Here is a 112,084-nt window from a genome sequence, read left to right on the forward strand (position 1 = left end):
TGCCGGTCGTGAGTGATTGCCGGTCGTGAGTGATTGCCGGTCGTGAGTGATTGCCGGTCGTGAGTGATTGCCGGTCGTGAGTGATTGCCGGTCGTGAGTGATTGCCGGTCGTGAGTGATTGCCGGTCGTGAGTGATTGCCGGTCGTGAGTGATTGCCGGTCGTGAGTGGCGATTCGGGTTAGAACCCGAATCGCCACTCACGAGAGCCTTCAGTCGAAGAGCGCCGGGAGCGTGCGCTCCCAGGTCTCGCGGAGCTCGTCCAGGGTGAACTCGGTGATGTCCTGGAGTTCGAGCGAGCCCGACTCCGGGTCCACCACACCGGTCTTGCGCCACGGCAGGCCGCGTGCGGTGAGCATCTCGGTGAACCGCAGTTCCTCGGTGCGCGGCACGGCGACCAGCACCCGGCCCGCGGACTCGGAGAACAGCTGCACGAACGGGTCCTGCTCCGCGTCGAGGAAGACGCGGGCGCCGCACTGTCCGATGAGGACGGTCTCGACGAGCGTCTGGATCAGGCCACCGTCGGAAACGTCGTGCGCGGCGGAGATCATGCCGTCGCGCGAACCGGCGATGAGGATGTCGGCGAGCAGCTTCTCGCGCGCCAGATCCACGCGAGGCGGGCGGCCGCCGAGGTGGCCGTGCAGTTCGCGCGCCCAGGCGGAACCGTCCAGCTCGTCGTGGGTCTCGCCCAGCAGCAGCAGGGTTTCCCCGGCCTCGGCGCCGATCCCGGTCGGGATGCGGCGGGTGACGTCGTCGATCACGCCGAGCACGCCGACCACCGGCGTCGGCAGGATGGCCACGTCACCGGTCTGGTTGAAGAAGCTGACGTTGCCACCGGTCACCGGGATGCCGAGTTCGACACAGCCGTCGGCCAGACCGTGCACGGCCTGCTCGAACTGCCACATCACGCCCGGGTCGGTCGGCGCGCCGAAGTTCAGGCAGTCCGACACCGCGACCGGCTTCGCGCCACTGGTGGCGACGTTGCGGTACGCCTCGGCCAGCGCGAGCTTCGCGCCCTCGTACGGGTCGAGGAAGACGAACTTGCTGTTGCAGTCGGTCGACACGGCGACACCGAGGCCGGTCGACTCGTCGATCCGGATGACGCCGGAGTCCGACGGCTGCGCGGACACGGTGTTGCCGCGCACGTAGCGGTCGTACTGGGAGGTCACCCATTCCTTCGACGCCTGGTTCGGCGACGAGATCAGCTTGAGCACGTCGGCGCGCAGTTCGTCCGAAGTGGACGGTCGCGGCAGTTTCGCCGAGGTGTCGGCCTGCAAAGCGTCCTGTGTGGACGGACGCTGAATCGGGCGGTCGTACACCGGGCCCTGGTGCGCCACGGTGTGCGCCGGGACGTCGACGACGACCTCGTCGTTCCAGGTGATCACCAGGTGCTCGCCGTCGGTGACCTCGCCGATGTCGGTGGCGATGACGTCCCACTTCTCGCAGACCTTCATGAACGCCTCGACGTTCTCCGGCGAGACGACCGCGCACATGCGTTCCTGCGACTCGCTGGAGAGCACCTCCGCCGGGGTCATCCCGGTGGCGCGCAAGGGAACCCGGTCGAGGTAGACGTGCATGCCACCGTCACCGGCGGCCGCGAGCTCCGACGTCGCGCAGGAGAGCCCGGCGCCGCCGAGGTCCTGGATGCCGACGACGAGCTTCTGGGCGAACAGTTCGAGACAGCACTCGATGAGCACCTTCTCGGTGAAGGGGTCGCCGACCTGGACGCTGGGAAGCTTCTTCCGGCCACCCGAGGATTCGTCGCCGGAGAAGGTGTCACTGGCGAGCACGGACACGCCGCCGATGCCGTCGAGGCCGGTGCGCGCGCCGAACAGGATGATCTTGTTGCCCTTGCCGGAGGCGAAGGCCAGGTGCAGGTCTTCGACGCGCATCGCGCCGACGCACAGGGCGTTGACCAGCGGGTTACCGGAGTAGCTCGGGTCGAACACGAGCTCGCCGCCGATGTTCGGCAGGCCGAGGCAGTTGCCGTAGCCGCCGACGCCGGCGACCACACCGGGCAGCACGCGGCGGGTGTCGGCCGCGTCGGCCGGGCCGAAGCGCAGCGCGTCCGCGACCGCGAGCGGGCGCGCGCCCATCGCCATGATGTCGCGCACGATGCCGCCGACGCCGGTCGCGGCACCCTGGTACGGCTCGACGTAGGACGGGTGGTTGTGGCTCTCGACCTTGAAGGTGACCGCCCAGCCCTCGCCGATGTCGACGACGCCGGCGTTCTCGCCGATACCGGCGAGCATCTTCTCCTGCATCTCGGGAGTGGCTGTCTCGCCGAAGTAGCGCAGGTGCTTCTTCGAGGACTTGTACGAGCAGTGCTCGCTCCACATCACCGAGTACATCGCCAGTTCGGCGTCGGTCGGACGGCGGCCGAGGATCTCCCGGATCCGGGCGTACTCGTCGTCGGCGAGGCCGAGTTCGACGTACGGCTGGGTCTGCTCGGGAGTCGCCTCGGCGCGTGCGGTGGTGTCGACGTCGGTGCTGGTCACGGTGTCCACATCAAGGTTCGCCACGGCCTTGAGAATAGGCGAGCCGCATGTTCACCTCTCGGTCGCCCAGGGATAAATCAGTCGCGCCCAGGACGGTGATCCGCTTACCGTCGATAATCGTGCTTTCCGCCACATATCCCCTTCCGCGACTGCGGCTGCCCGCCAAGCCGACCGCCTGGCGGTACCTCGTCACGATGATGCTCGCGCGGCCGGGACTGCTCGTCGTCTCGGCGATCAGCGGTGCGCTGTGGTCGCTGCCGATCGCCCTGTTGCCGGTCGCGATCGGCCGGGGAATCGACGCGATCGGCCGCGGCGACGGCGACTCCGTCTGGTTGTGGGGCCTCGCGGCCGCCGGGCTCGGGATCGCGCAGACGCTCGCGGGAACGGTGCAGCACTTCGCGTCCTACGGCTGCTGGATCCACGGCGCCGGGGTCACCCAGCGCTTGACCACCGAGCACGCCGCGAAGCTGGGCGCGAACCTGCGGGACACGACCACCACCGGTGACGTCGTCGCGATCACCACCAGCGACATCAACCCGATCGGTGACTCCTTCGAGGTACTCGGGCGGGCCTTCGGTTCGCTGATCGCGTTCATCGTGTGCGCGACGGCGCTGCTGACGACGTCCCCGCTGCTCGGCGTGGTCGCGCTGGTCGGTGTCCCGCTGGCGGTGGTCGGCATCGGCCCGCTGTTGAAGCCGCTGGAGAAGCGCCAGACGAAACAGCGCGAGGAGAAGACCGAAGTCAATTCGCTGGCCGCCGACATCGTCTCCGGTCTGCGGATCCTTCGCGGTGTCGGCGGCGAGAAGCAGTTCCTCGACCGCTTCCGCCGCTCCAGCCAGCGGGTCCGGGCGGCCGGTGTTCAGGTCGGACGCAGCGAGGCTTGGCTCTCGGCGGCGGAGATCGCGCTGCCGGGCCTGGTCACGGTGGTCATCACCTGGCTGGGCGCGCAGCTGGCGATGAACGGCACCATCGGCGTCGGCGAGCTGATCACGTTCTACGGCGTCTCGGTGTTCCTGGTGATCCCGGTGACGACGGCGACCGAGTTCGCGGGCGTGCTGAGCGCCGCGCTGGTTTCGGCGCGGAAGGTGTGCAAACTGCTGTCCACCGAACGCACGCTCGCCGAGCCGGAGCACCCGGTGCCGCTGCCGGAAGGTTCACTGGATCTGGTCGACGAGACGTCCGGGATCAAGGCAGAGGCCGGGAAGCTGACCGTGATCGACGTCGGGGCCGACGCCGAGGCGGTGGCGTCGCGGATGGCGCGGTTCACCGATCCGGGTGAACCTGCCCTTGTCGGCGGGGTCCCGGTGGACCAGGTCGCGCTCGGCGAGCTGCGGCGGCGGGTGGTCTACGCGCACAACCAGGACCTCTGGTTCTCCGGGGTGCTTCGCGAACAGGTCGCTCCTGCGGAGCCTGGCGGGGTCGAGATCACCGAAGCGCTGTACGCGGCGGACGCCGACGACATCGTGGACGCGCTGCCCGACGGCGTCGACGAGGTGATCGGCGAACGCGGACGTGAGGTCTCCGGTGGTCAGCGGCAGCGGCTGAACCTGGCCCGCGCACTGGCGACCGGCGCCGACGTCCTGCTGCTCGACGAGCCGACCTCGGCCGTCGACGCGCATACCGAAGCCCGCATAACCGAACGCGTCGCGAAGCTGCGGCGCGGCAAGACCACCGTCGTGTTCAGCCAGAGTCCTTTGTGGACTCATGTGGCGGACGTGGTCGTGAATACGAAAGTGCCCGCATGAAGAAGCTGCCTTTGGCAGACAAGAAAGACGTTCGACGATGGATCAGGGAGACCGCGCGGGACAACAAGCGCGAGTTCTCCGTGATGCTCGGGCTGTTCTGCGTCGCGACCGCGATCGGGCTGGCCGGGCCGCAGCTGCTGGGCGCGCTGGTGGACGAGGTCGTCGAAGGCACGACGACCACCACGATCACTTGGCTCGCGGTCGCGTTCGTGGTCGTGCTGGGCGCGCAGGCCTGGTTCAAGGGGCTGGCGCGGCTGCGCGCGCGGGTGTTCGGCGAGCGGATCCTGGCGCACAACCGCGAGGAGTTCGTCGGGAACGCGCTGAACCTGCCGCTCGGGACGGTCGAAGCGGCGGGTACCGGTGACCTGCTCAGCCGGGCGACCACCGACGTCAGCCGCATCGACCACGCGGTGCGGTTCGGCGCGCCGGAGATCCTGATCGCCGCCGTGACGGTGGCGTTCACGGTGGTGGCGATGGTGGTCACGTCGCCGTTCCTGGCGCTCGGCCTGCTGATCGCGCTGCCGCTGCTGGTGCCGGTGAACATCTGGTACCAGCGGCGGGTGCCGGACGTGATGCGGCGGATGCTGGACCGGTGGGCCGAGCTGCAGTCCACCACGCACGAGACAGCGGAGGGCGCGCGGACGGCCGAGGCGCTGAACCTGACCGGCCGCCGCGTGCGCGCCGGGCACGACGGTCTCGACGCGGCGATGCTGGGCGAACGCAAGATCCGGGCGCTGCAGATGCGGTGGATCCCGTCGCTGGAGATCAGCTACGTGCTGCCGGTGCCGGTGATGCTCGGGCTGGGCCTGCTCGCCTACTCGAACGGCTGGGAGGGGCTCGGCACGATCACCGCGATGCTGCTGTATTCGCAGGTCATGACCGGTCCGCTGAACGAGGCGCTGTTCTGGCTCGCGGACATGCAGGTCGCCGGGGCCTCGCTGCGGCGGCTGCTGGGTGTGCGGCCGCCTTCCTCGGAGGCTTCGGCTTCGGAGGCTCCGCGCGGGCAGGACATCGAGGTCCGCGACGTGCGCTTCGGCTACAACGCGGAGCGCGAAGTGCTGCACGGGATCGACCTGCGGGTGCCCGCCGGGGAACGGCTGGCGATCGTCGGCCCGTCCGGTGCCGGCAAGTCGACGCTGGGACGGCTGCTGGCCGGGATGTCGGCGCCGACGTCGGGTTCGGTGCGGATCGGCGGGGCCGAGGTGTCGGCGCTGCCGGACGACGTCCTGCGCGGCGAGGTCCTGCTGCTGACCCAGGAGCACCACGTGTTCACGGGGACGCTGCGGGACAACCTCACGCTGCCCGCCGGGGACTGGACCGACGATCGGCTGCTGGCCGCGCTGGCATCGGTCGGCGCTTCGGAGTGGGTGGCGAGCCTGCCGGACGGGCTGGACACGAAGGTCGGCGCCGGGGCTGTCGCCGTCCCGGCGGCGATGGCGCAGCAGCTGGCGCTGGCGCGGGTGGTGCTGGCCGACCCGCACACGCTGGTGCTGGACGAGGCGACGTCGCTGCTGGACACGGGTTCGGCGCGGGATCTGGAGCGTTCGCTGAGCGCGGTACTCGAAGGGCGCACGGTGATCGCGATCGCGCACCGGCTGCATACGGCGGCCGCAGCGGACCGGGTCGCCGTCATCGAGGGCGGCCGGGTGACCGAGCTGGGTTCGCACGCGGAGCTGCTGGCGGCGGGTGGGCCTTACGCGGCTCTGGTGGCCGCCGCCTCCTGAAGTGTTATGAATGGGACTTTCATCGCAAATTTTGCGATGAAAGTCCCATTCATAACATGTGTTTAGGCAGAAACGAGCGCGTCCACGGCGCTGTAGAACATGCCGAGGCCGTCATCGGAAGGCCCGGTGAGGGCGTCGATGGCGTGCTCCGGATGCGGCATGAGCCCGACGACGCGGCCGTTCTCGCTGCGGATCCCGGCGATGTCGTTGCGCGAGCCGTTCGGGTTGCCGCCGACGTAGCGGAACACGACGCGGCCTTCGCCCTCCAGCTCGTCGAGGGTGGCCTGCTCGGCGACGAAGCAGCCGTCGATGTTCTTCATCGGGATGAGGATCTCGGCGTCTTTGTCGTACCGGGTGGTCCACGCGGTGTCGTTGTTCTCGACGCGCAGCCACTGGTCACGGCAGATGAAGTGCAGGCCCGCGTTGCGGATCATCGCGCCCGGCAGCAGCCCCGCCTCGCACAGGATCTGAAAGCCGTTGCAGATGCCCAGCACGGGCATTCCCTTGTGGGCGGCCTCGATCACCGAGGACATCACCGGCGCGAACCGGGCGATGACGCCGGCGCGCAGGTAGTCGCCGTAGGAGAAGCCACCGGGGACGACGACCGCGTCGACACCCTTGAGGTCTTCGTCCGCGTGCCACAGCGGCACGGCTTCGGCGTCGGCGTAGCGGGCCGCGCGGGCCGCGTCACCATCGTCGAGCGTGCCGGGGAAGGTGATGACCCCGATACGGGCGCTCACGCCTCCACCCGGCGGATGGTCCACTGCTCGATGACGGGGTTCGCGAGGAAACCTTCGGCGATCTTTTCGAGCGTCGCGTCGTCGACGGAGTCGTCGACCTCGATCTCGAAGTGCTTGCCCTGACGGATCTCGGCGATCCCGGTGAAGCCGAGACGACCGGCGGCGCCGAGCGCGGCCTGCCCCTGCGGGTCGAGGATTTCGGGCTTGGGCATGACGTCGACGACAACTCGGGCCACGGCAGGCTGCTCCTTATTCATGCAGGTCGTGGGTACCGCCCGAGCCTACTTCACTACGGTTGCCGCATGACCTACGGGCAACCGCAGTACGGGTACACCCCTCCGCCGAAGAAGTCGAAGGCCTGGCTGTGGATCACGCTCACGCTGGTCGTGGTCCTGATCGCGGGCGGTGTCGCGTTCACCGGCTTCGTGTCTCCGGGCTTCTTCAAGGCCAAGTCCGACACCGCTTCGCGCGCGACGCCGGAGCAGCTCAGCCAGTCTTTCGTGAACGGCGTCGGCGAAGACCGCGTAAGCCGGCTCTGGTGCCCGGTCCGCTCGAAGCGGTCCTACACCTTCGAGCAGACCATGGCCGTCTCCGACGGCGCACAGCTCAGCACGCCCGCGCACCAGCGTGCGGCGCAGGAGTACTCGGCCGCCTTCACCGCCGGGAGCCTGACCGTCGGGATCGCGATGATCCCCGGCGAAGGCGGCTGGTGCGTGCGCGACGCCAAGGTCGGCGGCGAGCCCGAGCCGCTCCCGAGCATCGAGACACGGCCGTCGCCGCGCCCCGACGTCAAGACCGGGGAAGAGGCGGGGACCAAGTTCGTCGACGCGATCAACGCGCGCGACATCCCGGCCGCGTTGTCCGTGCTGTGCGCGAAGGTGCCCGACACGACCCGCGACGGCGTCCAGCAGATCATCCACGGCGAGGCGCGGTACACCGTGGACAAGACCGACGTGCTGACCACCGCGAAGCAGACGATCCTGCACCTGTCGGGCGAGAACGACGGTGTCCAGAAGCCGGGGCGGATCGAGACCGAGGACGACGCCGAGGGCGGCCCCTGCGTCGCTTCGTTCGCACCCGACTCCGACTGAGCTCGCACTGATCCTTCGACTGGGGGATGCTCGGAGCGCGGCGTTGGGCCAAGATGAGCTCATTGGCGGGGCGTCAACACCGGGCGAGCAGCAGGAGGCACCGTGGCCGATCAGGACTCCTTCGACTACGTGATCGTCGGCGCGGGCAGCGCGGGATGCGTGCTGGCGAACAGGCTGAGCGAGGATCCGTCAGCGCGGGTGCTCCTGCTCGAAGCGGGCGGCGAGGACGACGCGGACGAGATCCACATCCCCGCCGCGTTCCCCGGTCTCTTCAAGACCAAATGGGACTGGAACTACGAGACGGTCGAGCAGAAGCACACCGGCAAGACGCTGTACTGGCCGCGCGGGAAGACGCTCGGCGGCTGTTCCTCGATCAACGCGATGATCTACATCCGCGGCAACCGCGCCGACTACGACGGCTGGCGCGACGGGCACGGCGCCGAGGGCTGGGGTTTCGATGACGTCCTGCCGTACTTCAAGCGGGCGGAGGGGAACCAGCGGCTCGGCGGGCCGCTGCACGGCACCGACGGGCCGCTGAACGTCGAGGATCGCCGCTTCACCCACGAGCTTTCGCACGCCTGGGTGGATTCCGCGGTCGCCTGGGGCCTCAAGCGCACCGACGACTTCAACGGCGAGTCGCAGGAAGGCGCCGGCGTCTACCAGGTGACGTGCAAGAAGGGCCGCCGCTGGTCGACGGCCGACGCGTACCTGCGCCCCGCCCTGACCCGCGCGAACCTGACCGTGCGCACCCACGCGCAAGCCACCCGCGTCGTCTTCGAAGGCACCCGCGCGGTCGGGGTGTCCTATTTGGACAAAGGTGTCGAGACGACGGTGCGCGCGTCGGCCGAAGTCCTGCTGAGCGGCGGCGCGGTGAACTCGCCACAGCTGCTGATGCTGTCCGGCGTCGGCCCGGCGGAACACCTGCGGGAGCACGGGATCGACGTGGTGGCCGCGCTTCCCGGGGTCGGCGAGAACCTGCACGACCACCCGGCCTGCGGGATCATCTGGTCGACCCGCGGCACCACCGATCTGGTGGACGCGGCGACGCCGGGTGGCCTGGTGCGCTATCAGCTCACCAAACGCGGCCCGCTGGCTTCGAACATCGGTGAGGCCGGGGCGTTCTTCCCCGCCGCGGACGGTGTCTCGCCGCCGGACATGCAGATCCACGTCGCGCCGACGTTGTTCTACGACAACGGGATGCGTGAGCCGACGATGCCGGGCTTCACGTCCGCGGCGACGCTGGTGGACGTCGCGAGCCGGGGACGGCTGCGGCTGAAGTCGGGGAATCCCTTGTGGAAGCCCGAAATCGACCCGGCGTACTACGCCGAGTCCGTGGACATGGAGAAGATGCTGGCCGGGATGCGCACGCTGGTGGAGATCGGGAAGTCCGGTCCGCTGGCGAAGTACCTGGACAAGCCGTTCCTGCCGGAGCGCCACGACCTGACCGACAGCGAACTGGCCGACTACGTGCGCGAGAAGACGCAGACGCTGTACCACCCGGTGGGGACCTGCTCGATGGGGACGGGCGAGAACGCTGTCGTCGACCCATCGCTGAAGGTGCGCGGGGTGGACGGGCTGCGGGTGGTGGACGCGTCGGTGATGCCCGTGGTGCCGCGCGGGAACACGAACGCGCCGACGATCATGGTCGCGGAGAAGGCCGCGGACCTCATTCGGGGCGTGTGACCGTCCCTTTCACGCTCCCGGGAACGCTATGAAAGGCCCGTTACTTGCAAATTTTGCAAGTAACGGGCCTTTCATAGCGCGCGGGGGTTGACGAACGGAAGGCTCAGCGTTTCCCGTGCAGGACGGTGATCAGCTTCGCCACCAAAGCGTCGGTCTTTTCCTTGCGGGAGAACGAGGTCAGCACGATCGGCGCGGTGAACCGCTGCCGCGCAACGGCCTTGGGCCGGGCGAACTCGCGCAGGCCTTCCGGGCCGTGGATCCGGCCGAAGCCCGAGTCGCCGACGCCACCGAAGGGCAGCGAAGCGATACCGGCGAAGGAAAGCGGCGCGTTGATCGACGTCATGCCGGTGCGCAGGCGGGAGGCCAGTTCGAGGCCGCGCGACTTCGAAAACACCGTCGACCCGAGGCCGTACTTCGTGTCGTTGGCCTTCTCGACGGCCTCGTCCATGTCGCGGACCTTGGCGATGGTGACTGTCGGGCCGAACGTCTCCTCCTGGACGGCCGAGGAATCCTCCGGCACGTCGACGAGGACCGTCGGCTGGACGTAGCGGTCGCCGACCGCGTCGACACCGCCGACCAGCGCCTTGCCGCCGCGTTCGATGGCGTCCGCGATGTGGCGTTTGATCACCGCGAGCTGCGAAGGCATCGTCACCGGGCCGTACTGCGCGGCCTCGTCCGAACCGGCCCGCACGTCCTTCGACTTCTCGACGACCTTCGCGACGAACTCGTCGTGCACCCGCTCGTGGACGTACACGCGCTCGACGCCGATGCAGGTCTGGCCCGAGTTGGAGAACGCGCCCCAGACGGTCGCGTCGGCGGCGGCTTCGAGGTCGGCGTCCGCGTCGACCAGGACAGCGTCCTTGCCGCCCGCCTCGATGATCACCGGCGTCAGCGTCTCGGCGGCCGCGGCCATGATCTTCTTGCCCGTGCCCGTCGAACCCGTGAAGGCGATCTTGTCGACGTTCGCGCTGACGAGCGAAGCGCCGGTCTCCCCGAAGCCGGTGATCAGCTGCAGCACCGGCCACTCCGGGACGACCTCGTTGAAGGCGTCGACCAGCCATTTCCCGACGCCCGGCGTGTACTCGCTCGGCTTGAAGACGACGGTGTTGCCGGCGGCGAGGGCGTAGGCGATGGAGCCGAGCGGGGTGAACACGGGGTAGTTCCAGGGGCCGATCACGCCCACGACGCCGAGCGGCTGGTACTCGACCGTCGCCGCCTGGTTCGACATCATCAGCCCGGCCGCACGACGCTGCTTGCCGAGGATCTTGCGCGCGTTCTTGCCGGCCCACGCGATGTGCTCGATGGCGAGGACGCTCTCCAACTGCGCGTCGGCGAGCGGCTTGCCGGTCTCGTCGCGCACGACCTGACACAGCTGCGGCAGCCTGCGGGTGATGACGCCCTTCCAGCGGCGCAGCCGCTCGGCGCGACCGTCGTAGCCGAGCCCGGCCCACCATTCGGCGGCGTCCTTCGCGCGGGCGACAGCGGCGCGGACGTCCTCCCGTGTGTGCACCGGGTACGTGCCGACGACCTCGTCGGTCGCCGGGCTCAGGGAATCGAAGGTCTCCCCCACGCTGTGCGCGGTCGGCTTCGGCTGGACTGCGGTCATCGACTTCTCCCGTGTCTCGGCTCAAAGCCCAGGCTACGACGTTACTGACGGCGTGCCAATAGCTCGCCTGGGGCGGGCCACCAGCATTACACAGGAGACGAGAGCCGCAAGGACACCGAGAAGCGGGGCCAGCCAGACCGGCAATATCCCGATCGCCAGCGAGCCCAGCCCGAACCCGGACGCCTGCACGGTGAAAGCCAGCGAGAACCCCTCGGACCGGCGGCGTTCCGGCAGCAGTTTCTGCAGGTTGACCGACGAAACGGCCATCAGCGGACCGGTGCAGAGCCCGATCAGCGCGACCCCGCCGAGCAGTCCGGCCCAGCCGAGGCCTGCCGACACCACGATGCCGCCGAGCACGAAACCCGCCAGGAACAGCCGCGGATCGCCGACCTTCCCCCGCGCCGCGTAGAGCGCGCTCCCGGTGATGCTGGCGGCGCACAGCACGACGATGACGATCGCCGTCGCCGAATCGGGGGCGCCGAGGCGCTGGACGAGCGGCAGCAGGCCGACCTCGATGGTCGACAGCAGCAGTCCGACGGTGAACAGGCCCATCAGCCAGGGAACACAAGCGGCGACGGGGAGCGCCTGGTGCTCGACCGTCCTTTGTGGATCGCGGACGACGGTCCGCCGCGGCACGAGCAGGGCCGCGAGCAGGGCGACGACGGCCATCGCGAGCAACGGGACGGCCGGGCCGGACGTCGCCAGGAGCGCCACCAGCAGCGGTCCGCCGACGATGACGCCTTCCATGATCATCGCGTCGACCGAAACGGCCCGGGGCAGCTCGTCTTCGGTCACCGTCCCGGCGAGCAGCGTCCGGAAGCCACCGTTCAGCCCGCCCGCGACCAGTCCCGGCGGGATCGTCAGCGCGAGCAGCACCAGGTCCGGGGCACCGGCGGAGGCGACCGCGGCCAGCAGGAACAGTCCCGCGGCGACCAGCGGCAGCAGCACGACGAGACCCCGCGCGGGGCCGACGCGGTCGAGCATCCGCCCCGTCGGCACGGCGCCGACCATCTCGGCGGCGACGAAGACGGCCATCATGACCCCGCCGAGCCGGTACGAACCTGTCGTCGCGGTGGTCAGCACGGTGAAGGCCAGCGGCGCCATCGTGGCGGGCAGCCGGTTCAGCTGGACTCCCGCCGACCAGCGCCAATACCCGGAATTGCGAAGCAAGGTCATGCCTGGAGACCCTGCCGAACCAGGCCTGGCGAGAGCCATTGATCAGGGAATAGCCTAATCGGATGATCGAGCTGGTCCTGACCGCCGAAAGCGCCAACCGCGTCCGCTTCGGCATCTCCCCGCTCGACGAGACCATGGGCGCGATGCAGACCCTGCTCGGACAGCGCGGGCATCCGAGTCACCTGCCGTGGCTGCGCGAGGCCGCCGGGAAACTGCCGGACCTGCCCATCGACGATTTCGCCAGGGTGATGAGCGCGCGGCACTACATCACCGACTTCCTCAGCCCGCCGCCGAACGGCCCGGAGACCACCGCGACCGCGCAGCTCGCCGAGATCCGCCGCACACCACCGGATCAGGTCGCCCACGAACTGTCCAAAGTAGACGCGGACCTGAGCGGACTCCCCGAAGACCCGGCCGAGGCGAGAGACCTTCTGTCCGATCAGATGGAGATCGCCTGGACCGAACTGGTCGAACCGCACTGGCCCCGGATGCGCCGCTTCCTCGTCGCCGACATCGAGGAACGCTCGCGGCGTCTGGCCGCGGGCGGCATCGCGCTGGTATTGGAGGACATCCACCCGCGGGTGCGGCTCGTCGACGACGTCCTGGTGATCGAGATGAAGGAACGCAGCCGCGTCCACCTCGACCGCCGCGGGCTGCTGCTGATCCCCGGCGTCTTCGCCTGGCCGTCGGTCGGGGTGATCACGATGGAGCCGTGGCAGCCTTCGCTGCTCTATCCGGCTCGCGGTGTCGCCGAACTCTGGTCGGATCCCGAACGCCCGCCCGGCGCGCTCGCGGGAGTCCTCGGCCGGACGAAGGCCGCGCTGCTCACGACGCTCAACGAGCCCGCGAGCACCACCGAGCTGGCACGCAGGCTCGGCCTCTCCGCGCCGACGGTCTCGCAGCATCTGACCGCGATGCGCGCGGCGGGGCTGCTCGACACGCGGCGACGCGGCCGCGAAGTGCGCTACCTGCGCACCGAACTTGGCGACGCCCTGCTCCGGGCATAGGCTGGAAAACGACCTACCGCGAAGGAGAACACCGATGCGTATTGTCCACTTTGGACACGCTTGCACACTTCTGGAGACCGAAGGCGCGCGGATCCTGATCGACCCCGGCACCTTCTCGGTGGGTTTCGAAGGCGAGCGCGAGCTGGACGCCATCCTGATCACCCACCAGCATTTCGACCACCTCGACGTCGAAAGGCTGCCCGCGCTGCTGGAGGCGAACCCCGGCGCTCAGCTGATCGTCGACCCGGGTTCCGCCGACGCCGTGCGGAAGATCGGCGCCGAGTTCCAGATCGCGAGCCCCGGCGACGCCTTCGGCATCGGCTCCAGCGGCATCACCGTCGTCGGCGGCGAACACGCCGTGATCCACGAGGACATCCCGACGATCCCGAATGTCGGGTACATCGTCGATCACGGCGCCTTCTATCACCCCGGCGACTCGTTCTTCGTGCCGGAACAGAAGATCGACGTCCTCGGCCTGCCCACCGGCGCCCCGTGGCTCAAGGCCGGCGAAGCGGTCGACTACCTGCGTGCCGTGTCGCCGCGCCTCGCCGTCCCGATCCACGAAGCCGTCCTCGCGCGGCCGCAGATGCACTACGGCCTGTTCGCCAACCTCGCCCCGGAAGGCACCGAAGTGAAGGTGCTCGATGTCGGGGAGCCGGTGAAGCTTTAGCCCCGATAGGCGAGTTTCCGGACGAGGATCTCCGCCGGGCCGCGGTAGCCCTTCCGGTGCATCCAGTACGCGACGACGACCGAAAGCAGCCACACGCCGAGGCCGCAGGCGGCCGCCACGAACGTCGGGTTCTTCGCCTGGCCGCCCAGGCCCAGCATGAACGGGAGCGCCAGGATCAGCCACGCCACCGACTGGAACAGGTAGGCGCTCAGCGTGCGCTGCCCGAGCGCGGAGATCGCGGTGACCACGACACCGCGGCGCTTTTTGCCGACAGCCATGCCGATGAGGCCGAACAGGCTGAGGTAGCCGATGGCACCGAACACGCCCGCGCCCTCGTACAGCGTCTTGGCGAACCCGGCGGTGTCGGCGTCGAGCTGGAGGTAGTCGCCGGTGAAGAGACCCATCGGCAGGGCGCCCGCGATCGCGACGCCGAATCCGCCGAACAGGCCGACGAGGAGGATCTTCCGGTTCGGCTCCTCCAAGAAGCGCTTCTTCGCGGCCCAGGCGCCCACCCAGACGAAGAGGATCGACGGCAGCAGGATCAGCGTGATGGACGGCCATTCCACCAGGCGCCCCCGCAGGGCTTCGCCGTACGTCGGTGCCAGGGAGGACGGGTCTTCGGGAGACGGGACCGGTGCGCTCCCGGAGTTCCCGGTGAGCACCAGGTACATCAGCACGCCGAGGTAGCAGAGGGCGAAGACCAGGTAAAAGGCCGGAAGCCGGTAGAAGCCCTTGCCTCGCCGCAGGAGCAGCAGGGTGAACACGACCCCGATGACGCCGTACGCGCCGAGCACGTCACCGGAGAAGAACAGCACCCCGTCGACGGCGCCGAAGACCAGCAACCACGCGTGCCTCCGGAGCAGGACACCACGCGTCCGGGACCACGGCTCTCCCAGCGCCTGCTGGCGATCCGCGAACTGCACCATCCCGTAGCCGAGCATCATGCCGAACAGCGGCAACGCGCACGCGTGCACGAAGACGAACAGCAGCACGAAGTACGGCCGTTCCAGGCCTTGCGGTGTCTGATCGACACCCGGCGAATTCCCCAGGAAGATGCTCGCGGTATGCGCCAGCGCGACCAATAACAGCGCGAAACCTCTGGCCAGATCCGGTGCGAGCACCCGCTCGCTGGTCGGCAACGACTTCATTGTTCCCCCTCGGAAGACCTTTAGTATCCAACGTACACTAAATAATGTCCGCCGGATACTAAAGCCGGGAGAGCTCGGGTCAGTTCGCGTCGATGAGAGCGGCCACGCCGTCGAGAACGACGTTGAGGCCGAAGCCGAAGTCGGGGTCCTCAGCCTGGTCGGGCGCGCCGAGCCCGGAGGTCAGGAAGCCCACCGCGTCGGGGAAACGCTCCGGGTCGATCAGCTCGGCGAGGCTCTTGCCGTAGGCCTGCTCGGCCTGCGACTGGCTCAGCCCACTGCCCTTCCGGCCCTCGGCGAGCTGGATGGCCTGCGCGCACGCGAGGCGCACATAGCCACTGACCAGAACCAAGACCCCGCCCCTGGTGCCCCAGTCGAGACCGGTTTCGCGCAGCGTGCGCAGGATCGCGTCCATCCAGGCGACCGCGTTCGGCCCCGCCGGAGGACCGGAGAGCGGCAGCTCGACCAGCCACGGATGGCTCATCAGCGCGTCGCGATTGGCCTCGGCCAGCAGGGTCAGCTCGGCCCGCCAGTCGCCGGTGGGCTCCACCGTGGGCGGATCTCCGATGGCGAAGTCGGCCATCAGCTCCAGCAGCTCCGACTTCGAGCCGATGTGGCGGTACAACGACATCTTCGTGACGTCCAGGTCCTTCGCCACGTTCGCCAGCGTCACGTTCGCGACGCCTTCGCGATCGGCGAGGGCCACCGCGGCCGCCACGACGCTGTCGACGTCGAGCACCGACGGCCTGCCGCGGGTCGGACGTTCCGACCGGCGCCAGAGCCGCATCAGCGTCGCCTGCGCGTCACTCCGGTCGCCGTCGTCGGTCATCCCGTCAATCTAGTTGGAGCGACCGCGGTCGCGAGAGCGAGCCGTAAGTGGCCCCGAAAGCGCGGTTCTCCAGCGAGACGTCGACGGCGTCGAGGAACGCCTGCCGCAGCCCCGGCCGGGCGAGGTCCGCGGCGTCGATGCCGAGCCGCACGAGCCCGCCCCGGCGCGCGGCCCTGGCGGCGGCCAGTACCAGCGCGAAACACCGGACGGTCTCCGTCCGGTGCGACGGCCCGCCGAACTCCTGCACCCTGGCGCGCTGGACCTGGCCGGACACCAGGTCCCGCACCGAGACCAGGTCCGCGCACAGCCTGAACCCGTGCTCACGCAGGGCCTGCACGGTGCCCTCCGACGCGATCCAGCGCGGCGGCGCGAACCCGTCGACGGACATGCCGTTGACGTCGAGCGCCGCCTTCGCCGCGATGAGCCGCAGCCGCGCCTCGTGCGCGGGCAGCGCCGCGAACTCGGCGCGTTTGCCCAGCTGGACAGCGCGATGGGTGGGGGTGATCCGATGGTCGTAACCGTGCAGGAGCACGGAGTCGCCGCTTTCGCGGCGTGTCCGGACCCAGGCGGTCACGGGGCCCTCGCCGGTGCGAGCGGCGTAGAGCACGGACAACGGGACCTTGCGCCTGTCGAGCTCGGCCGCGAGGTCGGCACAGCGGTGCAACGTCCGGGTGGTCACGCCGGACAGGGAAACCAGCAAACGTGCGTCCACGATGCCCATTGGGCCAGACCGGCCTTGCGCCGGACTGACGACGGCGTGAACGCCGCAGGTCAGCCGGGCGAATCAGGCGGGCCAGTCGTCGAGCGAACAGCCGGTGATGCGTTCGTACGCGTTGATGTACCTCGCCCTGGTGGCGGCGACGATCTCGTCCGGCAACGGTGGCGGCTCCGGTCTCTCGAGCCGGTGCCAGCCGGACGCGGGACCGGTCAGCCAGTCCCGCAGCGGCTGCTTGTCGAACGACGGGACCCTGCCGCCCGGGGTGCACCCGGCCGCCGGCCAGTAGCGCGAGGAATCCGGGGTCAGGACCTCGTCGGCGAGCACGAGGTTCCCGTCGGGGTCGACGCCGAATTCGAGTTTCGTGTCCGCGAGCAGGATGCCGCGTTCGGCGGCGAACTCCGCGCCGCGGCGGTACACCGCCAGCGTGGCCTCACGGACTTCCTCGGCACGCTCGCGGCCGAGCTGCCCGACGACGTCGGAGAAGGCGATGTTCTCGTCGTGCGAACCGTGGTCGGCCTTGGTCGCGGGGGTGAAGATCGGTTCGGGGAGCCGGGAGGATTCGGTCAGGCCCGGCGGGAGTTCGACGCCGCAAACCGTGCCGTGGGCGCGATAATCGGCGAGACCGGTGCCGGTGAGGTAGCCGCGGGCGACGGCTTCGAACGGCAGCATCGCCAGCCGCCGCACCAGCAGCGCGCGGCCGCGGACCGCGGCGGGGATGCGTTCGTCGTCGTAGGAGACCAGGTGGTTGGGGAGGACATCGGAGAGCTGGGAGAACCAGAACACGCTCATCGCGGTGAGCACCCGCCCCTTGTCCGGGATGGGGGTGTTGAAGATGACGTCGTAGGCGGAGATCCTGTCCGAAGTGACGAGCAGCAGATGCTCGTCATCGACGGCGTAGAGCTCACGGACCTTACCGGCGGCGATCTTCGGGTATTCGAGCGTCGTCACGGCTGCACCCTAGCGATCAAGGATGATGGCTGATCATGCCGATCCACTGCGTTTCGTTCACTACCGATTACGGGCTGAGCGACGGTTTCGTGGCCGCGTGCCACGGGGTGATCGCGCGGATCGCGCCGTCCGTGCGGCTGATCGACGTGACCCACGAGATCCCTCCGCAGCAGGTCAGGACCGGCGCCGAGGTGCTCGCCCAGACCGTCCCGTATCTGCCGGAGGCCGTGCATCTCGCCGTCGTCGACCCCGGCGTCGGCACGGCGCGGCGCGGTGTCGTGGTGGTCACCGAACGCGGAATCCTCGTCGGCCCGGACAACGGAATCCTCATTCCCGCCGCCGAAACACTCACCGGGGTGATAGCGGCGTACGAACTCGTGGCCCCTCGGTACCGCCTTCCGGTGACGTCTTCGACGTTCCACGGGCGCGATGTCTTCGCCCCCGCGGCCGCGCATCTCGCGCTCGGCGTCGCCCCGGAGGAATTCGGGCCGCGCGTCGACGACCTCGTGCGGCTGCCGGACCCGTTCGTCGCGGTGTTCCCCGGCAAGCTGGTGGCGGAAGTGCTCACGGTCGACCACTTCGGCAACGTCCAGCTGGCCGCGGGCCCCGCCGACCTCGAACTGGCCGGGTTGTCCGGCACGGTCTCGGTCAGCAGCGAACACGTCCTGGTGAAAGCGCTGGTCGGCGACACCTTCGGCACGGTGCCGCCGGGCTGGAACGTGCTCTACACCGACTCGGCGGGGCGGCTCGCGGTCGCCGTGAACGGCGGTTCGGCCTCCGACGTGCTCGGGCTGGGAACCGCCCAGGAATGCACGATCACCTCGTCGCCGACGGCCAGCTGACCCGGACCGGTCACCGCCATCTTGACCCCGAACGAGACCCCGCCTTCGGGTTCGCGCCGGTAGTCGGCGAGCGACCGGATCGGCTCCGGGCCCGCCTTCTTGCCCGTCTCCTGATCGACCATCGGCACCGTGCAGCGGATGCAGACCTTGGCGTACCCCAGCTCCAGGCCGCCGGCGGTGAGCGAGCGGACGTCGTCCTCGCGGTGCGGCTCCGGCCAGCCCGCGACGACGATGTTGGGCCGGAAGCGGTCCATCGGCACGGCTTCGGCGCCGCGGGAGGCGATGCGCTCGTTCAGACCGTCCAAAGAGGACTCGGAGGTCAGCAGGATCGCGTGCGCGTCGGCGAACGCGGCGGTGCCGGGGATCTCGCCGTTGGTGACGCGCTCGTGCTCGGGCGCGAGCCCGACGAACACCGACGGCAGGCCCAAGACGTCGGAGCACCACTCGGCGGCCTCGGCACCCTGATGGACGCCCTTGCCCTGCCAGGTGAACGTCGACGCGGGCTGCCGCGGCCCGTCCTGCGCGGTCTCGACCAGCAGGTCTTCGACGCCGGGAGCGGCGAGCCGCAGCCGGGCGCCGTCGTCCAGCACTTCGGCCCGGATCGAAGCCATCACCGGATGCTTCCGCTGGCTACGGAACTCGCCGTCGGGCGACACGACCATCCAGGCACGATCGAACCGCAGGCCCGCCGGGGTGACGTCGGCCGTTTCGACCGATGTTCCCGCGCAGCCCTTGACCGGGTAATAGACCAGCTTCGCCACTCTCGCCATGGCCGCAGATTAGCGACTCGGGCCTCGTGAGTGGTACGGCCGGCTGCCGAGGAGGCGGTGGGGGGCAGGTGAGGCGCAGGTGAGGGCAGGTCGGGGTGGGGGGGGGGGGGGGGGGGGGGGGGGGGGGGGGGGGGGGGGGGGGGGGTTTGGGGGTTGTTGGTGTTTTTAAAAACCCCCCCCCCCCCCCCCCCCACCACCTGTACCCACCCCGGTCCGGCGCCCCCCCGGCGTCACCCTGGCACATCGGTGACGTAGCGAAGGCCTCCTTCACGGACATCGCTCAGAGCACCTGGGAAAGGAAGCGCTGCAGACGCTCGCTCCGCGGAGCGTCGAAGATCGCCTCCGGAGCGTCGTGTTCGACGATCTTCCCGTCGTCCATGAACGCGACCTCGTCGGCGACGCCACGCGCGAAGCCCATCTCGTGGGTGACCACGAGCAGCGTCAGCCCGCGCTCGGCGAGCCCGGCCATCAGGGTGAGGACGCCCTTGACCAGCTCCGGGTCCAGCGCGCTGGTGGCCTCGTCGAACAGCATGACCTCGGGCTCCATCGCGAGCGCCCGCGCGATCGCGACCCGCTGCTGCTGCCCGCCCGAAAGCGCGCTCGGCCGGTACGGCGCCTTGTCGGCGAGGCCGACCTCGGCGAGGCGGGCGTGCGCGATCTCCGCCGCCTCCTCCTTGCCGAGCTTCCGCACGCTGCGCAGCGGCAGGGTGATGTTGTCCAGCACGCTGCGGTGGCCGAACAGGTTGAAGTGCTGGAACACCATCCCGACCCGCTGCCGCAGCGCGTCCGGGTCGGACGAGATGACGCTCTCGCCGCCCAGCAGCAAGTCGCCCGAGTCGGGCTCCTGCAGGCGGTTCACGCAGCGCAGCAGCGTCGACTTCCCCGAGCCCGACGGCCCGATGATGCAGGTCGTGCGGCCCTTCTCGACCTTGAGGTTCACGCCCTTCAGCACTTCGAGGGTGCCGAAGGAGACGTGGATGTCGCGGAGCTCGACGCTCGACGAACGGATGGCGGCGGTCATGACATCGGCACCTTTCCGGCGTTCAGGACTTCCAGTTCGCCGCCCTCATCGTCGGGCCGGACCTTCCTGCCGGTGCGCAGCTTCTTGTCGATGTAGTTGACCAGATGCGTCAGCGGCACGGTGATCACCAGGTAGAAGACACCCGCCGCGACCAGCGGCGACAGGTTCCCGGTGTTGGCCGCGAGGTCCTGCCCGATGCGGAACAGGTCGCGCTGCTCGGCGAGGAAACCGAGGAAGTACACCAGGCTGGAGTCCTTGACCAGCGCGATGAACTGGTTCACCAGCGCGGGCAGCACGCGCCGCACCCCCTGCGGGATGACGACGAGCGCCATCGCCTTGGTGTAGCTCATGCCCAGCGCGCGGCTGGCCTCCATCTGTCCTTTTTCGACACTCTGGATGCCTGCCCGGAAGATCTCGCCGATGTAGGCGGCCGCGATCAGGCTGAGCGCCAGGATGCCCAGCGGGTAGGTGTTCCTGGCCATCGACGGGATGAGGATCCCGCCGCCCTGCCCGATCACCAGGATGGTCAGGATCGCGGGCAGGCCTCGGAAGATGTCGGTGTACACCCGGGCGGGCCAGCGCAGCCACACCTTGGTGGACAGGCCCATGGTGGCCAGCAGCATGCCGAGCACGGTGCCGATCACCGCCGAGAACACCGACATGATCAGCGTGTTCAGCAGGCCCGTCTTGAGGAGGTCCGGGAGGACTTCCCAGATGTAGTCCCAGTTGAGGAAGGTGGTGAAGAAGTCGTTCACTTATCGCTGCCCGGCCTTGAAGTCCGCGGGCACCGGCGCGTTCGGTTCGAACCGCTGGTGCACCTTTTCCCAGGTCCCGTCGGCGATGACCGCCTTGAGACCCGCGTTGATCTTGCCCGCGAGTTCGGTGTTGCCCTTCTTGACGGCGAAACCGTGCGGGATGGTCGTGGTGATCGCCTTGACCACCTTGAGCTTCGCGTCCGGGTTCTTCGCCGCGTAGTCCTCGGCGGTCGCCTGGTCGAAGATCGCGCCGTCGATGGCGCCGCTCTTCAGCGCGCCCAGCGTGACGGCGTCCTGCGGGAACCGCACGGCCTGCGCGGTGGGCGCGTTCGCGGCCAGCCAGCTGTCCGAAACGGTCCCCTGGACGACGCCGATCCGCTTGCCCGCCAAGGAGTTCTCGTCGGTGATCCCGCTGCCCTCGCGGGCCTCGATACCGAGCGACTGGTAGTTGTACGGCGCCGAGAAGTCGACAGTCTTGCGGCGTTCGTCGGTCTGGGAGATCCCCGAGCTGCCGATGTCGAACTTGCCGGTGGCGACCTGGCTCAGCAGCGCCGAGAACTCCGTGGAGACGAACTCGAGTTTCAGGTTCTGGTTCGCGGCGATGGCCCTCAGCAGCTCGTTGTCGAACCCGGTGAACACGCCGTTTTCCTGATAGGCGTTGGGTTTCGAGTCGCTGAGGGTGCCGACGCGCAGGGTGCTCGCGCCGGCGTCTTCACCGCCGCCGCACGCCGCCAGCACCGCCAGGAGGGCGGCGCCGACAGCGGCGGCGAGTGACTTCTTCATCGTGATCCTCACGCCTTGAACTGGTCCGGGACCGGCGCCGTGGGCAGGAACTTCCCGTGCAGTTTCACCCAGGTGCCGTCGGCGATGACCTGCTTGAGGCCATCGTTGATCTTGGTGAGCAGCTCGTTGTTGCCCTTCTTCACCGCGAAGCCGTGCGGCACGTCGGTGGTGAAGGACTTCACGACCTTGAGCTTCGTGTCGACGCTCTCCTTGACGTTCGTCTCGGCGATCGCCTGGTCGAGGATGTAGGCGTCGACGGCGCCGCTCTTCAGCGCGGCCAGCGCCGGGGCGTATCCCGGGAAACGCACGGCCTGCGCGTCCGGGACGGTCGAGGTGAGCCACTTGTCGCCGACGGTCGCCTGGATGACCGCGACCCGCTTGCCGGAAAGGGCCTTCTCCTCGGTGATCGGCGAGCCGTCCTTGGTCTGGATGCTCATCACTTCGAAGTTGTACGGGCTGGAGAAGTCGACGTTCTTCTTGCGCTCGTCGGTCTGCGCGATGGCCGAGCTGCCGATGTCGAACTGGTTGTTCGCGACCTGACCCAGCAGCGACGAGAAGTCGGTCGAGGCGAACTCGAGCTTCAGGTTCTGCTTCGCGGCGATGGCCTTCAGCAGTTCATTGTCGAAGCCGGTGAAGGTGCCGTTCTCGACGTAGATGTTCGGCGGCGCGTCGCTCAGCGTGCCGACACGGAGGGTCTTCTCGGTGGCGGATTCGCCGCCACCGCAAGCGGCGAGCACGGCGACGAGACCGGCGGCCAACGTGGCGAGGAGTATCTTTTTCATCGTTTTCAAATCCCCGCGTTCTGCACGGGCAGGCCGGGGCCGCCCTGTTCGAGTTCCTTGGGCAGCGGCTCGGTCTTGAAGAACTGAGCGTGCAGGCGGGCGACGGTGCCGTCCGCCACGGCCTTCGCGAGGCCGTCGTTGAGCTTCTTCAGCAGGTCCTTGTTGTCCTTGCGGACGGCGAACGCCGACGGCGTGTCCTTGGTCTCGACGGTGTAGCCGAGTTCCAGCGGCACGGCCGGGTTCTGGTCGAGGTACTTCTGCCCGATGTCCTTCGGCACGACCCAGCCGTCGAGGCCGCCGGCCTTCAGCTGCGCGAAACCGGCGTTGTAGTCGGGAAAGCGGACGACGTTGGCGCCGGGCACCTTGCCGCTCGCGAAGTCGTCCTGCACCGATGCCTGCACGACGCCGAGCCGCTTGCCGCTGAAGGAGGCGACGTCCTTGAGGGCCGCGCCCTTCTTGGTGACGATCGTGGTGAACCCGGTGGAGTAGCCGTTGCTGAAGGCGACGGTCTTCTTGCGGGCCTCGGTGGTGGAGATCGTGGAGCTGCCGATGTCGAACTTGTTCGTGGCGACGGAGGCCAGCAGACCGGCGAACTCGGTGCCGACGAACTCGACCTCGAAGCCCTCGCGCTTCGCGATGTCGCGCAGCAGCTCGTTGTCGTAGCCGGTGAACGTGCCGTTCTCCAGGTAGATGGACGGCGGCGCGTCGGTCAGGGTGCCGACCCGCAGCTTCTGGCCGCTCGCGCCCGTGTCACCGGAGCCGCAGGCGGCGAGGGCAAGGGTGGCCGCGCCCGCCGTGACGACGGCGACGATTTTCGACAGCGTGGATCTCATCGCTTCTTCCGTGGGTTTCGGCGCCAAGGCGCGATACAAACACGCCAGGCCGCCTCATGGGCGGCCTGGCGCTCCGGGTTCAGCGATCGAGATTAGGCATTTCGCCCGATCGAGTAACTTCGTCCCAGTATTTGATATCGCGCGACCGGGATCACGCTGCCAGGGCGCGAGCTGAAGAACTCGCAGCTCACGAGGGTCTTCGTGGCGCCCTGCCATCGTGATCCCGGGGCCTGGCGGCCAAAACGCGCGACTTCAAGGGATCAAGAGACCTTGGTCACCGAAGCGACGGTCAGAGAATCGGGGCCGGCGAGTAGCCCGCGGCCTCCGGGAAGCGCTCCAGGATGTCCGAGACGCGGGCGGCGATCGCGGCCACCTGACGCGGGGCGACACCGGTGAACGAGATCCGGTCGGCGAGCAGTTTGTCCAGCTCACCGCGGTCGAGCGGGATCCGCTCGTCGGCGGCGAGCCGGTCGAGGAGGTCGTTCTCCGCCAGCCCCTGCTCCCGCATGGCGAGCGCGACGCCGACGGCGTTCTCCTTGATGGCCTCGTGAGCGGTTTCACGCCCGACACCCGCGCGGACCGAGGCCATGAGCACCTTGGTGGTCGCGAGGAACGGCAGATAGCGATCGAGCTCACGGGCGATGACCGCCGGGAAGGCCCCGAATTCGGCCAGCACCGTGAGGAAGGTCTCCAGCAGCCCGTCCAGCGCGAAGAAGGCGTCGGGCAGCGCGACCCGGCGGACGACGGAGTCGGACACGTCGCCTTCGTTCCACTGGTCACCGGCGAGCTCGCCGATCATCGACAGGTAGCCGCGCAGCACGACGGCGAGCCCGTTGACCCGCTCGCACGAACGCGTGTTCATCTTGTGCGGCATGGCCGACGAACCGACCTGGCCCGGTTTGAAGCCCTCGGTGACCAGTTCGTTGCCCGCCATCAGGCGGATCGTCTTCGCCAGGCTCGACGGGGCGGCCGCGAGCTGGACCACGGTGGACAGCACGTCGAAATCGAGCGAACGCGGGTACACCTGGCCGACGCTGGTGAACACGTTCTCGAACCCGAGGTGCGCCGCGACCCGCTTCTCCAGTTCGTCCAAAGTGGACTCGTCGCCGAGCAGGTCGAGCATGTCCTGCGCGGTGCCGACCGGGCCCTTGATCCCGCGCAGCGGGTACCGGCCGATCAGGTTCTCGAGCCGCTCGAACGCGACCAGCAGTTCGTCGGCGGCGGTGGCGAACCGCTTGCCCAGGGTCGTCGCCTGCGCGGCGACGTTGTGCGAACGGCCTGCCATCACCGTGTCGGCGTGTTCGACCGCGATCGAGGCGAGGCGCGCCAGCACCGCGCCGACGCGGCTGCGCATCAGCTCCAGCGAGCGCAGCAGCTGCAGCTGCTCGACGTTCTCGGTGAGGTCACGCGAGGTCATGCCCTTGTGGACGTGCTCGTGCCCGGCGAGCGCGTTGAACTCCTCGATCCGGGCCTTCACGTCGTGACGGGTGACCCGCTCGCGCGCGGCGATCGAGTCGAGGTCGACCTGCTCCAGCACGCGCTCGTAGTCGGCGACCACGCCGTCCGGCACCTCGACGCCGAGGTCGGCCTGCGCCCGGAGCACGGCGAGCCAGAGCTCACGCTCCAGCACGACCTTGCGTTCCGGGGACCAGAGTTCGACCAGCTCAGGCGAGGCGTAGCGGCCGGCGAGCACGTTGGGGATGCGGGGCTTGTCCGTCACGCGGCCAGACTAACCCGCCGCATTTCGTCCTCTGAGTGCGGCGGCTGAGTCAGGCGAGCGCGGTCTGCAGCATCCGGGCGGCGGCGGCGCGCGGCTCCGGGTCGACCTCGATCAGCGCGTTGACCACGGCACCGTCGACAAGGGCGACCAGCCGCTCCAGTTCGGCGGCGTCCACAGGAGTGCCGGAGCGCGCGAAGATCTCGTGGAGCAGTTCGTACAGCTGCGCGGACAGCGTCCGCATCAGGGGCCGGAGGTAGGGACGACGCCCAGTCCCGACGAGGCGTTCGTAGCGCAGGAGGACCGCTTCGGCGTCCGCCTCGCGATCCGGGCGGAGCGGGCCGAGGAGCATGTCCAGCACCAGGTCGACGGTGGCCTCGACCCCGCGGTTGCGGGTCGCCAGCTCGTCGAGCCGGTGCCGCCCGGTCTCGAGTTCCTGGTTCGCGTGGTGCTCGACAGCGGCCGTGACGAGCTCGTCGAGCGAATCGAAGTAGTACGTCGTCGAAGCCAGCGGCAGGCCCGCGCGCTCGGCGACCGCACGGTGCCGCACGGCGTCGAAACCGCCCTCGGCCAGCAACGACGCGGCGGCCTCGATGAGCTCGGCACGGCGTCGCTCACCCTTCGGCGTGGTCGCGGCGGCGGTCATGGCGGGCTATTTTGCCAGGTGCCCGGGGAACCCGTCGGCGGACACGGCCTTACTTCCCGGCGTGCCGGCCGTTTCCAAGAGGTCCGGACCGGCGAAGGCCGGCGATTCCGCGATCTGGAGCGGACCAGGCTCAGTAGCGGGCGGCGAGCACCCCGACAAGCCTGTCGACGTCGGACTCGGCGAACGCGGGCCCGCCCGAGCCGTCGCCGAGACTCACCACGATCACCAGCGATCCCTTGGCGGTGGTCCGCCGCGCGTCGGCGGCGCCGGCGGGCATCGGCGGGACGGACGAACCCGCCGGGAAGACCGCGGCGGAGATCGAGCCGCCCGGCACCTGGAACCCGGCGGACCTGGCTCCCGTCGTACAGATGTCGCCGGGCGTCGACTTGGCGACATCCACGGGGACCGGGAGCTCGCCAGCGAGGGCGGTGGCGAGCTCCCGGTCCACCTGGTCGCACCCGAAGGTGCCTTCGGCCGTCATCTGGCCGGTCTTCTCTGGGCCGCCGCCCCCCTGCTGAGGCGGCGGATTCGAGAAGTTCGAGGGGTCCCCGCTGTCAAGAGGACGTGCGGACGCCGCCCCGGGTTGCCCCGGGGAAGCAGCTTGGTTGTCGGATTTGGCGGCGCTCCCCATCGGGATCTCGGTTCCGCCGAGCACGCCGAACATGCCCACTCCGGCCAGAACCAGGACCACCGCACTGCAGGCCACCGCGATACCGTTTCGGCGTCGGGCAGTGGCGCGTTTGGAGGCGCGGACGACATCGGCGGTGTCGAAGGACGGCGACGGCGCGTCGCCCGGGGCGTCACGGAACAACGCCTTCAGGTCATTCTCGTCCATCCCGTGCCACCTCCTCCTTCTCCATGACCTGCCTGAGGTTCGCCAGCCCGCGCGCGGTCTGGCTCTTCACGTTTCCTTCGCTGCACCCGAGCGCCTTCGCGGCGGCACCGACGTCCAGCCCCTCGAAGAACCGGAGCACCAGCACCGCCCGCTGTTTCGGGGGCACTTCGCGCAACGCGGCCAGCAGGTCTTCCCTGGTGACGACCTGTTCGCCGAGGTCGAAGCCGTCCTGCGGCGGCTCGGGCAGCTCTTCGGTCTGCCACTCCCGCCGCCATGGCCGCCTCGACTCGTCGATGGCCGCCCTGACCAGCGTCTTCCGCACGTAGGCGTCGGTCGCCGCCCGTTCTCTGATCTTCGTCCACCTCCGGTGCAGCGCGACGAACGCCGTCTGCGCGAGGTCGTCCGCGCGATGCCAGTCACCGCAGAGCATGTACGCGGTCCTGCGCACGGAGTCCCGCTTCGCGGCGAAGTACTCCGCGAACTCTTGTTCGTCGCGCTGGTTCACGCGGTTGTTGTCTCCGCTCTTGCCTCGTCGGTGGGTAGGACGGAACCGGGGGCGTCCACGGTTGCATGAGCGGGCTCGACGGACCAGCCGGGGAGGAGATTCATGGCGAGCCCGTCGATGTGATGTGATCGTACCGTGACCTCGCGCTCTCTCCCGTTGATCGATTTCCGCTCCGACACCGTGACCCGGCCGGACGACGTCATGCGACAGGCCATGGCGAAGGCCGAGGTCGGCGACAACGTCCTCGACGGCGATCCCACCGTCGGCGCCCTCGAACAGCGCGCCGCGGAGCTCCTCGGCATGCCCGCCGCGCTCTGGACGCCGACCGGGACCATGGCCAACCTGATCGCGCTGAGCCTCCACCTCCAGCGCGGAGACAAGTTCCTCGCGCCGCGCGGCTCGCACGTGATCACCGACGAGCTCGGCTCCGCCGCCTGGCTCGCGGGCGGTATGCCGGAGCCGCTGGAGCACGACGCCGGACCCGGGCGTCCGACACCGGAAACGCTTTCGGCCGCGATCGGCAACCCGCGCGGGCCGTACTACGCGTTGCGCACCCCGCTGCTCTGCCTGGAGAACACGCACAACTCGGCGGGCGGCGCGATCACCCCGCCCGACGAGCACGCCCAGCTGGTCGCGGTGGCGAAAGAGGCCGGGCTGACCGTGCACCTCGACGGCGCCCGCCTCTGGCACGCGGCTGTCGCGCTGGGGCTCCCGCCCGCGGCGCTCACAGTCGGCGTCGACACCGTTTCGGCCTGCTTCTCCAAGGGGCTCGGCGCGCCCGTCGGCTCGGTGGTGGCGGGCAGTCGCGAGTTCGTCGAGAAAGCGCGGCGGATGCGCCAGATGCTCGGCGGCGGTGTCCGTCAGGGCGGCGTGCTGGCCGCGGCCGGGCTGGTCGCGCTGGACCGCGTCGGTGATCTGGCCGAGGCGCACGAGAACGCGACCCGGCTCGCGGCCGGGTTCGCCGAACACGGCTGGGAGGTCAACACTCCCGAGACCAACATCGTGCAGGTCACGGCGCCCGACCTCGAAGGCAGGCTGGAGTGGCTGGCCGGGCTCGGGATCCGGACGCTGCCCAGCTCGGGCCGGATCCGGTTCGTGACGCATCGGGACCTTTCGGCGGCCGACATCGAAGAAACCCTTCAACGCATCAGGACCGGGGGCTGAACATGAACTGGATCGTCTTCGACTACGGCGACGTCATCAGCAAGCACACCGACGCGCTGCCGGCCCTGGCAGGGGCGTTCGACCTCGGCCTCGCCGACTTCGAGCCGCACTACTGGGCCGAACGGGACCGGTACGACTCCGGCGGCACGGACCTCGACTACTGGCAGAGCGTCGGCCGCGCGCTGGACGTCCCTGTCGACAAGGCCTTCGCCGACAAGCTGACCAGCATCGACGTCACCGGCTGGACGCACCTCGAACCGGACGTGCTCGATCTGCTGGAAGGGCTGCACGAGGCGGGCGCGTCGCTCGCGCTGCTCTCCAACGCGTCGTCGACCTTCGGCCGCTGGGTGCGCGAGCAGGAATGGGCGAGCCTGTTCCGCGTGAAGCTCTTCTCAGGCGACCTCGGCTGCATGAAGCCCGACGAGAAGATCTACCGGATCCTGCTCGCCGAACTCGGCGCCGAACCGGCCGACTGCCTGTTCTTCGACGACCGTCAGTCCAATGTGGACGGTGCGAGGGCGATCGGGATGAAGGCCGAACGCTGGGTCGGCGTGACAACGGCGCAATCCGCCTTCGGCTCTTCGGAGGAATAATTCACCCTCGTCGTTCATCCGCTTACCTGCGGTGAAGTAGATGACCTACGCTGGACCCGTCCAGACCGATTCACCCCGGTAGGTGCCCATGTCAGCGGACCAGCGCCCGTTCGTTCCGGTCGATTTCGACCGGCCGAGCATCGCGCGGGTCTTCGACGCGCTCATGGGCGGCCAGGACAACTACGAGGCCGACAGGGTGGTGCTGCGCCAGATCCTGGAGCTCGCACCGGATTCGCAGGTCATGGCCAAGGAGGTCCGGCACTGGCTGGTCCGCACCGTGCGCTACCTGACCGACAGGGAAGGTATCGACCAGTTCCTCGACCTCGGCTCCGGCTTCCCGACCGTGGACAACACGCATCAGGTCGCGCAGCGGTACAACCCCGAGGCCCAGGTCGTCTACATCGACCATGATCCGGTGGTCCAGGCGCACGGGCGCGCGATTCTCGCGGCGAACGACTTCGCGCATATGGCCGGCGCCGACCTGACCAGGCCGTCCGAGGTCATCGAGGAGCTCAGGCGCACCCACCGGCTGGACTTCGACCGGCCCACCGGACTGATCCTGTGCGCGATCGTCCACCACGTCCCGGACCTCGACGAGGCACGGAAGATCGTCCGCGCCTACGTCGACGCGCTGGCCCCGGGCTCTTTCGTCGTGCTGCTGCACCAGCACAACCCCGCCGACGGCTCTGAAGCGGCCGACATAGCGACGTCGCTCGAGAAGCGCTTCGACGGCACGGGGCTGGACACGCTGTATCGCACGCGCGAGGAGATCGAGTCACTGTTCGAAGGACTCGACCTCGTGGAACCCGGGCTGACCTACCCGCACCTGTGGTGGCCGGACGGCCCGCGCTTCACCCCGCTTTCGCCCGTGCACTTCACGTCGCTCGGCGGGGTGGCGCGCAAACCTTAACGAAGCTGCTTCGGGGTGCCCTTGCCCTTGATGGCGCCATAGGCGGCCGTGCCGAGGAAGACCGCACCGCCGATGACGGCGATCCAAAACACGGCCTTCACGAGGAAACCGAGCACGGACCCGAGCACCATGAAGGCGACCCAAGCCAGGATCAGCCCGCCGACGATCTTCCAGAACATGGCATCCTCCGATTGCCTCACCGTGCCCGAGCGGGCCCGGTGAGTCCAGGTTGTCAGGCGAAGCTCGTGAGCGCCTTCGTTCTGCCTAACGTTCAGGGTGAATTCCGGGTTCCCCCTGACCCGGTGAGCCAGTCGCCGAGCCTGCGGACCCCTTCGTCGATGTCCTCGCGCGAGCCCGCGAAGGAGAACCGCACGAACCTGCCGCCGTCGACGGGGTCGAAGTCGATGCCGGGGGCGATCGCGACGCCGGTGTCGGCGAGGAGACGCTGGCACCAGCTGAGGCTGTCGTTCGTGTACTCGGAGACGTCGGCGTAGGCGTAGAAGGCGCCTTCGGCCGGCGCGAGCTTGTCGATGCCGATGCCCTTGAGTCCAGTGAAGAGCACGTCGCGGTTCGCGCGGTAGCGCTCGACGTGGCCGTCGGCCTCCGCGTACGACTCCTGGGTGAACGCGGCGATCGCGGCGTGCTGGGAGACCGCGGGCGGGCAGATGGTGAAGTTGCCGGTCAGGACGTCGATCGCACGGTGCAGCCGCTGCGGCGCGAGCATCCAGCCGAGCCGCCAGCCGGTCATGGCGAAGTACTTGGAGAACGAGCCGAGGACGAGCGCCTCCCTCCCGTACTGCCAAGCGCAGTCGAGACCGGCGCCGTAGGAGATCCCGTGGTAGATCTCGTCGCTGATCAGCTGGACGCCGTGTGACGCGCACCAGCCGCTGATCGCGGCGAGTTCACCCGGCGGCAGGACGGTGCCGGTGGGATTGGCGGGGCTGGCCACGATGAGGCCCTTGATCGGCCCCAGTTCGTCGAGCAGGCCGACCGTCGGCTGGAAGTTCGTTTCGGCCCCGGTGGCGAACTCGACGACCTCGCAGCCGAGCACCTTGAGCAGGTTGCGGTAGGCCGGGTAGCCGGGACGCGCCATCGCGACGCGGTCGCCCGCCTCGAAGGCGCTGAGGAACGCGAGCAGGAAGCCGCCGGAGGAACCGGTCGTCATGATGACGTCCTGCGGGCTCACGTCGACCGGGTACGTGCGGTCGTAGTGCGCCGCGACGGCCTCACGCAGTTCCAGGATGCCGAGTTGCTCGGTATAGCCGAGGGTGTGGTCTTTCAGCGCCCGCTGGGCGGCTTCGAGCACCGGCCGCGGCGCCGGCGCGGACGGCTGCCCGGCGACCAGTGGGACCAGGTCCCCGTGACTGCGTTGCCGGGCCTGCGCGGCCGAGAGGACGTCCATGACGTGGAACGGCGGGACATCGGAACGGGCGGCGGGACCGGGGAAGGACATGGGGTGAGGCTAACTCGCCTTCGCCACGAGAACCGAGAAGCCGTCGAGGAGCCGCTGGAGGCCGAACTCGAAGAGCGTGTCGAGGTCGTAGTCGAACGGGGCGCGCGAAACGACACCGGCGAAGTTCGGGAAACGGCCGCCCGAGACCAGGTCCCAGAGGATCGGTTCGTGCTCGGCGAGCCAGGCGTCGGCCGAGAGCGCCGTCCCGGATTCGCTCTCGGCCTCGGCCTCGAAGTTGAGGGCGATGCCGCGGACGTGGTTGAAGATCGTGATGTGCGCGTACATGATCGTCGACGCCGGGAGGCCGTGACCGTCGAGTGCGCGGGTGGCCCAGTCCGCGTGGCTCAGCAGGTTCGGCAACGGCTGCGGGCGCGTGATCGAGAGCGCCTGCGCGAGCCAGGGATGCCGCCGGAACAACGCCCATTGGGCCCTGGCCATCAGCTCCAGCTGGGCCCGCCAGCCGGGCGGCGGCTCGGGCGGGAAGCGGATCTCGCCGAGGGCCAGGTCGGCCATTTCGAGGATCAGCTCTTCCTTCGCGGTGACATGGCGATAAAGCGCCATCGTCGCGACACCGAGGCCGGACGCGACACGGCGCATCGACAGCGCGCGGATGCCCTCGGCGTCGGCGATCCGGATCGCCGCCTTCACCACCCGCTCGCGGGACAGCTCCGCCTCGGTCCGCGGCGCGGGCTTCCGGGTGCGGCTCGCGACGACCGTGCCCGCGCCGGGTTTGGCGATGACCAGGCCGTCCCGTTTGAGCGTGGCGAGCACCTTCGTCGCGGTCGCCATCGCGACGCCCCACTCCGCGATGATCCGGCGCGTCGACGGGACCTTGTCGCCTTCGCGCAGCTCACCGGCGACGATCCGGCGGCGGATCTCGGCGGCGATCCGCAGGTAGGGCGGCTCGGCCATGGTCGACTCCTTGCCATAGTGCGCTTCGCTTGATTTTTGGCCCGTTTCGACCGCCGCACTAGCTAAAGCGCACTAGCGCGGTGAACTGAAAGTATCTGCTTTCCTCGGGATATGCCGCAGTGTCCATACGTTGTACGCAGTGCTTCAAGACACCGTACACAGGGAGTTGACATGCGGAAGGTCCTGATTTCGGGGGCGGGAATCGCCGGTACGACGCTGGCGTACTGGCTGCGACGGCACGGTTTCGCGCCGACGGTCGTCGAGCGGGCTCCCGCGCCCCGGGTCGGCGGTCACGCGGTCGACATCCGCGGCGCGGCGCTCGGCGTCGTCGACCGGATGGGGGTGCTCGGGCGCCTCCGGGAGCTGAAGACGGACATGCGCGGGATGTCGTTCGTGAACGGCGAGGGCAAGACGCTGGCGAAGGTCACCGACCACACGCTGACCGGCGGACTCACCGACAACGACGACGTCGAGATCCTGCGAGACGACCTCACGGACACGCTGGCGTCGGCGGCCCAGGAAGGCGTCGAGTACGTCTACGGGGACTGGATCACCGGAATCGCGCAGCGGACCGACGGCGTCCGGGTCACCTTCGCCCGCGGCGAGGCGCGGGACTTCGACCTCGTCGTCGGCGCGGACGGACAGCACTCGGCCGTCCGATCACTGGTTTTCGGGGCGGAGAAACAGTTTTCACACCATATGGACACCTTTCTCGCGGTGTTCACCGTGCCGAACTTCCTCGATCTGGACCGCTGGCAGACCTTCCACATGACGCCGGGGAAACTGGCGGGCCTGTACAGCGCGCGGAACAACACGGAGGCGCGGGCGATGCTCGGCTTCCAGTCGCCGGAGCTCGACTTCGACCGGCATGATCCGGAGCAGCAAAGGAAACTGATCGCCGACCGCTTCCTCGGCCAGGGCTGGGAAGTACCTCGGCTGCTGCGGGAGCTGGAGACGAGCGAGCTGTACTTCGACGCCATGACCCAGATCCGGATGGACCGGTTCACCGAAGGGCGTGTCGCACTGGTGGGCGATGCGGGCTACGGTCCTTCGCCGCTTTCGGGACAGGGCACGAGTTTGGCACTCGTCGGGGCTTACGTGCTCGCCGGTTCACTGGCTTCTTCCGCCGACCATCGCGCCGCTTTTGCCTCCTACGAAAGGGAAATGCGGCCGTTCATCCGGTTGAACCAGGCGCTGGCGTCTCTGAACCAGAAGAAGCAGAGCCGGTTTCAGCAGTGGAAGCAGATCCAGTCGATGCGGGTGCTGCCGTATCTGCCGTTCCGGGATCGGCTGATGAAAGCGGCCATGCGGCCGCTGACTGAAGCGGCGAACGCGTTGGTACTGAAGGATTACTGAGGCCGCTGTGCGTTTGGGGTTCGTGCTGGATGCAGGCTCGGATAAGCGGAGGATCGAGGGGCGCGACCTTGACCTCGCGACGGGGTAAGGTCCCCTTCGCGTCACGTCCGCAAAGGTTCCGGCGCCCTGAACTGCGCCGCGGAATGTCGAGTCACCGAACCCCGGATGCCCCCGATGTGGCATTGGGGACACCCAACGTCCCCAATGCCACATTCGGCGCACACCTCAACGGCACACCACGCTTGCCTCACCCCTCAACTAACGAGGCGTCAGTAGCCCTGGTATCCGCCGCCACCGGCCATCGACTTCAGACCGGGGTGTCCCTCGAACCCGCCGTACCGCGAGAACGTGTACCGCACGCCCGCGATGATGTTGTCGACCGGGTTGTAGATGTTGTCGTGCCCGGGAAGCTTGTGCGAGTTGAAGGTCGGGTCGATGCACTGCATCAGGCCCTTGGACGGAGTCCCCTTCGCCGCGTTGGAGTCCCAGTTGTTGATGGCGTTGGGGTTACCGCCGGACTCCTTCTCGATGATCGTCCAGATCTTCTGGATGTCCGCGTCCGTCACCGGGATACCGGCGGCCTGCAGGATCTTGATGGCTTCCTGGATCCACTGCTGGACGTTGCCCGGCGGCGTCGTCGACGGCGGGCCGCCGCTCGGTCCGAGGCCGCCGCCCCCACCGCCACCACCGCCGCCGCCCCCTCCACCGCCGCCTCCGGTGTGGAGACCGCCGGTGCGCTTGGGGACGGTGCCGTCCTTGCCGGGCATCGGGACCTTGGAGTAGCCGCCGCCCTCGATGTCCTTCTTCATCAACTGCTGCGACTTGCTGATCAGCCCATCGGCCTGAGTCAGCAAACCGGTCATGGTCTCCACGGCCGAGCTGGCGGTCTTCTGGTTCGCGGTGTTCGCCGTGGTGATGATCTGGTCCGCGGTCGGATTCGGCGGCTGAACCTTTTTGTCCGGATCCGCCGCGTCGGCCGCCTGCTTGCGAGCAGCCGCGACCTTCGGCGTCTCCGTGTCGATGCAGGTCTGAATCGTGGTCTGAGCCGTCTTGCCCGCGTCGTCGATCTTGCCTTTGATGTCGCTCAGCTGGACCTGGAGTTCGCCCAGGTCCTTGCTGATCTCCTCCAGGTGTCCTTTGACACGGTCACCCGCGGAGGTGATCTGCTTTACGTAGTCGAAGAAGGTGTCGGCGGCGGGACCTTTCCAGACACCGCCGTTCAACGCGTCGGTCGACGACTTCAGCGAGGCACTGTGGTCACCGGCCTGCGTCGCGGCGGCATGGAACTGATCCGCGGCCTTCTGAATGGCTTCCGGCTTGATGCCTTCGACCTGTTTGGCCTTTTCCGTGACCTGCGACCAGTTCGGCGGGAAGTCAATATCGCCCACAACGCCCCCTAGAAATCAGGCCCACCGGGGCCGGCTTTCGCGTGCTCACTGCTTGCCGTGCTCGTGCAGCTTCAGATTGTCGACATGCACGGCTTCGGTCTCCTGGATCAAGCCCGCGGCCTTCCGCAGCACGAAGGCCGTGGCCTCCATCAGTTTTCCGGCGGAATCGAACTCGTTGTGGACACCGTCCTTGAAGGAGCCCACCGCACCGTGGACGTCACCCGAGCCGCCCATCGTGCCGAACGGGCTTTCCTTCTCGTCATCGACGCCGGTGACCTGCTTCTTGGACTTGTCGAACTCGTCCTTGAGCCTCTCCACCTGACCGGCGGCGATCCCCATCGACTCCGGGTCGTACACAGGCACGGTTCGTCATCCCCTTCACCGCAACACGGAAAACTCGTATCCGCCCGATCAGACGCGCGGCCGATCGGGACGGTTCCCGCGCATACTTTAAGACCTCGACGGCGGGCCGTGTGCGCATCCACGCCAAGTTCCACCCCGCCGATAATCATGCGCCGCCCCGGACACGCTTTGTAACATGCCACCGGGGAGGTAAGACTTCGTGAAACCGCTGAATCCGGGTGAACCCCGGCAAGTCGGGCGTTATCGCCTTGTCGCTTCGCTGGGCGAGGGTGGCATGGGCCGAGTCCTGCTGGGGTGTCGCAGGACGGACGTCTTGTCGCGCTGAAGCAGGTCCACCCGGGATTCGCCCACGACGAAGGTTTCCGGTCGCGATTCCGGCGTGAGGTCCAAACGTCACGAATGGTGTCGGGCGCCTACACCGCGGCCGTGATGGACGCCGATGCCGACGCGGCGACGCCCTGGCTGGCGTCTGTCTTCGTCCCCGGGCCTTCGCTGAAAGAAGCCGTGGACGCCACCGGCCCGTTGCCGCTGGACTCGCTGCGATTCCTGGCCGTCGGCCTCGCGTCCGCGCTCATGGAGATCCACCGGTCCGGGCTGATCCACCGCGACCTGAAACCGAGCAACGTCATCCTCACCGACGACGGTCCACGGGTGATCGACTTCGGGATCGCTCGTGCGGCCGAGGGCGAAACGGACATCACGCACACCGGGTCGATCATCGGCTCGCCCGGGTTCATGTCACCTGAGCAGGCAAACGGGTACCCGATCACCCCAGCGAGTGATGTCTTCTCGCTCGGCGCCCTGCTGGTGATGGCCGCGACCGGACGAAGCCCGTTCGCCGGCACTTCCACTCCACAGACGCTCTACAACGTCGTGCACAGCCATCCCGATCTGCGGATGGTGCATCCGGACGTGCGACGGCTCGCCGAGCCCTGCTTGGCCAAGGATCCAGCGGTAAGGCCGACGCCCGCGCAGATCCTGGACTTCTTGGGGCCGGTCACACCGAGCGCGACACCCTGGCCTCCAGCCGTGCACGCCTCGATCGCCCGGCAGAAGGCAGAGGTCAGCTCCGCGCTGTCTCTTTCCAGATCGGGCGAGTCGACCCCTGCAAACTGCTGAAGATCAACTCGCTACCCAACAGCGGACCGGTAAAAGAACCAGAAGCCAAGAACAGGCTCTACCACTGCGGTCACTCGATCTACGAAACGACGGACAAGTCCAAGAGCCACAGCATCGAAATAGATCTCGCCGTGAATCTTTCATCTACAAAGACGATGAACGAGTGAAGCTGCTTGGAACCGAGGTCATCAAGCGCCTCGACGGCAAGAGCTGCAAGCTCATCGCCGTGAACGAATCGATGCCCGGATTCGGAATCGCGACCACGGCTTCCCGAGACTCCGGCGACAGCTGCGAGACTCCGCTCGAAGCCCTTGGGGTGATCCTCGACCAGATTCGTTCCGGCTCGGCCTCGCTTCGCCCGGCGTCCCCGGATTCCGCTTCGACCATCGACTTTTGCAAGACCGTGCCCAGTGCGGACATGACGTCGATCGCTCGAGAACCCTTCGAGATTTTCGCCGACAACTTCCAAGAACGCGGCTGGATCGGCAAGAAGAACAGCTTCTATCTCAAACTGAACAGGGGCGTGGGAGAGGACTATCGCGCCAGCGGCCAGAAGCCGATCGAGATCGCGGGCAAGCCGGCCTATGAAGCCTCTCGCAACGGCCCCAAAGTGATGGACGACTGCACGATCACCTGGACCCATCGCAAGATCGACGAATTCACCACAGAAGAGCTCGAAGCACGTGTCATGCCAGAAGAGGAGGTCGCCGATCCTGGCCCGATGTGCCGCACAGCCGAGGAGTTCGCCGAACTCGTGGCCGCCAAGCTTCCCAAGCCCTGAGTCAGAAGTCGGCGACTTCCCGGATCCGCGTCGCCAGCAGCTGGTTGTCCGCCGGGGTGATGGTCGCCCAATCCCGCCCGTCCCGGTTCCGCGCGACCTGGAACAGGTACCGCCCCGCGTCCGTGTCGTAGAAGGCGACGACGTTGCCCGCGCGGCGGGGGCGGCCGTCGCGGCCCGCGCGTTCGATGCCGAACTGGCCGCGCGCCTCCTGGCCGAGCAGCATGCCCGCCACCTCCTGGGCCTGCCACAGGGGCACGTCCAGGTCTTCCAGTGCGGTGACCATCGCTTTCGCGTCGCCGCGGGCTGCGGCGTCGGCCTCGCGGAGGAGGTCGTGCGGGATGCTGATCGACTGGCCGACGCCGGGGCCGAGGTCACCGGCGACCGAGACGGCGGCTTCGGCGAGGGAGCCTTCGCGGGCGGGGATCAGCCACACCTGACCGGAGTCGATCACGCCGAGCAACGCCTGGTTGCCGACGCTGACCGCCTGGCCCTTGATCTCGCGGTCGGTCCACACCCAGACGTCGATCGCGAGCCGGGGGTGGGCGAACAGGTTCAGCATGTCGACCAGCTCGCCCGACGCCTGGTGTCCCCGCGCGAGACCTCGCGCGCGCAGGGATTCCCAGGCCTCTTCGATCAGTGCCGCCCGCTCCGTATGGGTCGTTCCGGGGCTCGGCACGTCGAGTGCGACATGGCGGCGGGGCAGCCGTTCGGCTTCCCAGAGCATCTCGAACTCGAGTGCGGACAGCACCAGGCTGCCGTTTTCGTTCGGCACAGGTTCAGCGCGCTTCCCGGTTGCCATGGTCACCGATCACGTCGGGCGACACCATGCGCTCGTCGGTGAACAGGTCCTTGTCGTCGACGCCGTAGCGCCTGATGTGCTCCGCGTCCTCTTCGACGTCCTGAGTGGCCGCGCGCTCCATGAACTTCGACTCGGCCTTCGGCTGCTTCGCGCCGATCTTCTCCGAGCGCCGCATGGCTTCTTCCTCGGGAAGCTCGCCGATCGGCAGCTGACGGGTCGGCTTGACGACGCCGCCTTCCTGGCGGGGACGGCGGTCGCGTTCCTTGTCGCCGCTCAGCGCGCCACCCGCGACACCGGCGCCGACCGCGGCCGCACCGGCGCCCAGGTCACCGGCGGCCGGGCCGGCGATCTTCGGGACGGCGGGGAAGCCCCGGCCGGACTCGTTGCCGGCGGCCAGCGGTACCTGCGGTCCGGAGCCGACCGAGCGGCCCTTGCCGAGCGCCTGGTCGCCACCACCGGTGCCACCACCGGTGCCACCGCCGACACCACCGAAGACGCCGGGGCCCGAGCTGGAGCCGGGGCCCTTGCCGAGAACGCCGTCGGCGCCGGTGCCGAACGACTTTCCCACCACCGGCTGCGCCGACGTGGTGCTGTTCGGCGGCAGGCTCCCGGTGGTCTGGCCGGGCGGGATGTTCGTGGAGCCGGGAGGCAGGTTCGGCGCACCCGGCGGGATGAACGGCGGGGACGCGGGCGAGCCGGTGACCGGGTACGACGGCCTGCCCGGTTCGGGCTGCGGGCCGGGCCGGTTCGGGGTCACCCAGCCGCTGCCCGGAGCGGGCGCGGGCCGGGAGGTGCCGGACGGCGTGGTCGGCGCGGAGGCCGCCGGGACCGTGGCGCCGCCGCCGTGAGGCGCCGCCGCACCGGTCTTCCGGGCGACCCCGCCGCCCATGGCGACGCCGTAGGCCGGGGTCGGCGCGTCGTAGGACGGCGCCTTCGGGTTGCTGACGGGCTGCACGGGCGGCGGCGGCACGTACTTCGACTCGACGGCGGCCGACGCGGGCCGCACGCTGCCGTCCGGGGTCAGATCGGTGGCGGTGCCCGCGAGAGCGAGCGGGCCTGGGCCACCGCCCGCGCCGGCGGCGGTCGTGGTCTGGGTCAGGTTCATCGCCTGCGGATCGGCCAGGGTGTCGGTCGTCAGCAGGTTCTCGCCGCTCGTCTTGGCGTAGTCGTTCAACGCCTCCTGCGCCTGCGCCCGCGCGTCGTTCGCGGCGCCGACGCTCTTGGCGTGGTCGGTCTCGAACCCGATGAGGCTCAGCACCATGTCGCCGAGGGTCAGCCCGCCGGCGCCCTTCCGGACCACCTCCGGATCCGGGAGCTTGTGCAGCGTCCGGTTGAAGGCCTCACCCTGGGCGAAGATCATCTCCGCGGAGTGCGAGACCTTCGAGTTCGCGTCCTGGGAGAAGCCCGCCTGCTCGGTGAACACCTGGCCGGCGGCGCCACCCGCCTCGCTCTGCCATTCCACGCCGAGCTTGCCCAGCTCGTCACGCAGCGTCTTGTCGGTGTCGGCGAGCGCGCCCGCGACGGACTTCAGCGCGTCGACGGCGATGCCGATGCTGCCGGTGCCGTCGCCGCTGCGGAAGCGCTCGATCTCGGTCGCGATCCCGGTGTCGGTGTAGCCGTCGAACCGGAGATCGCGGAGCCTGCCCGCGAGGTCGGAAACGTTCACGGCGCCCTCCCTAGTTGCGTGCTTTCAAGGTCTGCAAAGCCAAATCGGCCGCCTGCGCGGACATCTCGCACAACTGCGGCATGGTGAACGCGCCGGCGGTGACGGTGACGGCCCGCACCGCCAGCGTCTGTCCTTTCGCGACGCCGACGAGCGTTTCGCAATCGCTCGGCTTCCCGGCGTCCCGGTAGTTCGTGATCGCGGGAAACCCGCCGACCGCCTTCGGTTCCGTCGTCATGCTGTTCTTGCGGCGCTTGCCTGTGAACCACTCTTCGACGTCCGCGGTGACCGTGCGGACGTAGTAGGTGTGGAACGGCTCCGCGGCGTCCGCGTCGAAGACGCAGGTCGGGCCGTCGATCGGTTCGGCGGCCGCGCGCGGCTTGCTGTTGATCTTGAGCTGGTCGAGCTGCGGCGAGGTGACCAGGGCGCACGGATCGACGCCCTGCAGGCTCAGCTCGGAGGGCCTGGCGGGCAGCGCGGACGCCTTGGCGCCCTGCGTGGCCGAAGCCAGCGCCGGTTCATTGGGGAAAGCCTGCCCACCCGTGTCCGTGGCGCATCCGGCCAGCACGAGAGTGAGCACCCCGCCGGAGACCAGCACACGGGTCTTACGCCCGGTGTACACCACGGTCCCCGAACGCGGCGGCCTTGTCCGCATCACTGGTCTTGTACTCCTTGGCCGCCTTGCGGAGCTGGTTGACCAGCCCCCGCAGCCCGGCCACGTAAGCCTTGACCTGCGCGGCGTACGACTGGTCGCCGTCGGCCACGAGCTCGTTCCAGACACTGGTCGAGTGCACGCTCACCGTGTCGTTGGACGGAGTGTCGATGCGCAGCTGGTCGAGCCGCGTCAGAAGCTTGTCCTGCAGCGCGTCGACCTGCTCTTCGACGATCTTCGCGACTTCGAGCAGCTTCGACGGATCCACTCTGATGTCGGCCACCGACGGTGGCGTCGGAACCGCCGACGTGAGGTCCTGGATCTTGCCCGATGCTGCCATTCCCCACCCCTTGGAAAGCTCGAACCGCCCCGCCGAGGCTACCAACGCCGATGTAGCGAGCGCCTAAGCTTCGCAGGAAATACCGGGTTAGACGTACCCAGGACCGGAACGGTTCCGTCCGGAATTCACGAGACCGGGGTGGCGATCTCTCCCTTGGCGGCGAGCTGGGCGATGTCGGTGCGGTGGTGCGAGCCGGCCAGGTGGACCTTCTCGACGGTCGCGTAGGCGTCCTTGCGGGCGGCCTTCAGGTTCTTGCCGGTGCCGACGACCGACAGCACGCGGCCGCCGGAGGAGACCACGGCGCCGTCTTCACGACGGCGGGTGCCGGCGTGGAGCACGCCTTCGATCTCGCCGCCGGTGATGACGTCGCCGGTCCGGGGCTTGCCCGGGTAGCCGTCCGCGGCCAGCACGACGGTGACCGCCGCGCCGGAATCCCAGTCCAGCGGCGGCAGATCGGCGAGCTTGCCGGTGGCCGTCGCGTGCAGGACCTTGCCGAGCGGGCTGCGCAGCAGCGCCAGGACGACCTGGGTCTCCGGGTCGCCGAAGCGGCAGTTGAACTCGATGACCTGTGGGCCCTCGGAGGTCAGCGCGAGACCGGCGTAGAGCAGGCCGGAGAAGGTGGCGCCGCGGTTGTCGAGTTCGTCGACCACGGGCTGGACGATCCGCTCGACGACGTCGTCGACCAGGTCCTTCGGCGCCCACGGCAACGGCGCGTACGCACCCATGCCGCCGGTGTTCGGGCCCGCGTCGCCGTCGCCGACGCGCTTGAAGTCCTGCGCGGGCAGCAGCGGGACGACCGTGCGGCCGTCGACGAAGCAGAAGAGAGATGCCTCAGGGCCGTCGAGGAAGGACTCCAGGAGCACCGGGTGACCGCCGTCGAGCAGCATCAGGGCGTGCTTGCGCGCGACGTCGACGTCCGTGGTGACCACGACGCCCTTGCCCGCGGCGAGGCCGTCGTCCTTGACCACCCAGGTGGGGCCGAAGCGGCCGAGCGCGGCGTCGAGGCGCGCCGGGTTGTCGACGATCTCGCAGTGCGCCGTCGGCACCTTCGCGGCCGCCATGACGTCCTTCGCGAACGCCTTCGAGCCTTCGATCCGGGCCGCGGACGCGGACGGGCCGAAGCAGGCGATGCCCGCCTTCCGGACCGCGTCGGCGACGCCCGCCACCAGCGGGACCTCGGGACCGACCACCACCAGGTCCGCCTGCCACTGCTTGGCGAGGGCGGAGACCGATTCGGGGTCGGCCGCTTCGACACCGAGCTGCTCGGCCACCGAAGAGGTGCCGGCGTTGCCCGGGGCACAGGCCAGCGCGGTGACGGAAGGGTCTTCCGCGACCGCGAGGACAAGTGCATGCTCACGGGCGCCGGACCCGATTACCAGTACGCGCACGACGCACAGGGTAACCGTGCCGGAGATGCCCGAACACGTCGCCGTCCTCGAGCGGGTGGTTCCATCCGGCGTTCACCCGGCGGTCAGCGCTCCGCCGGTCCGTCTTCGCCGTCCGGACGCCTCCTGCGTCAAGGGTGGCGCGGTACCCCGAGTTCAAGCGAAAGAGGTTACCCACCATGCGAAAGCGCCTGGGCGTGCTCGCCCTGTCCGGACTCGCCGTACTCAGCGTCACGGGGCTGGCCGGCGCCGCCGAGCCGGGTGCCCGAGATGTGTCGGCGCTGGCCAAGGGCCACGATGGGCCGGTGATCGTCGGACACCGCGGCGCTCCCGGCTACCGCCCGGAGCACACGCTCGCCTCGTATGAGCTCGCCTACCGTCAGGGCGTCGACTGGGTCGACGTCGACCTCGTGCCCACGAAGGACGGCCAGCTGGTCGCCCGGCACGAGAACGAGATCGGCGGGACCACCGACGTCGCGAAGCACCCCGAGTTCGCGAACCGGAAGGCGACGAAGGTCATCGACGGCGCGTCGTTCACCGGCTGGTTCACCGAGGACTTCACCCTCGCCGAGCTGAAGACCCTGCGCGCGACCGAGCGGATCCCGCAGCTGCGGCCGAACAACAAGCTCTACGACGGCCGCTACCAGATCGCCACCTACCAGGAGGTGCTCGACCTGACGCGCCGGCTGGGCCGCGAACTGCGCCGTGAGCTGGGGACGTACCCGGAGGTCAAGCACTCGACGTACTTCTCCTCGATCAAGAACCCGACCGAGCCGAAGCTGGTCGAGCTGCTCAAGCGCAACGGGCTCAACCACCCGAAGGCGCCGGTGATCATCCAGTCGTTCGAGGTGTCGAACCTGATCGCGCTTTCGCGCCAGGTGCGGGTGCCGCTGCTGCAGCTGACCTCGGCGACCGGCGCTCCGGCCGACTTCGTCGCGAAGGGCGACCCGCGGACGTACGCGGACCTCGTCACGCCTGTGGGCCTGAAGGAGATCTCGAAGTACGCGGACTACCTGGGCCCGGAGAAGGCGCAGGTCATCCCGGTGGTGAACGGGGCGCTGGGCAAGCCGACCGCTCTCGTGGCCGACGCGCACAAGGCCGGGCTGAAGGTCGGGCCGTACACGTTCCGCAACGAGAACAACTTCCTCCCGCAGAACCTGCGCTCGTCGGCGAACCTCGCCGAGTACGGCGACGCGTTCGCCGAGCAGGAGGCGTTCCTCAAGGCGGGTGTCGACGGGTACTTCTCGGACCAGCCGGACACCGCGCTGGAGGCCGTGAAGGCCTTCCGGGGGCGCTGACCTCGGTCTCAAGCGCAAGGAAAGGTCCTTTCCTGGCAAATTTTGCCAGGAAAGGACCTTTCCTTGCGTCCGGCGGGATGGGTTTCTTGACGAGACCTTGACATCCGCAGGTGGGCGGGCCTAATTTCGGCGGATCTCAATGGTCTGTCCGCATACCTTTTAAGTGGGTGCCCGATGGATGTCTCAGACAAGCAGGCCGAACCCGCCGACGAAGACAGTGCCCGGCTCCACCAGCTCGGCTACGCGCAGGAACTCCGGCGCACGATGTCGACCTTCTCCAACTTCGCCGTCTCCTTCACGATCATCTCGATCCTCTCCGGGTGCCTGACCCTCTACGGGTTCGGCATGAAGACCGGCGGGCCCGCCGCGATGATCTGGGGCTGGCCGCTGGTCGGCCTGTTCGTCATCCTGGTCGGGCTGGGCATGGCCGAGGTCTGCTCCAGCTACCCGACCGCGGGCGGCCTCTACTACTGGGCCGCGAAGCTCGCGCCGCGCAACGGCGCGGCGTGGTCGTGGTTCACCGGCTGGTTCAACCTCATCGGGCAGATCGCCGTCACCGCGGGCATCGATTTCGGCGCGGCGCTGTTCCTCAACGCCTTCCTCGACCTGCAGTTCGGCTTCGAGGCGACGCCGGGCCACACGATCCTGCTGCTGGGGATCATCCTGGTGATCCACGGCCTGCTGAACACCTTCGGCGTCAAGATCGTGGCCCTGCTGAACAGCATCAGCGTGTGGTGGCACCTGGTGGGCGTGCTGGTCATCGTCGGGGTGCTGATCGTCGTGCCCGCCAAGCACCAGGACGCCTCGTTCGTCTTCGGCGAGTTCGTGAACAAGACGGGCTGGGCATCACCGGTCTACGTCTTCTTGCTGGGGCTCCTCGTCGCGCAGTACACGCTGACCGGCTACGACGCCTCCGCGCATATGACCGAGGAGACCAAGAACGCGGCGAAGGCCGGGCCGCGCGGCATCATCAACTCGATCCTCGTCTCGCTCGTCGCCGGATGGGTCCTGCTGATCGGCCTCACCTTCGCCATCCAGGACTACGACGGCGCCGCGGCCTCCGCGACCGGGGTGCCGCCCGCGCAGATCTTCATCGACGCGACCGGCGAGACGACCGGCAAGTTCCTGCTGCTGATCTGCATCGGCGCACAGCTGTTCTGCGGGATGGCGTCGGTGACCGCGAACTCGCGGATGATCTACGCCTTCGCCCGTGACGGCGCGATCCCGGGTTCGAAGTTCTGGCACCGCATCAACAAGCGCACCCAGACACCGACCAACGCGGTGTGGCTGGCCGCGGGCGGCGCGCTCCTGCTCGCCCTGCCGTACCTGTGGAGCGCGACCGCCTACGCGGCGGTGACCTCGATCGCGGTCGTCGGCCTTTACGTGGCCTACGTGATCCCGGTGTTCCTGCGGGTGCGCAAGGGCGACGACTTCGAACCCGGGCCGTGGAACCTCGGCCGCTGGGGCAAGCTCGTCGGGACCATCGCGACCGTCTGGGTGTGCTTCATCTTCGTGCTGTTCATGCTTCCGCAGGGATCGCCGATCACCATCGACAGTTTCAACTACACGCCGATCGCCTTCCTCGTCGTCCTCGGTGGTGCGGCGGTGTGGTGGTTCGCCTCGGCGCGCAAGTGGTTCACGGGGCCGAAGGTGCAGGGGTCCGAGGCAGAGCTCGCCGCCGTGGAACGGGAACTCAAGGAACTGGGGTAGCGGTGTTGTCCTCCCGGGCGCGGCCGACGCGGACTCCGGTCACCGCGGCCGCGCCCAGCGCCCCGACCCCGGCGAACGCGTAGAAACCCCACGGGTACGCGATCCCGGCGCTCAGCAGCGCGCCGCCGAGGATCGGGCCGCAGATCGCGCCGACCCGGCCGACACCCGCCGCCCAGCCGATTCCGGTGGCACGCATGGCGTCCGGATACGTCTTGCCGATGTAGGCGTACACGAGGACCTGGGCGCTGAACACGAACCCGCCGGTGAGGAAGACGGCCGCGTACAGGCCGACCGCGGGCAGTTTCACGCTCAGCAGGGCCAGGAACACCGCCGCCCCGAGGAACCAGAAGATCACCGCCGGGCGCACGCCGGCCTTGTCCGCCACCCGGCCCGCGATCAGGAGGCCGACGACGCCGCCGAGGTTCAGCGTGAGCAGCAGTCCGAGCGCCGCGCCGAGCGGGTACCCGGCCTGGCGCATGATCTCCGGCAGCCAGGTGTTGAGCCCGTAGACCAGCAGCAGTCCCATGAACGACGTCACCCAGAACGCGATGGTGGCGCGCAGGAGCCCGCCGCGGAACAGCCCGCCGACGACGTCCGCCGCCGACTTCTCCTGCGTCTCCCGCGCCCGCTCGAAGAACTCGGATTCGGGCAGGTACTTGATCATCAGCGGCACCAGGACGAGCGCGGGCAGCGCGCCCGCGACGAACATCGCGCGCCAGCCGAGCGGCTGGATCAGCCAGATGCCGAGCAGGGCGGTGAGCACCGCGCCGACGTGGTAGCCGGTCATCACCGTGGTGGTCGCGCTGCCGCCCTTTCCCTTGCGGGCGTACTCGGTGACCAGCGCGATCGCCGTCGGGAGGCAGCCGCCGAGGCCCAGCCCGGCGAGGAAACGCAGCAGGCCGAAGACGAAGGCCGACGGCGAGAGCGCACAGAGCGCGGTGAACGCCGAGAAGGCGGTGACCGCGATGATCAGCGCCTTCCGGCGGCCGATGAGGTCGGTGATCGTGCCGATCGCCAGCGCGCCGATCGTCATGCCGATCAGGCCGACCGTCGAGATCACCGACGCCGTGCCCGGCGTCAGCCCCCAGACGTGGTCACGGAGCAGTGCGGGCAGCACCGTGCCCAGGACGACCAGGTCGAATCCGTCGAGCAGTACCGCCGTCCAGGCGAGCGGGACCACCCACGAACGGGCCGCGGCAGGGGACATGGGGACCTCCAGCTTGTTCGCTATGCGCACGAGTATGCACAATCCGAACGCTGTGAGCAAGGCCACTGGCCCCCTGGATGTCATGAAAGGGGTGTTCAGGACGTTTTTCGTCCTGAACACCCCTTTCATGACACTCGCGGGGTGGCGGGTTAGCGCTTGGCGAGGTCTCCGAGGACGTGCCAGGTGCGGAGCCGCTCTTCGCTGGTCCGGATACCGCTCTGCGTCGCGACGACCTCGGTCGCCCCGGCGTCGAAGTACCGCTGGATCTCGGCGGCGACGGTCGCCTCGTCCCCGGCGATCACCAGTTCTCCGGCGGAATCCACGCCCTGGGCGTCGAAGACCGCGCGATAGGAGGGGATGTCGCGGAAGAAGGCGTACTGCTTGTCGACCGTCGCGCGGATGGCGTCGGGATCGTCGGTCACGACGACCGGGACCATCGCGATGATCCGCGGCGCCGGACGGCCGGCGGCGGCCTTGGTGATCTCCGGGACGATCAGCTCGGACAGGGCTTTCGGCCCGGCGAGGAACGGGATCGTGCCGTCGGCGAGTTCGCCGGTGACGCGCAGCGCCTGCCGTCCCATCGCGGCGATGATCAGCGGGATGTCCGAGGAGCCCGCGACAGTGAGCGAAGCCGCGAAGCCCTTGGCGTGTGCCCTGACGGTCTCGCCGTGGAAGTCGACTTCGCCGCCTCCGAGTACCTCACGGAGGATCGTGAGGTACTCGCGAAGGTGCTTGATCGGCGACGGGTACTCGATGCCGTACGCCGGTTCGAGCCAGTTCTTCGCGCCGGTTCCGAGGCCGAGGACGAACCGGCCGCCGGTGGCGGCTTGCGCTGTCTGGGCGAGGCCGGTGATCAGCAGCGGATGCCGGGGGTAGATCGGGACGACTCCGGTCCCGACGGTGATCCCCGGGACGGCGCGGCCGGCGAGCGCGGCGACGGTGATCGCGTCGTGCTCCATCTGCTGGGAGAACCAGACCGACGTCAGCCCCGCGTCGGCGGCCTGCCGGGTCTGCGTGATGAGTTCGTCGACGATGTTGACGGCGTTCGCGGTGTCTCCGGACGGGAGTGCCACTCCGATGGTCATGTTCAACGCTAACCGCGCTGTCGACGGGATATTTCGGCGTTCACCAGCTGGGATCACGCCTGGGCTCGTGAGTGGCCAGGCCGGTTCTAACCGTCCTGACCACTCACGAGACCGAGACCGAAGGTCAGACGAACTCGTGCCGCACGATCGTCTGCTCCCGGCCCGGGCCGACACCGATCGCCGAGACCCGGGCGCCCGAAAGCTCCTCGATCCGCTCGACGTAGGCCCGCGCGTTCGCCGGCAGCTCCTCGAAGGTGCGGCAGCCCGAGATGTCCTCGAACCAGCCCGGCAGCTCTTCGTAGATCGGCAGCGCGTGGTGCACGTCGGTCTGCGTCATCGGCATCTCGTAGGTACGGACCCCGTCGACCTCGTAGCCGACGCACACCGGCACCTTCTCCAGCCCGGACAGCACGTCCAGCTTGGTGAGGAAGTAGTCGGTGATGCCGTTGACCCGCACCGCGTAGCGCGCGATGACCGCGTCGAACCAGCCGGTGCGCCGCGAGCGGCCGGTGGTGACGCCGAACTCGCCGCCCTGCTTGCGCAGGTACTCGCCGGACTCGTCGTCCAGCTCGGTCGGGAACGGGCCGGAGCCGACGCGGGTGGTGTAGGCCTTGAGGATGCCCAGCACGGTGGTGATCTTGCCCGGGCCGATGCCCGAACCCGCGCTCGCGCCGCCGGACGTCGGGTTCGACGACGTCACGAACGGGTAGGTGCCGTGGTCGACGTCGAGCAGCGTGCCCTGCGAGCCTTCGAGCAGCACGGTCTCGCCGCGTTCGAGGGCCTGGTTGAGCTGCAGGCGCGTGTCGGCGATGCGGTGCGCGAACTTCTCGCCCGCGGCCAGCACCTCGTCGGCGACCTGGTCGGCGTCGAGTGCCTTGCGGTTGTAGACCTTGACCAGCACCTGGTTCTTGAACTCCAGTGCCGATTCGACCTTCTGCCGGAAGATCTTCTCGTCGAGCAGGTCCTGCACGCGGACGCCGACACGGGCGATCTTGTCCTGGTAGCAGGGGCCGATGCCGCGGCCGGTGGTGCCGATCTTGCGGCTGCCGAGGTAACGCTCGGTGACCTTATCGATCGCCACGTGGTACGGCATGATCAAATGCGCGTCGGCGGAAATCAGCAGTTTGCTGGTGTCGACGTCGCGTTCCTCCAGCCCGGCGAGCTCGTCGAGCAGCACCCCCGGGTCGATGACGACGCCGTTGCCGATGACGTTGGTGACGCCCGGCGTGAGGATCCCGGACGGGATGAGGTGGAGGGCGAAGTTCTGCCCGTCGGGAAGGACTACGGTGTGGCCCGCGTTGTTACCGCCTTGGTAACGCACGATCCACTGGACGCGGTCGCCGAGCAGGTCGGTGGCCTTGCCCTTGCCCTCGTCCCCCCATTGGGCCCCGATCAGCACGATGGCCGGCATGTGACACTCCAGGTGTTCGGCGACTGATGGTTTTGGCGCTGGTAAATGCCGGTGCATGAGCGTAACGGAGGGCCTTCGGGTGCGCGGAATAGTGGTGGTCTGTCCAGAGGGCGAGCCCACACTCCCGGAGATCGACGACGTCGAAATGGTGCGCGTCCCGAGCCGTCCCGGCAAGGCGGATATCGACCCCTTGCTGGGGGAACACGATCGTCTGGTGGTCGCGGGCACCGACGCCGATCTCGCGGCGGTCGCGCTCCGGCTGTTACGAAAAGAACAGCTCACCGGCGTGTCGCTCGGGTTCGTACCGTCCTCTCCGGACTCCGACGTGGCCCGCATCTGGAGCCTGCCGACCCAGCCGTTGCGCGCCCTCGCGCTCGCGTTGCGCGGTGAGGTCGACCCGGTACCGCTGATCCGCGACGACACCGGCGGCGTGCTCGTCGGCCGGGGCTCGCTCGGCATGATCCGCGGGGTCGCCTACTGCGACGAGCACACCGCCCTGCGCGGGCCCGCGCGCTCGATCGAGGTCGAGCCGGACGCGAGCGGGCCGGGGCTGATGGTCCGGGTGACCAAGGGGACGCTCTTCAAACGGCCGTCGACGCGGTACGCGCGGGCGTTCCAGCTCGGCTGCATCCCGACCCGCCCGAGCAGCGACGGCGTCGTCCATCCGCGCGCGATGAGCCGATGGACCTGGTACCGGCACACCGAGGATCTCCGGCTGGTCCGCGGGCTGATCTAGCCGCTAGCCCGTTCGGCCCAGAACCATCAGCTGGACTTTCCGAAACTTTTTCGGCGGCGTACACCGCGTCCGACCTGCTCGTGACACCCTCCGTTCACGAATAGCCAGCAGAGTGTCATCCGATGGTGTTGCGTGGGTCATATCCGTGCCTCATGGTGACCAGGTCCCCAAACCTGACACGGAGGCAGCAATATGCCAACTGCGCTTGCTGTTCGTCGCTCCTTCACCGTTCTCGCCGTTTCGGCGATCGTCTCGGCAGGCGTCGTCGGCGTCGCCGAAGCGACACCCCCGGGCATCCCCTCGACCGCGACCGCCAAGAGCCAGCTCGCCGCGCTGACCGTCAAGCCGGACGGCTCGTCGAGCGGGTACAGCCGCGACAAGTTCCCGCACTGGGCCGATCAGGGCAACAGCTGCAACACCCGCGAGGTCGTGCTCAAGCGGGATGGCACGAACGTCCAGCAGGACAGCAGTTGCGCCGCCGTCTCCGGCAAGTGGTTCAGCCCGTACGACGACGCCACCTGGACCGCCGCGTCCGATTTGGACATCGACCACGTCGTCCCGCTTTCGGCCGCGTGGCGCACCGGGGCTTCTTCGTGGACCACCGCGCAGCGGCAGGCGTTCGCGAACGACCTCAGCGCGCCGCAGCTGATCGCCGTCACCGACAACGTCAACCAGGAGAAGGGCGACAAGTCGCCGGACGCCTGGAAGCCGCCGTCCACCGGCTACTGGTGCACCTACGCGAAGATGTGGACCACGGTGAAGACCAAGTACAAGCTCACCATCAAGTCGGCGGAGAAGACCGCGCTGACGGACATGCTCAACCGCTGCTGAAACTCGGCCTGTCCGTGGCCGGTGACAGCGGGGTGAGCGCGGGTTCGCGACATCGGAGTGGCGGTGCGGGGTCGGTGCGGCTGGTCGTGAGTGGCATGTGCCGTTCTAACGGATTCGTGTTCGCCTACCCACTGGGAGCCGGTGTCTTCGTCGCGATGATGGAGGAATCGGGACACTGAACGTCCCGATTCCTCCATCGTCGACCCCAGCACTCCTGAATCGCCACCTTCGCGCAGGTCGGCGGCAAGTAGGCAAATACCGGTCCGCGCTAACGCGACTTAGCACTCACGACTCCCTGCGCCGACACCTCACTGGTCCGTGAAGGCCCCCTTCATTGCGCCTAGGTACATGAAGGGGGCCTTCACGTACTTGTGGGGCTGTCAAGCGGAATCGTGGGATGTTTCGCGGGGTGGGAGCCGGGCTCAGCATGTGGGCGGGGCTCAAGGTCGTGATTAGCGTGAATCGGGTCGGCGCAAGCAGCAGTGCACTCCCCAGACCTGCGCCCCGTTCCCCGCTGGAGGCCACCCGGTGCCCCGTACCGCCGCCACATCCCTGCTGGCCTTGTCCGCCCTGTTCCTCGCCGCCTGCTCGTCCGCGGGCGGCGCGACGGGCGCCGACGCCGGGCCGCCCAAACCCGGTGGCACGCTTCGCCTCGGGATCTCGTCGAGCCCGGATTGCGTGGACCCGCAACAGGTCGGCACCAACGCTTCGCTCAACGTCGGCCGCCAGCTGGTCGATTCGCTGACCGATCAGGACCCGGCCACCGGCGAGATCAAGCCGTGGCTGGCCGAAAAGTGGGAGAGCAACGCGGATTCGACCGCGTTCACCTTCCACTTGCGCGACGGCGCGACGTTCTCCGACGGTAGTCCTGTCGACGCCGCCGCGGTCAAGACGAGCTTCGACGCGATCAAGGCCCTCGGCCCGAAGTCGCAGCTCGGCTCGGGCTATCTGGCCGTGTACAAGGGAACGACGGTCGTCGACCCGAAGACGGTGAAGATCGAGTTCTCCACTCCCAGCGCCCAGTTCCTGCAGGCCAGCTCGACGATGTCGCTCGGCGTCCTCGCGCCGGCGGCGTACAAGAAGACCGCCGACCAGCGTTGCCAGGGTGACGGCCTGATCGGCTCGGGCCCGTTCGTCTTCGAAAGCCTGAAGCAGAACCAGGAAATCGTCCTCGCCAAACGCAAGGGCTACGGCTGGGGCTCGTCGCTGTTCAAGCACCAGGGCGAGGCGTACCTCGACAAGATCGCGTACAAGATCGTGCCGGAACCCGGTGTGCGCACCGGAAGTCTCGCTTCCGCCCAGCTCGACGCCATCACCGACGTCCAGCCCGTCGACGAACCGCAGTTCACCGCCAACGGTTTCACCGAGCCCACCCGCCCGAACCCCGGCGTCGTGTTCAACCTGCACGCCAACGTCACCAAGGGCGTGCTGACCGACGAGAAGGTCCGCCAAGCGGTGGTCAAGGGCATCAACCGGCCCGAGGTCACGAACACCGTGCTGACGCCGAACTACAAGCCCGCCACCAGCATCCTCGGCTCGGCGACGCCGTTCTACAGCGACCTTTCCCCGCTGCTGGCCTACGATCCGGCCGGGGCGACGTCGCTGCTGGAGAGCGCGGGCTGGGTGTCCGGTCCCGACGGAATCCGCACGAAGAACGGCCGGCGCCTGACCGCGAAGGTCGTCTTCTCCCTGGTGTTCAACCAGAACAAGAGCGTGCTCGAACTCGTGCAGCAGCAGTTGCGCAAGATCGGCTTCGATCTCCAGATCGAACAGCGCACCACCGCCGAAAGCGTCCAGATCACCCAAAGCGGGAACTACGAGTACCTCTGGTACAACACCACCCGCGCCGATCCGGACATCCTGCGCAACCTGTTCTCCACCAAGGCGAACAACCGCAGCAAGCTCCCCGCGGACAACCCTGTCGACGCACCGCTCGACGCGCAGTCGTCCACTGTGGACGCGGCGAAGCGGAAGCCGGCGGCCGCGGAAGCACAGCGCGCGATCATCGAGCACGGCTACTCGGCGCCGGTGTTCGAGCTGACCCAGGTGCTGGCGCACGGGCCGAACGCGCACGGTGTCGGCTTCGAAGCGTCGTCCCGGCTGCAGTTGTTCGACGCCTGGGTGTCCGGCTCGTGACCCGGTATCTGCTCCGCCGGGTCCTGCAGGCGGTCTTCGTCCTGTGGGCCGCGTTCACCGTGTCGTTCGTGATCCTCTACCTCCTGCCGGGTGACGCGATCAGCGCGAAACTCGGCGGGGGCGAGGCCGGGCTTTCGGTGACGCCGGAGCAGCTGGCCGTCGCGAAGGCTGAGTACGGACTCGACGACCCGTTGCCGTTGCAGTACGGGAAACGGCTGATCGCCGCGCTGCAGGGCGACTTCGGCCGCTCGATCTCCACCGGGGACGACGCGACGAACATGGTCGTCTCGGCACTGCCGCCGACGCTCGCGGTCACCGGGTTCGCCCTGGTGCTCGCGATCCTGTTCGGCGGCGGTATCGCGATCGCCGGCACCGTCACCCGGCATCGCTGGCTGGGCAACGCGCTGCTCGCGTTGCCCCCGCTGGGGATCTCGCTGCCGCCGTTCTGGGTCGGGCTCGTCCTGATCCAGTTCTTTTCCTTCCAGCTCAGGCTGCTGCCCGCGCTGGGGTCGAACGGCTTCGAATCGCTGATCCTGCCCGCGATCACCCTCGCCATCCCGACCGGCGCGATCATCGGGCAGGTGCTGGCGAAGAGCCTCCGCACGCAACTCGCCGAGCCGTACGCCGAGATCGCGCTGGCGAAGGGGGCGAGCCGGACGAGAGTCCACTTCGGACACTTGTTGCGCAACGCGGCGGTGCCCTCGCTGACCATCGCCGGGGTGGTCGCGGGAAACCTGATCGCCGGTTCGGTGATCACCGAGACGGTGTTCTCCCGTGACGGCCTCGGGCGCGTGACGTCTTCGGCGGTCACCGCGCAGGACATCCCGGTGGTGCAGGCGGTGATCGTGCTGGCCGCGCTGGTGTTCGTCGTCATCAACCTGCTCGTCGACCTCGTCTGTCCCCTGCTCGACCCGCGGATCCGGAACCGGGAGACCGCCGATGCCTGACGTTCTCGTGCACACCCGGCGACGGCCGGGCCTGCTCCTCGCGATCGCCGTCCTCGCCTTCGCCCTGCTCTCCGCGATCGTCCCGGAACTGTTCACCGGACAGGACCCGCTCGCCGGTGTCCCCGCCGAGAAGATGCAGGGCCCTTCGCTCGGGCATCTCTTCGGTACCGACGAAACCGGGCGCGACATCTTCGCGCGGGTTGTCCACGGCGCCGCACTCTCGTTGCAGGCGACCGTGATCGCCGTACTCGTCGCGCTCGTGGCCGGTTCCGCGCTCGGCCTGCTCGCCGGCTTCCGGGGCGGCGCGCTCGATTCGGCGATCATGCGCTGCGTCGACGTCCTGCTGGCGATCCCGTCCATCCTGCTCTCGCTCGCGCTGGTGACCGCGCTCGGCTTCGGGACGACCAACATCGCGATCGCCGTCGGCGTCGCGAATCTCGCGCAGTTCGCCCGGCTGATGCGGGCCGAAGTCCTGCGTGTCCGCAGCGGCGTGTTCGTCGAGGCCGCTCGCGCGGGCGGCGTGCGCTGGACCGGGGTGCTCGGGCGGCACGTGCTGCCCAACGCGCTCGGCCCGGTGCTCGCGCTCGCGACACTCACCTTCGGCACGGCAGTCCTGGAGGTGTCCGCGCTGAGTTTCCTCGGCTACGGCGCCACCCCGCCGACCCCGGAGTGGGGCTCGCTCGTGGCGGGCGGCCGCGGCTTCCTCGCCACCGCCTGGTGGATGACGACCTTCCCCGGATTGACCGTCGCGGCCGTGGTGCTGTCCGCGAACCGGCTGTCCCGAGCGATCGAAGGAGACGTGCGGTGAGCGCACTGCTGACCATCCGGGATCTCGCGGTTTCGTACAAGAACGTCCCCGCGGTCGACGGCGTCGACCTGTCCGTCCACAAGGGACAAATCGTCGCCGTCGTCGGCGAGTCCGGCTCCGGCAAGAGCACGACGGCGCACGCGGCGATCGGGCTGCTGCCGCGCGGCGGTCGGATCGACCGCGGCGAGATCACCTTCGACGGCCGTGACCTGGCGAAACTCTCCGACCGCGGCTGGCGTTCCGTGCGCGGCCGCGAGATCGCCCTGGTCCCCCAGGATCCGACGGTCTCGCTCAACCCCGTGCACCGGATCGGCGACCAGGTCGCCGAAGTGCTGCTGATCCACGGCCTCGCGGACAAGCGCACGGCCGGCGCGGAGGCGGTGAAACTGCTGCGCAAGGCCGGGATCGGCGATCCGGAAACACGGGCGCGGCAGTATCCGCACGAGCTGTCCGGCGGGCTCCGCCAGCGCGCGCTGATCGCCACCGCGCTGGCCGGACGGCCGAAACTCATCATCGCCGACGAGCCGACCAGCGCGCTCGACGTCACCGTGCAGCGGCAGATCCTCGACCACCTCGAAGAACTCGCCGCCGAAGCGGGCACCGCCGTCCTGCTGATCACCCACGACCTCGGCGTCGCGTCCGATCGAGCGTCGCGGATCGTCGTGCTGTCCCAGGGCGCAGTGGTCGAGGAGGGCACGACCGGCGAGATCCTCGCGGCTCCCTCGCAGAAGTACACGCGGGACCTGCTCGCCGCCGCGCCCAGCCTTTCCGACAAACCGCTGCGGGAGCCGAAGCCGCCGTCGTCCGACGTCCTGGTCTCGGTCCGCGGCCTCGGCAAGACCTTCGGCGCTGTCCGGGCCGTCGACGGGGTTTCCTTCGACATCGCCCGCGGGCGGACGCTCGCGCTGGTCGGCGAGTCCGGCTCGGGCAAGTCGACCACCGCACGGATGATCCTGCGGCTGGAGACACCGACCGAAGGCGTCGTCGAGTTCGACGGTCAGGACATCACGTCGGTGCGCGGTGAGGAGCTGCGGCGGCTGCGGCGCCGGTTCCAACTGGTGTACCAGAACCCGTACGCGTCGCTGAACCCGAAGTTCAGCATCGAGGACGTCGTTTCCGAACCCCTGCGGGCCTTCGGCGTCGGCACGAAGGCGGAACGCCGGGCGCGCGCGGCGGAACTGGTCGACCAGGTCGCCCTGCCGTTTTCGGTGCTGAAGCGCAAACCCGCCGAACTGTCCGGCGGGCAACGGCAACGGGCGGCCATCGCGCGGGCGCTCGCCCTGGCCCCGGAACTGATCGTCGCCGACGAACCCGTTTCCGCGCTGGACGTCTCGGTGCAGGCGCAGATCCTGCGGCTGCTCGCCGACCTCCAGGACGAACTCGGCCTGACCTACCTGTTCATCTCGCACGACCTCGCCGTGGTCCGGCAGATCGCGGACACCGTCGGCGTGCTGCGCGGCGGCGAATTGGTCGAACTCGGCCCGGCTCAGGACGTCCTCGAACGGCCGAGCGCGGACTACACCCGGGAGCTGCTCGCCGCGATCCCGGGCCGGAAACCGTTGGAGACACGATGAAGTTCGGGCTTTTCTCTGTCGTCGCCAACCACCCCGACCCGGTGACCGGGGTGACGCCGACCCAGCACGAGCGCCTGCGCCGAGTCGTCGACGAAGCGATCTTCGCCGAGGAGCTGGGATTCGACGCGTACGGCGTCGGCGAACGGCACGGCGAACCGTTCCTGTCCTCGGCGCCACCCGTGCTCCTGGCCGCGGTGGCGGAGCGCACGCGGCGGGTCCGGCTGCTGACCACGCTGACCGTGATCAGCGTGCTCGACCCGGTCCGCGTCGCCGAGGACTACGCGACGCTCGACCAGCTTTCCGGCGGGCGGCTGGACCTCATGATCGGCAAGGGCAACGATCCCCGGCACTTCCCGTTGTTCGGCCTCGAAGAGGAACGGCAGTGGGAGTACCAGGCGGAAAAGTTCGCCCTGCTGCGCCGTCTCTACCTGGAGGAGGGCGTGACGTGGGAGGGCGAGTTCCGCGCGCCGCTGACGGATGTCACGACGCAGCCTCGCCCGTTCCACGCGCGGCCGCGGATCTGGCACGGGAGCGCGTCGAGCACCGAGTCGACCGAGCTGGCGGCGAAGTTCGGCGACCCGCTGTTCACCGCGAACGGCTTCCACCCCAAGAAGAAGTACGCCGACCTGATCGACCACTACCGGCGGCGGTGGGTCGACTACGGCCACGACCCGGCGGACGCGCTCGTCGGTTCGGGCGCGGGCGGGCTGTATGTCGCCAAGACCTCGCAGGAGGCGCTGGACGGCTACCGGCCGTACTTCGAGGCACTCACGAAAACGCCCGCGTACCAGCACAACAAGTCGGAGTTCACCACGCTGGAGGACAAGATCGCCCACGGTTCCGCGCTGGTCGGGAGCCCGGAGCAGGTGATCGACAAGATCGGCGACTACCACGCGTCGTTCGGGCACGAGGTGCAGGCTGTCTCGGTCGACGGCCTGAAAGCCGGGGAAGCGCAGGACGTCCTGGAGCTTTTCGCCTCCGACGTCATCCCTATCGTGCGGAAAGAACTGCCCTCCGGGGTCTGGGAAAGCTAGTACCTTCGAAAGGGTGCGCATCCTCTTCACGTGCCGCCCGGCCTACGGCCACCTGTACCCCTTGATGCCGCTCGCGATCGCCGCCCGTGACGCCGGGCACGAGGTGGTCTTCGGGACCGGCGAGGCTTTCCTTGACAAGGTCCGCGCGCTCGGTTTCGACGCGCACAAGGTCGGGATCTCGATCCAGGAGGCCAGCGATGAAGCCGGTAAGGGCGACATGCTGGAGGTCACCCTCGCCATCTTCGCCGAGATCCTGCCACGCACCACGATCGCCGACCTGACGCCGCTGCTCCCCGTGCTCCGGCCGGATCTGATCGTCTACGAGATGAGCGACGTCGGCGCGGCCACCGCCGCCCGCCGGGCCGGGATCCCGGTGGTGTCCCTGGTGATCGGCCGCTCGATCCCCGCCGAGATGCTGGCCTTCGCCGCGGACAGGCCGGCCCCGCTGTGGGACGGGAAACCGCCGGCCAACCTGATCCTGGGCGACGCCGGGATCGACGTCTGGCCGGACAGCTTCCGCGACCCGGAACTGGCGGGGCTGCCGACGCTCTTCCGGCTCCGGCCGGTGCCGTGGAACGAGCCGGGCACGCTGCCGTCGTGGCTCGACGGGCGCGACAGGCCGCTCGTGTACCTGACGCTGGGCACCGTCGCCTTCGGTGCCACCGGCCCGCTGCGCGCGGCGATCGACGGCCTCGCCCGGCTGCCGGTGGACGTCCTGGTCGCGCGCGGCCCCGGCGACCCGGGCGAGCTCGGTGACCTGCCGCCGAACGTCCACGTCACCGGCTTCGTGCCGCAGTCCGAGGTCCTTCCGCGCGCCGATCTCGTGGTGCACCACGGCGGGACCGGGACCTTGCTCGGCGCGCTGTCTGCGGGCTTGCCGCAACTGGTGCTGCCGCAGGGCGCGGACCAGTTCTTCAACGCGGAAGCGCTGGAGTCGGTCGACGCCGGTCGCGCGCTGCTCGGGGATCAGGTCACCGCGGACGCCGTCGAGGAGAAGGCGGGGCAGCTGCTCGAAGACCCGCGTGTGCGCGAGGTCGCGGCCAGGATGCGGCACGAGATCGCCGCCATGCCCGCGCCGTCCGAGGTGGTGCGGCGGCTGGAGGAGTTCGCCGCGCGCTAGACCCTCGTGAGTGGCAAGGCTGGTTCTAACGACACTTACCACTCACGAGCCACAAGATCTCCCGGGCCACGATGTCGTTCTGCCGCAAGGAGATCGCGTTGGTCCGCGGCCGCGTGAACGCCCCGGCGGACCGCGCGGAGGTGTGCGGGCCGAGGGCGAACCGGCGCGGATGCGGGCGGCCCTCGCCGTCGAGCATCCGGCCGTCGGAGACGCGGGTGTGGATCCGTCCGGCGAGCAGCCTGTCGCCGGTGACCGTGTCGACCACGGCTTCCTCGCCGAGCGCCCCGCTGTCCCGTAACCGTCGCAAAAGGACATCGGAAGCCCGGGTGATGCTCGGCTCGGGTAACCGCGCCTCGACGAGGGTCCGCGCCTCGGTCTCGCCGGGGAAGCTCGCGCCGGAGGCGACGAACGTCCGGCGTTCCTCGTCGGTCGACACGCGCATTTCGGCGCCCAAGAAGGAAACCAGTCCGGCTTCCTGAAGCGCGAGCAGTTCTTCAAGCCGTCGCGGAGGCGGGCCGCTGGCGAAGTACGAGAAGAAGCCGAGGAACCAGCCGTCCAAATCGGACAGTTGAGAAGCCGCGTCGAGCCGTCCGGTCTGCACCAGGGCGGGAAGCTGGCCCATCACGGACAGCAGCGCCGTGAACGCGCCCAGATCCGCGCTGTACTCGGCATCCGCCCGGCGGCTCAAGTCCGCTTCGACGTACTCGCGCAGTTCCTTGCCGTACTCCTCGGCGCTGCCGAATTCGACGCCCGCCATCGGCCTGTCGAGCCTGTCCAGGTCGAGCCGGTCGTCCGGCGCCGGGACAGCCCGCGCGACCAGTGTGTCGAGTTCGCCGGGTGCCGTGTCCGCGAAAGCGTCGGCGAAGACGGCGAAGTCCATGCGCACACGTTCGGGGTGGGCGGTGAACAGCTCGTTGTAGTAGGCCCACGCGATCTCCTTCGAGATCAGCGGCCAGACGTCGCGGCGGAAGTCGATCGTCCCGGGGACGGCGCAAAGCTTTTCGATGGCGTACGCGTCGAAGAACCTGGGCAGCGGCAACGGCTTTCCGCCGAGCCGGTAGCCGATCTTCCCGTGATACGGCACTCCGCGACGCGAACCGATGTGCAGCACGGGCTCGGCGCCGCTGGGGTGATATTTCAGCCCGCCGCACGCCCGCTCTTCGAACCGGCCGCCGCGGCCTTCGGTCAGCAGCAGCATCAGATCGACGAAAGCGAGGCCGAATCCGCGCACCAGCACGGTTTCCCCGGGTGAGATCGCCGAATAGTCGACGTCGGCGGTGTACCCGGCCGGGTAGTAGGCGAGGTCGTGGCGGGCGGCGAAGTCCGCGAGCCCGGCCTCCCGTTCGTCCGGTTCGGCGTCGAGATGCCCGACGGTGAACAGGACCGCGTCCACTTCGAGAGGTTCCGCGCGGTCCTCCAGCCAGAGCCGCTGGGGCTCGCCGTCTTCGAGCCGCACCGCGCGGGTCCGGTGCTCGACGACCTCGATCCCGGCCGGGAGTCCGGCCAGGACCTCGCGGTGGAACCAAGCGAGATACGCGCTCTGCAACCGTCGCGTCGGGAAGTGATCGCTTTGCAGGGCATCGAGTTCGGCAAGCAGACTGTCGTCGACCTCGGCTTCGAGCTTGCCCGCGCGGACCGCACGCGCCCACTCGATCAGCGAAGGCCCGGGCCTGATCGGACCGTCGATCTTCACGGAGTCGTCGGTGAAGACCGTGACGTCCTCGGGCATGGAGTTCATCCGCAACAGCGGCGACTGCTCGTACCGCCAGACCCGTCCGGGGCCCGCCGGAAACGGATCGACCAGATGTACGACCAGCCGCCGCCCGCCGAGCAGTTCGGCGGCGTTCGCGCCGAGCCGCTCGAGCACGCCCACCCCACGGGGACCCGCGCCGACCACCGCGAGCACGTAGGGAGGGTCTGCGGTACTCACGAAGCCGAAGCTACGCCGGGATTCCCGCTCGCGTGCGGGTTCTCAAGGAGCGGAACTCGTTGCCACACCGAGGAACCGGCGCGTACTCGTCGTGCAGGGGGACACGGACGAGAGGGACGGACGATGCCGGTCGAATTCCTGGGTATCGGAGGCACCAACGACGGTTCGGAGACACATCCGCGGTCGGGCGGCGTCTTCGACAAGGACTACACACTGCGCCTCGCGCGGGCGCACGAAGACTTCGGCTGGGACAGGGTGCTGTTCGCGTACGGCTCCAGCGGGCCGGACCCGGCGCAGGCGGCGGCTTACGTCGCGACGAAGCTCGACAAGCTCCAGATCCTGTTGGCCCACCGGCCGAACGTCTCGTATCCGACCTTCGCCGCGAAGACGTTCGCCACGCTGGACCAGCTCTCGGACGGGAAGCTCACGGTCCACTTCATCACCGGCGGCAGCGATCACGAGCAGCAGCGCGAAGGCGACTACCTCACCAAGGACGAGCGCTACTCACGCACGCGCGAGTACATCCAGATCGTGAAGCAGGCGTGGACGTCCGAGGAGCCCTTCGACCACGAAGGCGAGCACTATCGTTTCGCGGACTTCGTCCTCGATGTCCGGCCTGTGCAGCAGCCACGCCCTGGTGTCTCCTTCGGCGGCTCGTCTCCGGCGGCGTACGCGGCCGGAGGGGCCGAAGCGGACATCTTCTGCCTCTGGGGTGAGCCCCTCGCGCAGACGGCCGAGCAGATCGAGTCCGTCAAGGCCGCGGCGAAGGCCGCCGGCCGGAGCGACGTCCCGCGGATCCAGGTCGCGTTCCGCCCGATCATCGCGCCGACCGAAGAGCTCGCCTGGGAGAAGGCATACCGGACGGTCGACACCATCAAGGCCCGGACGAGCGGCGGACAGCAGCTGACCCGGCGGCATTCGCTCACGAACCCGGAGAACACCGGCTCGCAGCGGCTCCTCGCGGTCGCCGCCGAGGGCGAGCGGTTCGACCGGGCCCTGTGGACCCCGACCGCGGCCGCGACCGGCGGCGCCGGGAACTCCAACGCGCTGGTCGGCACGCCCGAAACCGTCGCGCAGGCCCTGCTCGACTACTACGACCTCGGTGTCGACATCCTCTCGGCGCGCGGGTACGACATGCTCGGCGACACGATCGACTTCGGCCGTCACGTCATCCCGATCGTGCGTGAAGAGGTCGCCAAACGCGACGCGGCGAAGGCGGTGAAGGCGGCTTCGGCGCGGGAAGTGCTCGCAGTAGACGGCTGAGCCGTTAACTACACCGGTTGGCGGACCCGTCATCCGTTTGGCGGATAGCGGCGACACCGCCCAGTAGCGCGTTCAGGCGCCACGATGCTCGCTCAGCGGAGTCAAAGCGGATTCGGGCACGCTCCGAACACAAGCGGCGAGCGGCTCACACGACTCGTCGCCGCGGAGGCTCGTGGCCGGGACCGGCCGACACGGCGATACCCGAAATCCCCGGTCGACGACCCGAACCAACCGAAAACCCCAGGTCTGAACCACATTACCGATGATCGGGACATTTTCGCGGCGAGCCGTTGGTCCACGAAAAAGATCTCCGACTCCAGAAACCCGGCGAAAGAACCTAGCCAATCACCAACAGTCAGGAGACACTTACGTGAACGAATGACGCTTCGTGACGAGCTCGTGACCGCGTTACTCTCGGTCACGAGTTCGTCGCGTGATAAGGACCCTATTGGGGGCAACATGGCTTCGGCCGGACGGGTCACTTACCGAGAGGTGTTCGGTGTAGCCGAGTTCCGTTCGCTCTGGTTCGCCGAGCTGTTCTCGATCTTCGGCGACCAACTCGCCAGGGTCGCCCTCTCCGTCCTCGTCTTCACCGAAACCCGCTCCGCGACCCTGACCGGTCTCACCTACGCGCTGACCTACGCGCCGTCTCTGCTCGGCGGCATCTTCCTCACCGGGTTCGCGGACCGGTTCCCCCGGCGGACCGTGATGATGGTCGTGGATCTGCTGCGGGCAGTGCTGATCGCGCTGGTCGCCGTCCCGGTGCTGCCGTTCTGGGTCCTGTGTGTCCTCGTCGGCGCCGTCTCGCTGCTGAACCCGCCGTTCAAGGCCGCCCAGCTGGCCCTGCTGCCGCAGATCCTCGAAGGCGACCGGTTCGTCGTCGGCATGGCGATCCGCAGCATGACCGTCCAGTCCGCGCAGCTGGCCGGATTCGCCGGCGGCGGTCTCCTGCTGACCGCGCTCGAACCCCACATCGCCCTCGCGCTGGACGCGGTCACCTTCGTGATCTCGGCGCTGTTCGTCCGCTTTGGGCTGGCTTCCCGGCCAGCGGCGGCGTCCGGCGAGAAGCGCAAATCGTTCTTCGCTTCGATCGGCTCGGGCGGGAAGATCGTCTTCGCCAGCTCAGGGCTGCGCTCGCTGCTGCTGTTCACCTGGCTGATGGGCCTGCTGCCGGTGTACGAGGGCATCGCGGCGCCCTACGTCGCTTCGTCGGGCGGCGGACCCGAAGTCATCGGCCTGCTGCTGGCCGCAGACCCGATCGGCAGCGTGATCGGCGCGTTCATCTACTCGCGCTGGGTGCCGGCGCACATCAGACCGAAACTGATCGGGCCGCTTTCGGCGCTGGCGGCGATCCCGCTGCTGTTGTGCTTCCTGCAGCCGGGTCCGCTGTCGTCGATCGTGTTGTTCGTGGTCTGCGGCGGTTTCGGCACGGTGGCGCTGATGCAGGCGACGGCGTCACTGACGCTGGCCGTGCCGGACGAGAGCCGGGCGCAGGTCATGGGGCTGTCGAACACCGGGCTGACCACGACGATGGGCGTGAGCCCGCTGATCGGCGGCATCCTGGCGGATCAGGTGGGCCCGCAGTCGACTGTCGGCGTCTTCGGGCTTGCGGGATTGCTACTGACCATCCCGCTGGCGTTGAGCTGGTGGCGGACCCTCGGCGGCGACCCGGATCGATGGCAGGAAAAAGACGCCGCACGCGCGGAACATTGAGGTGTTCCACGCGCCGGCCCGATCGCGCGGCCTTTCGGCGCGCGCCCAGTTCACTGATCCCTACCGGCCATCGCTGGCACCTTTCCCTCGACCTCTCAGAGAAAAGTACACACCTAGGGAGCTTGTCGACAGCCCGCAAGTCGGTAGAAGCTGTCCGTAAGTAGGGGGTTTCGGAGAATGACGCAAGAGTCAGGGGGAAAGATGATCACATCGGAGGAACGCGCTGGACATCGATCGGCTCTCACGGTAGCGACGTGGGAGCTGTGGAAGAGGCCTAAGAACTGGATCGCCTACACCGGGCTTTCCGTGGCGACGATGCTGGCACTGACGGGGGTCTTCGCAGCATCCATCGCCATCACGTCTTCGCAGGTCCTGCTTTGTTTTCTGCTCGCTGGGCTCGCCATCGCGCACACCGAGGCGACCCGCCGGATCGAGCGGCAACGCCGCAGCATGAGCGTCACCCCGCACATCAACATGACCTCGGTCTGGGTGCTGCCGGGCGCGATTCTGCTGCCGCCGCAGTTGACCGCGCTTCTCGTGACAGTGATCTACCTTCACCTCGGATACCGCAGCTGGGCGGGACTTCGCACCGTCAATCCTCATCGGACTGTGGCGAACGCCACATCGATGACGCTGACAGCGTTCGCCTCGTGGGCAGCCGTGCAGGCCATCGGCGCCGACCTCGCGTCGGTGACGTCGATCTGCGCCGCGAGCCTCGCCTTCTTTCTGATGAACGCCGTCTTCACCGGCACCGGCCTGTATTACGCGGCGCCCAAGAAGGCTTCCATCCAGACGCTCCTCGGCTCTTGGGACGACAACATCCTCGAAGCCTCCACGGTCTGCATCGGCGCGCTCGTGCTCACCGTGCTGCCGAACCAGCCGGTGCTCGTGCTGCTCGTCTTCCTGCCGCTCTACCTGCTGCAGCGTTCGGTGCTGATCAAGCAGCTGGAAGAACTCGCGACCACCGACCAGAAGACCCAGCTGCTCAACGCCACGACCTGGCAGCAGGGCGCGGTCCGCGAGATCGCCCGCGCCGAGCGCGAGAACGGCCAGTTCGGCACGCTGATGATCGACCTCGACCACTTCAAGAGCATCAACGACACCTACGGCCACCTGGCGGGCGACGACGTGCTCAAGGGTGTCGCGGCGCTGGTCAAGGCCGAAACGCGAGCTCAGGACCTCGCCGGCCGCTTCGGCGGTGAAGAGTTCGTCGTGCTCCTGACCTCGTCGTCGAAGGAGGAGTCCGTCGCGGTCGCCGAGCGCATCCGGCAGCGGATCAGCGAAATGGTCATCAAGACCCAGGACAACGAGGGCAATCCCGTGGTCATCGAGCAGCGGACGGCGTCGATCGGCGTCGCGGCCTTCCCGCCCGACGGCCGGACGATCGACGAGGTCCTGGCCTCGGCGGACGCCTCCGTCTACGCGGCCAAACGCAACGGCCGCAACCGAGTCGTGTCCTCACCGGACTTGGCGACGGTCGCCGAAGAGGCCGGAAAGTCCCTGGAGGCCGTCGCCGCCTAGCGCAGCCTTTCCATCACGTCGGCGGCCGTGGTTCGGAGCCGCACCACGCCCCCGACGGTGAATTCGGTGAGCAGGTCGATGAGCGCGTCCGCGTCGGGCGGCTCACCGTCCCAGCTCGCCTGGACGAGTGCCTCGGTCATCGCGAAGAACAGCGTGACCAGGGCCTTGTCCGCGCGGCCGGAGTCGACACCGTGGTGGGCCCAGCGTTGCCTGCTCGCCTCGGTGTAGACCCCGGCGAGCCGTTCCCGGAGCCGGGTGACGGCCGGGTCGCCCATGCGCTCCGCCTCGCGCAACACGGGGAACGCGTCGGGATTCGCCGCGACGAAGGCGAACATGTTGGCGTAGTTTCCGCGTGCCCAGGAGCGGAGCTCGGGCTGCGAGAGGTCGAGGGCGGGCGCGCCGATCGCCTCGAAGGCCCGTTCCTCGATGTCGGCCACGACCTGCGCGAACAGCGTCGCGCGATCACCGAACTGCTCGTAGACGGACTGGCGGGACACCCCCGCGCGCCGGGCGATCTGCTCGATCGTCGCGGCCTGCGCGCCGTGCACCGCGAAGACACCCTCCGCCGACCCCAGCACCCGCGCACGCTGCTCACCGATCGGGAGCTTGCGGGGTCTTCCTCTCGGCGCCGGACTTGACATTGTGCGCCACCTCACTGACTCTCTTTTTCGACACTTCTGTCGAAAATGTTTGTGCTCAACGAGGAGCAAGCATGCGTCCAGGATCCCGGCGCGGTGTGTCCGCCGCCGTCTCGGCGGCCACCATCGCGGCCCTGCTGACTTTCGGGGCACAGCAGGCCATCGCCGAACCGTCCTTCTACGACCCCCCGTCGCCACTGCCCGCGGGTGCTCCCGGCGACATCATCCGGCACGAACCGTCCACGTTCTACGTCGATCCCGTGAAACTCATCAAGGCCGACGCGGACGTCCAGCGGATCATGTACCGCAGCACCGACACCCACGGCGAAGCGAACGCCGTGACCGGCACCGTCCTCACGCCGAAGAAGGCGTGGACCGGCGCGGGCCAGCGGCCGGTCATCGGCTACGCGGCCGGGACGCAGGGCGTCGGCGACCAGTGCGCGCCGTCGAAGGCGCTCTCGGCAGGCATGGAGTACGAAGGTCCCTTCATCGCCGGACTGCTGCTTCGCGGCTACGGCGTCGTCGTCACCGACTACGAAGGCCTCGGCACTCCCGGCGTCCACACGTACGTCAACCGCGCCGCCGAAGGCAACGCCGTCCTCGACTCGATCCGCGCGGCACAGCGCCTGCCCGAAGCGAACCTGCCGGACGGCGGTCCCGTCGCGACCGCGGGCTACTCGCAGGGCGGCGGGGCGTCGGCGGCGGCCTCCGAACTGCAGCCGTCGTACGCGCCCGAGCTCAAGCTGAAGGGTTCGTACGCGGGTGCCGTCCCGGCGGACCTGTCCGAGGTCGGCAAGAACATCGACGGGCACTACGCCTTCGGGTTCCTCGGATTCACGCTGGTCAGCATGGACGCGGCGTATCCGGAGCTGAACATCCCGGCCGTGCTGAACGCGAAGGGCGCCGAAGCGTTCGAGAAGGTCAAGCAAGAGTGCACAGTGGACGCGATCTTCGGACACGCGTTCACCCAGTCGAAGAACCTGACGAAGGACGGCAGGCCGCTGACCGCGTACCTCGCCGAGGAGCCGTACAAGACGCGGGTCGGCGAGCAGCTCATCGGCGCGCGGAAACCGGGTGCGCCGACGCTGGTCGTCCACAGTGCACTCGACGACATCGTCCCGTACGAGCAGGGCCGCACCATGGCGCGCTCGTGGTGCGCGAAGGGCGCGAAGGTGCAGTTCTCGACTTCGCTGGTTCCTACGCACGTCGGTGGGGCGATCCGGGCTTTCCCGGAGGCTTTCGCCTGGCTTGAGGGGCGCTTCGCGGGACTGCCTGCTGTGGGGAACTGCGGGCTGTTCTAGGGGCGCGCAAGTGTCATGAAAGGGTCGTTCAGGACATTTTTTGTCCTGAACGACCCTTTCATGACACGTAAGTCACTTGAGACCGGTGGCCTCCGCGGCGGCGGGGTCCGAGTCGCTGAGGAAGGTCCGGCAGCGGTCGTACTCCTCGGTCTCGCCGATCTTGCCCGCGGCCTTGCCGAGGACGGCGAGGGCGCGCAGGAAACCCTGATTGGGGCGGTGCGCCCACGGCACCGGGCCGTGTCCCTTCCAGCCCGCGCGACGGAGCTGGTCGAGGCCGCGGTGGTAGCCGGTGCGGGCGTACGCGTACGCGGCGACGGTCTCGCCGGCTTCGAACGCCTTCTCGGCGAGCGAGGCCCACGCCTCGCTGTAGTCGGGGTGCTCGGCGGCGACGGCGGCCGGGTCGCTCCCGGCGTCCAGCGCCGCCTGCGCGGCGGTGTGCTCGGGGAGGTGCGTCGGCTGGGGGCCGAGGAGGTTCGTCATGAGCCCATTGTGCCGACACGTCTCCCCAAGGGCGCCCTGCGCCCGACGGAGACTTCACATCGTGCGCCCTCTTTCGGGCCGAAGGCCCCCGAAAGCTCGGTGAAGGGGCGCTTCCCGCGTCACGCGACCGGCGTACGGAACGACGCCCCTTCGACGAGCTTTCGTCAGCGCACGATCAGGACACTGTGACTAGAAGAACAGGCTCCCGAGAATGCCCCCACCGGCCAGTACCAAAGCGGCGACGAGGACCGCCGCGACAAGTCGTTTCGGCATCATGGCGGCACACTTTGCCCTGCTTCGCACGCCGACCGCAAATCCACCACCCCTACGGGTGAACCCCGATTTTCGACCCCAAATGCCCATCCCGTGACCTGGAGCAGGGAAGATGTCCCGCATGACAAAGGCGACAGAAGTGACCGGGGACCTTTCGCCGGGTGTCATCCCCCGCAGCCCGATCGCGAAGACGAGGCTGTTCTTCAAACTCCATTGGCACCGCGGCGCGCCGGGACAGGCGACGCCGGACTGGGTGCTGAAGTTCTGCTACTCGATGTGGCTGGCCGCGTTCGCCTTCAAACTGGTGGGCTCGTCCTGGGACATGTCGTGGCATTTCATGTGGCTGCGGGACGACCTCGCCCCGCCGCACCTGATCAACACCGTCGGCACGGTGATCATCATGGTGCTGGTGGCGATCCACTCCTACACCGGCTTGGGCGCCGACCGGCGTTCGCTGCGGCTGATGCAGTTCGGGCTCGTGGTGTTCCTCATCGCGGCGCCGCTGGACGTCATCAACCACCGCGTCAACGGTCTCGACCTGACCGCGTGGAGCCCGTCGCACATGATGCTCTACATCGGAACGGGCATCATGCAGGCCGGCGTGATCATGGGCTGGCTGAAGTACGCCAAGCCCGGCCGGACGCGCACCGGTGTCCTGATCGGACTGTGGGCGTTCTTCCTGGAGAACACGTTCTTCCCGAACGGCCAGCAGGAGTACGGCATCCTCGGCCTGCGCGCCTGGGAACGCGGCGCGCCCGAGGCCGAGCCCGAACTGCTGAACTTCGCCGCCAACCAGATCGGGCATCCGGTCGACAAGGTGGCCGTCGAGTACTTCACGATGCCGATCGCCGACTGGGTCTACCCGCTGTGGGGCATCGCCGTGATGGCGCTGATCTTCGCGCTGGCGCGGCACACCACCGGCTTCCGCTGGGCCGGGACGACGGTCGCCGCCGTCTACCTCGGCTACCGGCTGGTGATGTGGCCGCTGCTGCTCGGGATGGGTTTCCCGATCTCGGTCGTGCCGTTCTACCTGCTCGCCGTCGGCCTCGCGGTCGACCTGGCGTTCCGCATCGGACGGGATCATCGGATGCTGACGGCGGGCGTCGGCGCGCTGCTGGTGACGGCGTTCGGTTACGGGATGCTGTGGGTGCAGTCGCAGTTCCGGCCGTGGATCCTCGGCGACGCGCATACGGAGTCGGCGCCGCCGGTGGCGTACTGGACGGCCGCGGTCTGCCTGGTCGGGGTCGGCGTGCTGTGGGCCGCCGCCGGGCCGGGGACGCGGGCGGTGAACTCGCTGCTGGAGAAGCGGCGCGGTCGCGCGGGGCTTCCGGCCGCCTGACGCTCAGGCGACGGCGCAGCAGGCCCGCACCAGGTCCGATTCGGCCATGACTCCTCGAACACGCTCTGAGTACGTGAAGGCCCCCTTCATTGCGTCTAGCGCAGTGAAGGGGGCCTTCACGTACTTGAGGCAACGCGTTCAGAGGACTAAACGCGAGCCGAGCGGTCAGGAGAGCTTGTTGCCCGCCGAACCCAGCGACTGAGCGGCCTCGACGATGCGCGCGGCCATGCCCGCCTCGGCGGCCTTCAGGTAGCTACGCGGGTCGTAGACCTTCTTGTTGCCGACCTCGCCGTCGATCTTCAGGACGCCGTCGTAGTTCTTGAAGAAGTGCTCCGCGATCGGGCGCGTGAAGGCGTACTGCGTGTCCGTGTCGACGTTCATCTTCACGACGCCGTAGGACACCGCCTCGCGGATCTCCTCCGGCAGCGAGCCGGAACCGCCGTGGAAGACCAGCTCGAACGGCTTCGAACCGGCCGGGAGGCCGAGCTTCTTCGACGCCGCCTCCTGGCCGCCCTTGAGCACGTCCGGGCGCAGCTTCACGTTGCCGGGCTTGTAGACGCCGTGCACGTTGCCGAAGGTCGCGGCCAGCAGGTAGCGGCCGTTCTCGCCGGAGCCGAGCGCGTCGATCGTCTTCAGGAAGTCGCCCTCGGCGGTGTACAGCTTCTCGTTGATCTCGGCCTCGACGCCGTCTTCCTCGCCACCGACGACGCCGATCTCGACCTCGAGGATGATGTTCGCGGCCGCGGCCTTGGCGAGCAGTTCCTGCGCGATCTCGAGGTTCTCGTCGAGGTCGATCGCGGAGCCGTCCCACATGTGGCTCTGGAACAGCGGCAGCTGACCGTTCTTGACCCGCTCCGCCGAGATCTCGATCAGCGGGCGGACGAAGCCGTCGAGCTTGTCCTTCGGGCAGTGGTCGGTGTGCAGCGCGACGTTCACGTCGTACTTGGCGGCGACGACCTGGGCGAACTCGGCGAGCGCGACCGAACCGGTCACCATGTCCTTGACCTTCTGGCCGGACGCGAACTCCGCACCGCCGGTGGAGAACTGGATGATCCCGTCGCTCTCCGCCTCGGCGAACCCGCGGATGGCGGCGTTCAGGGTCTCCGACGAGGTCACGTTGATGGCCGGGTAGGCGAATTCGTTCGCCTTCGCCCGGTCGAGCATCTCCGCGTAGACCTCGGGGGTGGCGATGGGCATCGTTTACTCCTCCTCGAAGCAGGCTGGTGCACCTCTCGGCCGCATCGTACGAGGTCGGCCGGGAGGTGCCTACAGCCGTCGCGTCAGAGAAGGACGGCGGCGAGCGCGCGGTAGACCGGCAGGGGGTCCTGGTTCAGTACCTGGATGTTCACGTGGTCCGCCCCGGCCTCGATGTGCGCGGTGACCCCGCGGGCGACCGTCTCGGCGTCGCCGTGCACGGCCAGCGCGTCGATCAGCTTGTCGCTGCCCTGACCGGTCAGGTCCTCGTCGGTGAAACCGAGTTTCCGCAGGGAGTTCGTGTAGTTGACCAGGCCGAGGTAGAACCCGACACCGCCTCGTCCGATCTCGCGGGCCTTCACCGGATCGGCTTCGAGGACGACCTTCTGCTCGGGCGCGAGCAGCGGTCCTTCGCCGAGGATCTCGCGCGCCTGGCGCGTGTGCTCGGGGGTCATCAGGTACGGATGGGCTCCCGCTGTGCGGTCTCCTGCGAGTTTGATCACCTTCGGACCGAGAGCGGCGAGCGCGCGGCCTTCGACGGGCACACCGGCCTCGTCGAGAGCATCGAGATACTCCACCAGCGCGGTGTACGGCTTCTTGAACTCCGCGGTGTGCTCGCGGTGCCCGGCGCCGACGCCGAGCAGGAAGCGGCCCGGGTGCTTCGCCTCGATGCGCTTGTACGACGCGGCGACAGTCGCCGCGTCGTCCTTCCAGATGTTGACGATGCCGGTGGCGACCTTGATCGTCTTCGTGGCGTCGAGGAGCTCCTCCGCCTTCGCGAGGTCGCCATCCGGTGAGCCACCGAGCCAGATGGCGCCGTAGCCGAGCTCCTCCAGCTCACGGGCGAGCTCCGGGGTGAACACACTTTCGTGTTGCCAGATGCCGATCCTGCCGAGTTCGATTCCCATGCTCCGAGCTAACACCACCTCTCACCGATGTCTTCCCTTATGTTCGAAGCATGGCGAAAATCGGGAACACCGACCTCGACGTCCGGGGGATCAACCTCGGCGGGAACGTCTTCGGCTGGACAGCGGACGAGCAGCAGTCCTTCGCCGTCCTCGACGCGTACACGGCGGCCGGCGGCAACTTCATCGACAGCGCCGACCTCTATTCGGGCGGCGGATCCGAAACGATCATCGGCAACTGGCTGGCCCGGCGCGGACGTCGCGACGACGTCGTCATCGCGACCAAGACCGGTATGTGGGAGCAGCGGAAGGGGCTGTCGGCGGCGAACATCGCGGCGGCGGCCGAGGACTCGCTGCGACGGCTGCAGGTCGACCACATCGACCTCTACTACGCGCACATCGACGATCCGGAGACCCCGATCGAGGAGACGCTGCGGGCCTTCGACGCGCTCGTGCGCGCGGGCAAGGTCCGCCACATCGCGGCGTCGAACTACTCGGCGGGACGACTGAGCGAGGCACTGTCCATTTCGGACAGTGAGGGCCTGGCGAAGTTCGCCGCTCTGCAGCCGCACTACAACCTCGTCGAGCGGGACTACGAACGCGATCTGGCGCCGACGGTCGAACGCGAAGGCCTGACCATCCTGCCGTATTTCGCGCTGGCGAAGGGTTTCCTGGCCGGGAAGTACCGTTCAAAGGAGAACCTCGGCGACAGCCCGCGCGCCGCTCGCGCTTCGTCCTATTTGGACGAACGTGGCGAGCGGGTCCTCTCGGCGCTCGACGAGATCGCGGCTTCCCATGGCGTCCCGGTCGCGACTGTTTCGCTGGCGTGGCTGTTCGCGCAGCCGACGGTCACCGCGCCCATCGCGAGCGCCCGCTCGGTCGAGCAGCTGAACGACCTCCTGCCCGCGGCCGACCTCTCGCTCACCACCGAGGAGGTGGACGCCCTCACCGCCGCCTCCCACTGAACGCGGACTTACTTGCGGGTAGCTTACTCCGGGTAGGTTGGGGTAACGTCCGAAAGCCTTAGGGCTCGGACGAGGAGGCAACGTGGCCAGGAACAGCGTGAACGGCAAGGTCGTCCTGATCACCGGCGCCGCGAGGGGCATCGGCGCGGGACTCGCTGAGCGCCTGGCCGCGCAGGGCGCGAAGGTCGCCTTGGTCGGCATCGAAGCCAAGGAACAGCAGGCCGTCGCCGACAAGATCGGCGCGAGCGCCCACGCCTGGGAAGCCGACGTCACCAGTTGGGACGACCTTGAGCGGGCCACCGCCGGCGTCGTCGAGCACTTCGGCGGGATCGACATCGTCATCGCGAACGCCGGCATCGCGACCTCCGGTTTCGTCCGGTCGGTGGATCCGGCCGCCTTCGAGAAGGTCATCGAGGTCGACCTACTGGGCGTCTGGCGCACCTTCCGCGTCACCCTTCCGCATGTCATCGACCGCAAGGGCTACCTGCTCGCGATCTCGTCGCTGGCCGCGATCACCCACGCGCCCGGCATGGCGAACTACGCCGCCGCGAAGGCGGGCGTCGAGGCGTTCTCCAACAGCCTCCGCGCCGAAGTCGCCCACCTCGGCGTGAAGGTCGGCGTCGCGCACCCCACCTGGATCCGCACCGACCTCGTCGAGAGCGCCGACAAGCACCCGGTCTTCGGCAAGCTCCGCACCGGCATGCCCGGCCTGCTCGGCAAGACCTACCCGCTGTCCGTCGCGCTCGACCACCTCCAGGCCGGGGTCAACAAACGCGCCCGCACCGTGCACGTGCCGCGCTGGGTCGGCGGGCTCAAGCTGATCCGCGCGTTCCTGCCGCCCATCATCGAGATCGGCGCGAAGGGCCGGATCAAGAAGGCCGACGCCGCCGCGCTCATGGACATCAAGGAGCGCGGCGCGTACGAATCTTCGATAACCGGTCAAGCAGGCCGGGCCGCCACGAAGAAGGGCTGATCCGTATGTCGCGTCGCGACCAGATCCGCATGACACCCGACGAGCTCACCGCGTACCTCGACGGGCAGAAGGTCATCAACGTCGCGACGATCGGCCCCAACGGCCGCCCGCATCTCGCGCCGCTCTGGTACTACCCGCACGAGTCGGGCATCGCGACCTGGACCTACGGCACGTCCCAGAAGGCGAAGAACCTGGAACGCGACCCGCGCGCCACGGTGCTCATCGAGGACGGCGAAAGCTACGACAAGCTCCGCGGGATCTCCCTCGAAGCCGACGTCGAGGTCATCACGGATACGGCCGCGGTCACCCAGATGGGTATCAACCTCATGCAGCGGTACGCGGGCGCGAAACCGGGCGACCCGGTTCCCGCCGAGCTCGCCGGGTTCATCGGCAAGCAGGCCCCGAAGCGAATCGGGCTGATCTTCACGCCGACGAAGATCGTCAGCTGGGATCACTCGAAGCTCGGCGGAACATACTGACAGCAGGCGGAGCTGGGACGTACTCCGCCCAGCGACCAAACGGCGAACCCGCCTCGGCCGAAGGCCCCGCTATCGCGGGGGCGGGGCGCCCTCTGCGCCGTGGCGACGTCGATGACCAGGCCGCGCCCTGCCGACGTCGATCGCGGTCGCGGGTTCCGATTGGATACTGACGAGTAAGTCGTACTAGAAAGTAACTGTTACTTCAGGTAACGTCATCCGCGCAGGAAGCCTCGACGCGGAGGGCGTAGCAGATGACCGAGCGATTCAAGGTCGTGATCGTGGGCACCGGGTTTTCCGGGCTCGGCCAGGCCATCCAGCTGGAGAAGGCCGGGATCACCGACTACGTGATCCTGGAGAAGGCGGACGAAGTCGGCGGTACGTGGCGGGACAACTCGTACCCCGGCTGCGCCTGCGACGTGCAGTCCCACATGTACTCGTTCTCCTACGAGCAGAACCCGGACTGGTCGCGGTCGTTCTCGCCCGCACCGGAGATCTTCCGGTACCTGAAGGACGTCACCGACAAGTACCGGCTGCGGCGCAAGATCCGGTTCGGCGTCGAACTCACCGGCGCGACCTGGGACGACGCCGCCCGACTCTGGCACGTCCAGACCAAGTCGGGTGAGATCGAAGCCCAGTTCGTCGTCTCGGGTGTCGGCGGCCTGCACATCCCGCAGGTGCCCCAGCTGCCCGGGATCGAGAAGTTCAAGGGCCAGACCTGGCATTCCGCGCAGTGGAACCACGAGTACGACCTGCGCGGCAAGAAGGTCGCCGTGGTCGGCACCGGCGCGAGCGCGGTGCAGTTCGTCCCGCGGATCGCCCCCGAAGTCGCCGAGCTGACGCTGTTCCAGCGCACGCCGCCGTGGATCATGCCGAAGCCCGACCACGCGATGCCGGGCTGGGCCAAGACCGCGTTCCGCCGGATTCCCGGTGTGCAAAGGCTTTACCGCAACGCGCTGTACTGGTTCCTCGAAGTGCGCGCCGTCGGCTTCAACGGCCACCCCGCGATCATGAAGGCGGGCGAGGTGATCGCGAAGCGCCACATCGGCAAGGGCGTCAAGGATCCCAAACTGCGCAAGAAGGTCACCCCGGACTACACCATGGGCTGCAAGCGGGTGCTGATCTCCAATGACTACTACCCGGCGCTCGGCCGGTCCAATGTGGACGTCAACACCGACGGCGTGCGCGAGGTCAAGGCACACAGCGTCGTCGACGGGAACGGCGTCGAGCACGAGGTCGACGCGATCGTCTACGGCACCGGCTTCAAGGTCACGGATGCCTTGGAGTACCTGGACATCACCGGGATCGACGGCCGCGACCTCGCCAAGGAATGGGCCGCCGAGGGCATGCACACGCACAAGGGCATCAGCGTGTCCGGCTTCCCCAACCTGTTCTTCCTCCTCGGCCCGAACACCGCGCTGGGCCACAACTCCGTGGTGTTCATGATCGAATCGCAGGCGCGTTACGTCGTCGACGCGATCAAGCTCGCCGATTCGCGGGGTGCCGCCGCGCTCGACGTCCGCACCGGCGTGCAGGAGAAGTTCCAGCGCGAGATCCAGGACAAGCTCGTCAAGGGCGTGTGGACCCAGGGCGGCTGCAAGAGCTGGTACCTCGACGCGAAGGGCGTCAACCGGACGATCTGGCCCGGGTTCACCTGGCGCTACTGGCTGGAGACCCGCAAGGTCGACCCGAGCGACTACGAGCTCAGCGGGAGGGCGTCGTGACCGCACAGCACGAGGACCACGAGCAGATCGTCCTGCACGCGCGGGACGTCGAGTTCGACTGGGCGTCGCTGCCGATGCACTGGATCCCCGGCGAACCGCAGGCGACGCACACGATCAACGTGCTGCATCTGGCGCTGCCGGAGGGCGAACGCTGGTTCGTCGAGGTGTTCAAGCAGGCCGTGCCGCTGATCCGCGACGAGCGGCTCAAGGAGGACGTCCTCGGCTTCATCGGCCAGGAGGCCATGCACGCCGAGGCGCACGACGGCGCCGCCGAACACCTCGAAGCGGCCGGTGTGCACGTGCGGCCGTACATCGCGCAGATGGAGTGGATGTTCCGCCGCCTGCTCGGCGACCGCGACCCGTCCTCAAAACGACACGAGTCCGCCAAGCGGCGCGAGGAATGGCTGATCGAACGGCTCGCCGTCATCGCCGCGATCGAGCACTACACCGCCTTCCTCGGCCAGTGGATCCTCGACGCCGAAGCGCTCGACAAGGCCGGCGCCCATCCGACGATGCTGGATCTGCTGCGCTGGCACGGCGCCGAAGAGGTCGAGCACCGTTCGGTGGCCTTCGATCTGTTCATGCATCTCGACGGCCGCTACGGCCGCCGCGTGCGCAGCATGCTCGTCGTGACGCCGGTGCTCGCCTGGGTCTTCCTGCGGGGCACCAGGTTCCTCATGAAGAACGACCCGACGCGGCCGGGCAAGACCAGGTTCCGGACCTATCTTCGGGTGGCGAAGCTCGGGCTTCTGCCTTCGGGCAGGCAGCTACGGCACGAACTGCTGCCGTACTTCCGGAAGTCCTATCACCCCACCGAAACCGGCAACACCGATCAGGCCGTCGCGTACCTCGCGAGCTCCCCGGCCGCGCTGGCCGCCGACGAACCACAGTGACGCCGCCGACGCGCCCGCTGCGGCTCGACGGCAGCGGGCGGACCGACCGCGCGATGGCGTCGCTGACCGGGGTCGTCGCGCTGTACCGCAGGCTCAGCGGCGTGAGCGGACGCCGCCGCCCGCCGGCGGCCGCCGTCGACCGAGATCTCCCGCTGGTCGTCGACGATCTCCGCGTCGAGGCCGAAGGTGTCGTCAGTCTCAAGCTGGTGCACGAACACGGAGAACCGCTGCCCCGGTGGCGGCCCGGCGCGCACGTCGACCTCTCGCCGCGGCCGGGGCTGGTCCGCCAGTACTCCCTGTGCGGCGACCCGGACGACCGCTCGGCCTACCGCGTCGGCGTCCGGCTGCTCGGCGAGGGATCGACGGCGGTGCACGCCTTGAAGAAGGGCGCGCGGATCACCGGACGCGGCCCGCGCAACGCGTTCCCGTTCGTCGCGAGCCCGGCCTACCTGTTCGTCGCGGGCGGCATCGGGATCACGCCGATCCTGCCGATGGTGCGGCGCGCGGTCGCCGCCGGCGCGGACTGGCGGCTCGTCTACACCGGCCGTGACGAGGCTTCGATGCCATTTCTGGATGAATTGTCCGAATTCGGGGACCGTGTCTGGATCCGTCCGGACACGGGCTACGGGATTCCCGCGTCGGGCGCGGAACTGCTCGAAGGGGCAGAGAAGAGTGCCCCGATTTACTGCTGCGGCCCGGTTCCGATGATCGTCGGGGTCCGGACGGACGCGGCGCTTCGCGGTTCGGGACCGGTGTTCTTCGAACGGTTCTCGACACCGCCGATCGTCGGCGGCAAGCCGTTCCGCGTCGAACTGGCCCGCAGCGGCCGGACGCTGGACGTGCCCGCCGACCGGACGACGCTCGACGTCCTGCGCGAAACCGTGCCCGGGATCGCTTATTCGTGCCGCCAGGGGTTCTGCGGTACCTGTGAGCTGCCGACGGTGACCGGCGACCGCGTCCGGGTCTGCGTCGAACGCGGGCCGGTCACCCTCGACCTCTGAGCCGTCAGGCTTCTTTGGGCAGCCAGGCGCCGATGACCGGCTTGAACTCGCGGACGGTTCGCTCCGCGACGACACCTTCCAGGTGGTACGGGTCCCGGTTGATGACGTCGAGCAGCGCCGTCTCGTCCGCCGCCTGGTAGAGCGAGATGCCGCCGGAGCCGTCGCCCAGCGGTCCGCCGAGCGCGACAACACCCTGTTCGGCGAGGTCGGAGAGGAATTTCCGGTGCCGGGGACGCACGTCCTCCAGCTTTTCCTGCACGTACCGGATCTCCACCAGGAACCAGGCCATCGACGTCTCCAAGATCGCTGCGAACGGGTCGGTGGTAGACGTTATCCGAACCGGAAAGGCGTTCTCAGGATCCGATCAGGCAGGAGTCCCGCCCCACCCGATACGCTGACCGAGCGCCAGGCACAGGTTGTGCTTCAAAGGGGTAAATGAACAGGTAGGGGTACATGCTCGAGGGCAATGCGGAACGCAGTGTCGAGGCGACCCTCGGCCACTTGCGCACCATGGACGGACCGGTCACGCCACCGCCGCCTGCGGCACCGCTGACCCTTGAGGATCTCTATCGCCAGCACCGGATGCGACTCGTCCGGCTGGCCATCCTGCTCGTGGACGAACCGGCCACCGCCGAGGACGTCGTCCAGGAGGCCTTCACCGGGCTGCACCGCAACTGGGGACGCCTGCGCGACGCCGCCGCGGCCGTCGGCTACCTGCGCACCGCCGTGGTCAACGGATCACGCAGCGTGCTGCGCCGCCGCAAGACCGCTCGCGAGTACGTCGCGCCCCACGCCGTCAACGCGCGTTCGGCCGAAAGCCTCGCCATGCTGTCGAGTGAACATCAGGCCGTTGTGAGCGCTTTGTCCAAACTGCCCCCTCGCCAGCGCGAAGTCCTGGTGCTCCGTTACTACGGTGGGCTGAGTGAGGCCGAGATTTCCGAGGCCGCCGGTATTTCGAAAGGTACCGTGAAGTCAACCGCCAGCCGGGCACTCGAAGCACTGCAGAAAGCGATGCAGTCACCGAACTGATGCTCGGCCTTCATCTCGAGCGCTGGGTTGTGCCGCCATGCTTGGTCCAGACCAATATATGCTGGGGGGCGTGAGAGGCGCCGGAGATTTCGTGATCGTGGGCGGCCGGGTAGTCGCCCCGGACCGTGTACTCGACGACGGCTGGCTGGCTATCGCCGGCGGCAAGATCGTCCAAGTCGGGTCCGGGACACCCCCGGACATCGACAGTGCCGACTACGTCGATGTCGCCGGGTGCCTGGTCGTACCCGGCTTCATCGACACCCACTGCCATGGCGGTGGAGGCGGGTCGTTCTCCAGCGGGAACCCCGAAGAGCTGTTCCGCGCGGTCCGCGCGCATCGGCGGCACGGGACCACGACCATGCTCGGCAGTCTGGTCTCGGACCCCATCCCGGTGCTCAGGGATCAGATCGCGGCACTGCGTGAGCTGGTCCAAGAGGGTGAACTTGCCGGAATTCACCTCGAAGGACCCTTCATCTCGAAAGCCCGTTGCGGAGCGCACGACCCGGCGACGTTGATCGAGCCGGACACGGCGACGGTCAACGCGCTGCTCGGCGCGGGCCGCGGCGACATCCGGATGGTCACCCTCGCCCCCGAACTGCACGGCGGGGTCAAGGCCGTTCGGCAACTGGCCGAATCGGGCGTCATCGCCGCGATCGGGCACACCGACGGCGTCGAGGACCAGATCATCCCCGCGATCGACGCGGGCGCTTCGGTCGCGACGCACCTCTTCAACGCCATGCGGCCCCTCCACCATCGCGAGCCGGGCCCGATCGGCGCCCTCCTCGACGACGAGCGGGTCACCGTCGAGCTGATCTGCGACCTCGTCCACGTGCACCCGACCGTGCTCAGGCTGGCCGCGCACCACGCGGGCAAGGGCCGGACGGTGCTCATCACCGACGCGATGTCGGCCACCGACGCCGCCGACGGCAGCTACATCCTCGGCCGCCTGGAGGTCGACGTCCGTGACGGCGTCGCCACGCTGGCCGGGAACGGCTCGCTGGCGGGAAGCACGCTGACCATGGACGCGGCCTTCCGCAACCTCGTCCGCGGCGCGGGCATCGACCTGCTCGACGCCGTCCGCGCGACCTCCGGCCGACCTGCCGAACTGCTCGGCATCGCCGACCGGACAGGCTCGCTGCGCGCCGGGCTCGCGGCGGACCTCGTCGTGCTCGACCGCGACCTGCGTCCGGCCAAGGTGCTTCGCCAGGGTGAATGGGTCAAGGACGAGGCTGCGGCTACATTGAGCGCCACGGCCCCGCTGAGCGGCGCGGTCGAAGGCGGTGTGTCGGTCAGCGACGGGTAGCGGCGAAGGGAGTCCGGATGAGCGAGCCCAAGGACCCGGAAAAACTCCTGGCGGACGCCCTGCGCGCTCAAGCCGTCTTCGCCCCTTCGGCGGAGCGGATCTCCGAGGCATCCGCGGAGAAGCCCGTCGAACCCGACACGCAGGGCAATTCGGATACTCAGGGTAATTCGGACACCGACGAGGTTTCCGCCGTCCCCCAGCCCACGCCGGGGGAAAACGAGCTGCCGCTGCAGTACGGGCTGCTTTCCGGCGCCGGCGCCGACTCGCTCGAACGGGAGCGCGTCGCGCTGGAGGACGCGGAAACGGCCCGGCTGGCAGAGCGTCCGACACCGCCTCCGGCACCTTCGCCCGGCAACACCCCGCTGCCCGCGTACTGGGTGTTGGTGCTGGCTGTACTGCTGGGACTGGCCGCCGGTTCGGTCATCGGGTTGCTCACGCTGATCTGAGTCGGCCTCTCCCGTCGGGTTAAGGCACGCTGCGTCACCCTGTACCGTTTTGGTGTGATCCTGGCGCAGAACACCGTGACGACGATGGGCCTCCTGCCGGAGTGGCTGGACCCGAAGATCCTGCTGAGCGGGCTGACCGTCCCGGTCATCACCATCCTCTGCTTGATCATCTTCATCGAGAGCAGTGTCTTCCCGGTTCTGCCCGGCGACTCCCTGCTGTTCACCGCGGGCCTGCTGATCGCCAACGGCTCGATCGAGGCTCCGCTCTGGCTGGTGTGCGTTCTGGTCACCCTCGCCGCGCTGATCGGCAACCTCCTCGGCTACGGCCTCGGCTGGAAGATCGGGCCCTGGCTGTTCCGGAAGCCGGATTCCAAGTTCTTCAACAAGAAGTACGTCGACCAGACCCACGCCTTCCTGGAGAAGCACGGGCCGAAGGCGGTCGTGATGGCGCGGTTCGTGCCGTTCGTGCGGACGTTCATCACCTGGATCGCCGGCATCGGCAAGATGGACCCGAAGAAGTACTTCACCTACACCGTCATCGGCGGCATCCTGTGGGCCGCCGGGATCACCGCGCTCGGATACCTGCTCGGCGGGGTCACCTTCATCGAGAAGAACATCGACGCGATCTTCGTCCTGATCGTGCTGATCTCGGTGGTGCCGATCGTGATCGAGTACCTCAAGGCGCGCCGCGAGAAGAAGCACGAAGCCGCCGCTCCGGCCCCGGACATGGACGCGACGCAGCAGATCCCGCGCGTGCGCGACTGACCCTTCCGCGACATCGAGCCGGACGAAACGGCGAACTCGCGCTCAAGCACGCGAGTCACGTCTCTGAGCACGCGAGTTCCGGCTCCAATCACGCGAGTTCCGTGTTCAGTCACGCGAGTTCCGCGCCTGATCACGCGAGTCACGTCGAGCCGCAGCTAGAGGGAGAACATCGAGTCCGGGTTGAAGAGGTTCCCCGGGTCGAGGGCCTGCTTGATCTGGCGATGCACGCGAAGGCCGACCTCGCCGATCTCCTTGGCGAGCCACTCGCGCTTGATCCTGCCGATGCCGTGCTCGCCGGTGACGGTCCCGCCCAGCGACAGGGCGACCTCCAGAATCGCGTCGAAAGCCGTCCGCGCGCGAGCGAACTCCTCCTCGGAATCCGGTGCGTAGACGATCGTCGGGTGCATGTTGCCGTCGCCGGCGTGGCCCACGACGGCGATCCGCAGCCCCACTTCCTCGCTGATGCGCTCGCAGCCGGCGATCAGCTCGGCGATCCGGGTGCGCGGCACGCAGACGTCGTCGGTCAGCCAGACGCCGTACAGTTCCAGCGCGGTGAGCACGACCCGCCGCGCCTGGAGGAGCATCTTGCCTTCTTCGAGATCTTCAGTGGCGTACGCCAGATCCGCGCCGCAATCGACGCAGATCTGTTCCAGCGCCGCGAGTTCCCGCCGCGCGACCTCGCCGCCGGAGTCGGATTGCGCCAGTAGCAAGGCCTTGCAGTCCGCGCTCGTGCCGAGGTCGGTCTTCAGATAGGCCTCGGCGGCCTTGATCGACGTCGCGTCCATGATCTCCAGCAGCGACGGCACCAGCCCCTCGCGGACGACCCTCGCGACGGCTTCACCGGCGGCCTCCGTGCTGTTGAAAGCGGCGACGAGAGTGGAAGGCAACTGTGGCAACGGTTTCAGCGCGACCGTCGCCTGCGTGATCACGCCGAGCGTGCCCTCGCTGCCGACGAAGAGCCGCGCGAGGTCGTAGCCCGCGACACCCTTCACCGTGCGGCGCCCGGTCTTCAGCAGCGACCCGTCGGCGAGCACGACTTCCAGTCCCAGCACGGAATCCGTGGTGACGCCGTACTTCACGCAGCACAGTCCGCCCGCGTTGGTGGACAGGTTGCCGCCGATGGTGCACCAGTCGTAGCTCGACGGGTCCGGCGGATAGAACAGGCCGTGCTTCTCCACCGCGTCGCGGAAGTCGAGGTTCACCACGCCGGGCTGCACGACGGCGAGCCGGTTGCCTTCGTCGATCTCGACGACCTGGTCGAGTTTGGTCAGCACCAGCACGACGCAGCCGTCGATCGCGTTCGCGGCGCCGGACAGACCACTGCCGGCGCCGCGGGGCACGATCGGCACCTCGAACTCCGCGCAGGCCTTGACCACGGCCTGCACCCCTTCGACATCGGACGGCAGCACCACCGCGAGGGGTTTGCCGCTGGCGGCCAGCGGCATCATGTCGCGCGAGTACGCGTCCGTGACGTCGGTGTCGGTGAGCACCGCGGCCTCGCCGAGGTGTTCACGGAGCCGGGTGACCAGGGCATGGTTGCTCATACCCTCATCGTAAGCTCCATTAGATCCGCACTGCGGAACTTTTTTTCCGATCGAGCAGAACGAACGCTTGAACACCTGTATAGACGAGCACGGCGACACCCGCCCATGCGGTGACGTGCACCCCCTGGGTGAAGGCCTCACGAGCCGATTCCAGGAGCGCCTGCCCGGCGACAGGGTCGAGCTGCTGCGCTGTCGCGACGGCGCCGCCGAGCGTGTCCCGCGCGGACTCGGCCGTGCCCTCCGGCAGGCCGGACCGGTAGACCGCGGTCGCGACACTGCCCAGGATCGCGGTGCCGAGCGCGCCACCCAGCTCGAACCCGGTCTCGGAGATCGCCGACGCGGCCCCGGCCCGCTCGGCCGGGGCGGCCGAGATGACCAGGTCGTTCGTCAGCGTCTCCGACAGGGCGACACCGCCGCCGAGCAGCGTGAACGACACCACGACGTACGCGAGCCCGCCGCCGGAAGACACCTGGGTCAGCGCCAGGAACCCGACCGCGCCGATCAGCAGGCCGACGCTGACCAGGACGGACACCCGGATCCGCTTCGCGAGCCAGGCCGCGAGGAGCGCGCCGGCGATACCGGCGACCGTCGCCGGGAGCATCCACAGCGCGGCGACGACCGGGGTCAGCCCGAGCACCAGCTGCAGGTACTGCGGCACCAGGAACAGCAGGCCGACCATGGCGAACACGCCGAGCATGTTCGTCACGACGGAGCCGCTGAAGGCCCGGTTCGAGAACAGTTTCAGGTCGAGCATCGGCTCGTCGAGGCGGTTCTGCCTACGGACGAACGCGAAGCCGAGCGCAAGACCGATCAGGACGCTGATGGCGGCCTTCACCGTGAAGCCGTGTTCGGCGACCAGCTTGATGCCGTAGACCACCGGCAGCATCGCGGCCAGGGACAGCAGCGCCGACAACGGGTCGAAGCGGCCCGGCTTCGGGTCACGCGCCTCCGGCAGCACGAACGGTCCGACGATCAGCAGCACCAGCATCACCGGGACGTTGATGAGGAACACCGAACCCCACCAGAAGTGCTCCAGCAGCCAGCCGCCGAGCACCGGCCCGAGCGCCATGCCGCCGGAGAACCCGGCGCTCCACACCGCGATCGCGGTCCGGCGCTGCTTCGGGTCGGTGAAGATGCTGCGGATCAGCGACAGTGTCGACGGCATCAGCGTCGCGCCACCCACCCCGAGCAGCGCCCGGGCGATGATCAGCATGAACGCGCTGGTCGAGAAGGCCGCGAGCACCGACGCGGCGCCGAACGCCGCGGCACCTATGAGCAGCAGCTTGCGGCGGCCGATGCGGTCGCCGAGCGTGCCCATCAGGACCAGCAAGCCCGCCAGCATGAACGAGTAGATGTCGACGATCCACAACTGCTCCGCACCGGTGGGTGCCAGATCCTCGGACAGGAACGGCAGCGCGAACCCGAGCACTGTCATGTCCACGCTGATCAGCAGCACCGGAAGCACCAGTACCGCCAACGCCCACCACTGCTTGCGCCCCGCCATGGCGCACTCTCCTCATTTAGGTAAACCGTCTGGACGGTACAGTTACCGCCTCGTTCGAAACTAAACCGTCCAGACGGTATAGTCAACCGATATGGCGAAGCCCACCGCGAAGGAACGCATCCTCGACTCGTACGAGGAGATCCTCATCGAACAAGGCCCCGGCGGGGTCACCCTCGATGCCGTCGCCGCGCACGCCGGGGTCTCGAAGGGTGGCCTGCTCTACCACTTCGGCTCCAAGGAAGCCCTGGTCGACGGCCTGATGGACCGGCTCGCCACCTTGTCGGACGCGGACCTCGAACAGGCACAGAGCGCACCCGAAGGCATCGTCTCCTGGTACCTGCGCACCGCCATCACCGACGTGACCCAGCGCAAGCCGCTGCACCGCACGACCATGGCGACGATCCGGATCATGCTCAACGAACCGCGGGTCGCCGAGGTCGTGCAGATCTACAACCAGAAGGTCCACGACCTGATCAGCGAGCAAGTCGGCGACCCGCTGACCGCCGAACTGGTCATCCTGGTCGGCGACGGCCTCTACCTGCGGGCAGCGCTCGGCCGGGACGACGCGAGCCCCCTGCTCGACCGGATCGACGAGATCAAGGCCCGCATCCAGCGCTGACCCCCTCCCCGGGCTACATCCGCAGGCCGTAGACGCGCTCGATCGGGATGGTCAGCAGGACGCGCTGGTCGGCGACCATGGCGTCCCGGAACTCGTCCCAGTCCGGATGCTCGCCCCGGGCCCGCCGGTAGTGGTCCACCAGCGCCTCGACGGTCGCGTCATCGCTCGAAGCGGCTGTCGGCGTGAGCACGGCCGGGCCCTCGACGACGACGTAGCCGTTGCCGCTCTCGGTCGAGACGTGGAACGTCGCCCGCGGGTCGCGCAGGAGGTTCTTGGTCTTGGCGCGCGGCGCGGTGATCGAGATCAGGATCGCGCCGGCGTCCGCGTCGTAGAGGTAGTTGACGGTCGAAAGCTGAGGCCTGCCGTCACGCTTGATGGTGGCGAGGGTGCCGAAGTTGTGGCCGGCGAGGATCGCGTAGAGCGCGGAGTCGGTCATGACTTCATCAAAGCGCGGCCGGTCCGGCTTGTTCCGCGACGACCAAAAGGCCTGCTCAGCGCCTCAAGACGGGCGAACCGGACAAACATGCACGAATAAATGTGCTTGCATGCGGCAACTAAAGTGTCATCAGACACACCCGGTCACTTTCTCCTTGCGAAGCTCCTCCAAGAGGAACATTCTTGCTCAAGGCAACTAGTTGCAGTGACCAAGCAACCGGCGAGAGAGACCACCATGACACCCACGACACCCGGCACCAGGTCGAAGGCCGACCTCGATCTGGCCGACACCCTCGGGCACGAGCTCGTGCGGCTCGTGCGCCTGGTCAACCGGGCCAAGTCCCAGGTGTCCAAGCAGGGGCCGGACGGCATCGAGCGGGCCGCGTACGCGATCCTCTTCTGCCTCATCCACGTCGGGCCCCAGCGCACCAGCAAACTCGCCGAGTTCCTGCACTCCGAGATCTCGACGATCAGCAGGCAGTCGAGCTCTCTCGTCCAGCACGGGCTGGTCGAGCGCCTGGCCGACCCCGAAGACGGCCGCGCCTGCCTGCTCGCACCGACCGCCGAAGGACTCCGGGTCTTCGAGGAGAACCGCAAGCAACGGAACCAGTGGCTCGCCGAGGTACTCGGCGACTGGTCCGACGCCGACCGGGAAACCCTCAACTCACTGTTCCGACGGCTGAACAACGACATCGAACAAACATCTCCACAGTTCGCCGATCCCGCATCGGCGTCGAAGGCCAAGGGGGCCTGAACAATGAGTTCCGCAGTAGAAAGTCCACCAGTCGCCCATGAAGACGGGCCCCGGCTCAGTCACCGTCAGATCGTCACGATCCTGATCGGCCTGATGTCGGGCATGTTCCTGGCGGCGCTCGACCAGACGATCGTGGGCACCTCGATCGTCCGTATCGCGAACGACCTCAACGGGTTCGACCTGCAGGCCTGGATCACCACGGCCTACCTGATCACCTCGACGATCGTCACCCCGATCTACGGCAAGCTGTCCGACATCTACGGGCGCAAACCGTTCTACATCGCGGCGATTTCGATCTTCCTCGTCGGTTCGATCGCTTCGGCGTTCGCGACGTCGATGTACGAACTGGCCGCGTTCCGCGCGATCCAGGGCCTCGGCGCCGGTGGTCTGATGTCGCTGGCGATGACGATCATGGGCGACATCGTGCCGCCGCGGGAACGCGCCCGCTACCAGGGCTACTTCCTCGCCGTGTTCGGTATCTCCACCGTGCTCGGCCCGGTGCTCGGCGGGTTCTTCGCCGACTTCGACAAGCTCGGCAGCGTGTTCGGCTACGACATCGCCGGCTGGCGCTGGGTCTTCCTGATCAACGTGCCGATCGCGATCGTCGCGCTGTTCGTCGTCGCCCGCGTGCTCAACGTGCCGCACCAGCGCCACGACCACAAGATCGACTGGTGGGGCGGGCTCGCGCTCGTCGTCGCCGTGGTGCCGTTCCTGATCGTCGCGGAGCAGGGCAACAAGTGGGGCTGGGGCTCGCAGAGCGCGATCATCTGCTACGCCATCGGCGCCATCGGCGTGGTGGCCTTCATCTTCATCGAGAAGCTCATGAAGGACGCGGCACTGATCCCGCTGCGGCTGTTCAAGAACTCGACCTTCACGGTCGCGATCGTCGGCGGCATCATCGTCGGTGTCGCGATGTTCGGCGCGATCATGATGATCCCGCAGTACATGCAGGTGGTTCAGGGTTACTCGCCGACCGTTTCGGGTCTGCTGATGATCCCGCTGATGGCGGGCATCATGAGCGGTTCGATCATCTCGGGCCAGATCACCAGCAAGACCGGCCGCTACAAGGTGTTCCCGGTGGTCGGCACGCTGCTGATCGCGGCGGGCGCGTTCTTCTTCGCGCAGGTCGAGTACAACAGCGAGCTGTGGCACCCGCTGGTCGCGGCCGCGATCATCGGCCTCGGCCTCGGTGCCTGCATGCAGACGCTGATCATCGCGGTGCAGAACGCGGGCCCGCGCAGCGACATGGGCGTCTCGACCGCGTCGGCGACGTTCTTCCGGCAGATCGGTGGTACCGCGGGTGTCGCGGTGTTCCTGACGATCCTGTTCAACGTCCTGCCGGGCAACATCACCAAGGCGTTCGGCGGCAACCCGCCCAGCGGGCCCGGTGCGGCGGCGCTCGGCGACATCCAGTCGAACACGAGCGGTATCGCGAGCCTGCCCGAGGCCATCAAGACCCCGGTGCTGATCGGCTTCACCGAGTCGATCACGACGGTGTTCTACGTGGCGGGCGCTGTCGCGCTGCTGGCGACGCTGGTCCTGATGTTCATGAAGGAGATCCCGCTTCTCGGCGGCTCGACCCCTTCGGCGGCCTCGGCTCTCGAAGGCGGCGAAGCACTTCTCGAAGAGGAGGCGGCTGCGCCCGTCGAGACGGCCTCCGAGAAGACCGTCGTGACCGCGCCTGTCGAACCCGGCAAACACGCGATGACCAACGGGAACGGCAACGGCGTCTATCGGGCGGGATCCGCGCAGATCAGTGGACACGTCCGCCGGGATGACGCGACCAACGTCTCCGGTGCGGCGCTGACCCTGATCGACCACAACGGCAATCAGGTGGCCAGGACCCACACGAACGACAACGGCGTGTACTCCTTCGCCGGCATCGTGGGCGGGCGGTACACGATCGTCGCCAGCGGTCGCTGGTTCCGGCCGGTCGCGGCGACGCTGACCGCGAGCGGCGCCGGGGTGCTGCGCCACGACGTCGAACTGGTCAGCACGATCCTGCTGAGCGGGGTCGCCCGCACCGACGGGGACCGGATCGTGCCGGACGCGCGGATCACCGTGCTCGACTCCTCGGGCGGCGTCGCCGCCGTGGCGAGGACCGACGCGGAGGGCAACTACACGGTCAGTGACCTGCCCGCCGGGACCTACACGGTGATCGCGAGCGGCTACCCGCCGGCCACCAGCCGGCTGGACCTGCTCGGCGGTGACGGGGCATTCGGTTATGAGACACAGCACGACGTCCGGCTGAGCTACGACCAGGCGCTCGACGAACTCGTCGAACACTAGGCCCAAGTGTTATGAACGGGACTTTCATCGCAAAATTTGCGATGAAAGTCCCGTTCATAACATCTGTGGGGCGCGTGACCGGACCTCCGAAGACACCCCGATTCCACCGTTCGGTGAAGTGCGGTTCGCCGAGTACACGTAGGCTCGCGGCGTGAGTGAGGTGTACACCGAGGCCGCGAGCATCGGCGTGGGCTGGCTCGACACCGCCGGACCCGTGCTCGTCTGGGTGATCGTGCTGAGCTTCATCTTCGTGGAGTGCGCGCTGATCATCGGGCTTTTCCTGCCCGGCGACTCCCTGCTGTTCGCGGCCGGGGTCGTCCTCGCGCAGCACGGCTCCGACCTGAACGCGTGGCTGCTCTCGGCCGCCGCGCTGCTCGTCGCGATTCTCGGCAACCAGGTGGGCTATTACATCGGCCGGGGCACGGGCACGAAGCTGATCGCGCGACGTGGCGGCAAGGTGCTGAGCAGGCACAATCTCGAACGCGCCAGGGCGTTCCTGGACCGGCGGGGTTTCTTCGCCATCGTCGCCGCGCGCTGGATCCCGTGGATCCGCACGCTGGCGCCGCTCATCGCGGGGGCCGCACGGATGGATCCGCGCCGGTTCGCGCTCGCGACGGCGCTCGGCGGGCTCCTCTGGGTGCCGACGCTGGTGCTGCTCGGCTACTACGGCGCCGGTCTGCTGGACGAGCTGCCGTGGGTGAAGACGGCGGCGCTGTGGATCAGCATCGCGTTCTTCGTGGTGGGCACGGCCTACGGCGTGATCCGCTATCGCCAGGAGATGCGGCGCCCGGCCGAAGAGACCGAAGAGAGCACCACTTAGACCTCGGGATCCGCCCAGATCTCCAGCTGGATGCCGTCCGGGTCACGGAAAACGATGACCGAGGAGCCTTCCAAGGTCCGCGATCCCTTCGACGGCGTGTAGACGACTCCGTACTCCGAGAGCCGCGCTTCCCACTCCGCCAGTTCCGACCGCGAAGAGACCTTGAACGCCACGTGGTCCAGACCGGTCCGCCGTTCGTCGAACGGCGGCCGCTCGGTGTCCTGGTGCTCGACGAGAACCACCGCGAAACCTTCGCTCGGCGACCTGAGCACGACCTTCCGCAGACCCGTTTCCGGGTCTTCGCGACGTGTGAACTCCTCGAGTTCGAGGACGCGGGCGTACCAGGGCACGCTCCGGTCCACATCGGTCACGGTGAGTGCCAGGTGGTGCACAGACATGAGCTTGGACATCGGGGATGACCGTCCTGATCAAGAAGCTTGGGGGCGCCACCAGGGTGACACAGGCGCCTGGGGCCACGAGGTGATCCACCGACTTCCCACATGAATCGTGATATCCACCGGGAAAGAGTGTTAAAAAGTGGCTGAACCGCACGCGGACCCGATATCGCCTCGTGACCGCCTCGTGGCCCCGGGTGTCAACGTCCTCCGCCGACGGTCAGCACCGTCCCGGTGGTGTACGACGCGGCCGGGGAGAGCAGCCACAGCACGGCTTCCGCGACTTCGCCGGGTTCACCCGCCCGCCCCATCGGGATGGTCGGGGCGATCCGGTCCATGCGATCCGGCATCCCGGCCGCCGCGTGCAGTCCGGTGTGGATCATCCCCGGAGCGACCGCGTTGACCCGGACGGACTCTTTCGCGACTTCCTGTGCCACGCCGTAGGTCATCGTTTCGACCGCCGCCTTGGTGCCCGCGTAATGGACCCATTCACCGGGCGAACCGGTGCGCGCGGCGGTGGAGGACAGCGTCACGATCGAGCCGCCCTCGCCGCCGTACCGGGTGGACATCCGGCGGATGCCCTCGCGGACGCACAGGAAGACGCCGGTGACGTTGACGTCCACCACGCGACGGACGACGTCGACCTCGTACTCGTCGAAGCGGCCTGGGGTGTTGCCGGTGATGGCCGCGTTCGCGACCACCCCGGCGAGCGGGCCGAGCTCGACGGCGGCGTCGAACAGGGCCACGACGTCGTCCTCGGACGCGACGTCCCCGCGCTGGGTGATCGCTCGGACGCCGTGCTTCCGGGCGCGCGAAGCGACGTCTTCGGCCGCTTCGGCGTCACCCGCGTAGTTGACGACGACGTCGTGACCGCGCGCGGCGGCCAGTTCGCAGACCGCCGCGCCGATGCCCTTGCTGCCGCCCGTGACGACGATGACCCCGGTCATATGGCGAAGTTGACCAGCGGGAGGTTCTCGAGGACCAGGTCGGCCCGGTCGCTGGTGGACGCGATCAGATCGGCGTTGCGCTGGTCGGAACCGAGCGCGCGGCGACGCGCTTCGACCAGCGAACGGCCGTAGCGGCGGTGCCGCGAAACGAGCCGCTCGATGCGCTCGGGTTCGTCCGGCGCGAGGAACCACGATTCGGCGAGGATCGGCTTCACGCCGCTCCACGGGTCGTCCTGCATGAGCAGGTAGTTCCCCTCGGTGATGACCAGTGGGACGTCCGGCGTGACCGCGACGGCACCGGCGATCGGCTCCTCGATCTCACGGCGGAACTCGGGCGCGTAGACCGTCTCGCGGCCTTCGGCGAGCCTTCGCAGCAGGTGCACGTACCCGGCCGCGTCGAAGGTGTCCGGCGCGCCCTTGCGCTCCACCCGCCCGAGGCGCTGCAGCTCCACCTGCGCGAGGTGGAAGCCGTCCATCCCGACCACGGCCGCCCTCGTGCCCAGCGCCTTCGCGAGGCCCCAGGCGAGCGTCGTCTTGCCGGACGCGGGGGCGCCGACGATCCCGAGCACACTGCGCTGTCCCGGCTTCGCCAGCGTCTGTGCCCTGCTCAACAGGTCTTCGAACACCGGAGGCATGTCAGTCATGACAGTCCTTCTCTCCTCTTCGCGACCGCGGCCGTCCACGACCTCGGTCCTTCATGCCGCACCCGTTCGGCGGCCACCTCGTTGGCGAACGCGATCCAGCCCGGGACATCCCCGATACCCCTGGCGACCGCGTACGCGAAAGCTCCGTGCCAGACGTCGCCCGCTCCCAGCGTGTCACGCGCTGGGGTGACGGGGACGGGGATGGCACCGGATCCGTCCGCCGTCGACCAGCGGACCGGTTCGGGGCCGGCGGTCGTGATGACCACCGGCACGCCGTGCTCGCGGGGGTCGTCACCGCGGTAGAGCGAGGAGCACGCGGCGATGTCGACCAGCGGCAGGAGTTCGGGGAAGTCCGGCTTCCAGCTTCCGGCGTCGAGCACCACCGGCACCTTCCGCTCCCGCGCCCAGCGCGCCGTGTACAGGGCGACCTCCGGATGGTGCCCGTCCAGGAGCACGCACCCGGGCATTTCGTCCTCTGAACGCGGTAGTCGCGCGTGCAACGACCGCATCGAGAGGACGGAACGCGAGGAAGCGTGGGCGTTGCGCGAAACGACGGTGCGTTCGCCGTCGGAGTCACGGACGACGATGGCGCTGATCGCGGGCGGATCGGGCCGCTCGGGATCGAGGTCGACCAGGTCGACGCCGTGCGCTTCGAGGTCCGCGCGGGCCAGTGCCGCCAGCGGATGCGCACCGGCGACCGTCAGCAACGTCGCCCCGGCGCCGAGCGCGGCCACGGTCACCGCCGCGTTCGTCGCCGGCCCCCCGGCGGCGACGTCCATCGACAGCGAACGCACCTTCTCGCCCGGCGCCGGTATCTCGGCGACGCGCTGAATCTGGTCGACGGTGCACAGGCCCGCCAGCAGCACTCTCACTACTACAGTCCGGTGTGGACGGCCGCGGCGACTTCTTCGACCTCGCCGTTCTCACCGATCTTCAGCGCACCCGTGAGCAGGCCGACGACCTGGTTCATAGTGTGCGTCTTCGGCGAGACGACCGCGACTCGCTTCCCGAGGCGGTGCACGTGGATGCGGTCGGCGATGTCGAACACGTGCGGCATGTTGTGGCTGATCAGCACCACCGGCAGGCCGCGTTCGCGGATCCGGTTGATCAGGTCGAGCACCTTGCCGGATTCGGCGACGCCGAGCGCGGCGGTGGGCTCGTCCATGATCACCGCCTTGGTGCCGAAAGCGGCCGCCCGCGCGACCGCGACACCCTGGCGCTGCCCGCCGGACAGCGTCTCCACCGGCTGCGTGATGGACTTGATGTTGATGCCGAGTTCGTCCAGGATCCGCTGCGCGTCGGCCCTCATGGTCGCGGTGTCCAGTTTCCTGAACAGCTGCCCGAAGAGGTCCTTACGCCGCTTTTCCCGGCCGAGGAACATGTTCGACGCGATGTCGAGCGCGGGTGCGACGGCGAGATCCTGGTACACCGTCTCGATCCCGTAGTGGCGAGCGTCCAAAGGGGACTTGAAGTGAACGGTCTCACCGTCCACTTTGATCTCACCGGCGTCCGGGATCACCGCTCCCGAAAGGGCTTTGATGAGGCTCGACTTCCCGGCGCCGTTGTCGCCGACGACGGCGAGCACCTCGCCGGGGAACAGCTCGAAGTCGGCGCCGTCGATGGCGGTGACCCGGCCGTAGCGTTTGACCAGTCCGCTCGCCGACAAAGTAGGCGTCGTCATGACTGCTGCCTCCTCGCGAACCGGTCGACGCAGACAGCGCCGATGAGCAGGGCGCCGGTGGCGACGTCCTGGTAGAGCGCGTCCACGCCGAGCTGGGTCAGCCCGGACCGCAGGACCGCGACGACCAGCGCGCCCATCATCGTGCCGAGCACCGAACCCCGGCCGCCGAACAGGCTCGCGCCGCCGAGCACCACCGCGGTGATGGAGTCGAGGTTGCCGAGCTGGAAGGCGTTCGGGTCGGCGTTCGGCACGCGGCCGAGCGCCTGCCAGGCGGCGATCCCGACGATCACGCCGGCGACGATGTACACCGAAAGGATCGTCCGGTTGACCTTGATCCCGGACAGCCGCGCGGATTCCGGCGCGTTGCCGACCGCGTAGACGTGCTTGCCCCACGGTGTCCGCGTGAGCGCGTACCAAAGTGCCAGGTACATCAGCAAAGCCAGCGTCATGCCGTAGGTGATCGGGATGCCGCCGAACAGGTAGCGGCGGGTGCCGAGCCATTTGAGCAGCGAGTCGGCGACCGGGACGGCCTGACCGCCCGCGAACAGTTTCGCGGCCGCTGTGAGCACCGTCAGCAGGCCGAGCGTGACGATGAACGGCGGCAGTTTGATCCGGGTGACCAGCGATCCGGTGACCATCCCGATCACCACCGTCGCCACGATTCCCAGCAGCAGCGCCCAGATCCCGGAGACGCCGCCGACCACGAGCTTCGCCATGATCAGCGTCGCGAGCACCATCGCGGCCGCGTTGGCCAGGTCGATGCCCGCGGTCAGGATGATCAGCGTCTGCCCGAGCGCGAGCGTGCCGACCACCAGGGACTGTTGCACCACAAGGGAAAGGTTGTCGAGGTCGAGGAAGGTGTCCGTCGAGAAGGAGAACACCACGATCGCGACGAGCAGGGCCAGCGCGGGCCCGACCGCGGGCGCGCGCAGGAAGAACTCACCGATCGTCGGGCGTTCGTTGCCTTTGAGGGTCGCTGTCGTCATCACTTCGTCCCCCAGCAGTTCTCGAGGCCCCACTTGGTGTCCTGGCTGTCCACGCCGGGGATCGGCTTGTCCGTGATCACCGCGGAACCGGTGTTGACGAACCCGCTCGGCTTCTTCCCCGTCTTGGCGTAGTCGATGGCGGCGAGGACACCCTGCTCGGCCATCTTCTTCGGGAACTGCATGACCGTGGCGGCGTACTGGCCGTCGCGCACGTTCTTGACGCCTTCGCAGCCGCCGTCGATCGAGCCCATCACGAGCTGGTTCACCAGGCCGCGGGCCTGGAGCGCGGCGTAGGTGCCGCGGCCCATCGGCTCGTTCATCGTGTAGACGGCGTTGATGTCGGTGGTGCGCTGCAGGAGGTTCTCCACGCCCTGCTGAGCCAGGCTCTGGTCGCCGTTCGCGGGGGTCTTGCCCTTGATCTCCGGTGACGCGTCGGTCAGGCCGATGCCCTTGAGGAACCCGGTGTGCCGCTGGGTGTCCACAGTGGACCCGGCGGTGCCGTCCACCATGAACAGCTTCGGCGGCTTGCCGGCGAGCGCGGCTTTGACGTAGGCGCCCTGCTGACGTCCGGCCTCGAAGTTGTCCGTGGCGAAGGTGGCGTCGACGGCGGTGTCCGGTTCGGTCGCCGTGTCGAGCGCGATGACCAGCACCCCTGCCTTGCGGGCGCGGTCGATGGCGTCGAGGACGCCGGTCGAGGAACTCGGCGTGATGAGGATGGTGTTCGCGCCCTGCTGCATGAGGTTCTCGATGGCCCGGACCTGGCCGTCGTTGTCACCGTCGAACTGGCCGGCGAGCGCGCTGAACTCCGCGCCGTTCGCTTCGGCGGCGGCCTTGGCGGCCGCTCTCAGTTCGACGAAGTAGGGATTGGTGTCGGTCTTGGTGACCAGGCCGACCTTGGCCTTGCCGCCACCGCCTGCGTTCGACCCGCCACCCCAGTGGCGTTCGACGGTGCACCCGGCCGAGGTCACCGCGAGTGCGGCGGTCAGGGCGAGCGCGGCGAGACGTCGCTGTCTCATGGGGATGCCCTCCGATTCAAGGCTGTCCGTGATGAACCGGAAGGTAGACAGGGTTATGCTCACTCGCAAGCGTTTGCGCAAACGCTTGCCAGCTGACTTTCACCGAGGAACGTTGATGCCGCCGTCTCGCTCGTCCCGCCCCACCCAACGCGACATCGCCGAGCTGGCGGGAGTCTCGATCACCACGGTCTCGCACGTGGTCAACGGGACGAGGGCGGTGGCCGAGGAGACCAAACTCGCCGTCCTCCGCGCGATCGAACAGACCGGCTACACCGGCGACGCGATCGCCCGTTCGCTGGTCACCGGCGGGACGCGGTCGATCGGCGTCGCGATCTCGCTGATCGCGAACCCGTACTTCGCCGTGCTGATCAGGGCGATCGAACGCGAAGCCGCCTTGGCGGGATACACGGTCTTGCTGGCGGACACGCACGACGCCGTCGACACCGAGCGTGAAACCGTGCGGACGCTGCGTTCCCGCCGGGTCGACGGACTGCTGATCACGCCGTCGCCGGGCGACGGTTCGGTGATCGGGGAGCTCGTCTCGCTCGACGTCCCGACCGTGCTCATCGACAGGCTGTCCACCCGCACCGACGTCGACCAGGTGGGCGCGGAGAACATCCAGTCGACGTCCGCGCTGACGGCGCATCTCGCGTCGCTCGGGCACCAGCGGATCGGCATGATCAGCGGGACGGCCGGGCTGAGCACCAGCGAGGAGCGCATCCTCGGCTACCGGCTCGGCCTCGGGCGATCCGGGCTGACCTGGTCGGAGGACCTGGTCGCGTGCGGGCAGTCTTCGCAGGCGGGCGGGGCTCTCGCGCTCAGCACGCTGCTCGCGCTGCCTTCGCCGCCGACGGCGCTGGTGGTCGCCAACGACACCATGATGGTCGGCGTCCTGCACGAGCTGCGGAAACGTGGCCTGCGCGCCGGGATCGACCTGCCGGTGGTGGTCTACGACGACGTCGAATGGGCCGATCTGGTCGATCCGCCGCTGACCACGATGGCTCAGCCGATCGAGGAAATCGGCACCCAGGCGGTGCGCCTGCTGCTCGCCAGGATCAACGATCCCGCCCGCAAGGCCCAGACGATGCGGATTCCGCCTACGCTCCGCCATCGGGCTTCCTGCGGATGCGCTCTCGTTCACTCGTATTGATGATTGTTGGGAGACTTTCCGGTCTCGCCGCCGAGTGACGCTCCGTCAGCCGTTACCGTCATTCAAGCTCGGATGAAGGCATGGAGCGATGACCGCATTGTCCCCGGCGTTACCCCTGTGGGATGACACCCCCGTCACCCACCGGTTCGGGGTGGCCATGGCGATGCACGCGAACCCGTATTCGGGTGAACTCATCCGCGCCATCCGCCGCGCCGCACGCCGCCACGGCTGCGAAATCACCCTCGCCGACACCGGTGACAGCGTCGCCGAAGAAGCCGCGGTCATCCGCGCGCTGCGGGCGGACCGTGTCGACGGTGTCCTGCTCGTCCCGGCGGCCGGCGACGAAGCGGTGATCAACGGGCTGGTCCGGATGGGTGTGCCGACCGTGCTCGTCGACCGGATGGCCGGCCGCAACGACGTCGACCAGGTCGGCTCCGAGAACATCCAGGCCGTGTGCGCGCTCGTGCGGCACCTCGCCGGGCTGCGGCACCGCAAGATCGGCTTCATCGCGGGCGAAGAGGACATGGCCACCCACGAGGAGCGAGCGCTGGGATACCGGCTCGGCCTCGGCCGCTCCGGGATCCGGTGGACGTCCCAGCTGGTCGCGTGCGGGCAGTCGACCCCGGGCGGGGCGGCCGCCGCGACCGCGAAACTGCTCGACAGCTGGCCGTCGCCGACCGCGCTCGTGGTGGCGAGCGAGGCGATGATGATCGGCGTCCAGTACGAGGCGCACCGGCTCGGCATCCGGATCGGGCGCGACCTCGCGATCGTCGGCTACGGCGACATGGAGTGGGCCGGGCAGGTGACCCCCGCGGTGACCACGATGGCGCAGCCGATCGAGGAGATCGGGCGCAAGGCCGTCGAACTCCTGCTGGCCCGGATCACCGACCCTGAGCGACGACCCGAATCCGTACGGCTCGCGCCGCGCTTCATACACCGTCAGTCGTGCGGCTGCTGAGTCACAACCCGCTGGTCAGAACGCCGCCGCCGGGTGAGGATGGCGGAATGACCGACCTGTGGACCGTGCACACCGCCGACCTCGAAGCAGGCGTGCTGACCGCGGCACGCGCTCTGCTGGACGACGCTTTCGACGGCGATTTCAGTGACCACGACTGGGAGAACGCCCTCGGCGGCATGCACACGCTGGTGTGGGAGAGCGGTGAACTGATCGGGCACGCGTCCCTGGTCCAGCGGCGGCTCGTGCACGACGGGCGGGCCCTCCGGACAGGTTATGTCGAGGCGGTCGCCGTCCGGTCGGATCACCGGCGGCGCGGTCACGGCGCCGCGATGATGGACGCGCTGGAGCGGGTCCTGCGGAAGGCGTACGACCTCGGGGCGCTCTCGGCGTCCGAAGACGCTCTGGAGTTCTACGCGTCGCGCGGCTGGCTGCTGTGGCGCGGTACTTCGTCGGCCATGACGCCTTCGGGCGTGAAGGCGACGAAGGAGGACGACGGGGCGATCCACGTGCTGCCGGTGGGGGTCACGCTGGATCTGGACGGGGAGATCACCGCGGACTGGCGCTCGGGCGACGTCTGGTGACGCCGCGTTGGGTGAGCGGTACGGACGATCACGCGTGTTTGAAGGCGGAACTCGCGTGATCAGACACGTGACTCGCGTGATTGGACGCCGCACACGTGAGTTCCGCCTCCAATCACGCGAGTTCCGTCCTTGAACACGCGAGTCACGCCTCTGATCACGCGAGTCACGCCTCTGGGCTGGCTGACTAGTCGCGGAGGCGATGGTCCAGGGTGGCGGCGGCTTCGAGGAGCATCCACGCGCTCACTTGAACCGACAGGTCGCGCTCGGGAGCGTCGGGGGCGAGAGGCAGCGAAGGCGCCGGAGTCGCCCAGTCGGCACTGAAGAGCGGCCCGTGCGGCGTCTCGGTGGCGCCGGCCCAGCAGGCGTCGGCCGACCGGATGACCAGGTCGCGCGCCACCCCGCTCGGCAGCAGCGGCGCCGCGAGCGCCAGGTACCGCGCCAGGATCCCGGCGAACAGGCCGCCATCACCGCCGCCCTGTCCCCGGATCACCCCGTTCGGCGCGACGTGCTCCGCGACCGCGTGGATCGTGCGCTCCACTCTGTCCACTTCGGACAATTCGAGGCAGGCGCCGAGGTAAACCCCTTGGCAGTAGGTGAAAATATGCTTGACCAGTTCGCCGGTTTCGACCCGCAGGCCGTCCCACACCAGTCCGTTCTCCGGATCGACGAGCCGCTCGGTCATCCAGGCTGTCAGGCCTCGCGCGTGCTCCGCCGCCCCTTCGCGGGCGTGGAAGATCGCGGCCGGGCCGTTCGCGGGCGCGTTCTTGAAGTCGTCGCCGACGCGCCACCGGATCCCGCCGCCCGCGTCGTCGGTCCAGCCTTCGCGCAGCCGCGAACCGATCGCCTCCAGCCCGCCGCGGACGTCCAGGCCGAGATGCCCCACCCGTTGCAGCGCGAGGCCGAGCCAGGCGATGTCGTCGTAGTAGTCGTTGATCCACTTGCCGAAGTTGCGCAGCCGCAGAGACGCCACGAACCGGTCGATCAGCTTCAGTCGGTCCGGTGAGGGATCCCGCAGCTGCGCGTCGACGAGCGTGTCCAGCAGATGCGCCTGCCACCAGTAGTTCCAGTGCCAGTGCACGCGCTGACCGGCCGACGGCGGCCAGCCGCTGCGGCCGAGCACCGTCCCCGGCAGCCCCCACACCCTGCGCAGATGCCGGTCGCGGACCGCGCGCTCGGCGGCCCCGGCCCGGTCGGCGAGTGCGGTCATCGCGCCATCATCCCTTGCCCGCCGACATACCGCTCAGTATGTTGAGACGGTCCCCGATCTCGCGAGGTGCTTAATGACCACGGCGCACGTGACCTGCCCGCTCTGCGAAGCCACCTGTGGCCTGGAGGTGACGATCGACGAGAAGAGCCTGGTCACCCGGGTGCAGGGTGACCGCGAGGACGTCTTCTCTCAGGGATACATCTGCCCGAAGGGCGCTTCGCTCGGCGCGCTGCACCACGACCCGGACAGGCTCACAGCGCCGCTGGTCAAACGCGACGGCGAGTTCGTCGAGGTCACCTGGGACGAGGCCTTCGCCGAGATCGACAGGCGCCTCCGGCCGATCATCGACGAGCACGGCAAGAACGCCGTCGCCGTCTACTCCGGCAATCCGACGGTGCACAACGCGGCGCTGGTGCTCTACGGCCGCGTGTTCTTCAAAGCCTTGGGCACCAAGAACTTCTACACCGCGACCACGGTCGACCAGATGCCGAAGCACTTCTCCTCCGGCTATCTCTTCGGCGACCCGCAGACCATTCCCGTCGCCGACCTCGACCGTACCGAGCACCTGCTCATTCTGGGCGCGAACCCGTTGGTGTCCAACGGAAGCCTGATGACCGCCGCCGACACTCGCGGCAGGCTGCGCGGGATCCAGAAGCGGGGCGGCAAGATCGTCGTCCTCGATCCGCGCCGCACCCGGACCGCCCAGCTCGCCGACGAGCACCACGCGATCCGGCCCGGTACCGACGCGTTGTTCCTGTTCGCGCTGGTCAACGCGCTGTTCGCGGAGAACCGGGTCCGTCCCGGCGAGCATGTCACCGGCATCGACGAGGTCCGCGCGCTCGCGGAGCCGTTCACGCCGGAGGCCGTCGCGCCCGCGACCGGGATCGACGCCGCCGAGATCCGCCGCATCGCGCTCGACCTCGCGGACGCCGGCCGGGCCGCGGTCTACGGCCGCATGGGGACCACCACCCAGTCGTTCGGGACCATCGCGAGCTGGCTTGTCGACGTCGTCAACGCGCTCACCGGCAACCTCGATCGCGAGGGCGGCGTGATGTTCCCGCTGCCCGCCCTCTGGAAGCCGCGACGGTCTTCGCCGTTCACCAGCGGCCGCTGGACGAGCCGGGTGCGCGGGTATCCCGAGGTGCTCGGCGAGCTGCCGGTGGCCACGCTCGCGGACGAGATCGAGACGCCCGGCGAGGGCCAGGTCCGGGCGCTGGTGACCATCAGCGGCAACCCGGCGCTGAGCACGCCCAACTCCGCGCGGCTCGCGGAAGCGTTGCGGCAGCTGGACTTCATGGTCTCCCTCGACGTGTACCTCAACGAGACCACCCGGCACGCCGACGTCATCCTCCCCGGGCCGTCACCGCTGGAGCGGCCGCATTACGACGTCGCGCTGTACGCGCTCGCCGTGCGGAACGTCGCGAACTGGACACCGCAGCCGCTCGAAACGGGCCTGCCGCAGGAGTGGGTGACCCTGCTGCGGATGGCCGGGATCGCCGCCGGTCAGGGGCCGGACGTAGACGTCGCCGCCTTCGACACGATGGTCGCGGGTGAGACGGCGCGGCGCACCGGCGTCGACCTGTCCCTCGCCGAAGGTCGCACGGGGCCGGCGCGGATGATCGACCTGATGCTGCGAGGCGGGCCGTACGGGCTGAAACTGGCCGACCTCGAAGCCGCCCCGCACGGCATCGACCTCGGCGCGCTGAAGCCGCGGCTGCCGGAGGTGCTCACCACCGCGAGCGGCAAGGTCGAACTGGCCCCGGACGCGATCACGAAGGACGTCCCCCGGCTGCGCGCGGAGCTGGACAAGGCGCCGGACGGCGGGCTGCTGCTGATCGGACGGCGGCACCTGAGCTCGAACAACTCGTGGATGCACAACCTGACGCCGCTGGTGCGCGGCGGGAACCGCTGCACCGTCCAGGTGCATCCGGACGACGCCTCGCGGCTCCGGCTGACCGACGGCGGACTCGCGTCGGTGACGTCGCGGGCGGGGAAGCTGGAAGCCCCGGTGGAGGTCACGGCCGACGTCCGGCCCGGCGTGGTGAGCATGCCGCACGGCTGGGGGCACGACCTCGACGGAACGCGGACGAAGGTCGCCACGGCGCACGCCGGGGTCAACTCGAACCTGGTCGCCGACGAGACCCTGCTGGACGTCCCGTCCGGGAACGCCGTGCTGAACGGGATCCCGGTCGAGGTCGCCCCCGTCCAGTCCGCCCCGGTCCAGGGCGGCTGAAACGGACTTTCAGCCGCCGCTCACCAGGCCGTGGTGAGGTCGGCGTGCTGCCGGACCCAGGCGTGCATGACGATCCCGGCGGCGACACCGGCGTTGATCGAGCGGGTCGTGCCGAACTGCGCGATCGAAACGACCAGCGCCGCGGTCTTCTGCGCCTCGGCCGACAGACCGGGCCCCTCCTGGCCGAACAGCAGGACACACTCGCGCGGCAGCTCGGCGGTCTCCACGGGCTGCGAGCCGGGGGTGTTGTCGACGGCGACCACGGCGAGGCCTTCCGTCGCGGCGAAGGTCAGCAGCCCGTCGACGTCCTCATGGTGGAGAAGATGCTGGTAGCGGTCGGTCACCATGGCGCCGCGCCGGTTCCAGCGCCGCCGTCCGACGATGTGCACGGCGGCCGCGGCGAACGCGTTCGCCGTCCGGACCACGGTGCCGATGTTGTGGTCGTGCTGGAAGTTCTCGATCGCCACGTGGAACGGGTGCCGTCGGCCGTCCACATCGGACACGATCGCCTCGCGCCGCCAGTAGCGGTACGGGTCGACGACGTTGCGGCGGTCGCCTCCGGCCAGGAGTTCCGGGTCGTAGCGCTCGTCCGCGGGCCACTCGCCTTCCCACGGGCCGACGCCGACCTCTTCCCGCGCCACCCATTCGGTGGGCCCGGCTTCTTCCGACTCAGTCACCCGGAGATTGTCACTCAGCCCATGCTGACGCGGTGCGCCGGTGCGTCCCCGTCGTGGTGACGGTGGCGCCAGCGCTGGTACGCGCCGACGTAGGAGATGATCACCGTCGCCATCGCGATCACGACGACGAGCGGCAGCGACGAGCGCGGGAACACCGTGTCGTAGAGGTAGTAGGCGTTGAAGCCGCCGGGCAGATCGCCGAGGCCCTGCTGACTCCGGAAGAAGTTCTCGGCGGCCGTCAGCGGGCATGGCCACGGGAAGACGTTGACGAGAACTCCCCATGCGGCGAAGAACACATGCACGAAGATCACCTTCGGCCACCGCCACGCGAGAAAACCACCGAATCCGATGAACAGCAGCGCGAAAACATGCACCGCGACTGTCACGTTCGCCAGGAAACCCGCCACCTCAAGCCCCCTTTCACACCCCTACCAGCGACGTTACCCCTCTCGTCTTGAGAAACGCTCACGAAAAAAGGGGCATCCTCCGTTCGCGAACGGAGGATGCCCCCTTAGGGCCTTTTCAGTCAGGACAGACCGAGGTCGTCCTTGTTCAGAAGGTAACGGTATTCGAGGCCTTCCTTCTCGATGGCCTCGCGCGCTCCGGTGTCCCTGTCGACGACTGTCGCGACGCCGACCACGTTCGCTCCGGCCTCGCGCAGCGCCTCGACGGCGGTGAGCACGCTGCCGCCGGTGGTCGAGGTGTCCTCGACGGCCAGCACACGCTGCCCGAGCACCTCGACACCTTCGATCCGGCGCTGCATGCCGTGCGCCTTGGCGCCCTTGCGGACCACGAACGCGTCGAGCACGACACCGTCGGTCGCCGCGGAGTGCAGCATCGCCAGCGCCACCGGGTCCGCGCCGAGGGTCAGGCCGCCGGCGGCGACGTAGTCCCAGTCGTGGGTGAGCTGACGGAGCAGCTTCCCGATGAGCGGAGCGGCCGCGTGATGCAGCGTCGCCCGCCGGAGGTCGATGTAGTAATCGGCCTCCTTGCCCGAAGACAAAGTCACCTTGCCGTGCACGACGGAGAGTTCGCCGACCAGTCTCGCCAGTTCGAGTTTCGCCGCTTGATCCAACCCGGGGTACGCCACGGCCGAGAGTCTTACACACGGCCCGCGGCGTCCTTCGACGGTAGCTCTAGTCACTGCCGGACGTCGCCGCCTCCACGGCCGGGCCGCGGGTCGCCGCCCAGGCCGGGACCAGGGTGGCCACCAGCGCGAGCGCGGCGGCGAGGCCGATGATCGACAGGTAGATCAGCGGGGAGCCCATCGGCAGCACCGAATCGGCCGCCACCAGGCAGAACGGGACGATCGAGCCCGCCGCGACGACGGTGCCGAGCACGATCCCGATCAGCGCGACGAGCCCGCCTTCGAAACCGGCCATCCGCAGCACCTGCGCCCTGGTCGAACCGGTGAGCCGCTGGAGGCCGAATTCGCGGCGCCGCCGCACGGTCCCCATCACCAGCGTGTTGGCCACCGAAATCACCGTGTAGGCGATGATCATGCCGACCATCAGGTAGTTCACCCACGCGCCGACGGCCTGGTTCTTGTCGTGCGCCGCGACGAGCGCGCCGCGGTCGCCGACGGACACCGGCAGCCCGGCCGTCGCCTCGCGAAGCCGTTCTGTGAGCGCCGCCGGATCGACGTCCGGGGCGGCACGGACCAGCATCTGCGGGGCGAGCCCGGCGGTGGTGTGCGGGGCCAGCAGATCGGCGGGAAGCAGCAAGCTCTCGAAACCACGGCGCTGGCTGGTCACCGCGACGACCTTGACGTCGGCGGGGGTGCCGTCACCGAGCCTCAGGCTCAGCGTGTCGCCGAGGCCGCGGTTGAAGTCCTTCGCGTAGACGTCGGGGAGAGCGATGGTCCGGCCGGTCAGGGCCTTCAGGTCTCCCTGGGTGACCTTGGTGTCGGTCGTCGCGTTCACGCCGGAGGCGGTGAGACCGATCGCCGGGCGTCCGTCGTCGGAGCTGTCGTACGGCGCCTCGAGGAACACGCTGCTGGTGACGTACTCGGAAGCTCCGGCGACCCCGGGGACGGCCTGGATCCGCTGGACGAGATCCGGGGCGAGCCCGCCCGCCACGGAACCGATCACCGCGTCGGCGCGGACGTCCTCGGTGAAGGCCTGGTTCGACAGCTCCTGCTGGGTGGTCTGGAGGTAGATGTTGGCGGTCGCGATCCCGACGGCGAGCATGATCGGGGTGACCGCGCCCGCCGCCCGGACGATCCCGGCGCGGGTGTTGAGCACGGCGAGCCTCGCGTCGATGCCGCCGAGCAGGCGCATCGGCCACTGCAGGATCGCGGTCATCACCTTGGCGGCGCCGGGGGTGATCATCGCGACGCCGATCGCCCAGAGGATCACCGCGGGTCCGGCGGTGCTGGCCGCGACCGGACCGGTCATCACCGCGACGGTCACGATGGCCAGCGCGGTTCCGCCGCCGAAGAAGAGGACCGCGAACACGACCCGCGTCGGGGTCAGCCAGCGGCGGGTGACCGCGGCCTCGGCGAGCGCCTCGGTCGGCCGGATCTTCCCGGCCCGGCGGCCCGCCACGAAGGCGGCGATGAACACCGCGAGCATCGCGGTGCCCGCGCCGACGACGGCGGGCAACCAGCCCTGGTAGAACCGCAGAACCGCCGGTACGACGTCGTTTTCGACGAGCTGACCGAAGAGCCATTCGCCGAGGAACGAGCCCAGCACGGCGGCGAGCGCGGTCGCGAGCAGGCCGACGGCCAGCGCCTCGCCGAGCACCATGCGCCGGAGCTGGCGCGGGGTCGTGCCGATCGCCCGCATCAGGGCGAGTTCGCGGGAACGCTGCTGGGTGGACAGGCTCAGCGTGCTCACGACGACGAACATCGCGACCATCACCGAAAGCCCGCCCGCCACACCGGCGATGACGATCAGGTTGGTCCCGCTCGAATCGGCCTCGGGGAACTCCGCGACACCGCGGTCGATCCCGCTCAGGACGGTCGCCCCTGTGGCGACCTCGGCGACCTTCGCCTGCACTGCTTCGACGTCGGCACCCGGCTTGGTGAAGACACCGATGGCGTCGGCCTTGCCGGGGTACCCGGAGAGCCGGGCGGCGTCGGCGGCGGAGAAGAACACGGCGGCCTGCGTGATCGAACGCGGCGCACCGGCCACGCCGGCGACCCGGAACGATTCGGTCTTGCCGCGCGCGGCGACCTCGACCCGGTCACCGGGCTTCAGGCCCGACGCGGCTTCGACGACGACCTCGCCCGCGACGGGCGCGACGCCTGCCGCCAGCGTGTACGGGGTCAGCGCGGCGGAATCCCAAGCGTGGCCGAGGGCGGGTTTCCCGCCCGCCGCGAGCGGGAAGCTCACTTCGCCGACGACGTCCGAGACACCGGGGACGGACCGCAGCCGGGAGACCAGGCCGTCGTCGAGCCGGACACGCTCGGGAAGCCGCGCGTCCTCGAACTTGCGTTTGTCGTCGGCTTCGAGGGAGGCCGGGTCTTCCTTGGGCAGTTCGAAGGTCTGTCCGCCGGTGAGGACGATCGGGGCGGCGGCGAGGCGCTGCGGTTCCGCGTTGCTGCGGATCCCGGTCTCCATCAGGCCACCGCAGGAGGCGACGATCAGCGCGCCGAAGAAGACGGCGATGAAGGTTCCGATGAACCCGCCCTTGCGCAGGCGCAGGGTCCGGAAGGCGAGTCGCAGCATCACGCATCCGCCCTTGCCGGGTTGCCCCAGGCACCCAGGTGGGTCATGCGCTCGGCGACGACGTCCGCGGTCGGCGCCTGCAGTTCGTCCGCGATCCGGCCGTCGGCGAGGAAGATGACGCGGTCGGCGTAGGAGGCGGCCATCGGATCGTGGGTCACCATGATCACGGTCTGGCCGGTGGTGCGGACGGAATCGCGCAGGAGGCCGAGGACTTCGGCGGCGGTGCGGGTGTCGAGCGCGCCTGTCGGCTCGTCGGCGAAGACCACCGCGGGCCGGGTGACCAGCGCCCGCGCGATCGCGACGCGCTGCGCCTGCCCGCCGGAAAGCTCGCCGGGAAGGTGCTTGCGGCGCCCGGAAAGCCCGACGCGGTTCAAGATCTCCTCGACGACGCGGCGATCCGGCTTGGCGCCGGCGAGCTGCTGCGGGAGCGTGACGTTCTGCTCGACGGTCAGTGCCGGGAGCAGGTTGAAGGCCTGGAAGATGAAGCCGATCCGGTCGCGGCGCAGCTTCGTCAGCTTCGTCTCGCTCATCCCGGCCAGCTCCTGCCCGTCGAGCACGACGGACCCCGATGTCGGCCTGTCCAGCCCGGCCGCGCAGTGCAGAAAAGTGCTCTTGCCCGAGCCCGAAGGTCCCATCACGGCGGTGAAGCCGCCGCGCGGGAACGCCAGCGTCACCCCGTCCAGGGCGACGACGCCCTTGCCGTATTCCTTGCGGACGCCGTCAAGCCTGACAGCGTCGCCGTTCCACCCAGTGCTCATGGGTAAACACTAGTCACCGCAGTTCGGAGGGACCCTGGGGCGAGCGTGCGTCTCCTGGGTAGGGCGGGCCCTACCTCACCGTGCCGCACTTGGCGTCGACGGTGACGTCGTGCTCGATCCCCTTGCCGTCGCGGAGCCCGACCTCCCAGACGAGAGTGCCATCGGTGGCGCGGTCGATCTCCATCTCGTCGAGGTCACCGGGCTGACTCCGCTGCGCGCTCTGGAGCGCCCTGACCGCGTCGACACCCGCTTGTTCGACCTTCGCCATGTCGTCGCTCGGCTTGGCTGTCTGCTGCTCGCCCAAGACCTGAGCACCGTCCCGGCTCACCCGGATCTTGTGCTCCTGCCCTCGCGACGCGACTTTGATCTCCCACCCGTCGGGTCCGGGCTCCACGTCGAACGCCCGCCCGTCGGGCACGGCGCCTGCCGCCGTTTGGATCGCCTTCACCGGCCGCGCCTCCGGCGCCGGTGCCGCCGGGCCCGGCGGCTGTTCGGTGGAGCAGGCGGCCAATGTCAGCAACCCCGCGATGACAAGAACCGATGACCTCATGATCCACGCGTACCCGTCCGGTGCGGCCCCGAACCGTCGTCGGTCGGATGAGACCGTGGGGTGATGGTCTCCAACGGACAGGGCTGGCTCCAGGTCGGTGAACTGGTGATGGCGTTCGCGCTGTCGGCGGCGATCGGGCTGGAACGGCAGATAAGGGGCAAAAGCGCCGGACTACGGACGCAGACCATCGTGGGCACGGCGTCCGCGCTGATCCTTTTGGTCGGTAAGTACGGTTTCGGCGACATTCTCGCGACCGGGCAGGTGGTCCTCGACCCGTCCCGGATCGCGGCGCAGATCGTCTCCGGGGTCGGATTCCTCGGCGCGGGACTGATCATCACCAGACAGGGCGCGATCCGGGGGCTCACCACGGCCGCGGCCGTCTGGGAGACCGCGGCCATCGGCATGGCGGCGGGCGCCGGATTGTTCCTGCTGGCGATCGTGGTGACCGCCCTGCACTTCGTGGTGGTCGTCGGTTTCACCTGGCTGACCAAGCACCTTCCGGGCGGCACGGGCACGACCAGGCTTCGCGTGAGCTACGCGGACGGGAAGGGTGTGCTGCGCGACCTGCTGGAGCTCTGCACGAGCCATCGATGGTCGATTTCGTCCCTGCGGATCACCGACGACCGCGACGGCGAGGTGACCGTGACGCTCGACCTCTCCGGACCGGCTCACGCCGACGCCCCTACCGTGCTCGCCGCGGCGGACGGGGTGCGGTCGATCGAAACCGCGGACGAGGACTAGCTGCTCCCTCGCCCACTGGTCCGCTGGGGCGTCGCGAAAGCCACTTTCGGGACGTCTGATGTCCCGAAAGTGGCTTTCGCGGCATGCCGACCGCAGTCCTGAGGCCGCGTTCGGTACCTCCCGGGAGACCGGCGGTGCGTGGTGGTCGTGAGTGGCTAGGACGGTTCTAACCTTCCTAGCCACACACGAGGAACTGGGCCGAAGCGTCACCGCCACTTCGGCCGCCGGAAGTACATGAAGGCCCCCTTCATTGCGCCTAGCGCAATGAAGGGGGCCTTCATGTACTTGGGGAGGTGTGAAGGAGGTACCGGAAGACAACAGTCACACCGCTCAGGTGCGGCCTTTCCCGCCGAACCCGCCGCCGAGTTTGCGCAGCACCGCGCGCGGCAGCAGCCCGCCGACCGCGACGATCGCCTTGTACTGCAGGCTCGGCACCGAGATCACCTTGCCTCGTCGCAGATCCGCGAGCGCCTCGTCCACGACCTGGTCGACGCCGAGCCAGAACGCCTTCGGGCCAGGCTTGTCCAGTCCCGCTCGCTCGTGGAACTCCGTGGTGGTGAAGCCGGGGCAGAGCGCCATCATGCGGATGTTCTTCGGCAGCGAGGCGGCGATGCCCTCGGTGAACGAGGTGACCCAGTTCTTGCTGGCCGTGTACGTCGAGCCGCGGCCGCTGAAGAAACCGGCGACAGAGCTGACGTTGATGATCGCGCCCTGGCCGCGTTCGATCATGCCCGGCAGCGCGGCGCGGGTCAGCCGCAGGACCGCGGTGACGTTGACGTCGAGCTGACGTTGCAGCGCGTCCGGTGGGATGGTCCAGAAATCGCCGTTGAGCCCGAAGCCCGCGTTGTTCACCAGGAGATCCACCGGCGTTTCGGCCAGGCGGGCCTCGACCAGCGCGCGTCCGTCCACTTCGGACAGATCGGCGGACAGGGCGACGACGTCGACGCCGTGCGCCTCGACCAGCTCCGCGGCGAAGCTCTCCAGCCTGTCGACGTCGCGGGCGACGAGCACGAGGTCGTAGGCCTCGGCGGCGAGCCTGCGCGCGAACTGCGCGCCGATTCCGGCGGTGGCGCCGGTGATCAGGGCGGTTTGAGTCATATCGGGAACCTACTCCTCGGTCGGGTTCCGGGAGAGGTGCTCCAGCGCTGCTACGTGACGTGCGTGGGGGTCACCCACCGTGGGGATCTGTCGTGCAATCGACGAAGTCGGGAAGTATCGTCCCGCCCCATGGGGAAGCACAGCAGGCGCAAGCCCGGCTATCTGCCCAAGGTCGCGGCCGGCGCGGCGCCGCTGGCGTTGTTGCTCGCCGGTCCGGCCACCGCGCTCGCCGCCCAGCCGGATCCGGCGATCCCGCTCCCCCTCGACCACCAGCGCGAAGGCACCCTCGATCGCGGCGTCGGCTTCAGCAGCGAAGGGGACACGTCCGTCCTTCGCGGCTTCTTGACCAGCACCGAGCGGGACGTCTACAGCAAGGACCTCGACGGCGCGAAGGTCGTCACGGACGTCCGCCGGTCGGTGAGCGAGACCGTCGAGACCCGCGACGGCGTCACGGCCCGCCCCGACAAGGTCGGCGCGCTCGCCGCGGCGAAAACCGCCGAAGCGGCCATGCAGGGCCAGCGGCAAACGGTGAAGCTCGACCGCTACGGCAGTGTCGTGGCCGGCAACGAGACCAAACTCGAAAAGACCGGCGAACGGCTGACCGAAGCGGCGATCGACCCGCGCACCGGCGTCCCCACGCTCGTCTCCGAGGACAGCCGCGGGCTCCGCGCGTCCGAGGGGACCTATCACTCCGTCCGCCCGTTGCCCGGGGTCGGCGTGATCAACGAGACCCAGCAGCACACCGGCGGGGACCTCGACCGGGCCCTGCGGCTCGACGGCGGGTTCTCCGGCGTCCTCGGCGGCGTGCTGGAGGCGGGCCGGTCTTCCGGGCACGGGATCGACATCGGTGACTTCGCCGCCATCGGGACGACGTCGGCGCAGCACGGCGTCGGCCGCTTCAAAGGGGTCCTGCCGATGGACGTCGGCTCGGGCGCCGGCTACGGCCAGGAGCACGCTTTCGGCGGCACCATCGGTCCGGGGACCGGGCTGGTGACCACCGCACAGGCCGCGGATCTGGCGCAGAACGGCGCCGGGCTCACCGGATCCGGCTCGAACACGATCAGCGGCGACCTCGGCATCGGCGAAGTGGCGTCCGCCCACGGCACCACGAAGACGTCACTGCGCGGGGTGCTGCCCACCACCGATCCGGCGCGGGCCGGGCGGGTGACCCAGTCCGGGACACTCGACCTGAGCGTGCTCGGTCAGCCGTCGCACACCGGCTTCACCGCCGGCGCGCTCCCGCTGGAGATCGAGCAGTCCTGATCAACCCTGGGGTTCGACGTCCTCAGGCGAATCGGCCTGCCAGTGACGGCCCGGGGTCGAGGCGTTGTCGTACTCCTCGTCGAACGGGTCCACGATGTCGGCGATCTCGCCCAGGTCGCGCAGCAGCCGCTCGAGCCGCGACGGCCCGGCGTTCGGGGCGACGCTCGCGAGCACCCACTCGTTCTCCAGCCACGCCACGCCGACGTCGCCGCCGAGCGAGTCGGCCGCGTCGACGAGTTCCTGCGTGATCACCTTGCGGGCACCCTCGGAGTCGTCCGCGAAGGCGTAGCGCTGGCCGATCGGGCCGAGCATCTCGGGCATGTCCTGGCGCTGGAACGGCACGCTGGACAGCCACATCTCCAGCGGCGTCTCGTGCACGCGGTTGCAGCGCACGGCGACGACGACCGCCGGAATCTGGCCCTCGGACTCGATGTCGAAGATGAAGACGGGGCGCCGCCCGTCGGAGGTGAAGGTGGACCCGGCCACGACGTTGACCGCCATCTGGGCGCCGAAGTACCCGATCGCGCCCTTGGACCACTGCTTCGGCAGCCGTTCGTCCTCTTCGACGAACTGCCAGCCGCGCAACTCGGCCCAGCGCATGCGCTCGCGATTGCGCGAGCCCTCCTTCGCCCGGTCGGCCGCGAGCAGCGCCAGCCCCGCCACCAAGGCGACGGCGGCGATGACGAACCAGATCCACGCCGGAATACCCACGCCGGTCAGGGTATCCCCCTGCCCTCACCGGATGTGATCGCCGTACGCCGTGTCGCGCCCCCCTTTCGGTGCCGCACCCGGGAAAGACCACGAAAGACGCGGCGAAAGGTCGACAAATCGCTGTGTCGCCAAACCTTCAAGAGTCTCCCCAAGGGCGCCCTGCGCCCGACGGAGACTTCACCGTCGAGCGCCTCTTTTGACCGAAGGCCACGGAAACACGATGAAGGGGCGCCTGCCCACACGACGGGAGTGACGTGCGGAGCGGCGCCCCTTCGGCGGGTTTACGTCAGCGCTCGACAGGCAACACGGTGAGCGCCTCCGACGCCTCCTGGCCGGGGATGTCCACCCGGACCGTGTCGCCGTCCCGGATCTCACCGGCCAGCAGCTGTTTCGCCAGCTTGTCGCCGATCGCCGACTGCACCAGCCGCCGCAGCGGCCGCGCGCCGTAGATCGGGTCGAAGCCGTTCAGCGCGAGCCACTCGCGTGCCCCGGCGGTGACGTCCAGCGTCAGGCGGCGCCGCGACAGCCGCGAAGCGAGCCGCTCGATCTGGATGTCCACAATGGACGTCAGTTCGTCGGTGCCGAGCGCGTGGAAGACCACGATGTCGTCCAGCCGGTTCAGGAACTCCGGTTTGAACTGCCGCTGGACCACCGACATCACCGCGTCGTTGCGCTGGCGCTCGTCGAGCGCCGGGTCGGCGATGGCCTGCGAGCCGAGGTTCGAGGTCAGCACCAGGATGGTGTTGCGGAAGTCCACCGTCCGGCCCTGGCCGTCGGTGAGCCGTCCGTCGTCGAGCACCTGCAGGAGCACGTCGAACACGTCCGGATGCGCCTTTTCGACCTCGTCCAGCAGCACGACCGAATACGGCCGCCTGCGCACCGACTCGGTCAGCTGCCCGCCCTGGTCGTAGCCGACGTAGCCCGGCGGCGCCCCGACCAGGCGTGCCACCGAGTGTTTCTCGGCGTACTCGCTCATGTCGATCCGCAGCATCGCGCGCTCGTCGTCGAACAGGAACTCGGCCAGCGCCTTCGCCAGCTCGGTCTTGCCGACGCCGGTCGGGCCGAGGAACAGGAACGAACCGGTCGGCCTGTCAGGGTCCGCGACACCGGCCCGGGTGCGGCGCACCGCGTCCGAGACGACCTGCACGGCCTCCTTCTGCCCGATGACGCGCCTGCCGAGCTCCTCCTCCATCCGGAGCAGTTTGCCCGTCTCGCCCTCCAGCAGCCGCCCCGCCGGGATGCCTGTCCACGCGCTGACCACGTCGGCGACGTCGTCCGCGCTGACCTCTTCCTTGAGCATGACGTTCTGCTGACTGACCTCGCTGGCGGCGGTCGCGGCCTCGAACTCCTTCTCCAGCGCGGGAATCCGGCCGTAGCGGAGTTCGGCGGCCTTGCCGAGGTCGCCGTCGCGTTCGGCTCGCTCGGACTCGCCGCGCAGCTGCTCCAGCTGCTCCTTGAGGTCGCGGACGCGCTCGATCGAACCCCTCTCGTTCTGCCAACGCGCTGTCAGCGCATTCAACGTTTCCGTCTTCCCTGCCAGCTCCAGGGTCAGCGCGGCCAGCCGGTCCTTCGAGGCAGCATCGTCCTCTTTGGACAGTGCCATCTCCTCGATCTCCATCCGCCGCACGGCGCGTTCGACCTCGTCGATCTCGACCGGCCGGGAGTCGATCTCCATGCGGATCTTCGACGCGGCCTCGTCGACCAGGTCGATCGCCTTGTCCGGCAGGAACCGGGCGGTGATGTAGCGGTCGGACAGCGTCGCGGCGGCGACCAGCGCGGCATCGGTGATGCGCACACCGTGGTGCACCTCGTACCGCTCCTTGAGCCCGCGCAGGATGCCGATGGTGTCCTCTGTGGACGGTTCGCCGACCAGTACCTGCTGGAAGCGCCGCTCCAGCGCGGCGTCCTTCTCGATGTGCTGGCGGTACTCGTCGAGCGTGGTCGCGCCGACCATCCGCAGCTCACCGCGGGCGAGCATCGGCTTGATCATGTTGCCCGCGTCCATCGCGCCCTCGCCTGTCGCGCCGGCGCCGACGATGGTGTGCAGCTCGTCGATGAAGGTGACGACCTCGCCCGCGGAGTCGGTGATCTCCTTGAGCACGGCCTTGAGCCGCTCCTCGAACTCGCCGCGGAACTTGGCGCCCGCGACCATCGAGCCGAGGTCCAGCGCCACGACGCGCTTGCCGCGCAGCGATTCCGGCACGTCACCGGCGATGATGCGCTGGGCGAGCCCCTCGACGATGGCCGTCTTGCCGACGCCGGGCTCGCCGATCAGCACCGGGTTGTTCTTGGTACGGCGCGACAGCACCTGCACCACGCGGCGGATCTCCGTGTCACGGCCGATCACCGGATCCAGTTTGCCGGCGCGGGCACGCTCGGTGAGGTCGACGCTGTACTTCTCCAGCGCCTTGAAGGTGCTCTCCGGGTCGGGGCTGGTGATCCGCGCGGAACCCCGCACCTTGGCGAACGCCTCGCGCAGCGCGTCCGGGGTGGCACCGTGCCGCTTGAGCAGGTCGGCCACCGGACCGCCGTCGGTGGCGAGGCCGACGAGGAGGTGCTCGGTCGAGACGTACTCGTCGCCGAGTTCGGTCGCGAGCTTCTGCGCGTGTCCCCACGCCTTGACCGCGTGCGCGTCGAACGGCGGGCTCGACACGGTGGCGCCGGTCGCCGACGGCAGCGCCGAGAGCAGCGGCTCCAGCTCCTTCTGCACCTGCGCGGGGTCGGCCCCGACCGCGGTCAGCAGCGGCGCGGTGATCCCCTCACCCTGCGCCAGCAGGGCGCCGAGCAGATGCGCGGCCGCCACGTGCGGATTGCCGGCCATCGTCGCCGCCTGCGCCGCCGACGAGATCGCCTGCTGGGTGTTCGTGGTCGGGTTGAAA

Annotated in this window: 105 protein-coding genes and 1 pseudogene (1 of these 106 cut by a window edge); 48 read left to right on the top strand and 58 right to left on the bottom strand. The window is 68.7% G+C overall.

The genetic code is table 11. The features are described 5' to 3' along the window. Positions 1-209: 209 nt before the first annotated feature. Positions 210-2,495, bottom strand: a complete 2,286-nt coding sequence (purL, locus tag ACZ6YV_RS02275; RefSeq protein ID WP_465508509.1) for a phosphoribosylformylglycinamidine synthase subunit PurL — start codon at positions 2,493-2,495, stop codon at positions 210-212. A gap of 119 nt (positions 2,496-2,614) precedes the next feature. On the opposite strand from purL, the gene ACZ6YV_RS02280 reads away from it, so the two are divergent. Further along, positions 2,615-4,240, top strand: coding sequence for an ABC transporter ATP-binding protein (locus tag ACZ6YV_RS02280; protein WP_465507929.1), 1,626 nt, complete (start codon positions 2,615-2,617; stop codon positions 4,238-4,240). Continuing rightward, positions 4,237-5,964 (top strand): ABC transporter ATP-binding protein, encoded by a 1,728-nt coding sequence (locus tag ACZ6YV_RS02285; RefSeq protein ID WP_465507930.1) that lies wholly within the window; start codon positions 4,237-4,239, stop codon positions 5,962-5,964. The genes ACZ6YV_RS02280 and ACZ6YV_RS02285 overlap by 4 nt, the downstream gene beginning before the upstream one ends. A gap of 62 nt (positions 5,965-6,026) precedes the next feature. Here the strand turns inward: ACZ6YV_RS02285 and purQ are convergent, their stop codons facing one another. Both purQ and purS read right to left on the bottom strand, forming a co-directional pair. Beyond that, positions 6,027-6,704: a phosphoribosylformylglycinamidine synthase subunit PurQ gene (gene purQ, locus ACZ6YV_RS02290; RefSeq protein WP_378242346.1), complete on the bottom strand. Its 678-nt coding sequence runs from the start codon at positions 6,702-6,704 to the stop codon at positions 6,027-6,029. Beyond that, positions 6,701-6,940 carry a phosphoribosylformylglycinamidine synthase subunit PurS gene (gene purS, locus ACZ6YV_RS02295; RefSeq protein WP_378242344.1) on the bottom strand — a complete coding sequence of 80 codons (240 nt, stop codon included), beginning with the start codon at positions 6,938-6,940 and terminating at the stop codon, positions 6,701-6,703. The genes purQ and purS overlap by 4 nt, the downstream gene beginning before the upstream one ends. Positions 6,941-7,006: 66 nt before the next feature. Here purS and ACZ6YV_RS02300 point away from each other — a divergent pair, with 66 nt between their 5' ends. Together ACZ6YV_RS02300 and ACZ6YV_RS02305 are read left to right on the top strand one after the other, a co-directional pair. Then, positions 7,007-7,795, top strand: coding sequence for a hypothetical protein (locus tag ACZ6YV_RS02300; RefSeq protein WP_465507931.1), 789 nt, complete (start codon positions 7,007-7,009; stop codon positions 7,793-7,795). Positions 7,796-7,897: 102 nt separating this feature from the next. Next, on the top strand, positions 7,898-9,478 hold the full coding sequence (locus ACZ6YV_RS02305; RefSeq protein ID WP_465507932.1) for a GMC family oxidoreductase: 1,581 nt from the start codon (positions 7,898-7,900) through the stop codon (positions 9,476-9,478). A gap of 103 nt (positions 9,479-9,581) precedes the next feature. Here ACZ6YV_RS02305 and ACZ6YV_RS02310 read toward each other — a convergent pair whose 3' ends face one another. Continuing rightward, the gene (locus tag ACZ6YV_RS02310) at positions 9,582-11,084 is read right to left on the bottom strand and encodes an aldehyde dehydrogenase family protein (RefSeq protein ID WP_465507933.1); all 1,503 of its coding nucleotides are present in this window, start codon (positions 11,082-11,084) and stop codon (positions 9,582-9,584) included. A 33-nt stretch (positions 11,085-11,117) separates the two neighbouring features. Further along, a complete protein-coding gene (locus tag ACZ6YV_RS02315) occupies positions 11,118-12,260 on the bottom strand; it encodes an MFS transporter (RefSeq protein ID WP_465507934.1) in 1,143 nt (380 codons plus the stop codon). Between the two features lie 62 nt (positions 12,261-12,322). Between ACZ6YV_RS02315 and ACZ6YV_RS02320 the strand changes: the two genes are divergently transcribed. Next, positions 12,323-13,267, top strand: a complete 945-nt coding sequence (locus tag ACZ6YV_RS02320) for an ArsR/SmtB family transcription factor (protein WP_465507935.1) — start codon at positions 12,323-12,325, stop codon at positions 13,265-13,267. 34 nt (positions 13,268-13,301) lie between these two features. Further along, positions 13,302-13,937, top strand: a complete 636-nt coding sequence (locus ACZ6YV_RS02325; protein ID WP_465507936.1) for an MBL fold metallo-hydrolase — start codon at positions 13,302-13,304, stop codon at positions 13,935-13,937. On the opposite strand, the gene ACZ6YV_RS02330 is transcribed toward ACZ6YV_RS02325, so the two are convergent. The 4 genes from ACZ6YV_RS02330 to ACZ6YV_RS02345 form a co-directional block, all read right to left on the bottom strand. Continuing rightward, complete coding sequence (locus ACZ6YV_RS02330; protein WP_465507937.1) at positions 13,934-15,085, bottom strand: DUF418 domain-containing protein; 1,152 nt, start codon at positions 15,083-15,085, stop codon at positions 13,934-13,936. The two genes, ACZ6YV_RS02325 and ACZ6YV_RS02330, sit on opposite strands and share 4 nt — an antisense overlap. 79 nt (positions 15,086-15,164) lie before the next feature. After that, the gene (locus ACZ6YV_RS02335) at positions 15,165-15,911 is read right to left on the bottom strand and encodes a TetR/AcrR family transcriptional regulator C-terminal domain-containing protein (RefSeq protein ID WP_465507938.1); all 747 of its coding nucleotides are present in this window, start codon (positions 15,909-15,911) and stop codon (positions 15,165-15,167) included. A gap of 4 nt (positions 15,912-15,915) precedes the next feature. Continuing rightward, a complete protein-coding gene (locus ACZ6YV_RS02340) occupies positions 15,916-16,632 on the bottom strand; it encodes a DUF2334 domain-containing protein (RefSeq protein WP_465507939.1) in 717 nt (238 codons plus the stop codon). Positions 16,633-16,695: 63 nt separating this feature from the next. Beyond that, positions 16,696-17,577: a phosphoribosylaminoimidazolesuccinocarboxamide synthase gene (locus tag ACZ6YV_RS02345; RefSeq protein WP_465507940.1), complete on the bottom strand. Its 882-nt coding sequence runs from the start codon at positions 17,575-17,577 to the stop codon at positions 16,696-16,698. A gap of 35 nt (positions 17,578-17,612) precedes the next feature. On the opposite strand from ACZ6YV_RS02345, the gene ACZ6YV_RS02350 reads away from it, so the two are divergent. After that, positions 17,613-18,419 (top strand): SAM hydrolase/SAM-dependent halogenase family protein, encoded by an 807-nt coding sequence (locus tag ACZ6YV_RS02350; RefSeq protein WP_465507941.1) that lies wholly within the window; start codon positions 17,613-17,615, stop codon positions 18,417-18,419. On the opposite strand, the gene ACZ6YV_RS02355 is transcribed toward ACZ6YV_RS02350, so the two are convergent. The 10 genes from ACZ6YV_RS02355 to ACZ6YV_RS02400 all read right to left on the bottom strand — a co-directional run bounded on the left by ACZ6YV_RS02355 (position 18,302) and on the right by ACZ6YV_RS02400 (position 27,066). Next, positions 18,302-19,189, bottom strand: a complete 888-nt coding sequence (locus ACZ6YV_RS02355) for an MOSC domain-containing protein (RefSeq protein ID WP_465507942.1) — start codon at positions 19,187-19,189, stop codon at positions 18,302-18,304. The two genes, ACZ6YV_RS02350 and ACZ6YV_RS02355, sit on opposite strands and share 118 nt — an antisense overlap. Positions 19,190-19,469: 280 nt before the next feature. Next, on the bottom strand, positions 19,470-20,210 hold the full coding sequence (locus tag ACZ6YV_RS02360; RefSeq protein ID WP_465507943.1) for an amino acid ABC transporter ATP-binding protein: 741 nt from the start codon (positions 20,208-20,210) through the stop codon (positions 19,470-19,472). Next, complete coding sequence (locus ACZ6YV_RS02365; protein WP_465507944.1) at positions 20,207-20,965, bottom strand: amino acid ABC transporter permease; 759 nt, start codon at positions 20,963-20,965, stop codon at positions 20,207-20,209. The genes ACZ6YV_RS02360 and ACZ6YV_RS02365 overlap by 4 nt, the downstream gene beginning before the upstream one ends. After that, the gene (locus ACZ6YV_RS02370) at positions 20,966-21,748 is read right to left on the bottom strand and encodes an ABC transporter substrate-binding protein (RefSeq protein WP_465507945.1); all 783 of its coding nucleotides are present in this window, start codon (positions 21,746-21,748) and stop codon (positions 20,966-20,968) included. A gap of 8 nt (positions 21,749-21,756) precedes the next feature. Next, on the bottom strand, positions 21,757-22,530 hold the full coding sequence (locus ACZ6YV_RS02375) for an ABC transporter substrate-binding protein (RefSeq protein WP_465507946.1): 774 nt from the start codon (positions 22,528-22,530) through the stop codon (positions 21,757-21,759). A gap of 5 nt (positions 22,531-22,535) precedes the next feature. Beyond that, a complete protein-coding gene (locus ACZ6YV_RS02380) occupies positions 22,536-23,363 on the bottom strand; it encodes a substrate-binding periplasmic protein (RefSeq protein ID WP_465507947.1) in 828 nt (275 codons plus the stop codon). A 289-nt stretch (positions 23,364-23,652) separates the two neighbouring features. Beyond that, a complete protein-coding gene (gene purB, locus ACZ6YV_RS02385; RefSeq protein WP_465507948.1) occupies positions 23,653-25,083 on the bottom strand; it encodes an adenylosuccinate lyase in 1,431 nt (476 codons plus the stop codon). Between the two features lie 49 nt (positions 25,084-25,132). Further along, positions 25,133-25,726, bottom strand: coding sequence for a TetR/AcrR family transcriptional regulator (locus ACZ6YV_RS02390; protein WP_378242325.1), 594 nt, complete (start codon positions 25,724-25,726; stop codon positions 25,133-25,135). A gap of 130 nt (positions 25,727-25,856) precedes the next feature. After that, positions 25,857-26,561: a hypothetical protein gene (locus ACZ6YV_RS02395; protein WP_378242324.1), complete on the bottom strand. Its 705-nt coding sequence runs from the start codon at positions 26,559-26,561 to the stop codon at positions 25,857-25,859. Next, positions 26,548-27,066, bottom strand: a complete 519-nt coding sequence (locus ACZ6YV_RS02400; protein ID WP_378242323.1) for a SigE family RNA polymerase sigma factor — start codon at positions 27,064-27,066, stop codon at positions 26,548-26,550. The genes ACZ6YV_RS02395 and ACZ6YV_RS02400 overlap by 14 nt, the downstream gene beginning before the upstream one ends. A 135-nt stretch (positions 27,067-27,201) precedes the next feature. Here ACZ6YV_RS02400 and ACZ6YV_RS02405 point away from each other — a divergent pair, with 135 nt between their 5' ends. The 3 genes from ACZ6YV_RS02405 to ACZ6YV_RS02415 all read left to right on the top strand — a co-directional run bounded on the left by ACZ6YV_RS02405 (position 27,202) and on the right by ACZ6YV_RS02415 (position 29,733). After that, positions 27,202-28,230, top strand: a complete 1,029-nt coding sequence (locus tag ACZ6YV_RS02405; RefSeq protein ID WP_465507949.1) for a threonine aldolase family protein — start codon at positions 27,202-27,204, stop codon at positions 28,228-28,230. Positions 28,231-28,232: 2 nt separating this feature from the next. Then, the gene (locus ACZ6YV_RS02410) at positions 28,233-28,823 is read left to right on the top strand and encodes an HAD family hydrolase (protein ID WP_465507950.1); all 591 of its coding nucleotides are present in this window, start codon (positions 28,233-28,235) and stop codon (positions 28,821-28,823) included. An 88-nt stretch (positions 28,824-28,911) separates the two neighbouring features. Further along, positions 28,912-29,733, top strand: a complete 822-nt coding sequence (locus tag ACZ6YV_RS02415; RefSeq protein WP_465507951.1) for an SAM-dependent methyltransferase — start codon at positions 28,912-28,914, stop codon at positions 29,731-29,733. Here ACZ6YV_RS02415 and ACZ6YV_RS02420 read toward each other — a convergent pair. The 3 genes from ACZ6YV_RS02420 to ACZ6YV_RS02430 form a co-directional block, all read right to left on the bottom strand. Next, positions 29,730-29,912 (bottom strand): hypothetical protein, encoded by a 183-nt coding sequence (locus ACZ6YV_RS02420; RefSeq protein ID WP_005152523.1) that lies wholly within the window; start codon positions 29,910-29,912, stop codon positions 29,730-29,732. The two genes, ACZ6YV_RS02415 and ACZ6YV_RS02420, sit on opposite strands and share 4 nt — an antisense overlap. 92 nt (positions 29,913-30,004) lie before the next feature. Further along, positions 30,005-31,186 (bottom strand): pyridoxal phosphate-dependent aminotransferase, encoded by a 1,182-nt coding sequence (locus ACZ6YV_RS02425; RefSeq protein WP_465507952.1) that lies wholly within the window; start codon positions 31,184-31,186, stop codon positions 30,005-30,007. Between the two features lie 9 nt (positions 31,187-31,195). Then, positions 31,196-32,098, bottom strand: coding sequence for a TetR/AcrR family transcriptional regulator C-terminal domain-containing protein (locus ACZ6YV_RS02430; protein WP_465507953.1), 903 nt, complete (start codon positions 32,096-32,098; stop codon positions 31,196-31,198). 171 nt (positions 32,099-32,269) lie between these two features. On the opposite strand from ACZ6YV_RS02430, the gene ACZ6YV_RS02435 reads away from it, so the two are divergent. Further along, on the top strand, positions 32,270-33,454 hold the full coding sequence (locus ACZ6YV_RS02435) for an FAD-dependent monooxygenase (RefSeq protein WP_465507954.1): 1,185 nt from the start codon (positions 32,270-32,272) through the stop codon (positions 33,452-33,454). A 269-nt stretch (positions 33,455-33,723) separates the two neighbouring features. Here ACZ6YV_RS02435 and ACZ6YV_RS02440 read toward each other — a convergent pair whose 3' ends face one another. Then, the gene (locus ACZ6YV_RS02440) at positions 33,724-34,842 is read right to left on the bottom strand and encodes a transglycosylase SLT domain-containing protein (RefSeq protein WP_465507955.1); all 1,119 of its coding nucleotides are present in this window, start codon (positions 34,840-34,842) and stop codon (positions 33,724-33,726) included. 45 nt (positions 34,843-34,887) lie between these two features. Beyond that, entirely contained in the window at positions 34,888-35,205 is a 318-nt protein-coding gene (locus ACZ6YV_RS02445) for a hypothetical protein (protein ID WP_378246207.1), read from the bottom strand. A 199-nt stretch (positions 35,206-35,404) separates the two neighbouring features. Between ACZ6YV_RS02445 and ACZ6YV_RS02450 the strand changes: the two are divergent. Together ACZ6YV_RS02450 and ACZ6YV_RS02455 are read left to right on the top strand one after the other, a co-directional pair. Next, a pseudogene (locus ACZ6YV_RS02450) lies at positions 35,405-36,285 on the top strand (serine/threonine-protein kinase); the annotation flags it as partial. Between the two features lie 202 nt (positions 36,286-36,487). Further along, the gene (locus tag ACZ6YV_RS02455) at positions 36,488-37,105 is read left to right on the top strand and encodes a hypothetical protein (RefSeq protein WP_465507956.1); all 618 of its coding nucleotides are present in this window, start codon (positions 36,488-36,490) and stop codon (positions 37,103-37,105) included. Position 37,106: 1 nt separating this feature from the next. Here the strand turns inward: ACZ6YV_RS02455 and ACZ6YV_RS02460 are convergent, their stop codons facing one another. The 5 genes from ACZ6YV_RS02460 to purD form a co-directional block, all read right to left on the bottom strand. Beyond that, positions 37,107-37,877 carry an ESX secretion-associated protein EspG gene (locus ACZ6YV_RS02460; RefSeq protein WP_378246203.1) on the bottom strand — a complete coding sequence of 257 codons (771 nt, stop codon included), beginning with the start codon at positions 37,875-37,877 and terminating at the stop codon, positions 37,107-37,109. A 4-nt stretch (positions 37,878-37,881) separates the two neighbouring features. Beyond that, positions 37,882-39,570 carry a hypothetical protein gene (locus ACZ6YV_RS02465; protein WP_465507957.1) on the bottom strand — a complete coding sequence of 563 codons (1,689 nt, stop codon included), beginning with the start codon at positions 39,568-39,570 and terminating at the stop codon, positions 37,882-37,884. Positions 39,571-39,580: 10 nt separating this feature from the next. Further along, entirely contained in the window at positions 39,581-40,222 is a 642-nt protein-coding gene (locus ACZ6YV_RS02470) for a DUF3558 domain-containing protein (protein ID WP_465507958.1), read from the bottom strand. Then, on the bottom strand, positions 40,173-40,559 hold the full coding sequence (locus tag ACZ6YV_RS02475) for a type VII secretion target (protein ID WP_378246197.1): 387 nt from the start codon (positions 40,557-40,559) through the stop codon (positions 40,173-40,175). The genes ACZ6YV_RS02470 and ACZ6YV_RS02475 overlap by 50 nt, the downstream gene beginning before the upstream one ends. A gap of 125 nt (positions 40,560-40,684) precedes the next feature. After that, positions 40,685-41,947 carry a phosphoribosylamine--glycine ligase gene (purD, locus tag ACZ6YV_RS02480; protein ID WP_378246195.1) on the bottom strand — a complete coding sequence of 421 codons (1,263 nt, stop codon included), beginning with the start codon at positions 41,945-41,947 and terminating at the stop codon, positions 40,685-40,687. Positions 41,948-42,123: 176 nt separating this feature from the next. On the opposite strand from purD, the gene ACZ6YV_RS02485 reads away from it, so the two are divergent. Together ACZ6YV_RS02485 and ACZ6YV_RS02490 are read left to right on the top strand one after the other, a co-directional pair. Next, positions 42,124-43,242 carry a glycerophosphodiester phosphodiesterase gene (locus tag ACZ6YV_RS02485; protein WP_465507959.1) on the top strand — a complete coding sequence of 373 codons (1,119 nt, stop codon included), beginning with the start codon at positions 42,124-42,126 and terminating at the stop codon, positions 43,240-43,242. Between the two features lie 174 nt (positions 43,243-43,416). Continuing rightward, positions 43,417-44,952 carry an amino acid permease gene (locus ACZ6YV_RS02490; RefSeq protein WP_465507960.1) on the top strand — a complete coding sequence of 512 codons (1,536 nt, stop codon included), beginning with the start codon at positions 43,417-43,419 and terminating at the stop codon, positions 44,950-44,952. On the opposite strand, the gene ACZ6YV_RS02495 is transcribed toward ACZ6YV_RS02490, so the two are convergent. The 3 genes from ACZ6YV_RS02495 to ACZ6YV_RS02505 form a co-directional block, all read right to left on the bottom strand. Next, positions 44,936-46,159 carry an MFS transporter gene (locus ACZ6YV_RS02495; protein ID WP_465507961.1) on the bottom strand — a complete coding sequence of 408 codons (1,224 nt, stop codon included), beginning with the start codon at positions 46,157-46,159 and terminating at the stop codon, positions 44,936-44,938. The two genes, ACZ6YV_RS02490 and ACZ6YV_RS02495, sit on opposite strands and share 17 nt — an antisense overlap. 149 nt (positions 46,160-46,308) lie before the next feature. Beyond that, the gene (locus ACZ6YV_RS02500) at positions 46,309-47,244 is read right to left on the bottom strand and encodes an LLM class F420-dependent oxidoreductase (RefSeq protein ID WP_465507962.1); all 936 of its coding nucleotides are present in this window, start codon (positions 47,242-47,244) and stop codon (positions 46,309-46,311) included. A 124-nt stretch (positions 47,245-47,368) separates the two neighbouring features. Beyond that, the gene (locus ACZ6YV_RS02505; protein WP_465507963.1) at positions 47,369-48,655 is read right to left on the bottom strand and encodes an adenylosuccinate synthase; all 1,287 of its coding nucleotides are present in this window, start codon (positions 48,653-48,655) and stop codon (positions 47,369-47,371) included. A 55-nt stretch (positions 48,656-48,710) separates the two neighbouring features. On the opposite strand from ACZ6YV_RS02505, the gene ACZ6YV_RS02510 reads away from it, so the two are divergent. The 8 genes from ACZ6YV_RS02510 (at position 48,711) to ACZ6YV_RS02545 (ending at position 57,841) form a co-directional block, all read left to right on the top strand. Beyond that, positions 48,711-49,391 (top strand): hypothetical protein, encoded by a 681-nt coding sequence (locus ACZ6YV_RS02510; RefSeq protein WP_378246183.1) that lies wholly within the window; start codon positions 48,711-48,713, stop codon positions 49,389-49,391. Positions 49,392-49,583: 192 nt separating this feature from the next. Continuing rightward, on the top strand, positions 49,584-50,222 hold the full coding sequence (locus ACZ6YV_RS02515) for an HNH endonuclease family protein (RefSeq protein ID WP_378246181.1): 639 nt from the start codon (positions 49,584-49,586) through the stop codon (positions 50,220-50,222). A 528-nt stretch (positions 50,223-50,750) separates the two neighbouring features. After that, positions 50,751-52,358, top strand: a complete 1,608-nt coding sequence (locus ACZ6YV_RS02520) for an ABC transporter substrate-binding protein (protein WP_465507964.1) — start codon at positions 50,751-50,753, stop codon at positions 52,356-52,358. Further along, positions 52,355-53,305, top strand: a complete 951-nt coding sequence (locus tag ACZ6YV_RS02525; protein ID WP_465507965.1) for an ABC transporter permease — start codon at positions 52,355-52,357, stop codon at positions 53,303-53,305. The genes ACZ6YV_RS02520 and ACZ6YV_RS02525 overlap by 4 nt, the downstream gene beginning before the upstream one ends. Then, on the top strand, positions 53,298-54,113 hold the full coding sequence (locus ACZ6YV_RS02530) for an ABC transporter permease (protein WP_465507966.1): 816 nt from the start codon (positions 53,298-53,300) through the stop codon (positions 54,111-54,113). The genes ACZ6YV_RS02525 and ACZ6YV_RS02530 overlap by 8 nt, the downstream gene beginning before the upstream one ends. After that, positions 54,110-55,687, top strand: a complete 1,578-nt coding sequence (locus tag ACZ6YV_RS02535) for a dipeptide ABC transporter ATP-binding protein (RefSeq protein WP_465507967.1) — start codon at positions 54,110-54,112, stop codon at positions 55,685-55,687. Before ACZ6YV_RS02530 ends, ACZ6YV_RS02535 begins: the two co-directional genes overlap by 4 nt. Continuing rightward, complete coding sequence (locus tag ACZ6YV_RS02540; protein WP_465507968.1) at positions 55,684-56,721, top strand: LLM class flavin-dependent oxidoreductase; 1,038 nt, start codon at positions 55,684-55,686, stop codon at positions 56,719-56,721. The genes ACZ6YV_RS02535 and ACZ6YV_RS02540 overlap by 4 nt, the downstream gene beginning before the upstream one ends. Before the next feature lie 13 nt (positions 56,722-56,734). Continuing rightward, positions 56,735-57,841, top strand: a complete 1,107-nt coding sequence (locus ACZ6YV_RS02545) for a glycosyltransferase (RefSeq protein ID WP_465507969.1) — start codon at positions 56,735-56,737, stop codon at positions 57,839-57,841. A 25-nt stretch (positions 57,842-57,866) separates the two neighbouring features. On the opposite strand, the gene ACZ6YV_RS02550 is transcribed toward ACZ6YV_RS02545, so the two are convergent. Further along, positions 57,867-59,771 carry an FAD/NAD(P)-binding protein gene (locus tag ACZ6YV_RS02550; protein ID WP_465507970.1) on the bottom strand — a complete coding sequence of 635 codons (1,905 nt, stop codon included), beginning with the start codon at positions 59,769-59,771 and terminating at the stop codon, positions 57,867-57,869. Positions 59,772-59,894: 123 nt separating this feature from the next. Here ACZ6YV_RS02550 and ACZ6YV_RS02555 point away from each other — a divergent pair, with 123 nt between their 5' ends. The 3 genes from ACZ6YV_RS02555 (at position 59,895) to ACZ6YV_RS02565 (ending at position 64,268) form a co-directional block, all read left to right on the top strand. Next, positions 59,895-61,034, top strand: coding sequence for an LLM class flavin-dependent oxidoreductase (locus ACZ6YV_RS02555; RefSeq protein ID WP_465507971.1), 1,140 nt, complete (start codon positions 59,895-59,897; stop codon positions 61,032-61,034). A 459-nt stretch (positions 61,035-61,493) separates the two neighbouring features. Beyond that, positions 61,494-62,747, top strand: a complete 1,254-nt coding sequence (locus tag ACZ6YV_RS02560; protein ID WP_465507972.1) for an MFS transporter — start codon at positions 61,494-61,496, stop codon at positions 62,745-62,747. A 201-nt stretch (positions 62,748-62,948) separates the two neighbouring features. Next, positions 62,949-64,268: a GGDEF domain-containing protein gene (locus ACZ6YV_RS02565; protein ID WP_465507973.1), complete on the top strand. Its 1,320-nt coding sequence runs from the start codon at positions 62,949-62,951 to the stop codon at positions 64,266-64,268. Here ACZ6YV_RS02565 and ACZ6YV_RS02570 read toward each other — a convergent pair. Then, on the bottom strand, positions 64,265-64,846 hold the full coding sequence (locus ACZ6YV_RS02570; protein ID WP_465508510.1) for a TetR/AcrR family transcriptional regulator: 582 nt from the start codon (positions 64,844-64,846) through the stop codon (positions 64,265-64,267). The two genes, ACZ6YV_RS02565 and ACZ6YV_RS02570, sit on opposite strands and share 4 nt — an antisense overlap. 134 nt (positions 64,847-64,980) lie before the next feature. Here ACZ6YV_RS02570 and ACZ6YV_RS02575 point away from each other — a divergent pair, with 134 nt between their 5' ends. Beyond that, on the top strand, positions 64,981-66,207 hold the full coding sequence (locus ACZ6YV_RS02575; RefSeq protein WP_465507974.1) for a lipase family protein: 1,227 nt from the start codon (positions 64,981-64,983) through the stop codon (positions 66,205-66,207). 72 nt (positions 66,208-66,279) lie between these two features. Here ACZ6YV_RS02575 and ACZ6YV_RS02580 read toward each other — a convergent pair whose 3' ends face one another. Then, positions 66,280-66,687, bottom strand: a complete 408-nt coding sequence (locus ACZ6YV_RS02580) for a DUF3151 domain-containing protein (RefSeq protein ID WP_101611333.1) — start codon at positions 66,685-66,687, stop codon at positions 66,280-66,282. A gap of 394 nt (positions 66,688-67,081) precedes the next feature. Here ACZ6YV_RS02580 and ACZ6YV_RS02585 point away from each other — a divergent pair, with 394 nt between their 5' ends. Beyond that, a complete protein-coding gene (locus ACZ6YV_RS02585) occupies positions 67,082-68,299 on the top strand; it encodes a hypothetical protein (protein WP_465507975.1) in 1,218 nt (405 codons plus the stop codon). A 165-nt stretch (positions 68,300-68,464) separates the two neighbouring features. On the opposite strand, the gene fbaA is transcribed toward ACZ6YV_RS02585, so the two are convergent. Both fbaA and ACZ6YV_RS02595 read right to left on the bottom strand, forming a co-directional pair. After that, on the bottom strand, positions 68,465-69,496 hold the full coding sequence (fbaA, locus tag ACZ6YV_RS02590; protein ID WP_378236838.1) for a class II fructose-bisphosphate aldolase: 1,032 nt from the start codon (positions 69,494-69,496) through the stop codon (positions 68,465-68,467). An 83-nt stretch (positions 69,497-69,579) separates the two neighbouring features. Then, positions 69,580-70,401, bottom strand: a complete 822-nt coding sequence (locus ACZ6YV_RS02595; protein ID WP_465507976.1) for an LLM class F420-dependent oxidoreductase — start codon at positions 70,399-70,401, stop codon at positions 69,580-69,582. 50 nt (positions 70,402-70,451) lie between these two features. On the opposite strand from ACZ6YV_RS02595, the gene ACZ6YV_RS02600 reads away from it, so the two are divergent. The 6 genes from ACZ6YV_RS02600 to ACZ6YV_RS02625 all read left to right on the top strand — a co-directional run bounded on the left by ACZ6YV_RS02600 (position 70,452) and on the right by ACZ6YV_RS02625 (position 76,430). Then, positions 70,452-71,363 (top strand): aldo/keto reductase, encoded by a 912-nt coding sequence (locus tag ACZ6YV_RS02600; protein WP_465507977.1) that lies wholly within the window; start codon positions 70,452-70,454, stop codon positions 71,361-71,363. A gap of 82 nt (positions 71,364-71,445) precedes the next feature. After that, positions 71,446-72,336 (top strand): SDR family oxidoreductase, encoded by an 891-nt coding sequence (locus ACZ6YV_RS02605; protein ID WP_465507978.1) that lies wholly within the window; start codon positions 71,446-71,448, stop codon positions 72,334-72,336. 5 nt (positions 72,337-72,341) lie between these two features. Next, positions 72,342-72,815 (top strand): pyridoxamine 5'-phosphate oxidase family protein, encoded by a 474-nt coding sequence (locus tag ACZ6YV_RS02610; RefSeq protein WP_465507979.1) that lies wholly within the window; start codon positions 72,342-72,344, stop codon positions 72,813-72,815. A 251-nt stretch (positions 72,816-73,066) separates the two neighbouring features. After that, positions 73,067-74,536 carry a flavin-containing monooxygenase gene (locus tag ACZ6YV_RS02615; RefSeq protein WP_465507980.1) on the top strand — a complete coding sequence of 490 codons (1,470 nt, stop codon included), beginning with the start codon at positions 73,067-73,069 and terminating at the stop codon, positions 74,534-74,536. Continuing rightward, a complete protein-coding gene (locus tag ACZ6YV_RS02620) occupies positions 74,533-75,429 on the top strand; it encodes a metal-dependent hydrolase (RefSeq protein WP_465507981.1) in 897 nt (298 codons plus the stop codon). Before ACZ6YV_RS02615 ends, ACZ6YV_RS02620 begins: the two co-directional genes overlap by 4 nt. Beyond that, positions 75,426-76,430 (top strand): PDR/VanB family oxidoreductase, encoded by a 1,005-nt coding sequence (locus ACZ6YV_RS02625; protein ID WP_465507982.1) that lies wholly within the window; start codon positions 75,426-75,428, stop codon positions 76,428-76,430. The genes ACZ6YV_RS02620 and ACZ6YV_RS02625 overlap by 4 nt, the downstream gene beginning before the upstream one ends. Positions 76,431-76,434: 4 nt before the next feature. On the opposite strand, the gene ACZ6YV_RS02630 is transcribed toward ACZ6YV_RS02625, so the two are convergent. Continuing rightward, positions 76,435-76,719 (bottom strand): YciI family protein, encoded by a 285-nt coding sequence (locus ACZ6YV_RS02630; RefSeq protein ID WP_465507983.1) that lies wholly within the window; start codon positions 76,717-76,719, stop codon positions 76,435-76,437. A gap of 164 nt (positions 76,720-76,883) precedes the next feature. On the opposite strand from ACZ6YV_RS02630, the gene ACZ6YV_RS02635 reads away from it, so the two are divergent. The 4 genes from ACZ6YV_RS02635 to ACZ6YV_RS02650 all read left to right on the top strand — a co-directional run bounded on the left by ACZ6YV_RS02635 (position 76,884) and on the right by ACZ6YV_RS02650 (position 79,973). Then, on the top strand, positions 76,884-77,459 hold the full coding sequence (locus ACZ6YV_RS02635) for a SigE family RNA polymerase sigma factor (protein WP_007032484.1): 576 nt from the start codon (positions 76,884-76,886) through the stop codon (positions 77,457-77,459). 91 nt (positions 77,460-77,550) lie between these two features. Further along, positions 77,551-78,762: an N-acetylglucosamine-6-phosphate deacetylase gene (gene nagA / locus ACZ6YV_RS02640; protein ID WP_465508511.1), complete on the top strand. Its 1,212-nt coding sequence runs from the start codon at positions 77,551-77,553 to the stop codon at positions 78,760-78,762. 17 nt (positions 78,763-78,779) lie between these two features. Further along, complete coding sequence (locus ACZ6YV_RS02645; RefSeq protein ID WP_465507984.1) at positions 78,780-79,208, top strand: hypothetical protein; 429 nt, start codon at positions 78,780-78,782, stop codon at positions 79,206-79,208. 54 nt (positions 79,209-79,262) lie between these two features. Beyond that, positions 79,263-79,973, top strand: coding sequence for a DedA family protein (locus tag ACZ6YV_RS02650; protein ID WP_465507985.1), 711 nt, complete (start codon positions 79,263-79,265; stop codon positions 79,971-79,973). 155 nt (positions 79,974-80,128) lie between these two features. Here ACZ6YV_RS02650 and ACZ6YV_RS02655 read toward each other — a convergent pair whose 3' ends face one another. Both ACZ6YV_RS02655 and ACZ6YV_RS02660 read right to left on the bottom strand, forming a co-directional pair. Then, positions 80,129-81,517 (bottom strand): FAD-binding oxidoreductase, encoded by a 1,389-nt coding sequence (locus tag ACZ6YV_RS02655; protein ID WP_465507986.1) that lies wholly within the window; start codon positions 81,515-81,517, stop codon positions 80,129-80,131. A 19-nt stretch (positions 81,518-81,536) separates the two neighbouring features. After that, positions 81,537-83,021: an MFS transporter gene (locus ACZ6YV_RS02660; protein WP_465507987.1), complete on the bottom strand. Its 1,485-nt coding sequence runs from the start codon at positions 83,019-83,021 to the stop codon at positions 81,537-81,539. 91 nt (positions 83,022-83,112) lie between these two features. Here ACZ6YV_RS02660 and ACZ6YV_RS02665 point away from each other — a divergent pair, with 91 nt between their 5' ends. Next, the gene (locus ACZ6YV_RS02665; protein WP_465507988.1) at positions 83,113-83,640 is read left to right on the top strand and encodes a TetR/AcrR family transcriptional regulator; all 528 of its coding nucleotides are present in this window, start codon (positions 83,113-83,115) and stop codon (positions 83,638-83,640) included. 13 nt (positions 83,641-83,653) lie between these two features. On the opposite strand, the gene ACZ6YV_RS02670 is transcribed toward ACZ6YV_RS02665, so the two are convergent. Beyond that, positions 83,654-84,076 (bottom strand): PPOX class F420-dependent oxidoreductase, encoded by a 423-nt coding sequence (locus ACZ6YV_RS02670; RefSeq protein WP_465507989.1) that lies wholly within the window; start codon positions 84,074-84,076, stop codon positions 83,654-83,656. A 234-nt stretch (positions 84,077-84,310) separates the two neighbouring features. Between ACZ6YV_RS02670 and ACZ6YV_RS02675 the strand changes: the two genes are divergently transcribed. The 3 genes from ACZ6YV_RS02675 (at position 84,311) to ACZ6YV_RS02685 (ending at position 87,938) form a co-directional block, all read left to right on the top strand. Further along, on the top strand, positions 84,311-84,829 hold the full coding sequence (locus ACZ6YV_RS02675; RefSeq protein ID WP_378236822.1) for a MarR family winged helix-turn-helix transcriptional regulator: 519 nt from the start codon (positions 84,311-84,313) through the stop codon (positions 84,827-84,829). 3 nt (positions 84,830-84,832) lie between these two features. Then, positions 84,833-87,118 carry an MFS transporter gene (locus tag ACZ6YV_RS02680; protein ID WP_465507990.1) on the top strand — a complete coding sequence of 762 codons (2,286 nt, stop codon included), beginning with the start codon at positions 84,833-84,835 and terminating at the stop codon, positions 87,116-87,118. Between the two features lie 151 nt (positions 87,119-87,269). Continuing rightward, a complete protein-coding gene (locus ACZ6YV_RS02685; RefSeq protein WP_465507991.1) occupies positions 87,270-87,938 on the top strand; it encodes a DedA family protein in 669 nt (222 codons plus the stop codon). Here ACZ6YV_RS02685 and ACZ6YV_RS02690 read toward each other — a convergent pair. The 7 genes from ACZ6YV_RS02690 to ACZ6YV_RS02720 form a co-directional block, all read right to left on the bottom strand. Beyond that, positions 87,935-88,348 (bottom strand): VOC family protein, encoded by a 414-nt coding sequence (locus ACZ6YV_RS02690; RefSeq protein WP_465507992.1) that lies wholly within the window; start codon positions 88,346-88,348, stop codon positions 87,935-87,937. The genes ACZ6YV_RS02685 and ACZ6YV_RS02690 overlap by 4 nt on opposite strands. A gap of 185 nt (positions 88,349-88,533) precedes the next feature. Further along, positions 88,534-89,280, bottom strand: coding sequence for an SDR family oxidoreductase (locus tag ACZ6YV_RS02695; protein ID WP_465507993.1), 747 nt, complete (start codon positions 89,278-89,280; stop codon positions 88,534-88,536). After that, complete coding sequence (locus ACZ6YV_RS02700) at positions 89,277-89,924, bottom strand: nucleoside/nucleotide kinase family protein (protein WP_378236817.1); 648 nt, start codon at positions 89,922-89,924, stop codon at positions 89,277-89,279. Before ACZ6YV_RS02700 ends, ACZ6YV_RS02695 begins: the two co-directional genes overlap by 4 nt. Beyond that, positions 89,921-90,790 carry a PfkB family carbohydrate kinase gene (locus ACZ6YV_RS02705; protein WP_465508512.1) on the bottom strand — a complete coding sequence of 290 codons (870 nt, stop codon included), beginning with the start codon at positions 90,788-90,790 and terminating at the stop codon, positions 89,921-89,923. The genes ACZ6YV_RS02700 and ACZ6YV_RS02705 overlap by 4 nt, the downstream gene beginning before the upstream one ends. Positions 90,791-90,798: 8 nt before the next feature. Then, the gene (locus ACZ6YV_RS02710) at positions 90,799-91,605 is read right to left on the bottom strand and encodes an ATP-binding cassette domain-containing protein (RefSeq protein ID WP_465507994.1); all 807 of its coding nucleotides are present in this window, start codon (positions 91,603-91,605) and stop codon (positions 90,799-90,801) included. Continuing rightward, the gene (locus ACZ6YV_RS02715) at positions 91,602-92,591 is read right to left on the bottom strand and encodes an ABC transporter permease (RefSeq protein ID WP_465507995.1); all 990 of its coding nucleotides are present in this window, start codon (positions 92,589-92,591) and stop codon (positions 91,602-91,604) included. The genes ACZ6YV_RS02710 and ACZ6YV_RS02715 overlap by 4 nt, the downstream gene beginning before the upstream one ends. After that, the gene (locus ACZ6YV_RS02720) at positions 92,591-93,607 is read right to left on the bottom strand and encodes a substrate-binding domain-containing protein (RefSeq protein ID WP_465507996.1); all 1,017 of its coding nucleotides are present in this window, start codon (positions 93,605-93,607) and stop codon (positions 92,591-92,593) included. Before ACZ6YV_RS02720 ends, ACZ6YV_RS02715 begins: the two co-directional genes overlap by 1 nt. Positions 93,608-93,722: 115 nt before the next feature. On the opposite strand from ACZ6YV_RS02720, the gene ACZ6YV_RS02725 reads away from it, so the two are divergent. The 3 genes from ACZ6YV_RS02725 (at position 93,723) to ACZ6YV_RS02735 (ending at position 96,296) form a co-directional block, all read left to right on the top strand. Continuing rightward, a complete protein-coding gene (locus tag ACZ6YV_RS02725) occupies positions 93,723-94,757 on the top strand; it encodes a LacI family DNA-binding transcriptional regulator (protein ID WP_465507997.1) in 1,035 nt (344 codons plus the stop codon). 88 nt (positions 94,758-94,845) lie between these two features. Then, positions 94,846-95,715 carry a LacI family DNA-binding transcriptional regulator gene (locus tag ACZ6YV_RS02730; RefSeq protein ID WP_465507998.1) on the top strand — a complete coding sequence of 290 codons (870 nt, stop codon included), beginning with the start codon at positions 94,846-94,848 and terminating at the stop codon, positions 95,713-95,715. Positions 95,716-95,762: 47 nt separating this feature from the next. Next, positions 95,763-96,296, top strand: coding sequence for a GNAT family N-acetyltransferase (locus tag ACZ6YV_RS02735; RefSeq protein WP_465507999.1), 534 nt, complete (start codon positions 95,763-95,765; stop codon positions 96,294-96,296). Between the two features lie 184 nt (positions 96,297-96,480). On the opposite strand, the gene ACZ6YV_RS02740 is transcribed toward ACZ6YV_RS02735, so the two are convergent. Further along, the gene (locus tag ACZ6YV_RS02740) at positions 96,481-97,503 is read right to left on the bottom strand and encodes a glycoside hydrolase family 76 protein (protein WP_465508000.1); all 1,023 of its coding nucleotides are present in this window, start codon (positions 97,501-97,503) and stop codon (positions 96,481-96,483) included. Positions 97,504-97,576: 73 nt separating this feature from the next. Here ACZ6YV_RS02740 and ACZ6YV_RS02745 point away from each other — a divergent pair, with 73 nt between their 5' ends. Next, positions 97,577-99,736 carry a molybdopterin-dependent oxidoreductase gene (locus ACZ6YV_RS02745; RefSeq protein WP_465508001.1) on the top strand — a complete coding sequence of 720 codons (2,160 nt, stop codon included), beginning with the start codon at positions 97,577-97,579 and terminating at the stop codon, positions 99,734-99,736. A 20-nt stretch (positions 99,737-99,756) separates the two neighbouring features. On the opposite strand, the gene ACZ6YV_RS02750 is transcribed toward ACZ6YV_RS02745, so the two are convergent. From ACZ6YV_RS02750 to ACZ6YV_RS02775, 6 genes are all read right to left on the bottom strand, one after another. Beyond that, a complete protein-coding gene (locus ACZ6YV_RS02750) occupies positions 99,757-100,413 on the bottom strand; it encodes a TrmH family RNA methyltransferase (protein WP_465508002.1) in 657 nt (218 codons plus the stop codon). Between the two features lie 14 nt (positions 100,414-100,427). Beyond that, positions 100,428-100,820, bottom strand: a complete 393-nt coding sequence (locus ACZ6YV_RS02755; protein ID WP_465508003.1) for a DUF2784 domain-containing protein — start codon at positions 100,818-100,820, stop codon at positions 100,428-100,430. 119 nt (positions 100,821-100,939) lie between these two features. Then, positions 100,940-101,503, bottom strand: coding sequence for an orotate phosphoribosyltransferase (gene pyrE, locus ACZ6YV_RS02760; RefSeq protein WP_378236806.1), 564 nt, complete (start codon positions 101,501-101,503; stop codon positions 100,940-100,942). Between the two features lie 46 nt (positions 101,504-101,549). Further along, positions 101,550-104,084, bottom strand: a complete 2,535-nt coding sequence (locus ACZ6YV_RS02765; protein ID WP_465508004.1) for an FtsX-like permease family protein — start codon at positions 104,082-104,084, stop codon at positions 101,550-101,552. Continuing rightward, positions 104,084-104,842, bottom strand: coding sequence for an ABC transporter ATP-binding protein (locus tag ACZ6YV_RS02770; RefSeq protein WP_465508005.1), 759 nt, complete (start codon positions 104,840-104,842; stop codon positions 104,084-104,086). Before ACZ6YV_RS02770 ends, ACZ6YV_RS02765 begins: the two co-directional genes overlap by 1 nt. 70 nt (positions 104,843-104,912) lie before the next feature. Continuing rightward, a complete protein-coding gene (locus ACZ6YV_RS02775) occupies positions 104,913-105,392 on the bottom strand; it encodes a PepSY domain-containing protein (RefSeq protein WP_465508006.1) in 480 nt (159 codons plus the stop codon). A 60-nt stretch (positions 105,393-105,452) separates the two neighbouring features. Here ACZ6YV_RS02775 and ACZ6YV_RS02780 point away from each other — a divergent pair, with 60 nt between their 5' ends. Further along, a complete protein-coding gene (locus ACZ6YV_RS02780) occupies positions 105,453-106,133 on the top strand; it encodes an MgtC/SapB family protein (protein WP_465508007.1) in 681 nt (226 codons plus the stop codon). Positions 106,134-106,463: 330 nt separating this feature from the next. Here ACZ6YV_RS02780 and ACZ6YV_RS02785 read toward each other — a convergent pair whose 3' ends face one another. After that, positions 106,464-107,231 (bottom strand): SDR family NAD(P)-dependent oxidoreductase, encoded by a 768-nt coding sequence (locus tag ACZ6YV_RS02785; protein ID WP_465508008.1) that lies wholly within the window; start codon positions 107,229-107,231, stop codon positions 106,464-106,466. Positions 107,232-107,360: 129 nt separating this feature from the next. Between ACZ6YV_RS02785 and ACZ6YV_RS02790 the strand changes: the two genes are divergently transcribed. Further along, on the top strand, positions 107,361-108,494 hold the full coding sequence (locus ACZ6YV_RS02790; protein WP_465508009.1) for a hypothetical protein: 1,134 nt from the start codon (positions 107,361-107,363) through the stop codon (positions 108,492-108,494). Here ACZ6YV_RS02790 and ACZ6YV_RS02795 read toward each other — a convergent pair whose 3' ends face one another. Both ACZ6YV_RS02795 and clpB read right to left on the bottom strand, forming a co-directional pair. Next, positions 108,495-109,205, bottom strand: coding sequence for a hypothetical protein (locus ACZ6YV_RS02795; protein WP_465508010.1), 711 nt, complete (start codon positions 109,203-109,205; stop codon positions 108,495-108,497). Positions 109,206-109,491: 286 nt separating this feature from the next. Further along, a protein-coding gene (clpB, locus tag ACZ6YV_RS02800; RefSeq protein WP_465508011.1) for an ATP-dependent chaperone ClpB crosses the window boundary here: on the bottom strand, positions 109,492-112,084 show its 3' portion. Its footprint extends 8 nt past the window's final position; only the last 2,593 of its 2,601 coding nucleotides appear in the window; the start codon falls outside the window, past its right edge — the gene reads right to left on this strand; it ends in the stop codon at positions 109,492-109,494.

The organism is Amycolatopsis sp. NPDC102522, from assembly GCF_055584485.1.

What these genes read in the sequence shown, in the direction of transcription:
- ACZ6YV_RS02375 (WP_465507946.1), bottom strand. Translation starts at nt 22,530, where the DNA reads ATGAAAAAGATACTCCTCGCCACGTTGGCCGCCGGTCTCGTCGCCGTG.
- ACZ6YV_RS02575 (WP_465507974.1), top strand. Translation starts at nt 64,981, where the DNA reads ATGCGTCCAGGATCCCGGCGCGGTGTGTCCGCCGCCGTCTCGGCGGCC.
- ACZ6YV_RS02540 (WP_465507968.1), top strand. Translation starts at nt 55,684, where the DNA reads ATGAAGTTCGGGCTTTTCTCTGTCGTCGCCAACCACCCCGACCCGGTG.
- ACZ6YV_RS02395 (WP_378242324.1), bottom strand. Translation starts at nt 26,561, where the DNA reads ATGGACGAGAATGACCTGAAGGCGTTGTTCCGTGACGCCCCGGGCGAC.
- ACZ6YV_RS02355 (WP_465507942.1), bottom strand. Translation starts at nt 19,189, where the DNA reads ATGGCGAGAGTGGCGAAGCTGGTCTATTACCCGGTCAAGGGCTGCGCG.
- ACZ6YV_RS02645 (WP_465507984.1), top strand. Translation starts at nt 78,780, where the DNA reads ATGAGCGAGCCCAAGGACCCGGAAAAACTCCTGGCGGACGCCCTGCGC.
- ACZ6YV_RS02765 (WP_465508004.1), bottom strand. Translation starts at nt 104,084, where the DNA reads ATGCTGCGACTCGCCTTCCGGACCCTGCGCCTGCGCAAGGGCGGGTTC.
- ACZ6YV_RS02630 (WP_465507983.1), bottom strand. Translation starts at nt 76,719, where the DNA reads ATGGCCTGGTTCCTGGTGGAGATCCGGTACGTGCAGGAAAAGCTGGAG.
- ACZ6YV_RS02560 (WP_465507972.1), top strand. Translation starts at nt 61,494, where the DNA reads ATGGCTTCGGCCGGACGGGTCACTTACCGAGAGGTGTTCGGTGTAGCC.
- ACZ6YV_RS02530 (WP_465507966.1), top strand. Translation starts at nt 53,298, where the DNA reads ATGCCTGACGTTCTCGTGCACACCCGGCGACGGCCGGGCCTGCTCCTC.
- ACZ6YV_RS02390 (WP_378242325.1), bottom strand. Translation starts at nt 25,726, where the DNA reads ATGACCGCCGCCGCGACCACGCCGAAGGGTGAGCGACGCCGTGCCGAG.
- ACZ6YV_RS02315 (WP_465507934.1), bottom strand. Translation starts at nt 12,260, where the DNA reads ATGACCTTGCTTCGCAATTCCGGGTATTGGCGCTGGTCGGCGGGAGTC.
- ACZ6YV_RS02680 (WP_465507990.1), top strand. Translation starts at nt 84,833, where the DNA reads ATGAGTTCCGCAGTAGAAAGTCCACCAGTCGCCCATGAAGACGGGCCC.
- ACZ6YV_RS02600 (WP_465507977.1), top strand. Translation starts at nt 70,452, where the DNA reads ATGGCGAAAATCGGGAACACCGACCTCGACGTCCGGGGGATCAACCTC.
- ACZ6YV_RS02425 (WP_465507952.1), bottom strand. Translation starts at nt 31,186, where the DNA reads ATGTCCTTCCCCGGTCCCGCCGCCCGTTCCGATGTCCCGCCGTTCCAC.
- ACZ6YV_RS02490 (WP_465507960.1), top strand. Translation starts at nt 43,417, where the DNA reads ATGGATGTCTCAGACAAGCAGGCCGAACCCGCCGACGAAGACAGTGCC.
- ACZ6YV_RS02690 (WP_465507992.1), bottom strand. Translation starts at nt 88,348, where the DNA reads ATGTCCAAGCTCATGTCTGTGCACCACCTGGCACTCACCGTGACCGAT.
- ACZ6YV_RS02300 (WP_465507931.1), top strand. Translation starts at nt 7,007, where the DNA reads ATGACCTACGGGCAACCGCAGTACGGGTACACCCCTCCGCCGAAGAAG.
- ACZ6YV_RS02730 (WP_465507998.1), top strand. Translation starts at nt 94,846, where the DNA reads ATGACCGCATTGTCCCCGGCGTTACCCCTGTGGGATGACACCCCCGTC.
- ACZ6YV_RS02485 (WP_465507959.1), top strand. Translation starts at nt 42,124, where the DNA reads ATGCGAAAGCGCCTGGGCGTGCTCGCCCTGTCCGGACTCGCCGTACTC.
- ACZ6YV_RS02475 (WP_378246197.1), bottom strand. Translation starts at nt 40,559, where the DNA reads ATGGCAGCATCGGGCAAGATCCAGGACCTCACGTCGGCGGTTCCGACG.
- ACZ6YV_RS02335 (WP_465507938.1), bottom strand. Translation starts at nt 15,911, where the DNA reads ATGACCGACGACGGCGACCGGAGTGACGCGCAGGCGACGCTGATGCGG.
- ACZ6YV_RS02615 (WP_465507980.1), top strand. Translation starts at nt 73,067, where the DNA reads ATGACCGAGCGATTCAAGGTCGTGATCGTGGGCACCGGGTTTTCCGGG.
- ACZ6YV_RS02325 (WP_465507936.1), top strand. Translation starts at nt 13,302, where the DNA reads ATGCGTATTGTCCACTTTGGACACGCTTGCACACTTCTGGAGACCGAA.
- ACZ6YV_RS02555 (WP_465507971.1), top strand. Translation starts at nt 59,895, where the DNA reads ATGCCGGTCGAATTCCTGGGTATCGGAGGCACCAACGACGGTTCGGAG.
- ACZ6YV_RS02770 (WP_465508005.1), bottom strand. Translation starts at nt 104,842, where the DNA reads ATGAGCACTGGGTGGAACGGCGACGCTGTCAGGCTTGACGGCGTCCGC.
- ACZ6YV_RS02610 (WP_465507979.1), top strand. Translation starts at nt 72,342, where the DNA reads ATGTCGCGTCGCGACCAGATCCGCATGACACCCGACGAGCTCACCGCG.
- ACZ6YV_RS02510 (WP_378246183.1), top strand. Translation starts at nt 48,711, where the DNA reads ATGAGCGTAACGGAGGGCCTTCGGGTGCGCGGAATAGTGGTGGTCTGT.
- ACZ6YV_RS02350 (WP_465507941.1), top strand. Translation starts at nt 17,613, where the DNA reads ATGCCGATCCACTGCGTTTCGTTCACTACCGATTACGGGCTGAGCGAC.
- ACZ6YV_RS02285 (WP_465507930.1), top strand. Translation starts at nt 4,237, where the DNA reads ATGAAGAAGCTGCCTTTGGCAGACAAGAAAGACGTTCGACGATGGATC.
- ACZ6YV_RS02585 (WP_465507975.1), top strand. Translation starts at nt 67,082, where the DNA reads ATGACAAAGGCGACAGAAGTGACCGGGGACCTTTCGCCGGGTGTCATC.
- ACZ6YV_RS02735 (WP_465507999.1), top strand. Translation starts at nt 95,763, where the DNA reads ATGACCGACCTGTGGACCGTGCACACCGCCGACCTCGAAGCAGGCGTG.
- ACZ6YV_RS02725 (WP_465507997.1), top strand. Translation starts at nt 93,723, where the DNA reads ATGCCGCCGTCTCGCTCGTCCCGCCCCACCCAACGCGACATCGCCGAG.
- ACZ6YV_RS02380 (WP_465507947.1), bottom strand. Translation starts at nt 23,363, where the DNA reads ATGAGATCCACGCTGTCGAAAATCGTCGCCGTCGTCACGGCGGGCGCG.
- ACZ6YV_RS02470 (WP_465507958.1), bottom strand. Translation starts at nt 40,222, where the DNA reads ATGCGGACAAGGCCGCCGCGTTCGGGGACCGTGGTGTACACCGGGCGT.
- ACZ6YV_RS02785 (WP_465508008.1), bottom strand. Translation starts at nt 107,231, where the DNA reads ATGACTCAAACCGCCCTGATCACCGGCGCCACCGCCGGAATCGGCGCG.
- ACZ6YV_RS02495 (WP_465507961.1), bottom strand. Translation starts at nt 46,159, where the DNA reads ATGTCCCCTGCCGCGGCCCGTTCGTGGGTGGTCCCGCTCGCCTGGACG.
- fbaA (WP_378236838.1), bottom strand. Translation starts at nt 69,496, where the DNA reads ATGCCCATCGCCACCCCCGAGGTCTACGCGGAGATGCTCGACCGGGCG.
- ACZ6YV_RS02580 (WP_101611333.1), bottom strand. Translation starts at nt 66,687, where the DNA reads ATGACGAACCTCCTCGGCCCCCAGCCGACGCACCTCCCCGAGCACACC.
- ACZ6YV_RS02595 (WP_465507976.1), bottom strand. Translation starts at nt 70,401, where the DNA reads ATGGGAATCGAACTCGGCAGGATCGGCATCTGGCAACACGAAAGTGTG.
- ACZ6YV_RS02635 (WP_007032484.1), top strand. Translation starts at nt 76,884, where the DNA reads ATGCTCGAGGGCAATGCGGAACGCAGTGTCGAGGCGACCCTCGGCCAC.
- ACZ6YV_RS02310 (WP_465507933.1), bottom strand. Translation starts at nt 11,084, where the DNA reads ATGACCGCAGTCCAGCCGAAGCCGACCGCGCACAGCGTGGGGGAGACC.
- ACZ6YV_RS02565 (WP_465507973.1), top strand. Translation starts at nt 62,949, where the DNA reads ATGATCACATCGGAGGAACGCGCTGGACATCGATCGGCTCTCACGGTA.
- ACZ6YV_RS02745 (WP_465508001.1), top strand. Translation starts at nt 97,577, where the DNA reads ATGACCACGGCGCACGTGACCTGCCCGCTCTGCGAAGCCACCTGTGGC.
- ACZ6YV_RS02660 (WP_465507987.1), bottom strand. Translation starts at nt 83,021, where the DNA reads ATGGCGGGGCGCAAGCAGTGGTGGGCGTTGGCGGTACTGGTGCTTCCG.
- ACZ6YV_RS02665 (WP_465507988.1), top strand. Translation starts at nt 83,113, where the DNA reads ATGGCGAAGCCCACCGCGAAGGAACGCATCCTCGACTCGTACGAGGAG.
- ACZ6YV_RS02415 (WP_465507951.1), top strand. Translation starts at nt 28,912, where the DNA reads ATGTCAGCGGACCAGCGCCCGTTCGTTCCGGTCGATTTCGACCGGCCG.
- ACZ6YV_RS02695 (WP_465507993.1), bottom strand. Translation starts at nt 89,280, where the DNA reads ATGACCGGGGTCATCGTCGTCACGGGCGGCAGCAAGGGCATCGGCGCG.
- ACZ6YV_RS02675 (WP_378236822.1), top strand. Translation starts at nt 84,311, where the DNA reads ATGACACCCACGACACCCGGCACCAGGTCGAAGGCCGACCTCGATCTG.
- ACZ6YV_RS02410 (WP_465507950.1), top strand. Translation starts at nt 28,233, where the DNA reads ATGAACTGGATCGTCTTCGACTACGGCGACGTCATCAGCAAGCACACC.
- ACZ6YV_RS02655 (WP_465507986.1), bottom strand. Translation starts at nt 81,517, where the DNA reads ATGAGCAACCATGCCCTGGTCACCCGGCTCCGTGAACACCTCGGCGAG.
- ACZ6YV_RS02360 (WP_465507943.1), bottom strand. Translation starts at nt 20,210, where the DNA reads ATGACCGCCGCCATCCGTTCGTCGAGCGTCGAGCTCCGCGACATCCAC.
- ACZ6YV_RS02430 (WP_465507953.1), bottom strand. Translation starts at nt 32,098, where the DNA reads ATGGCCGAGCCGCCCTACCTGCGGATCGCCGCCGAGATCCGCCGCCGG.
- ACZ6YV_RS02670 (WP_465507989.1), bottom strand. Translation starts at nt 84,076, where the DNA reads ATGACCGACTCCGCGCTCTACGCGATCCTCGCCGGCCACAACTTCGGC.
- ACZ6YV_RS02500 (WP_465507962.1), bottom strand. Translation starts at nt 47,244, where the DNA reads ATGACCATCGGAGTGGCACTCCCGTCCGGAGACACCGCGAACGCCGTC.
- ACZ6YV_RS02320 (WP_465507935.1), top strand. Translation starts at nt 12,323, where the DNA reads ATGATCGAGCTGGTCCTGACCGCCGAAAGCGCCAACCGCGTCCGCTTC.
- ACZ6YV_RS02740 (WP_465508000.1), bottom strand. Translation starts at nt 97,503, where the DNA reads ATGACCGCACTCGCCGACCGGGCCGGGGCCGCCGAGCGCGCGGTCCGC.
- ACZ6YV_RS02515 (WP_378246181.1), top strand. Translation starts at nt 49,584, where the DNA reads ATGCCAACTGCGCTTGCTGTTCGTCGCTCCTTCACCGTTCTCGCCGTT.
- ACZ6YV_RS02720 (WP_465507996.1), bottom strand. Translation starts at nt 93,607, where the DNA reads ATGAGACAGCGACGTCTCGCCGCGCTCGCCCTGACCGCCGCACTCGCG.
- ACZ6YV_RS02435 (WP_465507954.1), top strand. Translation starts at nt 32,270, where the DNA reads ATGCGGAAGGTCCTGATTTCGGGGGCGGGAATCGCCGGTACGACGCTG.
- ACZ6YV_RS02700 (WP_378236817.1), bottom strand. Translation starts at nt 89,924, where the DNA reads ATGACTGACATGCCTCCGGTGTTCGAAGACCTGTTGAGCAGGGCACAG.
- ACZ6YV_RS02775 (WP_465508006.1), bottom strand. Translation starts at nt 105,392, where the DNA reads ATGAGGTCATCGGTTCTTGTCATCGCGGGGTTGCTGACATTGGCCGCC.
- ACZ6YV_RS02340 (WP_465507939.1), bottom strand. Translation starts at nt 16,632, where the DNA reads ATGGGCATCGTGGACGCACGTTTGCTGGTTTCCCTGTCCGGCGTGACC.
- ACZ6YV_RS02420 (WP_005152523.1), bottom strand. Translation starts at nt 29,912, where the DNA reads ATGTTCTGGAAGATCGTCGGCGGGCTGATCCTGGCTTGGGTCGCCTTC.
- ACZ6YV_RS02710 (WP_465507994.1), bottom strand. Translation starts at nt 91,605, where the DNA reads ATGACGACGCCTACTTTGTCGGCGAGCGGACTGGTCAAACGCTACGGC.
- ACZ6YV_RS02330 (WP_465507937.1), bottom strand. Translation starts at nt 15,085, where the DNA reads ATGAAGTCGTTGCCGACCAGCGAGCGGGTGCTCGCACCGGATCTGGCC.
- ACZ6YV_RS02370 (WP_465507945.1), bottom strand. Translation starts at nt 21,748, where the DNA reads ATGAAGAAGTCACTCGCCGCCGCTGTCGGCGCCGCCCTCCTGGCGGTG.
- ACZ6YV_RS02505 (WP_465507963.1), bottom strand. Translation starts at nt 48,655, where the DNA reads ATGCCGGCCATCGTGCTGATCGGGGCCCAATGGGGGGACGAGGGCAAG.
- ACZ6YV_RS02715 (WP_465507995.1), bottom strand. Translation starts at nt 92,591, where the DNA reads ATGACGACAGCGACCCTCAAAGGCAACGAACGCCCGACGATCGGTGAG.
- ACZ6YV_RS02790 (WP_465508009.1), top strand. Translation starts at nt 107,361, where the DNA reads ATGGGGAAGCACAGCAGGCGCAAGCCCGGCTATCTGCCCAAGGTCGCG.